This window comes from Cytophagales bacterium (genome assembly GCA_033344775.1).
GTDB lineage: Bacteria > Bacteroidota > Bacteroidia > Cytophagales > Cyclobacteriaceae > JAWPMT01.
This window is the reverse complement of record JAWPMT010000002.1, coordinates 346030-461372: the sequence shown is the minus strand read 5'-3', so window position 1 is coordinate 461372 and position 115343 is coordinate 346030. Positions and strand designations below refer to the sequence as shown.

General features: G+C 39.8%; 90 protein-coding genes (1 of these 90 running past the window's edge). 58 read left to right on the top strand and 32 right to left on the bottom strand.

The window, feature by feature from the left end; genetic code table 11:
* Positions 1–26 precede the first annotated feature (26 nt).
* The 3 genes from R8G66_06385 to R8G66_06375 all read left to right on the top strand — a co-directional run bounded on the left by R8G66_06385 (position 27) and on the right by R8G66_06375 (position 3646).
* On the top strand, positions 27–1166 hold the full coding sequence (locus R8G66_06385; GenBank protein MDW3191970.1) for a BF3164 family lipoprotein: 1140 nt from the start codon (positions 27–29) through the stop codon (positions 1164–1166).
* A complete protein-coding gene (locus tag R8G66_06380; GenBank protein ID MDW3191969.1) occupies positions 1163–1699 on the top strand; it encodes a hypothetical protein in 537 nt (178 codons plus the stop codon). Before R8G66_06385 ends, R8G66_06380 begins: the two co-directional genes overlap by 4 nt.
* A gap of 183 nt (positions 1700–1882) precedes the next feature.
* Positions 1883–3646: an O-antigen ligase family protein gene (locus R8G66_06375; protein MDW3191968.1), complete on the top strand. Its 1764-nt coding sequence runs from the start codon at positions 1883–1885 to the stop codon at positions 3644–3646.
* A gap of 72 nt (positions 3647–3718) precedes the next feature.
* On the opposite strand, the gene lepB is transcribed toward R8G66_06375, so the two are convergent.
* The 8 genes from lepB to R8G66_06335 all read right to left on the bottom strand — a co-directional run bounded on the left by lepB (position 3719) and on the right by R8G66_06335 (position 13953).
* Complete coding sequence (gene lepB, locus R8G66_06370; protein ID MDW3191967.1) at positions 3719–4897, bottom strand: signal peptidase I; 1179 nt, start codon at positions 4895–4897, stop codon at positions 3719–3721.
* Between the two features lie 108 nt (positions 4898–5005).
* Positions 5006–7009 (bottom strand): hypothetical protein, encoded by a 2004-nt coding sequence (locus R8G66_06365; protein ID MDW3191966.1) that lies wholly within the window; start codon positions 7007–7009, stop codon positions 5006–5008.
* Positions 7010–7348: 339 nt separating this feature from the next.
* Positions 7349–8860, bottom strand: a complete 1512-nt coding sequence (locus tag R8G66_06360) for an FG-GAP-like repeat-containing protein (protein MDW3191965.1) — start codon at positions 8858–8860, stop codon at positions 7349–7351.
* Between the two features lie 303 nt (positions 8861–9163).
* Positions 9164–9922, bottom strand: a complete 759-nt coding sequence (locus R8G66_06355) for a hypothetical protein (protein ID MDW3191964.1) — start codon at positions 9920–9922, stop codon at positions 9164–9166.
* Between the two features lie 414 nt (positions 9923–10336).
* The gene (locus tag R8G66_06350; protein MDW3191963.1) at positions 10337–12070 is read right to left on the bottom strand and encodes a recombinase family protein; all 1734 of its coding nucleotides are present in this window, start codon (positions 12068–12070) and stop codon (positions 10337–10339) included.
* On the bottom strand, positions 12048–12224 hold the full coding sequence (locus tag R8G66_06345) for a hypothetical protein (GenBank protein MDW3191962.1): 177 nt from the start codon (positions 12222–12224) through the stop codon (positions 12048–12050). Before R8G66_06345 ends, R8G66_06350 begins: the two co-directional genes overlap by 23 nt.
* Before the next feature lie 79 nt (positions 12225–12303).
* Positions 12304–13164 carry a hypothetical protein gene (locus R8G66_06340; GenBank protein ID MDW3191961.1) on the bottom strand — a complete coding sequence of 287 codons (861 nt, stop codon included), beginning with the start codon at positions 13162–13164 and terminating at the stop codon, positions 12304–12306.
* Positions 13165–13239: 75 nt separating this feature from the next.
* A complete protein-coding gene (locus R8G66_06335; GenBank protein MDW3191960.1) occupies positions 13240–13953 on the bottom strand; it encodes a hypothetical protein in 714 nt (237 codons plus the stop codon).
* An 880-nt stretch (positions 13954–14833) separates the two neighbouring features.
* Between R8G66_06335 and R8G66_06330 the strand changes: the two genes are divergently transcribed.
* From R8G66_06330 to R8G66_06310, 5 genes are all read left to right on the top strand, one after another.
* Positions 14834–15235 (top strand): hypothetical protein, encoded by a 402-nt coding sequence (locus R8G66_06330; GenBank protein MDW3191959.1) that lies wholly within the window; start codon positions 14834–14836, stop codon positions 15233–15235.
* A 170-nt stretch (positions 15236–15405) separates the two neighbouring features.
* Complete coding sequence (locus R8G66_06325) at positions 15406–16782, top strand: hypothetical protein (protein MDW3191958.1); 1377 nt, start codon at positions 15406–15408, stop codon at positions 16780–16782.
* Between the two features lie 13 nt (positions 16783–16795).
* The gene (locus tag R8G66_06320) at positions 16796–17281 is read left to right on the top strand and encodes a hypothetical protein (protein ID MDW3191957.1); all 486 of its coding nucleotides are present in this window, start codon (positions 16796–16798) and stop codon (positions 17279–17281) included.
* A 14-nt stretch (positions 17282–17295) separates the two neighbouring features.
* Complete coding sequence (locus tag R8G66_06315) at positions 17296–17586, top strand: hypothetical protein (GenBank protein ID MDW3191956.1); 291 nt, start codon at positions 17296–17298, stop codon at positions 17584–17586.
* A gap of 3 nt (positions 17587–17589) precedes the next feature.
* Positions 17590–18798 (top strand): glycosyltransferase, encoded by a 1209-nt coding sequence (locus R8G66_06310; GenBank protein ID MDW3191955.1) that lies wholly within the window; start codon positions 17590–17592, stop codon positions 18796–18798.
* 64 nt (positions 18799–18862) lie between these two features.
* Here R8G66_06310 and R8G66_06305 read toward each other — a convergent pair whose 3' ends face one another.
* The 5 genes from R8G66_06305 to R8G66_06285 form a co-directional block, all read right to left on the bottom strand.
* A complete protein-coding gene (locus R8G66_06305; GenBank protein MDW3191954.1) occupies positions 18863–19186 on the bottom strand; it encodes a hypothetical protein in 324 nt (107 codons plus the stop codon).
* 68 nt (positions 19187–19254) lie between these two features.
* Positions 19255–19446 (bottom strand): hypothetical protein, encoded by a 192-nt coding sequence (locus R8G66_06300; GenBank protein MDW3191953.1) that lies wholly within the window; start codon positions 19444–19446, stop codon positions 19255–19257.
* A 23-nt stretch (positions 19447–19469) separates the two neighbouring features.
* On the bottom strand, positions 19470–19667 hold the full coding sequence (locus R8G66_06295; protein MDW3191952.1) for a hypothetical protein: 198 nt from the start codon (positions 19665–19667) through the stop codon (positions 19470–19472).
* 66 nt (positions 19668–19733) lie between these two features.
* Positions 19734–21869 carry a peptidase domain-containing ABC transporter gene (locus tag R8G66_06290; protein MDW3191951.1) on the bottom strand — a complete coding sequence of 712 codons (2136 nt, stop codon included), beginning with the start codon at positions 21867–21869 and terminating at the stop codon, positions 19734–19736.
* A gap of 8 nt (positions 21870–21877) precedes the next feature.
* Entirely contained in the window at positions 21878–23026 is a 1149-nt protein-coding gene (locus tag R8G66_06285; protein MDW3191950.1) for an HlyD family efflux transporter periplasmic adaptor subunit, read from the bottom strand.
* Positions 23027–23314: 288 nt separating this feature from the next.
* Here R8G66_06285 and R8G66_06280 point away from each other — a divergent pair, with 288 nt between their 5' ends.
* The 14 genes from R8G66_06280 to R8G66_06215 all read left to right on the top strand — a co-directional run bounded on the left by R8G66_06280 (position 23315) and on the right by R8G66_06215 (position 41461).
* Positions 23315–25216, top strand: coding sequence for a thioredoxin family protein (locus tag R8G66_06280; GenBank protein ID MDW3191949.1), 1902 nt, complete (start codon positions 23315–23317; stop codon positions 25214–25216).
* A gap of 616 nt (positions 25217–25832) precedes the next feature.
* Entirely contained in the window at positions 25833–28346 is a 2514-nt protein-coding gene (locus R8G66_06275) for an N-6 DNA methylase (protein ID MDW3191948.1), read from the top strand.
* A gap of 20 nt (positions 28347–28366) precedes the next feature.
* A complete protein-coding gene (locus tag R8G66_06270; protein ID MDW3191947.1) occupies positions 28367–28768 on the top strand; it encodes a hypothetical protein in 402 nt (133 codons plus the stop codon).
* Positions 28765–33033 carry a strawberry notch C-terminal domain-containing protein gene (locus R8G66_06265; GenBank protein MDW3191946.1) on the top strand — a complete coding sequence of 1423 codons (4269 nt, stop codon included), beginning with the start codon at positions 28765–28767 and terminating at the stop codon, positions 33031–33033. The genes R8G66_06270 and R8G66_06265 overlap by 4 nt, the downstream gene beginning before the upstream one ends.
* A 44-nt stretch (positions 33034–33077) precedes the next feature.
* Positions 33078–34013, top strand: coding sequence for an AAA family ATPase (locus tag R8G66_06260; protein ID MDW3191945.1), 936 nt, complete (start codon positions 33078–33080; stop codon positions 34011–34013).
* Positions 34010–35038, top strand: a complete 1029-nt coding sequence (locus R8G66_06255) for a hypothetical protein (GenBank protein MDW3191944.1) — start codon at positions 34010–34012, stop codon at positions 35036–35038. The genes R8G66_06260 and R8G66_06255 overlap by 4 nt, the downstream gene beginning before the upstream one ends.
* Positions 35025–35357 carry a hypothetical protein gene (locus tag R8G66_06250; GenBank protein ID MDW3191943.1) on the top strand — a complete coding sequence of 111 codons (333 nt, stop codon included), beginning with the start codon at positions 35025–35027 and terminating at the stop codon, positions 35355–35357. Before R8G66_06255 ends, R8G66_06250 begins: the two co-directional genes overlap by 14 nt.
* Before the next feature lie 58 nt (positions 35358–35415).
* Positions 35416–35748: a hypothetical protein gene (locus R8G66_06245; protein MDW3191942.1), complete on the top strand. Its 333-nt coding sequence runs from the start codon at positions 35416–35418 to the stop codon at positions 35746–35748.
* Positions 35748–37304: a hypothetical protein gene (locus R8G66_06240; GenBank protein ID MDW3191941.1), complete on the top strand. Its 1557-nt coding sequence runs from the start codon at positions 35748–35750 to the stop codon at positions 37302–37304. The genes R8G66_06245 and R8G66_06240 overlap by 1 nt, the downstream gene beginning before the upstream one ends.
* Positions 37305–37343: 39 nt before the next feature.
* Positions 37344–37874, top strand: a complete 531-nt coding sequence (locus tag R8G66_06235; protein MDW3191940.1) for a hypothetical protein — start codon at positions 37344–37346, stop codon at positions 37872–37874.
* A gap of 114 nt (positions 37875–37988) precedes the next feature.
* Positions 37989–38444, top strand: coding sequence for a hypothetical protein (locus R8G66_06230; GenBank protein ID MDW3191939.1), 456 nt, complete (start codon positions 37989–37991; stop codon positions 38442–38444).
* A complete protein-coding gene (locus R8G66_06225; GenBank protein MDW3191938.1) occupies positions 38445–39362 on the top strand; it encodes a hypothetical protein in 918 nt (305 codons plus the stop codon). It begins immediately after the preceding gene.
* On the top strand, positions 39363–40298 hold the full coding sequence (locus tag R8G66_06220; GenBank protein ID MDW3191937.1) for a hypothetical protein: 936 nt from the start codon (positions 39363–39365) through the stop codon (positions 40296–40298).
* 116 nt (positions 40299–40414) lie between these two features.
* Positions 40415–41461, top strand: coding sequence for a hypothetical protein (locus tag R8G66_06215; protein ID MDW3191936.1), 1047 nt, complete (start codon positions 40415–40417; stop codon positions 41459–41461).
* Between the two features lie 89 nt (positions 41462–41550).
* Here the strand turns inward: R8G66_06215 and R8G66_06210 are convergent, their stop codons facing one another.
* From R8G66_06210 to R8G66_06200, 3 genes are all read right to left on the bottom strand, one after another.
* Positions 41551–42135 (bottom strand): hypothetical protein, encoded by a 585-nt coding sequence (locus R8G66_06210; GenBank protein MDW3191935.1) that lies wholly within the window; start codon positions 42133–42135, stop codon positions 41551–41553.
* A gap of 478 nt (positions 42136–42613) precedes the next feature.
* Positions 42614–43057: a hypothetical protein gene (locus R8G66_06205; protein ID MDW3191934.1), complete on the bottom strand. Its 444-nt coding sequence runs from the start codon at positions 43055–43057 to the stop codon at positions 42614–42616.
* A gap of 40 nt (positions 43058–43097) precedes the next feature.
* Positions 43098–43832, bottom strand: a complete 735-nt coding sequence (locus R8G66_06200; GenBank protein MDW3191933.1) for a GLPGLI family protein — start codon at positions 43830–43832, stop codon at positions 43098–43100.
* 360 nt (positions 43833–44192) lie between these two features.
* Between R8G66_06200 and R8G66_06195 the strand changes: the two genes are divergently transcribed.
* Both R8G66_06195 and R8G66_06190 read left to right on the top strand, forming a co-directional pair.
* A complete protein-coding gene (locus R8G66_06195) occupies positions 44193–44642 on the top strand; it encodes a helix-turn-helix transcriptional regulator (protein MDW3191932.1) in 450 nt (149 codons plus the stop codon).
* Between the two features lie 236 nt (positions 44643–44878).
* Positions 44879–45307 carry a helix-turn-helix transcriptional regulator gene (locus tag R8G66_06190; protein ID MDW3191931.1) on the top strand — a complete coding sequence of 143 codons (429 nt, stop codon included), beginning with the start codon at positions 44879–44881 and terminating at the stop codon, positions 45305–45307.
* Here the strand turns inward: R8G66_06190 and R8G66_06185 are convergent.
* From R8G66_06185 to R8G66_06165, 5 genes are all read right to left on the bottom strand, one after another.
* Complete coding sequence (locus R8G66_06185) at positions 45304–46662, bottom strand: tetratricopeptide repeat protein (GenBank protein ID MDW3191930.1); 1359 nt, start codon at positions 46660–46662, stop codon at positions 45304–45306. The genes R8G66_06190 and R8G66_06185 overlap by 4 nt on opposite strands.
* A gap of 124 nt (positions 46663–46786) precedes the next feature.
* Entirely contained in the window at positions 46787–46939 is a 153-nt protein-coding gene (locus R8G66_06180) for a hypothetical protein (GenBank protein ID MDW3191929.1), read from the bottom strand.
* A gap of 705 nt (positions 46940–47644) precedes the next feature.
* Positions 47645–48082, bottom strand: coding sequence for an IS200/IS605 family transposase (gene tnpA / locus R8G66_06175; GenBank protein MDW3191928.1), 438 nt, complete (start codon positions 48080–48082; stop codon positions 47645–47647).
* 1059 nt (positions 48083–49141) lie between these two features.
* Positions 49142–50134: a hypothetical protein gene (locus tag R8G66_06170; protein MDW3191927.1), complete on the bottom strand. Its 993-nt coding sequence runs from the start codon at positions 50132–50134 to the stop codon at positions 49142–49144.
* Between the two features lie 173 nt (positions 50135–50307).
* Positions 50308–50655, bottom strand: coding sequence for a hypothetical protein (locus R8G66_06165; GenBank protein MDW3191926.1), 348 nt, complete (start codon positions 50653–50655; stop codon positions 50308–50310).
* Between the two features lie 682 nt (positions 50656–51337).
* Here R8G66_06165 and R8G66_06160 point away from each other — a divergent pair.
* The 28 genes from R8G66_06160 (at position 51338) to R8G66_06025 (ending at position 67892) form a co-directional block, all read left to right on the top strand.
* Positions 51338–51508: a hypothetical protein gene (locus R8G66_06160; GenBank protein MDW3191925.1), complete on the top strand. Its 171-nt coding sequence runs from the start codon at positions 51338–51340 to the stop codon at positions 51506–51508.
* A gap of 93 nt (positions 51509–51601) precedes the next feature.
* Positions 51602–52555 carry a hypothetical protein gene (locus tag R8G66_06155; GenBank protein ID MDW3191924.1) on the top strand — a complete coding sequence of 318 codons (954 nt, stop codon included), beginning with the start codon at positions 51602–51604 and terminating at the stop codon, positions 52553–52555.
* A gap of 162 nt (positions 52556–52717) precedes the next feature.
* Positions 52718–53377, top strand: coding sequence for a hypothetical protein (locus R8G66_06150; protein MDW3191923.1), 660 nt, complete (start codon positions 52718–52720; stop codon positions 53375–53377).
* A gap of 1 nt (position 53378) precedes the next feature.
* A complete protein-coding gene (locus R8G66_06145) occupies positions 53379–54077 on the top strand; it encodes a hypothetical protein (protein MDW3191922.1) in 699 nt (232 codons plus the stop codon).
* An 8-nt stretch (positions 54078–54085) separates the two neighbouring features.
* Positions 54086–54595: a hypothetical protein gene (locus R8G66_06140; GenBank protein MDW3191921.1), complete on the top strand. Its 510-nt coding sequence runs from the start codon at positions 54086–54088 to the stop codon at positions 54593–54595.
* A gap of 287 nt (positions 54596–54882) precedes the next feature.
* A complete protein-coding gene (locus R8G66_06135) occupies positions 54883–55086 on the top strand; it encodes a hypothetical protein (GenBank protein MDW3191920.1) in 204 nt (67 codons plus the stop codon).
* Between the two features lie 389 nt (positions 55087–55475).
* Entirely contained in the window at positions 55476–56102 is a 627-nt protein-coding gene (locus tag R8G66_06130; protein MDW3191919.1) for a hypothetical protein, read from the top strand.
* Positions 56103–56161: 59 nt separating this feature from the next.
* Positions 56162–56395, top strand: coding sequence for a hypothetical protein (locus tag R8G66_06125; GenBank protein MDW3191918.1), 234 nt, complete (start codon positions 56162–56164; stop codon positions 56393–56395).
* 57 nt (positions 56396–56452) lie between these two features.
* Positions 56453–56941 (top strand): hypothetical protein, encoded by a 489-nt coding sequence (locus R8G66_06120; protein ID MDW3191917.1) that lies wholly within the window; start codon positions 56453–56455, stop codon positions 56939–56941.
* Between the two features lies 1 nt (position 56942).
* On the top strand, positions 56943–57734 hold the full coding sequence (locus R8G66_06115; protein ID MDW3191916.1) for a hypothetical protein: 792 nt from the start codon (positions 56943–56945) through the stop codon (positions 57732–57734).
* Positions 57731–59791, top strand: a complete 2061-nt coding sequence (locus R8G66_06110; protein MDW3191915.1) for a YncE family protein — start codon at positions 57731–57733, stop codon at positions 59789–59791. The genes R8G66_06115 and R8G66_06110 overlap by 4 nt, the downstream gene beginning before the upstream one ends.
* 43 nt (positions 59792–59834) lie before the next feature.
* Complete coding sequence (locus R8G66_06105; protein ID MDW3191914.1) at positions 59835–60329, top strand: lysozyme; 495 nt, start codon at positions 59835–59837, stop codon at positions 60327–60329.
* Between the two features lie 71 nt (positions 60330–60400).
* Positions 60401–60904 (top strand): hypothetical protein, encoded by a 504-nt coding sequence (locus tag R8G66_06100; GenBank protein ID MDW3191913.1) that lies wholly within the window; start codon positions 60401–60403, stop codon positions 60902–60904.
* A 173-nt stretch (positions 60905–61077) separates the two neighbouring features.
* The gene (locus tag R8G66_06095) at positions 61078–61533 is read left to right on the top strand and encodes a hypothetical protein (GenBank protein ID MDW3191912.1); all 456 of its coding nucleotides are present in this window, start codon (positions 61078–61080) and stop codon (positions 61531–61533) included.
* Positions 61530–62033, top strand: coding sequence for a hypothetical protein (locus R8G66_06090; protein MDW3191911.1), 504 nt, complete (start codon positions 61530–61532; stop codon positions 62031–62033). The genes R8G66_06095 and R8G66_06090 overlap by 4 nt, the downstream gene beginning before the upstream one ends.
* A gap of 13 nt (positions 62034–62046) precedes the next feature.
* The gene (locus tag R8G66_06085) at positions 62047–62637 is read left to right on the top strand and encodes a hypothetical protein (GenBank protein MDW3191910.1); all 591 of its coding nucleotides are present in this window, start codon (positions 62047–62049) and stop codon (positions 62635–62637) included.
* 53 nt (positions 62638–62690) lie between these two features.
* Positions 62691–63164, top strand: a complete 474-nt coding sequence (locus tag R8G66_06080) for a peptidoglycan-binding domain-containing protein (GenBank protein ID MDW3191909.1) — start codon at positions 62691–62693, stop codon at positions 63162–63164.
* Positions 63161–63850: a hypothetical protein gene (locus tag R8G66_06075; protein MDW3191908.1), complete on the top strand. Its 690-nt coding sequence runs from the start codon at positions 63161–63163 to the stop codon at positions 63848–63850. The genes R8G66_06080 and R8G66_06075 overlap by 4 nt, the downstream gene beginning before the upstream one ends.
* 15 nt (positions 63851–63865) lie before the next feature.
* The gene (locus tag R8G66_06070) at positions 63866–64057 is read left to right on the top strand and encodes a hypothetical protein (protein ID MDW3191907.1); all 192 of its coding nucleotides are present in this window, start codon (positions 63866–63868) and stop codon (positions 64055–64057) included.
* Between the two features lie 88 nt (positions 64058–64145).
* Positions 64146–64535, top strand: coding sequence for a hypothetical protein (locus R8G66_06065; GenBank protein MDW3191906.1), 390 nt, complete (start codon positions 64146–64148; stop codon positions 64533–64535).
* A complete protein-coding gene (locus R8G66_06060) occupies positions 64522–64887 on the top strand; it encodes a hypothetical protein (GenBank protein MDW3191905.1) in 366 nt (121 codons plus the stop codon). The genes R8G66_06065 and R8G66_06060 overlap by 14 nt, the downstream gene beginning before the upstream one ends.
* Positions 64888–64924: 37 nt before the next feature.
* Positions 64925–65212, top strand: coding sequence for a hypothetical protein (locus R8G66_06055; GenBank protein ID MDW3191904.1), 288 nt, complete (start codon positions 64925–64927; stop codon positions 65210–65212).
* Positions 65213–65243: 31 nt separating this feature from the next.
* On the top strand, positions 65244–65891 hold the full coding sequence (locus R8G66_06050; protein MDW3191903.1) for a hypothetical protein: 648 nt from the start codon (positions 65244–65246) through the stop codon (positions 65889–65891).
* 3 nt (positions 65892–65894) lie between these two features.
* Positions 65895–66242 (top strand): hypothetical protein, encoded by a 348-nt coding sequence (locus R8G66_06045; protein MDW3191902.1) that lies wholly within the window; start codon positions 65895–65897, stop codon positions 66240–66242.
* Positions 66223–66378: a hypothetical protein gene (locus tag R8G66_06040; protein ID MDW3191901.1), complete on the top strand. Its 156-nt coding sequence runs from the start codon at positions 66223–66225 to the stop codon at positions 66376–66378. The genes R8G66_06045 and R8G66_06040 overlap by 20 nt, the downstream gene beginning before the upstream one ends.
* 12 nt (positions 66379–66390) lie before the next feature.
* Positions 66391–66924 carry a M15 family metallopeptidase gene (locus tag R8G66_06035; protein MDW3191900.1) on the top strand — a complete coding sequence of 178 codons (534 nt, stop codon included), beginning with the start codon at positions 66391–66393 and terminating at the stop codon, positions 66922–66924.
* Positions 66925–66944: 20 nt separating this feature from the next.
* Positions 66945–67370 carry a hypothetical protein gene (locus R8G66_06030; protein MDW3191899.1) on the top strand — a complete coding sequence of 142 codons (426 nt, stop codon included), beginning with the start codon at positions 66945–66947 and terminating at the stop codon, positions 67368–67370.
* Positions 67371–67376: 6 nt separating this feature from the next.
* On the top strand, positions 67377–67892 hold the full coding sequence (locus R8G66_06025; GenBank protein MDW3191898.1) for a hypothetical protein: 516 nt from the start codon (positions 67377–67379) through the stop codon (positions 67890–67892).
* A gap of 175 nt (positions 67893–68067) precedes the next feature.
* Here R8G66_06025 and R8G66_06020 read toward each other — a convergent pair whose 3' ends face one another.
* A complete protein-coding gene (locus R8G66_06020; GenBank protein MDW3191897.1) occupies positions 68068–68511 on the bottom strand; it encodes a hypothetical protein in 444 nt (147 codons plus the stop codon).
* A gap of 301 nt (positions 68512–68812) precedes the next feature.
* Between R8G66_06020 and R8G66_06015 the strand changes: the two genes are divergently transcribed.
* Complete coding sequence (locus tag R8G66_06015; protein ID MDW3191896.1) at positions 68813–69427, top strand: hypothetical protein; 615 nt, start codon at positions 68813–68815, stop codon at positions 69425–69427.
* 261 nt (positions 69428–69688) lie between these two features.
* Here the strand turns inward: R8G66_06015 and R8G66_06010 are convergent, their stop codons facing one another.
* The 4 genes from R8G66_06010 to R8G66_05995 all read right to left on the bottom strand — a co-directional run bounded on the left by R8G66_06010 (position 69689) and on the right by R8G66_05995 (position 74809).
* The gene (locus R8G66_06010) at positions 69689–70630 is read right to left on the bottom strand and encodes a restriction endonuclease (protein ID MDW3191895.1); all 942 of its coding nucleotides are present in this window, start codon (positions 70628–70630) and stop codon (positions 69689–69691) included.
* Between the two features lie 345 nt (positions 70631–70975).
* The gene (tnpA, locus tag R8G66_06005) at positions 70976–71413 is read right to left on the bottom strand and encodes an IS200/IS605 family transposase (GenBank protein ID MDW3191894.1); all 438 of its coding nucleotides are present in this window, start codon (positions 71411–71413) and stop codon (positions 70976–70978) included.
* A 1123-nt stretch (positions 71414–72536) separates the two neighbouring features.
* Entirely contained in the window at positions 72537–73355 is an 819-nt protein-coding gene (locus R8G66_06000) for a hypothetical protein (GenBank protein MDW3191893.1), read from the bottom strand.
* 233 nt (positions 73356–73588) lie between these two features.
* A complete protein-coding gene (locus R8G66_05995) occupies positions 73589–74809 on the bottom strand; it encodes a lanthionine synthetase C family protein (protein ID MDW3191892.1) in 1221 nt (406 codons plus the stop codon).
* Positions 74810–74832: 23 nt separating this feature from the next.
* Here R8G66_05995 and R8G66_05990 point away from each other — a divergent pair, with 23 nt between their 5' ends.
* On the top strand, positions 74833–75354 hold the full coding sequence (locus R8G66_05990; protein ID MDW3191891.1) for a hypothetical protein: 522 nt from the start codon (positions 74833–74835) through the stop codon (positions 75352–75354).
* Positions 75355–75662: 308 nt separating this feature from the next.
* On the opposite strand, the gene R8G66_05985 is transcribed toward R8G66_05990, so the two are convergent.
* Positions 75663–78785 (bottom strand): lantibiotic dehydratase, encoded by a 3123-nt coding sequence (locus tag R8G66_05985; protein MDW3191890.1) that lies wholly within the window; start codon positions 78783–78785, stop codon positions 75663–75665.
* A 478-nt stretch (positions 78786–79263) separates the two neighbouring features.
* Positions 79264–79410 carry a hypothetical protein gene (locus R8G66_05980; protein MDW3191889.1) on the bottom strand — a complete coding sequence of 49 codons (147 nt, stop codon included), beginning with the start codon at positions 79408–79410 and terminating at the stop codon, positions 79264–79266.
* A gap of 48 nt (positions 79411–79458) precedes the next feature.
* On the opposite strand from R8G66_05980, the gene R8G66_05975 reads away from it, so the two are divergent.
* The 4 genes from R8G66_05975 (at position 79459) to R8G66_05960 (ending at position 94353) form a co-directional block, all read left to right on the top strand.
* Positions 79459–80733 carry an HlyD family efflux transporter periplasmic adaptor subunit gene (locus tag R8G66_05975; GenBank protein MDW3191888.1) on the top strand — a complete coding sequence of 425 codons (1275 nt, stop codon included), beginning with the start codon at positions 79459–79461 and terminating at the stop codon, positions 80731–80733.
* Positions 80734–82905, top strand: a complete 2172-nt coding sequence (locus R8G66_05970) for a peptidase domain-containing ABC transporter (GenBank protein MDW3191887.1) — start codon at positions 80734–80736, stop codon at positions 82903–82905.
* Positions 82906–82940: 35 nt separating this feature from the next.
* Positions 82941–83837: an LLM class flavin-dependent oxidoreductase gene (locus R8G66_05965; protein MDW3191886.1), complete on the top strand. Its 897-nt coding sequence runs from the start codon at positions 82941–82943 to the stop codon at positions 83835–83837.
* A gap of 217 nt (positions 83838–84054) precedes the next feature.
* Complete coding sequence (locus R8G66_05960; protein MDW3191885.1) at positions 84055–94353, top strand: amino acid adenylation domain-containing protein; 10299 nt, start codon at positions 84055–84057, stop codon at positions 94351–94353.
* A 108-nt stretch (positions 94354–94461) separates the two neighbouring features.
* On the opposite strand, the gene R8G66_05955 is transcribed toward R8G66_05960, so the two are convergent.
* The 4 genes in view from R8G66_05955 to R8G66_05940 are tightly spaced (at most 38 nt apart) and all read right to left on the bottom strand, a layout consistent with a single transcriptional unit that may run on beyond the window.
* Positions 94462–95694: a diaminobutyrate--2-oxoglutarate transaminase gene (locus R8G66_05955; GenBank protein ID MDW3191884.1), complete on the bottom strand. Its 1233-nt coding sequence runs from the start codon at positions 95692–95694 to the stop codon at positions 94462–94464.
* A 32-nt stretch (positions 95695–95726) separates the two neighbouring features.
* The gene (locus R8G66_05950; protein ID MDW3191883.1) at positions 95727–99053 is read right to left on the bottom strand and encodes an amino acid adenylation domain-containing protein; all 3327 of its coding nucleotides are present in this window, start codon (positions 99051–99053) and stop codon (positions 95727–95729) included.
* Positions 99054–99091: 38 nt separating this feature from the next.
* The gene (locus R8G66_05945; GenBank protein MDW3191882.1) at positions 99092–108052 is read right to left on the bottom strand and encodes an amino acid adenylation domain-containing protein; all 8961 of its coding nucleotides are present in this window, start codon (positions 108050–108052) and stop codon (positions 99092–99094) included.
* On the bottom strand, positions 108049–115343 hold the end of the coding sequence (locus tag R8G66_05940; GenBank protein MDW3191881.1) for an amino acid adenylation domain-containing protein. The gene runs 10393 nt beyond the window's last position; 7295 of the gene's 17688 nt are visible here — the last part of the coding sequence; its start codon lies off the right edge, out of view; the stop codon is at positions 108049–108051. The genes R8G66_05945 and R8G66_05940 overlap by 4 nt, the downstream gene beginning before the upstream one ends.

The following is a 115343-nucleotide window of genomic DNA, read 5'->3' as shown; positions in this document are numbered from 1 at the left end:
ACTATTGATTTAGCCTCGAACGAAATATGACTAAAGACTCTCTCTTCATATTATTTTTTTTGATTTCATGCATCTTTATTCTTGAAGCTTGCCAAGATGCAAATATCGAAACGGCCGAAACCGCAGAGGAATTTTTGGAAGCATTTGAACAAGAAATTAATCTTGAAAGTGAAATATTCATTGACGACACTGTTAGTCTACTTCGACCTTTTTACTTTAGGTTATTAGAGAATTATTTCGTGTTCATCGATCAAAATGATGCACATCATGGCTCAATTTATGACCCCAAGTCGAAAGAAATTATATGCCGAATTTTACAAAATGGAAAAGGTCCGAATGAGTACGTGAATCCAAAAATTCATGTTTTGGAGGATAAGCTTGTTGTAATAGATGAAGCGAACATACCAAAACTGCATTATTTCTCAAAAGAAGGTCTATTATCCTGTAAAAACGAACCAGATACTACTATTTTACTGAAAAGGCCTAAATCTGATGACCAAATTTCGAATTTTTTCACTTTGGATCGAGAGAAAATAATAGCTACTGGCAGCTTTAGTCAAGGCCGGTATCATTACTTCAACGAAAGCGGAAATTTTGAAAATTCGTTTGGTGAATACCCTTATGTTCAATCTCAAGTAGAATATGACAACCGTCACTTAGGTTTTATATTTGAGGGTCGTGAATCTCTTCAATTCAGCAGTAAACTATCTAAACTAGCTTCAATCTCACGCTCTACCCTATCGCTATTTGATTACAACTCTACGACAAAAATATTCGAACAAAGTTTAATGCTGAACTGGCACACACCTATAATTAAAGAAGCAACGTATAAGGACGGAAAACCTTATGTGATCAGAATAGGCAATGGAGCGATTGTAGGGGCAGGTAATTTGGCTGCAAATGATGACTTCTTATTTTTCCCATTTTGTAAAGACGAATTTCGCGAAATGTCGCGTCAAGGAATAAGGGACTTCTACAATTACATTTTAGTGATGAATTGGGAAGGAGAACCTGTTGCTAGACTGAAACTGGATAAACGAATTCAGTTTCCTTTAGAGATAGATGAATCCGGGAGACACTTGTATTCTACGCATGTAGATTTGGAAAAAGGTTTCACACAAATTCTTGAATTTGATATCGGTTTCTTATCTGATGAGAAATTATGAAAAGAGATCTATCAAGTTTTCCAGTACCGCTTCTTCTCATTGCAATTTCTATATTGTTAGGTTCTTGTCAATATGAGTCACGAAAGGACAAAGTGAGAACTGAAATCCGTATCAAAACAATCGATTTGATGCAACATGCAGTAGTACCATATTTACCAAACGCTGATCTTACTTTACCTAAAACTGAAAATTCCTTTAAGATAGTGACGTATGGGGATCTCTACTGCCATCCATGCTGGAAAAGTATTTGGCCCTGGAGGTCACATATCTTAAGTTTTGATACTTTGGATAATGTAAGCTTTTTTTGCTACGTAGGTGCAACAAAAGAGGATTTCAAGTTAGCTAATATAGAAGTTGGTTTTGAATTCCCAGTATTTCTAGATACACGAGACAGATTTCGCATCGTAAATGAATTAGGTAATGAACCTCAAGAACTGACCTTTTTACTTGACAATCAAAATCGTGTACTTCTCACTGGTCCACCATTCACGGCAGAGATGAAAAAGAAATACCTGGATATCATCCAGAATTGAGTTAAATGTAATCGGATTCAAAACCTTTCCTTTCAACGAGATAAAAATTCTAGTGAGTTCTACAATTTTCGAGACATGTACCATCGGATAATTTCGACAATAAGTAAAATTGACAGAAACCAATGGGTCAACTTACTGAAGTTAGGGCTTATTTGTACTCTTTTCATGAGTTCAATTGTTTTGATGCCTGAACTGAAGTACGGAGTTAGAAATGGGAAGCTGTTCTATTTCCTTTTTGCCACTATCCTCGTACTGGCCATCAATGTAATGCTTAATCTGAGATTGTCGCATAAAAAGTTGTTCAAACTTAATCGTACGGACATTCTTATAACCGCTTTTTTTTCTTTTTTGGTTCTAAGACAAGCTTTTGAATCTATTCCTGAGATTAGCTCTCCAGATTTCTTGCAATGGGTACTTATGGCTGCTGTTTATGGATTGATTAGATCATCTTTTTCGCCTGGAAGTATGATCAACACAAATACCATAATAATAGTTATATTATTTTCTGGTATTTATCAATGCATAAATGGATTGGGAGAATTATATGGATATAAAGAAAGTTATCATCCAGTATTTGCGGTTACTGGATCCTTTTTCAATCCAGGTCCCTTTGCCGGATTTTTGGCTACAATATTTCCAGTTGCTTTAATTGTTATCAAAAAACTAAACGGTAAACAATTCATTCAAGTTGGAATACGCTACTTGGGAATAATAACACTACTCCTCATTTTGATTATAATCCCTTCAACTCAAAGCAGAGCCTCCTGGCTCGCGATAGTAATAAGTACGTTCTTGAGTTATACATTGATCTACAGAGTTCCAACAATATTTAATTTTTATTTTCGCACCAAAACCAAAAGAATACTTAGTACCATAATAGTCATAATATTGACCGGTGCAATAAGTTTTGGGTTGTTTCAGTGGAAAAAGGATTCTGCAATGGGTCGTATTCTTACTTGGGAAGTTAGTTTAAAGTTAATTGCGAACAATCCATTAATTGGAGTTGGATTTGGTCAGTACAACGCGGCATTTGGTAGTGAACAGGCCAATTTATTTCGTTTCGAAGCGGATAACTGGCAAAAAGCTCAGGTGGCTGGTAAAGGCGAATATGCTTTTAACGAATGGTTAGCAATTGGAGTCGAACAAGGGGTTTTAGGCTTATTTTTATTTACCGGGATATTAGTATCAGCTTTGTTTGCATTCAGAAATTTTCGAACCTACACTCCACGAGATATTCTTTCAATTGCGGCATTATCGGGACTAGTCTCTATCGTGGTATTCTCATTGTTTTCATACCCTTTCTCCGTAACTCCTATTTTATTTTATTATTTTGTTTATATTGGAATAATATCAAGCCAAGATAACACTACAATAATCTCTTTTGAAATCACTCGGGGAATTAGATCAGTAGGGTCAATTATTTTACTAATTTTTCTTTTAGCAGCGCTATTTCAGACTCACACGTATTATCATGCTTATAGAGGTTGGAAAAGGGCTTCGGAGCTTAAGCTATACGGTAATTATGAGAGTAGTATAGTACTTTTTGATAAGCACTTTGATGTTTTGAAGGAAAATGGTGAGTTCTTGTTTGAGTATGGACAATCTTTAACCTTAGCTAATGACTATCGTGAAGGAATTCGAATATTGAAACTAGCATCTTTGCATGCTTCAGATCCATATTTGTATAATTCTTTAGGCAACTGTTATCAAGAATTGAAGGAATACGACAATGCAAGGGCTGCCTATGAGCATGCATTTTACCTTGTTCCTCACAAGTTCTATCCGAGATATCTTTTAGCTAAACTCTATGAGGAAATGGGTGAACAAAAGAAAGCGGTAGAAACTGCGAAATTACTTTTAAAAATGAGAGAAAAGATTCCTTCATTAGCCATTGATGAGATGAAAATTGAAATGGAGGAATTAATTAATAAATATAAGTCAGAATAAGAATTGAGGAACTTGTTCCTATTCATCAAAAGGTTGTCATCGAGGGCAATTCATAACCTCAAAAAATCCAATTTACTTCAATGTTTTGAGAATTCTATTCCACCGAAAGGCTGACTTACCGCCATCCTCATTAGAAAATAAAATTAATACAGCTTTGCCTTCAATATTCTCCTCAGGAAGGGGACCCCAATATCTAGAATCAAAAGACCCATTTCGGTGATCACCCATAACGAAATAATAGTCTTTCTTGAAAGTATAATATTTGACAACTTCATCGCCCAAGTAGCACTCACCACTTTTCCAGCTCAACTCTTCTTTCAACCCCTCATGATGATTTATGACTTGTTGATACAATTGGAAATTATAGATATTCAAAGAGACAGTCCAAGATTTTTTGGGGATAATCAATGGTCCAAAGAAATCTTCTGACCATACTATCTCAGGATTTTCATCACCCCATGGGTATGTTCGAGGAATAGTATCTATCGGAATAAAATTTAATCGAACAGAATCGATACCCTCTAATTCAACTAGTTTTTCAGCATCAGATTTTGTAAGTATGGCATTTATCCTACCTTCTCGCTCATTATTTCCAAAAAAAACACCTTGTGAACTTTGAAATATGTCTTTCCCTAGTTGCGATTTATCGTATAGAACTGTATAGTTCCTCTTCACAGTCGATAAGTCTTCAATAAATCTACCATTCAAAAAGACTTGGCCTTCAAAAATCCGAAGCGTATCTCCTGGGATTGCTAGACACCTTTTAATATATTCAGTATTGTCGTAGGGGTGAGTAAAAATCATTATGTCGCCACGACTATATTGACTGTACCCAGACAATCTATGATAATTCCACCAATAACGTCGATTATTGTCATTACGCTTATTGGACGAATAATAATATAAAAGATCGACCCAGGGAATTTCGAACGGTGAACGAGGCAATTTAGGTCCGTAAGTCAATTTATTTAATAATAGTTTGTCTCCAGGGAGAATAGTATCTGCCATAGAATGACTGGGAACCACGTAAAACTCCATTATAAACACCCTAATCCAAATTGCAAGTAGTACTACTGCAATGATTTTCAATATGCTCAAAATGATAAAATGTCCTTTAAGGATTGTTACAATTTTTGGATAACCTAGACGCAGAAATAGGTATGTTATAAGAATCATCAAGGACAACCACCACAAACCAGTCAATAAGACTAAAGAAGAGATAGTAAGTGTAAAGAGAAATGATTTTTTCAAGTGCTTAGTTGAAAGAGGTTTTATATTCAGTATTAGGATATCCTGATAGTTGGATAAGAATTACAAAATATTGGTTTAAGTACTTAACTCAAGTCTCACCTAAAGACATTAACCCCATATCTGAATACCGTTTCGCATAAAAAACACCATTTCATCCTTACCTTCTGTGTGGTTTTTAAGTCTTAAAAGAGCATTTGTAGGAGCTTCGAAATCAATAAAATCCTCAGCAGCATATTTTTTACCCAATGAAATCCAGTGACCTTCTTTCCAATATAGAAGTTCATATTCATGCCCAGGCTCAACGAAATTGAACGAATTTCGAAATAAGTATTTAACTTTTGCTATTCTCACAGGAAGATCAAACCTCAGTCCAACCCACGAACTTGAATCTTCATTATTATAATTTGTACGAATATCTCCATCGAATGCGAACTCATAGTCTAATTTGGTATCCATAGACGAATGGATGACTTTACCATCTAGAATTTGATCCTGATCATCGAGAAAATTGAGTTCTGCTACGTTCATAGGTCCATTGACTGATACGTAGCGCACGAATTGATATTTTTTCTCCAATTTGATTAATGGATACTCCGCTCTATCTGGTAATTTTGTAATTTGATGAATTTTCAAGGCATCCGAAAAGTCACTTTTGTTGGCAACTTGAAAATAATCTCCAACCATCTTTCTAGCGAAGCGAGATTCAGCTACACCTCTTGGAAATTTTCTATATAAACGAACTTTTTCGAAATCGTTATTCGGCTCAAGTAGAATATTTTTCCCATTTTCATCAATATAAACAGGAGCATGAACAAATCGATATTCATCATCTTCATATAATGCAGGTAAATAAACCTTTTCAGTTCCCAAGTATTTAAAGGAAGCATCATCACCTTCAATCAAGGCCCAATCTACAGCTGACCAGCCAAGGTCACTAAAGAAGTCACATAGAAATAAGTAACCGTTGTGATTTAATTCGGTATCCAGACTAATTTCCAACGCTGCCGGATTGTCATGAAGCTCACCTGTTACATCTTTAATATTTGGATCTCTAAAAGCTGGAGGAATGCTACTGATGGGAATCGAATTTAACAATCTAAGATCCTCTTTATAAGAGTGCATAAAGAATTTTGAAGTCGTAGTAGATGGGCTTTTCCAATAATCTAAATAATAATTATAATCTTCGGCAGGGGGATACCTTACAGCACCGAACTGCAAGTAACGTCCATCGCTGTTTAACAGCACATTCCACTCTGTTCCATGTGCGTGAAAAACAGTACCTATCGGTATCCCCTGCGAACGCATGACATAGGCAATATAATTACTCTGATCTCTACAAGTACCCATTCGAATTTTATCGAGATCATCCCACCCCAAATCGGGGTATTCTCTAAAAGTCCAATAATTATTTTTCACCACAGCTGCATAATTGTAAATTGCCTGAGCTGCTTGTAAAGCACTTGTATTACTTGTACTTAGAGAATCTAATACTTGGTTGAAATTTTCATATACCTGATTCCTCCAATTTTGTAGTGGCTCGGTTAAATTCCTGTAAGGTAAAATATATTGACAAAATTGATCGAAACTAAGATGCTTCGCCCATGGACGTCTCCAAACTTCAAAAGAAGAATCAATGTTCTCTATCAATAGTTTCGAAGTTATAACCTTGATGTCTGGAATGATTGGTAACGAGTATGTTGAGAAGTTTCCATGCTTGGTTTTTAAGGTATCCCAAAAACTATCAACTATTGTATGCCCCTGTTGGCTAATAGATAAAGTGTCCCAAAACTTCGCAGGATTATCTACCACTGGATCCTGAGCGACATGCACGGAGTCAATGAATTTCAACAATGCTTTATGATCTCCAATCTTACTATGATCAAATGAATACTTACTCGTTATATTTTCTATGAGAAAATATGCAGCCCTTAACTTCAGGCTATCTTTCGGTGCAGAATAATGATCCAAAACGATTTGAATCTCTTTGGAGTTATCACCAGAAATTTTCATAACACCTTGGACATTTTCTGGAATCGAATTACATGAGTTTAAAATAAAAAATAGAATAATGATCGAAAACCTAGTCGCTCCCTTTTCTTTGTCGTAAATCATAATTTTCTTACTTCATTTAGTTCTTTCGGTGGACATCGCCTGGGGGATCAAATTCGATTGACCTCGGAGGAAAAAATAATTGAAAGGAGTTGCTTTATCTTAAAATACAAGTATATTAATTTTCTAAATTTCTATAGATAGAAAACAAGACATATCATAATGAAATTGATCTTAAGAAATTAAACTCGTTAATGGTTTAGCACTTCACATTCAATCATATATTGTGACATATTTTAAATCACAAAACTTCAGTTCTTCTATGTTTTTTAAAATAAAAAGGTGAGTTATATCTCGCTAATATCGAATTTAACTGTTATCAAAGATAATCATAATAAAATACTAAAAAGAATCTTTATCAGGTGAATCAGTCTGATCAAACTCATTTACCCATGTAGGAAGTGGTAATGGGCCTGAATCTGATCCTAAAAAAAAGCTTACTCTACCATTATTGGTATATGACTCATCATATAAATGTGAACCTATTAGAAAGTCGTCGATATTATCTCCATTTACATCACCCGCTCCAGAAATGTAAAATCCCATTTCTCCACCGCCTTGATTTCCTTCATTCTGCCAATCTGATAAAATGATCCTCTGTTCTGGGAATTCAAAAGTGTACAGAGAGTTATGGTTTGTAGCAGCAATGGCGATCTCGAATTCTCCGTTATCATCATTATCACCAATTTGATGAGAGACCTGACTAAAATTATGATTATTCGTGTTAGACAGTACTAGACTTATCTCATTTTCAAGCCCATTTGGGCCGCCATTGATAACATAAGCGTACTTATCTAAGTTACCAACCAATAAATCATCAAATCCATCACGATTCCAATCTCCAATTTTACCTAGCAGTGAGGAAATTCCATTCCACGGATATTCTGAATTTGGTACATCTTGAAGGCTCCAATTCGGTGAAGAATTTAGACTACTGGAATCTCCATATAGAACATGTAAACGATTGCTAGGATCTTGATAAGATATATCGTCAAAACCGTCTCCGTTCACATCACCTGAACCCATAACTTGAGCGTTTCCACTACTATGAATATTTGAGATTTCATGAAATGTACTTGTGCCGATTAAGCCTGAGCCCCCTAAGAAGACTTTGACGCTTTTTATGCCACCAGAAATTATATCGTCAAATCCATCACTATTTATATCACCAGCGTTAGCAAGCCATAGCCCTTGCCAATCTCCGCCAATTGATCCTGCTATTTTTGTGTTAGTTCCACTGTATCCAGTCGCAGATCCAAACCAAATATCAATAGCGCCCGTTTCGTTGAAAATTATATCTTCTCTGGGAGCAGTTGTAACAAAATCTCCGTAACCGTCTCCATTTAAATTTTCTACAAAAATTGATGACACACCTAAAAACTGTACATCTTGATGCCCATTTTTTCTAAAATGAGGTTTGAAATCATCAATTCCAGAACTGGATCCTAGATAGATAAAAAGTGCGCCATAATCTTTGTTATTATCCGGTGAACCATTGTCGCTACGAGGGGCACCGACTATGATATCATCGTATCCATAATTATTTATATCTCCTGCAGCAACCGACTGTCCGTAGGACGATTCTTCTTCGCTAAAACGGATGTCATCTTCCCATATAAATCCAGTTGTGGTTCCATGATAAAAATGTACATATCCGTTATTATTTGGACCCTGTAGGCGTTCTCCAATTATAAGATCAGTAAGACCATCTCCATTAAAATCACCTGTGTAAAAGTGTCGGGCGAATTGGCTCCCACTACCTGGAACAGATACTTTATGCTTTTGATATAGGGTGTCTTGGGCATTTAAAAAAAAGAACGTGAAAGTCAGTAAAGAGGAGAGTATTTTTCTCATATCTATCTTAAAATGCGGTCACAAACAATATACATAATATCGCATATATATGAAAACAGTACTTATAAAAATAATATTCTCTTAAATCAAGCCTTCGAAAAGGCCTATTAAGCGGCTCTTTGAGTGAATTTCTTTGTCAAAAGATTCCCAGTATAAATAAAGGTTTAGTGCTTCAAAATTCCACTAAGGTCATAGAAAGTGAATTTTAAGCTTGATTAATTGTCTGAGAATATCTGATACTCGGTCAAACATTATTAAAAAAAAGAACCATACATCAGTGCTCTCGAAGTATAAAGAATTGGATTACTGATTCTCGATTTGTTTTAATCTCTGACTTTCAACAGCCTCATTACTATTCTTAGAAGCTTTATGCACTTTACATTTTGTTTTGTGTCCATGTACGGCACCCATGGTTTCGAATTTTACACCACAAATGCATGTGAGTTCTTCATCAATTTTGGACTTAAAATTTCTTAACTCCTCTACTTCGTCTTGATTTTTTTTCGCTTGCTGTTGGTTTGCTGTTAGCTCTTCATTGGCAGCTGACAACTTCGACTCCATATCAGCAACGCTCTTTAAGTTTTCAGCTAAAACTTTTTCCTTCTCAGCTAGTAAACTATCAGATTCGGCAAGCCTTCTTGAAAGGTCAGCTAGTGTTTTACGAAGTTTGCTGACTAGCCCGTTAAACTTACTTCTCTTGATTAATTGAGTTTTGTACATATAGCTGAAATGGTGAACAGTGAAGGCGAATGTGCTACCATAAATGAACATCGTTAATCCTTTCTCGATTAGTTTCAAATATTCTTGTGTTGACTTATCAATGGTATAATTCACATCCCAGGCTTTTTTATAGACCTGATAAAAAACGGTAACGCCATCCCAGGATAACTCATTGATGAAAAACACACTAATGGCAAATATTAGTGCTTTGGAGTCACCAACTCCTATCAGCGCGATTACAATAAGGTCAAAAATGATTACTACGGAGTAAGCCTGCAGTTCATCCACCTTTGAACTGATCTTCATATAAAGGTCAGCACTATGCTCCAAGTTGTTGACCATGGCACCAATTATTATGATCAATAAAAATGTTCTGTACGTCCATATGTGATTTGTGAAAATATCCGATATGATCTCCTTGAATGTTCGATTATTGCTTTCCATCACCCTCATGCATTTTGAGTTGATAAAATTGAAGGTCCAACGTCCTTCAATAAGGAATTGGAAAAATTTGAATACAGATCAAGAAACCCAGAAAAGAGGCTCAAATCATTTGTGAAAAAGTTCGAGAATTCAGGCTTTCCCGCTACTAAGACAAAGGCTAACTTGAAAAGTTGGCCTTTTTTTGTTGTTTAAGTCTGTATTCGCAACCATCCCAAAAATTCAGATTATCAAAGCTCGTCAGGTTATGAGCCCGAAGGTCGGAGCCGGGTCGCCGGTGCGATTCGAGTCCTCCTCCCGCTACTAAGACAAAGGCTAACTTGAAAAGTTGGCCTTTTTTTGTTGTTTAAGTCTGTATTCGCAACCATCCCAAAAATTCAGATTATCAAAGCTCGTCAGGTTATGAGCCCGAAGGTCGGAGCCGGGTCGCCGGTGCGATTCGAGTCCTCCTCCCGCTACTATCACAGGACAAGTTTCAAATTTGAGGCTTGTCCTTTTTGGTTTTTTACAGTAACTCATTGATATTGAATAGTTTAATTGAAAAATTTCATTGACTCTTTGGGTTCGAGAAACCTTGTTTTTAAAGTCGAACAGTATTCCTTCAGGGAAGATCACGTTTTGCAATGCCTTTTTAAGTTGAAAACCGCTTTTAAGCCACAGAATCGACATATTTTGGGATATTCTTACACCCTTACTAATGATTTCTTGTAGGTTCGAGAACTCTGAAATTGAATTTTCAGAATCCTTCAATAATTGAGCCTTTTCTTGGTCCAATTCAGCCTTAAACAAATCATAGTCCTCTTTGCTAATTAGATCAAGAACCATGTATTTTCTCTTTAAGCTGGTTAGCCTGGAATCTATTTCAAGAACTCTCTTTTTAACCAACTCCTGTGATTCCACATCTACCTTATAGATGTCTTGAATTTTATCTCTGATGGCAAGGGCAAGAAGATCGGCATCAATGGCCTTGTCTAGCTCAATTTCCATTAGAAGGTCAACAAAGCTTTCATGAAGCTTTTCTGCTCTAATATTCTCTCTGCTACCCGTTCTATTATTCTTGTAATAGTATAACCCTTTTTTCCTCACACAATAGCCTGAGTAGGAAGTTCCACAATCGAGGCTTCGAACGAAATTGTTAAGTGGAAGATTTTCTTCATCATTGGAACTGTCATACCCCTTTTTATTCCGCTCTAAATCTCGGTTAATTTTAAGAAAATCTTTTTGCGAGACTAAAGTCTGATGATTCCCTTTCACAACTTTCTCACCAAGCATGTTATGGACAATGATTCCGCAATAAAATGGTTTTCGCCACATTCTACTTAGAGCTTGTTTGGTGAAATTGACTCCCTTCTCTCTAAGAAATATGAGTATTTCGGAATCTTTCGATCCAAGCGCCTTCTTCTTCCAAGCTTCCTTTAGTATTTTCCCTTCTCCATTTATGACAATTTTCTGCTCACCACTAATTTTAGTAGTATCCTTCACTCTTGGGCCAAAGTGATCATATCCACGTGGTACTCGTCCAAGCCAATTACCATTTTCAACGAAGCTAGTCATTCCTGGTACGGTCATTTCTAACCTCTCAATATTCTCCTCACGAGCTTTTAGAAGCCGTTCATATATTTCAAGCTTTCCCCGTTCGGTCAAAGTACTCTTTCCACTAGAAACTTCAATAAGGTGGACCCCTAATACTTCAATAAGCTCTGTTGCTAATGAGATAGCATGCCCACCTGTTCTGGAAAATCTACTCATCTTATACAGGAGTATGGCAAATGGCCGCCTCCTTGACCTTTTGACGCTCTCTATTAGACTTTTGAACTCTCGCCTGGTGAAGTCTCCTCGTGCACTCTCATAAGTCTCCCCAAAAGTCTTTGATAAGATATATTCATTCTTTACGCAATATTCAATGCCATACTTTTTCTGATTTTCAAGACTCTGGTTCACATATTGATCTTTGGAAGATACTCTTGTATAAAGCCATACATTCTTATTTAAGTCAATCTCATCCGACTTCTTATGTATGAATTTATCAAACTCTTTCAGGTGCTTCATAAATGATATGTTTTACAATGATTTCAGCTAATCGATCCAATTGACCAATTATGACTTCTGCTTCTTCATCCGATATATCTCTATATCTAGTCTTTTCTCTTACTTTTTCAATGGTTAATCTTCTTGTCTTTTTACTCTTTTTTGAATTAGACATTTCCACTCTGTCAATAGCACTCTCATGTGGATTACATCAAGAATACAATGACCGTAATACGCCTGATTATTTATCATAGCTATAATTTCTTTTTTAGAGTCCTTTGGATAGAAACAACCTTTCCATTTTCCTGTCGAAGGTCAATGTTCTGAAAATCATCTGATTTTAAAATGTCCACCAACTTCTTATTTACCTCCATTCTTTCAACCCCTTCCAATAGATCAATCTCATTGCCCTTCATTCTAACTTTTATGGACTGGTAGTTTCCTGAGCGGAGTTCTTTTATTAGCTCCCACTCGCCATGTTTGAGGCTTTTTTTGTGAGCAGTGACATAGATAGGATCGACCTTAAATAATTTTGGGAAAGTGTCCTTTAGAGCCTGATTGATACTGATGATGAGGTGATTACTTGATCCATCAGCTTGACATTGCTCCAAATAGTCTTCATCTGAAACCAATTTGAACCTTCCATCCGTATAAATCATGAAGAATACAGGCAAGTGGCCAGCTATCGCCCCAAACAGGAAATACTGAATTAAGGGGTATTTATCGACTACTTCTTCCTCATTCAAAATCACCTTCTGCTTAATCTCTTTTATTTGATCTAATGGCAATCCAAAATCAACCATGTAACTCACACAAGTCAACCAGATTACCTCAACCATGCTAAGCATGGCTACTTCTTCTTCCTGTTCATTATTTATAGGGGGGATAAATTCATTAATTATACCTGGGTATAATAAAACATCATTTTTACCCTCTTGAATTAACCTCTCGATATGTGAGAACTCTTGCAACCGAAATCTTTTTGTATTGAATTGAAACCGAATTTCTTCTGTCTCCTTGCTCTTAAAAAAACCAAATACTTCTTCTGCTCCCTGATTATCAAAACAGGTCAGCTCAACAATGGACTGCTTAAGCTTTTCTTCGAAGCTGTTCATCTTTTTTTGACCCGCATGAATTTATACGGGGTATAAATAAATTATGTTTCTATATAACGCTATTGATTGCGTTATTTACTTATTCTCCAGTGATTTGATGTATCTCAGATAAAGATCGTCTTTTGCTTCCCGTTCTTTCTTTAATTGTTCCATTAAATTGGTTACATTCGTCTGAGATAGTTTAATTTCCGCCAAATACTCTTTGGTTATTTTTTTTAGCTCTTCTGTCCTGTCTAAGAGTTCTTTTTCAAGCTTCATATAGCTTAATTTAATTTCCTGTAGTTGATTGGTAAGGCTCTGTTGAAATTGAGCTGGTATGGTCTTTACAAGTTGTTCTGCCTGATAGAAGTGATAGTGAGTATCTCTATGGCTGTGTTCAGCGCTAGAGGCTCCATGATTGTAAATGTTTCCAGAGAAATCACCAGCCCCTAATTGAAGGTTCGTGTTCTCGTTTCCGGAGTTGGAGAAATCCATATTGATGGTCTGACCCTCAATTGACCGTTTGAGGTTTTCCTCATTGAACATATCTGCCTGATAGATCAGCTGAATATTTTCATTGTAGAAGAAATTGAGATCTATCCCGCAAAGTGCAGCAAATCGTTTGACCTGCTCAGCCGAAACGTCCTTGGAACCTTGTCTTATCCTGGAAATAGTATTGGGATCCTTTCCGATGAATACACTCAATGACCTGGCTGATTTAGGCTCCATACCTGCCACCTTATGTACATCAATCACGTGATCAACAGCCTGAATGAATCTTAGGTTAATGCCTTCTAGTTTGTTGTCCATTTAATTTAGCGCTTAGGGATTTCAGTGTTGTTTATTTAGTTGCTTCGATTTCGTTTGAACTCGAAACTTATCGTTTTAACGCATTATCCGCCCAAAACGATGCTTTTTTACTTTACTTTTTATTTACAATTTCTTGTCCAGCGAATTTACACTTTAATTTGGATTAAGCATAGTCTTAATTCATAATAGTGATTTTATTTTCATAATAATTAGCTTTTTAATTCGTATTTGTTTTAAGTTTGATGTGAATATGTACATCATACAATTCAACAACTACAATTAAATAGGCTTTATGTACAACAAAGAGGAAGTTCTACATCTTAAAGAACAATTGACGGCCCACTTTGATAGTTATCCTCGGTTACTCCAGGAAGTAACGGGGCTGACAAGGCCCACGATTAATAAGTTCTTCAATCATGATGATTCTGTAAGACCTTCAAATGAGGATTTGATTTATAGTACAAGTATCAGATTGATCAAAGCGAAACAGAAAGTGCGCAATGAAATGTTCGATGAACTTCAACAGTTGACGAAATCAGGCAGTAACAGGTCTGCAATAGTAAATCGCCTTCTAAATTTTCAAAATGATGCATGAGGTCGAGAATGGTATTAGGTCGTCGGAATTATTCGTTGCTGAATTTCAGAAATGTATTTCGAATGTAAATCCTGAATTAATCTACAGGGCTTCGGACAGACAAAAGTCAGAGACCTGGATAGATCAGAGCGAGGTAATGGAATTGCTTCAGATTTCCAGCAGCGTTGAATTCAGGAAGCTGCTACCTAAAGTAAAAAAGCTAGGGCTGATTACTTATAAGCAGCAGTATATCATTAGATATTTCAAACCAAGCGTCTTGTTAGTCAAGGAAAAAATGTATTTAAAATGATTCAACTAAAAGAAAATAAATCAAAGATCTGGTTTAAGATTTTACAGGCAGATGCCACACCTATCGATGGTTCGTCAGAGATATGGACCATGCCCTACAGAGAGCGTAAAGGAGAGTTAACCACCTTTCCTGGAGAATCATCGAGAAACGTAAATGCTCAAGGGGAATGGTACATCAATCCCACCCTTAAAAGTGTATCGTGGTTAGTAAGCAATCCAACAACATTGTATAAACCAAACAGTAATTTGAAGATCTATGTGGCTCAGTTAATTGATGCTCCGATTTATGAAGAACCAGGAATGATTTGGGTTCATCGGGCCTACTTGCTACGAGAAGCGACTAACCTGGACCTTAAGCCCTTTGGCTTGTTTCGGGCATTTTCACAAATACTCGGATAAGGCAGGATTAAAGGAATTTAAAGTTTGATCAGGGCTTAACTCCAGTTAAGGCCGCTGATTGCCGAAAGTGAACTGTAGTGCTATACACAGTGGCTCTTTCTTAACGTAGCCCATCCCAGGATGAACCTGGAGAGTGGATGTTCAATTTATTTAAAGGATCGACAAATAAAATGATCGTCCTTCATTACAGCATTGCATTCAAGGCACTTGATGCATACATTAATTTGTACAATAGCCAAAGAGAAGAGCTATCTGGGCAGATAAGACAAAGTGTAACGGCAACAGCTAAAGAACTGATACGGCTTTATGGGGTATCTCTTATCAAGGCCAATGGAGTTGGAGAGGTTGACCCGGATAATCTACCGTCTTTAAAGACCAATAATGTCCAACTGGCCACATTATCCCATTCCAGTAGCCGAACCATTCAGCGGCATATCAGCAAGTTGATGGAAGCGGGTGTCATTACCCAAAAAGTTTGGCATGGCAGTAACGCCAGTTACGAGGTGTGGATAAACCCTAAAATACTGTGTGTAACCAGAAAAAAGAGCCAAAATGAGCTAAAAATGGAGCGGGATGAGCAGTTACGAAAACAAGCTCTGGAAGCTCAGAAAGCGTATTTTGAAAAGGAACAATCGACAAAACGTCCTCATACAGACTCTGGTAACACTAGAAACACTAATAATATAATAATGGATGTGATTAACTCCATGAAAATACCTCCGGGTGAGGGCATCAACAGCCGAAACGTCTCAACTGGCAACACTTCAAAAAGGCGTGAGCATGCGCTCACAAGTCCTCAAGCCTTTTCAGGCTACACTGGCAACACCCTTGCGGGACACACAGGGGAAAAAGTGGCAATTAAAAGCGAAAAGGTGGCGGGCCGGGCGGCGGCTGTGGATAAGTGTGAGTTATCCGAAAAAGCCCACAAAGATGCAGGGGAAAAAGGGCGGCATCGAGTTGGAGAAGAAAACGGGGATAAATCCCCTGAAAATCCGGCTCGGGCCGCCACTTCCTTTTACGCGGACAGGCTTTGGAATCTGGCGAAAAACGTGCTTTACAAGGATGTATACCTCACTGAAAGACAGGAACTGGCTGCAAAGAGGTTACTTCGACAATGGTATGAACCAGTAAGTGACGACCGCCTGACAAGAGTCCATGAAATTTATACGGAGCGAATCATCCTGGTCCAAAAGTTCATTCAAAAAGACCCTGAGAATCGATTTGTGCAGCTTCCTGACAGATATTTCGACCCTACTAACCGTCATGGCTTTACAGGTACTAAAAAGTGGTGGGAAATACAGGAAAAACGTAAACAAGAGGTGCAGCTCAAACTGATTCTGAACGCTCAGGTTCGGCGCTATCTCAACAATGAAAAGAAAGATACAGCCAAGAGAAGGCCATCACTGGAGATGTATCGGGACTGTGAACAGCGAATTGGAAAACTCCAAGATCCAATCTTACTGAAGCAATTCCATGCCACCATTCTTTCCAATCACTCCAACCTCCAATTGCATCCAAATCAATCCACCACTATTTCAATTCAATAAAAGTCAAAAATCAATGAATAAAACAATTAGAAGCAAGCAATCAACGCCTATCAAACAAAAGTTGACGGCCATCATAGATTCGATCAACGTGGACATTTTTGGATATGAAAAGTTGGTCAATCAGAATGTTCAACGGTTCATAGTAGAAACGGCCAGTAAAGCTGGAGTAAACCCGCAGACCTTATTTGTGCGGATTGTCAAACCAGGTCAATCATTACGTGTATTTCTTCATACGGGTGCGCAACAAATCGAGGAGTTGACCATCAAAGACCTGGTACTCTTTTTTGTCGGATCAAGCTCTGTCGTAAATCCTGCCACAGTAGCTGACCGAGTGATTTCATTCATGGATGCTTATGCTCATGAAAAAACCTTAGATGTGTCCAAGCTACAGATACTTATTTCCACCCTGGATAAGCAAATACTTGTGAAGAGTTTTTGTGATCAGCAATTCGTTGAAGATATCCCTTTAAAGCAGTTGATCAATCAATTCAAATCCTAACAATCTTGAAGGAAATGGAAAGACCTACTTATGGATGGAAGCTTAATAAGCACTCCTTTAGCAAATTGATTGTCCGGTTCAAGGATGGGAACATTCGAACCTTTTACTCGATAGACTGGAAGAGCAAAAAAAGTCACTATCGTGATCGTGAGGTTGGCCTGGATCGACTAAGGAACCTGGTTAAAAAATATGGTCCGATGACCAGGAACAGTGAAATCTATGACCTGGATTCAGGTAACATAATTGCGAAGTTCCTAGAGGGAACTGAAGTGAGTATTGACCATAATCAAAGGAAAGAACACTAGAGCATGAAGCAAATCAAGGCACTAAAAGCACAACTGAAGGCTGAAAAGTTTGAAGATAAGTATCCCCTCTATGATCTCAATGACGGGAAGGTCCACGTACTATACATCTGGCCCTGCCTCAACGGAACAGGTTATTATCGGTCTATTGCACCCGCTTTGGAACTGAATAAGACTCAAACACATTGTGCGCTGATTTCTGGTATTCATTCGTGGGATTTCAACAAGCAGTTCGATGATTATGACAGTCCGGTGGACGAAAGACTCATCCAATGGGCGCATTATATCGTGTTATCAGCCATATTCACTGATGTGGAATACATCATTGGCGCATTGTTAGAAATCAATGATGACCTCCAGTTTGTGATGGACCTTGATCAAAACTTCCATCAAATACCCAAAAGCCATCCTGATCATGACAAGATCAGTACGGATATGAAAAAGCAGTTACTAAAGAACATTTCCAGAATGGATCTCATGACTGGAGTCTCAGAAGAATTGCTGGACTACTATGACTCATTGCTTGAAAAGCACTTCCCGAATTCCACAGTCTTTTTGGAGTATCTTCCTAATCTGATCTCGACGTTCACTTATGAAGAGATTGAACTCCTCAGGAAAGGAAATCAAGGACAGAAACGGACTGACAATAATGCCTCTCAGCGACCCGCCACGGATGCTGTAAGAGTTGGGCTAATTGGAGGTTTAGCGGCAGCAGAAGACATATTAAGCATTCTGAAACCTCTTAGGGCCATCCAGGAAAAGTACGGTGAAAAGGTCGAGTTCATCTTCTTTGGTTGGAATGGTCAATGGAAGGGAGAGAACAAACAAGAAGGTCTCAAATTCAAATATGTAAAGTCCGTGAGTTTTACTGACTACATCAATCGCCTTCATGATTTGTCACTAGACATAGCATTGTTACCCCTAAGAGATATCTCATTCAATACAAAAGGCAAGTCTGCAATTAAGTATTACGAGCTTTCCGTATTTAGGATACCCGTGATTGCTTCTAGTGTAGTTCCCTATTCAAAAGTTATCGAGCACAAGGAGACCGGATTATTGGTGAAGGATCCGGATCAATGGACAAAAGCCATGGATACCCTTATTCAAAATGAGCGTTTACGTAAGAGAATTGGAAAGAATTCCACGAAAATGATGTGGCGATTATACAATTTTTCTGAGCAAAATGTAGATTTATACCGAGCAGTCTTTATCTGAAATCAATAATTTTAAGTTTGTTTGAACGGCTCTTATTTGGCATAGTAAATAGCTGAATCAATACTTACAGTATCTGCTTAAATATCCAGATCGGAAAATAAAAAAGGCCAAAATATGTTCCAAGTATAAATCTGAAAGGCAATAAAATCAATGCTATTATAATATTATAACGGCCAGTTTCATCGTCATATTTAATCAATTTCCTATACATGGGCTTTGATTTATCCCATCCAAGAAAAACTGCTGAGGTGTAGTATAATACTGAAATTATTAAAACTGCAATAAAATGTGTATCTACTAAATCACCTTTTGTTGTTAAGAAATAGCGATATATGAAGAGGAAAACAATTACTGCAAATGCTAAATACGAAATTATTCTTTTTAACATGACTTATCAATTCAAATAAGGTTTAGAAAAAATCTAAACCTTATTGTCTTTAAAATTGTTTAATTATTTTAAGAGGTTACCGCATCGTGCCATAACATTAAAAGTAATCCTGGAGAAGAAACACCTATAGCTACTGTGCCTAATACAGCTCCAATAACTTTACCAACAGCTTTTCCCGCTTCTTTTCTTTCTTCCGCGCCCCCACCTTCAATTTCAAATAATTCTTCCGGGGAAATTGTCAAAAATTTTTCAGTTTTCATCGAAAATAAATTTCTAAAGTTAATCAATCAATTAAATCATCCATCCATCTGGCAAAAGCATCTACCACGAGTATATAGCCCTCTTGAATTCCTTCTACTACACCTGATGCCATAGCAGAGTCAAATAATTTGGCTCCAGAAAGTATGGTTGAGGAGTTACCGCCTTCGATCTCCAATTGTTCAGAAACCGTAAGGTTTTCAAATTTTTCAATTTTCATCATATTGTAATTTTTTTTTACAAAACGAATATAATTCAATATTTGGACTTGAGCATTATTATCAAAAAGTCACTGCCAATGATCTTTATACTCCTCAAGAGTATTTAGTAAATAATCATGTGTCCCATTTCCAAATACCTTCCCACTTTGAAGAAAAAACACATGGTCGGCTTCCTTGGCAATTTCATATTTATGCGAAATAGAAAGAACTGTTAACCCTGATTTATTTCTTTTCTTTAGGCAATTTTGAATTCGATATTCAGTTTGTTTATCTAAAGCACTTGTCGCTTCATCAAGAATTAAAATACTAGGATCACGATAAATCGCTCTTAATAAAGCAACAAGCTGTTGTTGGCCCCCTGATAAATTGACCCCATTCTCTCCAACCATCGTCATCAGACCATTCGGATATTCAAGGATAAACTTTGCTCCAAACTCATCTATTAATGAATAAATTCTTTTCACGTCAGGATCGAAGTCTCCTGGGGCAATATTCTCTAGAATAGAACCCCCAAAGAGTTCTATGTTCTGAGGAACATATCCTAGTATTTGATTAATAGATTGCGCCGTGATGGTTGAAAGGTCATAATTACCGATCGATATTTTTCCAAATTCAATTTCGTACTGTTTTTTGATCAAAGAGGCAATGGTAGATTTTCCACCACCACTTGACCCTATTATTGCAGATATTTTTCCCTGCTCAATACGAAGATTTAAGTCATCGAAAATAGTCGCTCTTGAACCATAACGGAACTTCACATTTTCAAATATTATGTCCAGGTTATCCGAATTACTTAATTCAACTAACTCGTTTTGAGCATCTAGATTTAAGTCAACAATTTCGAATAATCTATCTGCTGCGATTTTTGCATTTTGATAAACTTTATTGGATCCTATTAAGCTTCCTATGGGTCCAGTGAAATAACCAGTTAGGGCATAGAAAGACATTAACTCTCCTGGACTAAGTAAACCGTCAACCACATAGCCAGCACCTACCCAAAGGAGAATAATAGTAAATAGATTCGCGATTATCATAGACGAATTACTACTGAAAATCCCATTAATAGTAGATCTATATATTGAACCAAGTAGGTTAACAAACCGCACTTCTGTTTTCAATTGAGCAGTTTCATGAAGGCCCAAAGACTTAATCGTGGAGATGTTATTTATTGTTTCGATTAATTGGGATTCAAGTTCAGCTCCTTGTTCAATTACTTTCCTTTCTATTTTCCGGTTAAGTCGGTTCATTATTAGGAAGAGTACTGAGTACAGAGGAATGATCAACAGAATAAGTACAGCTAACTTCCAGTAGTAGTTGAACATCAAATAAAAAGAAAAAAGAACGACCAATAAATTGATTATTATATCAATACCAATTTCATTGATGAAAATTCGAATCTTCACTGCATCACTTATTCGACTAAGAATTTCTCCAGTTTTCATACCATCGAAAAATGATTGAGGAAGTTTCAATACATGCCTATGATATCCTAGAATAAGTTGTGCATCCAATTGCTGACCAATTTTTAGAACATAGATCGATTTAAAGACATTTACAATGACCTGAAAAACTAATATCAAGACCATTGACGTCCCTAACAAATTTAGAAGTCCTATGTTTTGATTTGGGATAACAAAATCCATGATTTTCTGGATATAGATGGAAGTCGATAGCCCAAGAATCGTAAATAATAAAGCTCCAATCAGGGCTTGGAACAGATAATATTTATGCGGCCTAAGTAGAAACCAGAATCGTGAGAGTGTAGAAACAGTTTCATCCCGGATTTCAAAATTCCCATTTGGTTGGAGAAAGGCGAGTACTCCAGTCCACATCTCACTAAATTTTGCTAGTGGAATTTTTTCCATTCGTCCTGTCCCTGGATCCATGATAGAGACAGATTTCTTTCCTACACCATATAATACAACATAATGATTCATCCCATTATTGATGATAACATGAGCAATGGCAGGGAAGGGAACATCAGGTAAAGATTCTATTGAACCTCGAACAGCCTTAGCATCAAAACCCAATTGTTCCGCCGCCTTTATCATCCCAAAAAGGGTTGTTCCTTTCTTATCAGTTCCAGCAATTTGTCTGATCTTCGCAACGGATAAATGAAGACTATAAAATGCAGCAATAGAACTGAGACAAGCCGCTCCGCAATCTGTAATATCCCGTTGCTTTACAAGTGTTTTCTTAGTCATTCTGATTATCAACTATTATATGGATTTAACCAATCATCTATGTTATCAAATAGCAATTGAAACAGACTTCTTTTCGTGACAAGAAAACTTACGTTTACGGTCATACCTCTTTCCAAGTTGCCGATTACACCATTTTCTAAATTCAGTGACTTCTGATCTAAAATGCACTTGACCAGATAATACCTGAAGCCCTGTTCACTTAAATAAGAATCCTTTGAAATATCCTTCACTTCTCCACTAATTACTCCCCAATCGTTGTAGTTATAGGCATCTACTTTGATGGATGCTTTCTGATTAAGTTCCAACAGGCCAATTTCACTGGCAGGCACGGAACAAAGGGCAATAAGATCAAAATCAGGTGACATTTCAGCCAACTTAACTCCTCTTTCGATGAATTGCTCTTCACTTAAGCCTAAGGCATTCTTAATCGTACCATCAACCGGTGCAATGACATACAATTCATGAATTTGCAATTCATAATTCGAACGATCTGTATTTAATCTGGTGAGTTGGTCGTTCAATTCAGAAACCTTACTCTGCCAAATAGCTTTTACTTTACTTTGATAAAGGTCTAATTCTTTGACATTTGTTTCGTGCTTAAGCTCATCTCTCTCATACTCCACTTTTGAAATTACTTGTGCTTTATAAAGCTCTAATTGACGATCCATCACTTTTTGTGATCCTGAGATCATCAATTCAAGATGAGATATCCGTGCCTGATACTCTATCAAAACCTGTCGATATTCTTCAGTATTTAGTAGGTTTTTATTTTTCTTCCCGGATAATAGGAATAGTAAATCCTCAGTTTTCAGATGGAGCAGATTAATCTGTGAATTCAAGTATTCTAGATTCTTCATGATATTCTCATTACGAAAAGTCATGATTGTATCACCTTTAACAAATTGTGCATTCTCAACAACTCTTGTCATCTCAATGCGAGCAGAAACGGGAGACATAATCAGGTGACTATCTTCCGATGAAGTAATATGTCCTTGAGCGCTTTGAGAAATTGGAACTTTTATGATCGGGAGCAGTGCAAAGAGTCCAATAATTGTTATCAAAAGGAGAAGATAAATTTCCCTAGAATACCTACCATGTTTAAATGTATAGTGTTGGATAGTTTGTTTTGTAAAGGCCTCCGGTAGTACTTCCTTCATTTTTAATAGTTCTCGAAATTAGTTGCATTAAAAAAATTTATCAAATTTATATATCCAAATTAAAAAGTTATTATCAACACTTGGATAATTAACACAATGATCAATCAATATCAAGACAGCATCGATCTTAAATAGCATTTGAAACAAATAACAAGCACTTCCACCCATAAGTGAACTGAGCTATTTGCAACGCCCTTTGACATCTGATAATTTTATGGAAATTTGAAAAGCCTTGCTTACGGATGAAAGCTGACCGAAATACACAATAAATTCAAAGAGAAAACAAAAGTGAACAGAATAGCTAGCCTCCTATTTACTATTATTTTGGTTTCTTGTCAAACATATGAGGTTGTTGAGACTGCCGAGGAATTAGAAAGTCTATGGTTTGATAAAGCCACGATGGAGTGGGTTTTAAAAATTGAAAGCAACATCGTTTTTTGGGTAAACAAGATCGAAGTAATTGAAAAAATTGAACGCTCAGAGAATGATTTTAAGATCACCACTTCCACACAAACTATTTATGCTACTCTTTCAAATGATTCGGTTTTTATTGATGGCAGATGGCTGACGAGGTATTTTAAGGATGACCTTCTAGTGCCTAGAGATAACGAACAGATAATACAACGAGGAACGGCAGTAATTCAGGGATTTATTGACGAAATAGATTCCTTGAGTCAAGGGCTACCTTTTAAAGTTTACGTCAATGACTTTGTTCTTGGAGATCAATTAGAGTACTTAACTGAAGTAGATTCCAATGGGGTATTCAGGCTAGAAATAGAAATTAACGGAACCCAAGACATCATTCTTGGATATGAATATTTTGATCATTGGAGAAAGTTGTTAGTGTCTCCTGGAGATACTTTGACCATCAATGTGCCACGAAGTGGCTCAAGTGAAAATATTCATTTCGCAGGAAATAACTCATCGGCCAATTATGATATTTTTTATATGAATGAGTTATACCAGTCATTTGTCCCGGATTACATAACGAGAAATCGAGCACTGGGCTATGAACCTGATGAATATCTTCAATTTCGAAGAGATTATAGACAATCAGACCATCGGTTTCTGGACGAATACTGCAATCAAAATAATTGTACTGAGTTATTTCAACAATGGTTTATCAGTAATTCAGAGGTTGAGTACTTTTCCAATCTTATGAAATTCAGCTGGCAAAGTTTGAATTATGGCCTCGGAAGCGAAAAAAGATTAATTGGTGACCTAAAAGAACAATACGAACAACAGTTCATGGATTCTATTAACCAGGATTCGAAATTGTATCATCTTTCTTCTTCTTACTTCGGATTAATTAATGGTATTTCTCATCGTGTTGTTAATTACAGTCAAGAAACTAACAAGAAATATAGGCAAGCTGAGATCGACTTTTTGTTAAACAATGAAGTACTTCTGTCTAATAAGGATAGAGAATTTCTTTTGGGTTTTAAGGATAATGGAATCAATCCCAAGGAACTCAATGAAGAAGAGAAAGAAGTGTGGTGGGCCATCGAAGATAGGGTTGGAAATAGTCTTATGACATTTAGGATGAAATCAGGTTTTGAATATCATATGGATGAGCTTTCAAACGCTGAAAATGATTATACAAAGGAGCTATTGTTAACGCAACACTTTTATAGATCCATCCTACTCGATAGAAATTATGAAATCATGGATTGGGCATTTGAAAAAACTTCTAGTCAAATTCGGAATGAGAGTTATGTCCAGTATTTAAAAACCCTCCATGAAGAAATCAAGTCTCAAGAAGCTAAAACCGAGTTACTTGATCTCACTGCGATAAAATTTGATGGAAGTGGCAATACGCTTCTGAAGAAGATTCAAAAAGACAATGTGGGCCAATCAATTGTTATTGATTTTTGGGGGACATGGTGTCAGCCATGTCTGAAAGATTTTGAAGTTTCAGAAGAGATTAAGTCGGACTTGTCTCATGTGAAATTTATCTACTTCTGCGTTTACTCAGCAGAACGAAACTGGAAGAACGCCCTAATCAAGTACAATCCTCAAGGAGATCACTATCTATTAAGCCCAAGGCAAACAGAAGAGTTACTAGAAATGTTTGAAGTCAAATCATTTCCGACTTATTTGCTGATAGATAAAAAAGGAAATGTTCATCGAGAAATCCCAAGAGTAACAAATCGCGAGGAATTCTTGAAATATCTAGAAGGAATAGGCTAAAAGTGTGTAACAAGTACTAGCATTTGCCTTTGACTGGAACTTAATAATGTTCTGACCTTCTGCAAATCAAGTTGATAATGATAGAGTTGGAATCATTGTGCCTCTATCGCAAGTTAGTGCTAAACTTGATAGCCTGAGAAAAATGAAATACAGCTTCTAATCAAACAGCTTAAACAAAAACCCTTCATTTGACTGGCTTGGTTAATGAGTCATGTGGATTCATCGATAGTATCGCGTTGGTCTTTAGCGGACTTTTTATTGCACCCGAAATTTCAACAACACAGCAAGCTTGGTGGTTTTAGATAAAGCGTATTTATGTTATTAGTTTCACAAAATCTGTCTTAGCCATCAGCTAGACCAATGTATTTATCCCCCCTATAAATTAATCCCTTCCAAAAGCATCTTAATTATAATTCACTTACCTCACCGCCTTACCTACTGTTGGTACCAAGGTACGAAAGTGTACCTTCTGTGAATGAAGCGAGCATCCTAGATTTACTCTTACAATTAGGCAGATTAGCCACTTCCTAATTGCAATGTAACCCTCCAAGGTTCTCTAAAATCAAATTGCGAGAACCTAAAGAGGCTCCTTAAGGAGACCCAAGATTTAAAGTCTATGATGGAGGTTGCGGTTACATTTAATAAAGAAAAAGGACGGGATGAATTGCTCTTTAGTGAGGAGCTTCCTAAAGGGACGGCAACTTTTCTTAAGGAAAAGATTGGATTAAGGCAGCATTTCAAAAGCCCTAGAAAGTGGCTTAGTATTAATCACCCCGCTTACCAAAACTATTTACAAGCGCTGGCGGAAGCTCTTGCTAAGGGTGCTTCCATAGAGTCGGTGCCTTTGCTTCCTTCCTTCGAATCTTCCTTAGCGAATATCAATCAAAACAGGTTTAGTTACGTAACGATTTCCTTCGGTACGGAGGATCATATTAAGCAGGAAGAATATGTAGTATTTGATCCCTTTAAGAAGGTTTCCACATTTGTAGCGGAATCTTTCGGCAGGCAAAAATTCGGAAGTGCCTTTAAGGAAGTGCGTGTTTTTCCAAGGACGCAAAAGGTTAAAGCGAGAGCACTCTTTAAGGAGGGAATGATTCTTGCTCCTAAAGCAGATGACTTCAACGAGGGAAGTGGGTTAAGGAATGATGAGGTTCCAACTCCTAAGCAACTTTCAATTGCTGAAAGAAAACAACTTGTTAAGCAATTCATTGCTTTTGCTGCTAAGCGAGAAGAGGACTTACCGGAAGTGCAGATCGAGGGTCATGAATTTCCGATTCTCCTTTCGGGTTGGCTAAGACACAACTATCCAGAATACCATCACCTTAAGGAAGAGATTTGGCCTGTCGTCGAAAATGCACGGGAAAAAACACAACACGAGGACGAAACCCCTTTAGCGGAACATTCCACAGTTGTCTTAGCCGACTACAAGTCATTTAGGAACGCTAAGGATTTTGGAATTGAAATCCTTAAGGAAAGTGAGTCTTATGCCGATGAGGAAGGTGTAGAGACACTAAGGGCGGAAAAGGCTGAAAACTGGAAGCTGGTTGAGTTGTCCCTTAAGGATGTTCAATTAAAAGATGTAAAAGCTTCTTTAGGGTTAGGTTTTGTTCAGGAATCTTTTGACTACTGGAAGGAAAAGATAGCCAGCGGTGAAAGGCCTCCTATTTTACTTTTCAGATCCCTTAAAGGAGGAGCGCCTTTTTATGATCTACTTGATGGGCATCACAGGCTGCTGGCTTATCAGGCACTGAAAATTGAGAAGGTCAAAGCGATTGTTCAAAGTGCCGATGCGACTAAAGACATTGTCTTTCGGCATTTCTGCGATTTATATGCTTTTGACATAAAGGCAGATGCTAAACTGTGTCAACCTTCTTGGGAACTGACTTTAAGTGCCTTTGTAGAACGAGCAGCAAAGAGAAAAGCAAGAAGCTCATCTAATCGGGATTCAGATAGTCAAGAACCTATTGGTCAAGAGCATAAGGAAGTTGTGAAGGCTGCTTTATCGCAAGGTCTTGATTTACGAAAGGAAGTACTAAAGGATTATCCCGAACTCACTAAGGAGCATCACTCAGACTACCTTGATCGAGTCATTGCCCACATGCATGATGCCTATGCAGCAAACAAGCGTGTTACTAAAGGCCAGGTCGAAAAGTTGGCGAAAGCGCTAAAGGTTTTAAACATGGGCATCATGTGGGAATCGGTGGAGTTAAGCTGGATGCTATGGTATCGTGCGCTTTATCGTGAGCCGATCCCCTTTGAGCATCGACTGGCGAAAATGATCCATTTCTGGCATCATGTTCAACCTACTTACGCCTATTCTGATAGCTCAAAGGAGATATATAAGCAATACTCCACCCCATGCCCCATTGGTGCCATTGTAGCAGAATACACAGGCATGAAAAACGCCAGGCGGATTTTTGAGCCAAGTGCCGGAAATGGATTGCTCCTGGTAGGCGCTGACCCGGCAAAGACGCATGCCAATGAGATTGACAAGACAAGAATTAAATCCCTGGAGTTTGTTCAGTTTTCAACGATTACCTCATTCAATGCCGCCGAGCCATTTCCAAAAACACTGGATCGATCCTTTGATGTAGTCATCACCAATCCACCCTTCTCACGATGGGAAGAAGAGAAGTATGACAAGGCGTATATTATCCAAACCTACTTTCATAATCACATCGGCCTGGCCCAAAATATTCGATTGGAGCATGTCATGAGCGGATTGGCCCTGCATACGATGAAGGACAATGGACGGGCGGCCATCATCATCATGGGGCATATCTATTTTGGTGAGGATGGCCTGATCGCTAAGTACCGTCCATTTTTCAATTGGCTGTTCCGCCATTACAAGGTGGATGATGTCATCAACCTGAACTCTTTCAAACTCTACAACAAACAAGGGGCCATTGAAAAGACGATGTTGATCCTCATTTCTGGTCGTAAACCCAAACCTGCAGGTGTGGCACCTCAATCGTGGCAACGGCCCGAATTCAATGAAATGGTAAACAGCTTTGAAGCACTCTGGCAACGTGTAAAGCAACACCTGATTAATCAAAGCCAGGCCAACGCCCAATCCAAGGGTGATATAGATCAAGTAATCGAGCAACTAAAAAATGAATTAGAACCATGATTTATTACAACAATCAATTAATGAGATCAGGCAACCAGTTGAGGTTATTCCTGGTCAGCAACCCCATTGCATTTGAACGATACGAGGATCATGAGGCAGCCATCTACATACAACTACATGAATTGATCGAAGATGCGATCAAGGACAAGGAAGATCCGGTGGCTTTGATTGAGGATTATCTAGGCACGACATACCACCTGGGAGACGCTGAAGATGAGATCGCCTCTTTTCTTTTTCATACCGGCGAAATGAGAGCTGCGCTCAATGTGCTCAAAGAGAATTGGGATGCGCTGGATGAAAGTATACCCTATGATTCCCTGATGTACGGTGGCGTCAGTAAAGACAAAGCCACTGAAATCTATTCCGAATTAAGCTTAAGAAGCTACCTCGAAGCATTAGTAGCCCTTTCAAACGAAGTATGAGCGAAGAACAACTAATAATAGAAACCGAAGAATTTGCACAGGATGTTGGGGAAGTTAAAGCTATAGCCTCCCAAGAGAGTGAACTGGTCGAATATATTCCCAAATCCAAAGCTCCCTACAGGCTCAATACACTCATTCCCCGAAACATGGCTTTTGAAGTTCAGAAGGCTTTGAATGGCGTGGTAAAGCAACATGGCAATATTGATAATTACGTCCGTAATCACCTCAAATACCAAACAAGCGAAGAACTGTGGAAGGGACTTGGTGCGGAACAAGTTGATTCTGTTGCCCTTTATCTCAATCAATTTCATCGGGAACAGGGAATCATCATCGCAGATCAAACGGGTATTGGTAAAGGGCGGCAGGCCGCTTCAGTGATCAGGCATGCGATTCTAAATGGCTACATGCCTGTTTTCTTTACCAGAAAACCAGATCTATTTACCGATATATACCGAGACCTGAAGAGTATCGGACATTCGAAGATCAACCCTTTCATTATCAATACTGATAAGCATGCCAGGATCAAGGATTCCGACGGCAATGTGATTTTCAGCCCTCCATCTAGTACTGAGCAGTATCACACCCTGACTGAGGAATACGAAGTTCCCACCGAAAGCCCTGAATCGAAGGAGTGGCATAAGCGAATTGGTAGAAAACTTCCGAATCCCGAAGAAGTTCCTAACATCACTCTCATTGATACCATTGATCATGTTCCTGGTGATTATGATGTGGTATTTACTACCTATTCCCAAATACAAGCAGCCCATGTCTTCAAGCGGCTTTGGTTAGCCAAGGTGGTGGCTTCAGCAGTAGAAGGAAGCAAGAAATACAAGCCGGTGGTATTCATCCTGGATGAATCACACATGGCCGGAGGCTATGACAGTATCATCGGTACCTGGATGCGGGATGTCCTTCCTCAGACCAAAGCTTGCTGTTACTTAAGTGCCACGTTCGCTAAGTATCCAGAAGTGATGCCCCTTTATGCGAAGAAGACTGCTATTCAGGAAACCAGACAGGACGAAGGAAGTTTTGTGGGAGCAATGCTCAGGGGAGGCCTGGCGCTTCAGGAAATTGTGGCCAGTAACCTGGCTGAAAGTAGCCAACTCATCCGTAGGCAACGATCCAATGAAGGCATCAAGGTGGAATACATCACTTTGGACAAAGAGCCACAAAGATCAAAGAACAGGAATCGGGTAAATCGCATTGTCCGCCTGATGAATGAAGTCGTCAAGTTTGAAGAAGACTTCATTACGCCACACCTCCAAACACTTCATGCAAGGGCAAAATCAGAAGGCGAGCATTTAAAGCAGCGCCCAAGGAGTTTGGGAGTAAAACAGTCCCCCTATTTCTCCAGAGTATTCAATATTGTTGATCAACTCCTGTTCAGCCTCAAAGTGGAAGAGGTCGCTAAACAAGCTATTGCATTACTCAATGAAGACAAGAAAGTTGTAGTTGCTTTCAAGAGTACGATGGGAGCTTTTCTGCATGACCTTAACCTTAAGAGTGGAGACATGATTATGCCTGAGCAAATGGATTTTGCCAGGACACTGATCAAAGGACTGGAAAGTGTACTGTCATTCAACTACACCGATATCGAAGGTCGTAAATCCAGAATGACCATTGACCTGGACGAGCTTCATCCGCTAGCAAGGGAACAATACGATGAAATCAAAAAGGCCATGTGGGCAGAAAGTACCGGTCTTTCGATTTCTCCAATCGATGTGTTCATCCATACTTTGGAGTCCACCTTGAAAAGCAAATCCCTGGGTGGACATGATGGCGACACGTTCAGGGTTGGAGAAGTTACCGGTAGAAATCAACGGATCAGGTTTGATGAAAATGATGCTCTGGTTGAGAGCTTCAGATCAGACACGGAAAAATCCTTTCGACTTTTCAACAGTGGCGAACTGGATGTGTTGCTGATCAATCAAAGTGGCAGTACAGGCTCTTCGGCACACGCTTCTCAGGACTTTGTTGACCAACGAGTAAGGTCGATGATCATCCATCAGTTTGAGTTGGACATCAATGTGGAAGTTCAAAAGAGAGGTCGAACGAATCGCACGGGTCAGGTCGCTTTACCAGAGTACTACTACATGGTCTCAGATATTCCTGCAGAACAACGATTGATGACCATGTTGAAGGGCAAGCTTAAATCACTTGATGCCAATACAACTGCTTCCCAAAAAACCAGTGATGACACCTTAAACTCACCCGACTTTTTTAACAAATACGGCGATAAAGTAGCCTGGACCTGGATTCGTGAAAATCCAGCGATGAAAGAAAAGCTGGGCTACCCGACTTTCCATAAGGAGAAAACCGATTATGGGTATCGATGGGTAGACAATGAGAGTAAAGAAGGAGCCATCAAACAGGTGACAGGACGTGCGGGCTTATTGGAAGTAGCCGATCAGGAGATGGTTTACAAAGAGCTTTTAGAGAAATATGAGTACCAAATCGAATACGAAATACAACGTGGTACTTATGATTTGGAAACCGAGTTTTTACCACTTGATGCCGAAATCAAAAAGCGATACCTCTTCAAGCAAGGTTTAGGAGGACGTACTCCTTTTGCCAGGGACACGATCAGGGACGAATCCATTGTCAATAACCTTAAAAAGCCTTACACCAAGGATGAGGTGGATAAAATTCTGGTGGACCAACTGCAAGGAAAAAAGCCCAAACAGGTGCAACTGGCATTGGTCAATGAGATCAAAGAGAAATACCCTAAGCTGGTGGAAGAAAGGGAAGCCGAACGTCAGAAAACCATTGACAAGCTCCAGGAAGAATTGGAAAGCATGCAAGCTATGGGCAGTGGTGAAGACGATGATGAAAATGACAAGATCGAGCGAAACAGGGAGAGTCTTCGGGAGTTGATCGACAACAAGAAGGACAACCTTAAGCACTACATTGAAGAGTTGAAATACATCGGAAATGAAATCTTCAAAGTCATTCAGTATTGGGAAATAGGTGAAGTAGTGACTGTTCCGATCTTGGGTTCTTACAAGACCAGTACAGGGATCTATTTGGGTGTAAATGTCAAGCGATCTGTCAACAATCCTTATACGCTTGGAAACATCAGTTTGCGTTTTGCGGTGGTGGATGCCCGTCGAATGGTAGAGTATCGGTTGTCTGGTGAAGAGCGATCAGCCATCAGCAGGATTTACACCGATTCCAAAGAGTTGGAGGAAGTCGATAAAAAGCAGGTGTTGACCAACTGGAATGAATTGGTCAAAGAGGCTTCAGCAAAACGGGAGAAAAGGCATATCCTGACCGAGAACATTGTAGCCGCTGCTGACCTGATCGGCTCAATGAATAAGCTCATCAGGTACAATACCACTGATGGAGTGATCAAAAACGGGATCATGCTCCACAGAGACTATGGCAAGGAAGGAGAAGATAAGAATGCCATGCTTCCCATCTCTGAATCAAAGCCCTACATTGAAGGGCTGGCAGTAGACGGCATTTTTTCAGATCACCAACTAAGGGTGATGTTCAAAAGAATTGGCACGAATCTCTATCAGGTATTGGTAGCCAAAAAAGGAAATTTCGAGATCTATACCAGTGACAAGCTCAGGTCATTACTCGAACGAGCTGAAGGAGAAGATGACCAGACACCTGACTTTGTTCAGAATGCTTCAGACATGACCGGCGTGATCCATCAAAGGAATCTGGGCTTATTCCTCGAAAGACTGGATGGACATGGATTGCAATTTCTGGGTGCAGCCAAGGAACTGGAAGATTGGGAAATTGAGAACAAGGAAGACTGGAATACAAAAACCTCTCGCAAAGGCACTTTCAAATATGAATTAGGACGACCCTACGGACAAGGCAGTAACCCGACCACTTCATTTGTTGATTATGAAGAGCCATCGGACAACTATCCCTATGGTGCAGTGGTTTATGACCGGCCATTGAGTGATAAGGAGAAATACAACTATTCCCTTATTCCGATCTATAACCATGTTGAAGAACCCTATCAGTCCTGGAAGGCTATCATCCTGAAGTCCGACCTGAAGGAAGACTTTATCAAAGCCATTGAAGCGGTCCGAAGCGGACAGTCAAAGGACATGAGGCTGAGTGATGCCTTCCTACAGCTAGGATTCTTTATTACCAATAACCCACATGAAGACGGCAATCCAGAATTTGTGTTTGGAAGGTTTAGTGAAGAAGAACTTGGCAGAGCCGCCTTTGAAGACATGTTATGGGTGATTTCACCCATTGACGAATTGATTGAAAAATTAAGAATTGAGCTGAGCCGCTCCTAGTAGGACACACCTGGCCGGTCGCACTAATAAAAAAACAACTTGATATGCGATTAGATATACCTGAGATCAATCAGATACCCAATTTCCAGAAGATCCTGGACGATTTAAGTGTTGGCAACAATGTATTCCTGGTGGGTTCCGCCGGAACAGGCAAAACCACCTTGGGAGAAAAAGTTGCTTATGCGCTTTTTGACAGAAAGGAACAAGATGGTAAAAGCCTTCCCTATACGATCATCAACTGCAATCAATGGACCTCACCCATTGATATCAAAGGCGGGCAAACCATCGAAGGCTACAAGGAAGGGGCTTTGATTGAAGCCTGGAGAGACGGCAAGGTTTTAATACTGGACGAACTGCCCAAGCTAGATGCCAATACCGCCGGAATATTAAATGATGCCCTGGCCAAAACTGCCAAGGAAGATGCCATCATTTTCAATGGGTTGAACCATCCCATCAAAAAACATCCGGACTTTGGATGTATCGCTACGGGAAACACGTTTGGCAAAGGTGCCAGTGGGAATTATGTAGGTAACAATAAGCAAGATGCATCCCTGTTGGATCGGTTTAGTGGATGCGTTTACCGGATAGGATTCAATGAGACATTGGAAAGACAATTGATCTATCCTGCGGTTGTAGAAATGTGCCTGAAGATTCGAAAGGCCATTCTGGAAGATGAAGGAAAGGAAGATGATGATACAGAAGATATCATGACCCTTCGCACGATGCTCAATATCCAAAGAGCATACGAAATGGAAATGTTGCGAGAAACCGGCTTAAAGGACCATCGAGGCAAGCTCGTTCGCAAGGTGCGGAATGGAAAGACGGTAAAGGATGCCTTTGAAAGCTATTTCCTGGTGATGAACCGGGACAAAGCCGGTAAGATCAGGGAAATGGTGGGAATGGAAGGATTCTATAATTCCTATCGGGGAAAGAATGAGAAAGACCAATTCATTACAGAATACAAACGTCGAATCGGTTGACTTTCCCTAAGAAAAATAGTTTAGTAGTCAATGAGGTCAAATACAACTACCTGGTCTTTGATGGATTGGGCCAGTTCAATGACTTTATAGATCAAGCGTCCAGGTCTTTGAGTGGGCACAATGCTGAAGTCCTTAAAAACGTGAATGCCGGGACTAAAACAAAAATTGAGAGTGGTGAAGGCTGGTACGGACATCCAGTTCCTGCCAACATTGATGAACTAGACCATCACAATAGCTTTTTGGGGATGTACTTACTCAAGGAGGTCAAACCAAAAATAGATAGCTACTTATCTGACTATCTACGCTACCTCGATAGTCATGTCATGCCTAAGCCAAAAGTGAGCTACAATGACAGGGGTTTAGGGATGTTCTCATTCGACAGGGTGGCAATGGGCTTATATAGTTCGGGAAAGATTGAATTGGGCAGCCCCATTGAAAGGACCGCTGCACAGATCAATATTGAATTAGGAAGAAATAATATCAGGACCAGGATCAAGAAAGTCTACGTTTACTTCGAACATAAGGACAAAACCTTCCCTTCCATCAGCCTATATCTTATGGCAGGGGCCAATGCCAATGTTGAAGGCAGTGACTTACTCTATGTGGGGCTGGCTTGTGCTGAATTGGTGGAGTTCCTTGAATTAAGGGGTGTGGCCGTAGAAGTCAATGTGCTTTTAGGGACAGCCTTCCGAAATCAGGTGTGCCTGGCGTCAGTGAAAATCAAGAGATTTCAAGACAAGATCGATAAGAACATCCTTCTTCTTTTAAGCTCTGACCCCAGGTACTTTCGATACCGAGGTTTTAAAGCCCTCATCGCACTTAGCAATCATTTCGGATACAAAATCCCCCATGGCCTGGGAAGATTGGAAGAAAGCATGGGCGAGAAGTTTGTGTCAGCCCTGAATGCAGAAATGAACACAAACAGCTTCGTTTTCGAGCAAAGCTATTCACTGGACAGTACGGCACAAGAAGTAAAACGAATCATAGAGCAATACAAAAAACGACTAGAAGATGCGAAAAGTTAGTCAGCGAGTGATTAATAGAATGATGGATAAGGCCATTGAAATCAATCGGCAATGGAAAGAGGAATGCAGGGACTTTACGATCATGGTTTCACCCTTAAGGTCAAACACCTTGCTTTTACGGTGGACGACCATCAACATCGAGAACATCGACAATCCGATTCAATGCTATTTCTATGAGTGCTTCAACACCAATGGCACTCCCCAAAACTGCTCGGTCAACTATACAGACCAGGAAGATGCCAATGAATTCTTCTGGAGTCTTGAAAAGCTCTACGAGCAACAGTTCGCCAGTGACCACAGGCAAAGAGGTATCAAATAAACCGATTCCAAAAAATAAAAACGAGAAGGCAGTAATCTTAAGATAAGTAGATCACAACATGTACAAAACAAGCAAAGTAAGCCCGAAGGAGCTGAAGAAAATCAAAGTAAAGAATCAGGCAAAAATCAAGGAGGTAACAGGAGAAGAACTGGACCCGAGTAAAGCCTGGACCATCATTAAAAACGAGTCCAAAAACTTCACTTCTGATAACGAAAAAGCGAAAGAAGCTGATGAGCTCCTTGCGGAGTTGATGAAAGTCAATGGCCTCACAATTACATCCAATGCCCAGGAAGATGATCAAGTGGATGATCAGGAGCGCATCCGAATCAGAGAACGTGAACGCGCGCGGGCTATTCAAATCATGAAACTACAACTACAAATCGCAGCTTAATGGCAACTATTCAAGATTTAAAAAATCTCAAACTCGATCAGATCCCTGATACCTACAAAGGGTTGGTAGAAGGGATAACGCAACTCATTGAAGATTACGAAAATGAGTCTGACAAAGCTTTTTTTGAAAAGGAAGCACAAGCCAACATCGATGCCTATTTCGAAATGGTTCAAAGTGTGGCCGGTGAGGCCGCTACTTCTGACCTCACCAAGACTAAAGGTGATCAAGGAAAACCGGAAAACCCCAAGCGGCCAAAACCTCAAATGAAAGGAAATAAGTCCGGGAGTAATGAACATAAAATTCTAAAGAGTCATTACAATCGGCTTTTGGACCTAACCTCTGACTATGAAGAGGAAGGGAATGGTGATTTGGAATCATTTTTCGAAAATATCCTCGATGCTTTGAAGGACATCCTGGATACCGATCAGGATCAAAAGATTCCATCACTGGTAGCAAAGGCAGTAGAGCCGACCTATGCGCATGCTGGAGGCTTAGAGCAGAACCAACGGATCAGACTTGGTGATGTTGATGAAATCGATTTAGTCTTTCGTGACAAGGCGATTAAAATCCTTGATCAACTTCAGCAGGAATTAAAGGCCCAATCAGGGAAAGCGCCCGATAAAAAAGCCAATAAGAAAGCCAATCCCTCCAAAGAGCCAATCACCCTGCGACCGATCACCGCTGATACGATTACCGTACTCAAAGCCATTCAATCAAAACTGGAAGGCAAGGATAAAGAAGCCATTTCCATGTTACGGTTTGAATTGGAAGAAGCTTTGGATCAATTGGATGATAAGGCTTTTACAGAAGGGGTGAAACAAGCCATCAGCAATTTTGATCAAGAAAACATTGAACTAGAGCAGGCCGGTGACGAGAAAGAAGTTGCTCGATCCATCAAAAAGATCAAGGATGAATTAGAGGCCATCGAGCAACAACAGACAGAGCGAAGAAAGAAGTCTCAGGGCGTTTTACAGAAGATGGCAGTTTATGAGCAAAACATCGAAGCTTGCCGTCAGGTCATTCGGGAATTCAACAAAAACAAGCGAGAGTCAGCACCGGACAAGCCCAAGCCGACTAGAAGGACGCTACTTAAGAAAAAAGTGTTGTCAATTATCCGGCTGACTCCCGAAGCACTATCAAGTGATCCTTTGGTAATCGCTGAAAACCGCAAGATTGTCAAGAGCACCATCAAGGCTTTTATGAAGAATTGGGGCATGACCAATGTTGAACAAATTGAAAAGGCGGTTGACAAGGAGTTTGACCTCATTGAAGACAAGATTGAGGAACAAGAGGATAAAGAATTCCTCAAGCAATGGAGTAAGGATCTACCAGATGCCGAGAAGATCATGGCCCAGGAAAGAAAGCACAATAAAGGGCTTTTAGATGAAGCTGTCCAAGGGGCTGCTGATAACATCCTCAAAGCCATCAAGGAAGCCATTTCGCTGTATAAAACCGATAAGCAAAAGGCACTTAACTATTTGAAGGCAAACCTTGATGACCGTCAACTAAAGACCTACCTACCCAAGTACATTATTGATGAACTGACAACAGACTAATGCAACTAAAAAGGATCGATAACTAAACAATCAAAAGCAATGAAAAAAACAACATTTAACGAATTTCTAGAGGCCAATCAAATCAAGATAGATGATCTGCCTAAACCCATTCAGGACAAGATTGGGATATATGAAGAATTAGCGGACCAACTCGATGATACCATCGATGAGGACAAGCAAGCCCTGGAGGGGATGCTTCAAGACCTGGAAGACGAAATCTATGAAGACCTGCTTAATGAGTTTGAGGATCAATTGAGTAACAATAAAGTGAAGGAAAAGCCCAGGGCTTCCGCCACCAGAAAAAAGCAAACTGAAAAGCAAACCATAAAACAGCCAAACGAGGATGAGCAGGATCAACAAGCGGCTGCTCAGCAAATCAATGAATTGGAAAAGATCCTGGATAAACTTTTTAAAAGTGGCAATACCGATGATCTGTCCCGGACCTTCCTTAGATCAAAAGGGCTGGACATAGATTTTTCAGCATGGGAAATACCCATTGGCAAGTATGTACTACTCCGACAATCGGTGTTTCATATCCATTTTAGGTTGGCAGAAATAGAGACAGAGTAGTGAAAAAATTTTATATTCACCAAATAGTAAGTAGTTGAATACCAATTGTTTACAATTGATTTAAATCTACTTTACAATTAGTTTCTTTTCAGTTTACAACTAATTATCAAGCGAATGACGGACCAGGACAACTATGAAAGTTTACAGCGACAAATTGATGTAGTGATCGGCAAAATTGGTTTGCATAATACCATATTTCTATTGTCTACTTTCATCGATGAGACCAGTATTCCTGTAGAGCAAACTCAACGACTCCAGATGATCAGTCAGTACCTGATTACCAGAGCCATCGATGTTTTTGAATTAAAAGAGAAGATGTTCTTCACTTCAGCTATTCAGGAATACCGCGAAGCAAGAATGGCCTGCTACCACTTGATCAAAAAGTATACAGGGGTTAGCTATTCCAAAATCGCCGAGGATTTTGGATTGACCAAACGCAATGTATTGTACAACTGCAACAAGTGCGAAGAGCGTCTCAGCGTCCCATACTACTACCAGTCTTTCGTCGATAAGTATGCGATACTGGAAAAGAGCATCATTAAAATAACTTCAAAACTTACCAAAGAATAAATGACTAATAATTCATCCAAAGAAATAACAGCAGTCATCAGTGATGATTCTGCCGTTGAATTCGAACAAATCGCAGGTGAGAATACCTCACCTCTGAATGCACCGGTGATCGAAAAAGATATTGCGGGGGCGCCACAGCCCGGGACGCTACAGTCAGATTCGAATTCCGAAGATCAGGAAAAGGAAAGCCCAGCTTCGGAGCAGGAAGATTTGCCTGATGCTCCCGAACAGCAAATCGATGATGATTATGATAATCCGGAATCTTACGATTCCGAAGAAGCAATGAGTGATGTTGGTCTGGAGAAGGAAGTCTTTGAGTTACCTACGGCTCATGCCAAACAAGCCGCTGATACCTTCCTGGGAATGGCTGATAATTTTCTGGAGATTGGAGGTGGCTTTTTTGTCAAGGTCAAAAAGCATAATGACTTCTATGACTTTGAAGAAATCGTCCAGGTCATCGATGAACATAATGCCAAAAATGTCAAAAGGCTCCGGCTTGAAAAGGAGGACAAGGCGCTATTAAAACCACTACTGGTAGAAGTGTTGAAAAAGAAGGCAGCGAAGCTTACTCCTGAACAACAGCTCATGGGAGCTTTGATTTCCATTCTTGTCAAAAAAGCGCAGATAGTCATGGAGGTGCGGGCTGAAAATGAAATTTTGGTAGATCGTATCTTGAATATCATCCGTGAAGAAAAAAGTATGGTTGCTGAAGGTTTATCTGAAGAAGATCATGAGCAGGAGGATGATGAGCTATCAGAAGATGATATCTACCTGGAGCAAGAACATGACGAGGACACTGAAGAAGGTGAACTTGAATACGAAGAGGTACATGAACCCTCACCGGTCATTGCTCCTGAAGCCGTGATGGAAGTGGCAACAACCGAAGTAGAACAACAAGATAAAGGGGATAAGAAGTAGATGGCCACAACAAAAAAGAATGCCTCCAGAGGAAGAAAACCCATTGAGTACTCCAAAGAGGATTTGGAAAGACAGCCCATGATCATGCTCATCTGTGGGATGATGGGTGTGGGTAAATCCTATCGCAATCATCAGGAATTCAAACAGTACATGACCGATAACCCCCAAACGGGTAAGGTGGGTAGGAAGATCCTGGCTTTTGATACCAATGACGATGATTTTCCTGATTGGAAAACAGTGAGCCCCGATCATATCAAGGCTTTGACCAAAGTGAGTCCTCGCAGGATAAGACCCTACAACAAGGACGGTTCTCCCATGGATGATGATCAGAAACGTGAAGTAGTTGACAAGATCATGCGCTACTTCAAAAATGGTCTGATCGTATTGGATGACATAGACAACTACATGGTGGGAGCCAAAAGCCAGTCCATGATCGGTGCCATGGTCACAGTAAGACACAAGGGAGTAGATGTGATCCTGGGACATCAGTCCGTAGCTAAGATCACCACAACTGAGTGGCAAACATGTACCTGGTTAAGACTGCATCATCAGGTGGATGATGTGAAGCGATACAAGGAACGAATTCCTAAATATCGTTTGGTCAGAATTGCACAACACATTGTTGATGAACAATATGACCTGGCTGTGACTGCTTATGAGAACCAGCAAATTGAAAAACAAGAGTACCTGGCCCGAAAGAGCTTCTTTGTTTATGTCAATATGCCGGAACAAAAGATCGTTGGCTGTAGCAGAAAGGCTTTTATCAGGGCTGCCAAAAAGTACATTGATCAGGAAGAAAATGGCCTGATTCGAATGATGCTGCTCGAAAGGGATCATAAAGAACAACCCGTCTATAAAAGTAGAAATGATGCCGTGATCAAGCTGATCTCTGATTACCTGAGATTCCACGACAGTAGTACCTCCAGTCCTTTTTAATTCAATCACATGGAGTCCATGAAACAAATTACAAAATACTGCTTCTAGTGGGTTTTATTGGTGATTATTAAGATGCGCTCCACATCAGACTTTAGATAAAAAACAAGTAAAGTAAAATGCACATTATTGCCAACAGCTTCGGTGAAAGCTCAGGAATGTTAGATTGGGTCGTTCGAAATGAATTGGGCCATCAAGATGCGATTTCTCTATTTCAAAATACAGGTTGGGAACATCCTGCTTCTATCCAGTTTGGAAAAGATCAACAGAAATATTTCAAAACAGAGATATTATTCCTGGAATATGAATTACCTGTGAGTTTTGAGAAACAGGTATTGAAACATGCCCCCGCTTACGAAAACCTTGAAAAGTATGGTTTTGAAGGCATGTTCAATAAAGATGTCCTGGACCCCATTCGATGGGATCGAGCCGAAGTTTCCTGTAAAATCAATAAGCAAAACAATGATCTCTTTTCTAACCTGGACTTACAGGAGGTAAAAGCTGATTATCGACGATGTGTCAGGGAATTTCATGCTTTGTTTGATCAGGAGGCTGGTTTGCATCAATTCAACCTGGTCACAGCTGACACTTGCAATATGGAGGGATTACCCATGCTGAAGGTCATTTTGTACTATAATGCCATTCGCTATATCAAGCGACTTGACTGGTCCGTTCCCAATGTCGTTCATCGCTATTGTACAGGACGATTGAAAGTAAGCACTATGAGTGATTTCTTGAAACGTAATTACGGACTGGAGCAATACACCAAGTATTTAGGAATCAGAAAGGATGAACCCAAGAGATACTTTGGAAACCTTGCTTCCAAAACTGCCAAGGTACAGGTCAAAATGCCACTTTATGACCTGGGTTTTGAGGAAGAGAATGTGAAGGATTTTTGGGATAAACAAGCTTTTCAATTAGAGATCAGGGACAAGAAATACCTGGGGAACTGTGTCAATTGTCACCTGAAAACGAAAGCCAAGAAAGTAATGGCCAGTCGTGAATATGAACTTCCATTTCTTCAACAGGCAATTCTTGAAAATGCCGCTGGAGATACCATGAGAAGAGTCAAAGGACATTCGGCAGAAGAAATCCTTTTTCAGACTATAAGAAGAGATGCTGGTATCCAATTGGAGGAAGATGAGCAGCTATTCTGTTTTTGTTAGGGCAGCAGAACATCAATAGGCCTATCTAAGCCATCAACAAATCCCAAATCGAAGAATTTTGATAAATATGATCGGATTTAAATTGTCAATCAACAGAATTCAGATTGTAAAAATCCTTTAAGTCTAAAATCGGCAGCGTTCAGAGGAAGTAAATCAGATAGACGATGAGCTGGTACACTAGCTAAGACTTTACGTTGATCAAGTTGAGTTTGATCATAAATCCAATAATCCGTACCCAAGGCCAAAGGTCCGAGAATCACAAAGTTTTCGTCCTTGATTGTGTACAATGCCCCTCGTATCAATGTTTTATTGTCCGTTTCCAAATCCTTAATTAAAGAGGCATTACTATGAAGTAAATCAAAGGCTTTCGCTGAAATGGTGTCTCTGCCTTTATGCTTGAACATTATAGCTGACACAAGGTATTGAGCATCTTGATAAAGCATTTCAGAACTGTGAGCCAGTGGCATAATCATACTTACTAAATCGGTAAGTATGTCATTCAAACTTCGAGGGCTATCCTCATGAAGATTATTCAATATACCTACGAATTGAGAAACAATCGTGGTATAGCTAAATAAGCGCTCATCCATTGTTGTCTCCATTTTTCGGATATAATCGATCAGGGTAATCATTTGATTACTCAAGATGCTACTTGTGAGTTTCAATTCGTCCATTGCCTTCCAGTTGATTTAAAAAGATAGGTGGCCAAAAGACCACCTATCCATAACCAATAAAGTTAACTTCTGCGCTATGCAGAATTCTTAAATGCTCCAGATACCTCGATCACAGATTGACCTGTGAGTAGGACTCGTTTTATTGGCTCTTCATTTGGTATAAATTCCTTTTTTTCTGATTATTAAAGAAAGTCGGGACAAGTCCCGACTTTGCCATAGAACCAGCATCGGTAATGCTCCGCTATGAGAGAGCATACATCTTCAATTCTTAGGATGTAATGGAGGTGAGAAATAACTGCTTTTACAGAGTCATCTCCAACCAGTTTCCCAGCAAGCCGGAAAACAATTGCCTACTTCTAAAAATCGAATCAAATATAGAAAAATTATGTTTATATATAAATATTAATTACTCAAATAATTGATATATCTGAATATGTAGTGATTTATAGTACATAAATATTCATCATTTACGGAAATATCACTCAACCTGTTGCTGAATACACAATTCATCGATTCTATGTCGGATAAATACAGAAACCGCTTCATTTTCATAAAACCCATATTCCTGATTTACTGAGTCAATCTTACTTCGAGTGATGCTTTGAGGGTAGTTCTTAAAGTTTTCATGCAGAGTAAACAGGGCTTTTTTTCTTGCAAAGACTCGTCGTTCAATGCTCCCTTTTAGGCTATCGAAGAATACTAAGCGCTGATCAGGATCTAAACCCATTTCATCCCATTTCTGCGTGAGATAAACATATAGGGTATATTCCACGTCTTTTGAGTTATCTCCTGCTTTCAATTCCAAATTAATAAAATTGTGTGGCTTTTCCTTATTCCTTTTTAAGGAACTACCGAATTCGGAGGTGCAGCATCCTCCGAAATAAATAATGATCATCAGAAAGAGAATTGATTTTTTACTCATTTGAAAGCTCTTGAGCTTGATAAACAAAAAATGCCAGAAATCAATAGGTAGGTAATCGGAGAAACTGATTCTTCCACTTTTTGAAATTGATTTTCTTAGATGAATTTATTGGTGCTTCTTGTATATTGTTAGAATGGGATTTCTCTATCCTGCTAATCATTAGAAGACGACCGTCCTCCTGTTTTATGGCGACAATTAATCCAGGTAAACCACTGTAATGTTTCGGGCCATCTGCAATAGGTATATCAACTGTATACCATGCCATTACATGCTTTGCTTTCTTGTACTTCGCTGCCTTGCATGAAAATCCACTGATCACGCTATCCATTGGCAAGAGTTCCCATTGATTTATTTCATTCAAGTCATCTTCAACCACGTAATGCTTTGGCAAAGAACCACCATAGATTCTTAAACTGTGATTGTTCAAGTCCTTGAAGTATGAGGGATAACCTTTCTTATTATTCCCATGCTCGTAATGATCCTTTACAAACTCACTACTGGAATTTTTCAGCCATGGAACTTCTTTTGACTCAAATTTGAATAAAGAGTTATCCCCATCAAATTGAAGGGAGTAAATAGTCTTTTCCGATCTTTTTTCTCTATTAATCCTTTCCACAGATGCGTAGCTGAGCGGCATACTTTCTAAGTTTTCGTAATTCCTTAGATCAAAGACTCTATCGGTTTCTTCATAGATCACCATAATATTTCCTTGCCCAACCACCAGTAGCTGAAAGTTCAGTGCTAGAATGGAAACAATTATTTTGTTGACTTTCATATGTCTGTTGGATTATTAATGCAATTACAAATGCTGTAATCAACTAATGAAGAGTTCTAGGCTTTGGAATCAATGTCCAGTTGAAGCCGGGATTACCCACAAATGATCATACGTTAAAAAAGAAAAAGGCACCCTATATGAAATAGAGCACCTTCTCTTCCTCAGTGGGAATCAATCTAAATTGGTATATCCACGTCACATGATTAAACCAATCACCATTGCTCTTGTTTGGTTGCTGTCAGCCCTCTCAGAAATCTTCTGTAGCTTTAACACTATGTGTCAAATTAAGGAAATAAATTTTACATATACAAAAATAATTTCCTTATACGACGATCTTTTTTCTATAAAGCTCATATTCTTTTGAATTATCTAAACAAGAACCTTAAAACACTTAGGAAGAAATACCAGCTTACTCAAGAACGCTTTGGAAGTCTATTTGGACTCAATCAACCTCAAGTAAGAAGTTACGAAGCTGGTTCAGATCCTGGTACTGCCAAGGTCATTGAGATCACTGAGCATTTTGGACTCAATGCGGTAAAGTTCGTGCAGTTCGACATGGAAAAAATGGATGTTTCCAAGGCCCAGGGTGACGAGGAAACCTCCGATCAGGTTTCATCACCTGATAGGCTCATGGATATTCCAGGTATTCAAACTATCCATAAATACAGCTTCGTTGATGAACTATCACCTGACAAAATACGAAAACTATGCAAGGACTTGTTAATTGAAAAGGATAATATGGTTAAGGAGCGTATTGAGATGCAAACCAGAATCATCCAGCTACAGGAGGAACTGCTGAATAAGAAATGATTTTAAGTAAATTCTGGTGTAGGGCTGGCATAAAATAGCAAGGTACCTATTCGGTGAACCTAATTTTTTTCAGTACCTTCTTTTAATGCCAAGAAATGCCCTTATCCGGTCTACTTTGATAGGATTCGTTTACTTTATTCAACATTGACTATCACTGAACTTAAGGAAATTTTGTTTTACTTGGGTCTTGAAATTAAGATAAAGCTTACTCTCACTTGAACTATCTCAATAAAAATTTGAAGACGCTACGTAAGCGATATACGCTTACTCAAGAGCGCTTTGGTAATCTTTTCGGACTCAATCAACCGCAAATAAGGAGTTATGAAGCTGGCTCAGATCCTGGTACTGCCAAAGTGATCGAAATCACTGAGCATTTCGGAATAGATCCGGTAAAGTTTGTTCAGTTTGATATGGAATTAGTTGATGTCACCAAAGCAAAACAAGACCCGACATCTGATGAGGCAGCACTTAAGAAAATCGTAGATATTCCAGGCATTCAGACCATCAGTAAATACAGCTTTGTAGATGAACTACCTGCGGAGAAAGTAAACAAGCTATGCAAAGACTTGCTCCTTGAAAAAGATGAACTCGCTAAAGAACGGCTGCTAATTCAGAATAGAATCATTAATCTTCAGGAAAAACTGTTACAGACTGATAAAACTTAATCGGTTTCAAATGTCTTAAAACCTCTACGATACTCTTTATTGAGACGTCTCGCAATCTTCGCAGTATCAATATTGTACGTCTTTGTTATATAGATGAGCATCGCATCTTTCTCTTTCAAATACTCAATGGTGTCTTGCTTACTCTGCTTTCCTCTGTACAGCCATCGAATTATGAGGTAACAAATTATCGCTGTTATCAAGAGGCCGATAATTAGATATAACAATCTCACCTCTAATTGATCATTCCTTCGTTCAAGCAATTGCTTATCTCTTTGATGCTTGATCATTCGCATTTTGTAGGCTAAATGCATTTTTTCTTGTTCCAAAGCTTGTTTTGCAAGTGGAGAAGCCACTTTTCCCAATTTACTTTCGGTAATCAGTGCTAATTCTTCATTACCCAATTTCCGATACAATTCAATTAACTGGTCAAAACAATCTAATAATACAGCCTGATCAGTCGAACTTGGTGTTAGATTAATTGACTTTTCCAAATAATCTATTGAAGCAATGTTATCTTTATCAATGATGAGGTAATACTTAACTAAGTCGCGGTATAATCTAATTAGTTGAACTGGATTGTTTTCCAACGACTTTGAGCTTTCAGCGACATTCAAATAAAATTTTGCACTATCCAACTGAGAAACATCTAAATAAAGAGAGCCTAAATTACTATAGACTAGACCCTGAAAATAGTTACCAACTGAGTTTTCAGTATTCAAGCCTCTCAATAATTGGAAGGACTTTTCTGTTTGTCCATCATGAAAATAGCTTATGGCCAAGTTCAGGTTCGCATCATTTACCATTTTTTGTTCCCCAATCGTTTTAAAAATTTCTATTGAATTCTCGAAATAAGAAATTGCTTCTGAATGCTGAGACAATTGATAGCTTGTCAAGGCAATATTGAAATGAACATCACCTAAAAATGCTGCTTCACTAAGCTCACGTCTATAACCCAACTCTTCGTGGAAATAAGTGGCCGCATATTCATAATTTGAGGAACGGTAGTAGCATAGTCCTATTTTTTTCAAGGTTTTGGCAATTCCTTTATCATAGTCAGCGAGGAGAAAATTATCTAGAGCCGAATAGAAACTAACAAGAGCACTTGAATTATCAGTTCCAGTACTATTTAAGATCTTACCCTGTAAAAAATATGCTTCTCCTAACGTTAGTTTATTAGCACTTGTTTCTAACACCACCTCTACTATTGATCGAGCTGAATCTGGTGAATCCCGATATAGTTGATTCCCTTTTTTTATCATATCGTCCAAGAGTTCGTTTGGACTTCCAATAAGAAAAACGGGGAAAATCATGCATAACAAATAACAATAGCATGTTTTGCCGATAGCTTTATCCATCTTTAATAGCATTTGCGGTTCTCTTACATGACACAAGTCATGCTACACAAACAAATCTATCGTTATTTATCAAAATAAAAAACCGGGCTAAAAGCCCAGTTTTTATCAGAACTGAAGGAGATGTCTACTCATCTCTATCCGCAGGATCAGTAGGGTTACCAGCTTTATCAGATTCCATAGTGATTTCGTCCACTACAATTTCGGTAAACTCGTCACCACAACTAATGGTAAAAACACCCAATACAAACAACAATGCAATAATTTTTAGCTTTTTCATCTTTTTAATTAATTAAATGTGATGTGCTAAAATTAGGCAGTTGCCATAAGGTCCACGAACGTTTACGGTGAGCTTTAATAGTAGAAGTAACTAATTATGTCAATCCGTAGAAAAATTTTTATAGATTAAAAAAAATCCTTTACGTAGTAATTTTTTTTATCAAAAATGTTTCATCATTGCCTATTACCTGATTTACGCTATGTATCATGAGTAAACTTGAGACTATGGATGTAGAAAGATGCTATTCTTTAAATGATCTATTTATTCTTCCAATAATGTAAAAGCAATTGCGGTTCAATTAGATGACTAGGATGGTCACCAAATATTTGTACCGTGAATTATCAAAAAGGAAAAGGAGCTTTTCAGGGCGGTTTACATGGTCAATTCCGGCTTGCCATCAGGATCTAGTAAATCAAGTCGTTTGTTTTGGAATTCAATCAATTATTTCCACTAGATCAAAATAGATTCTGGAATGATCAATGTTCTCATATTCTAATCTTACAAATCCATAAGTTTCATTAAACCAAGCCTGGAGATGGCTTTTACCAAGGTTATTTTTAGCGGAACCATAAATAAGAAAACAAGAGATTTTGTGACCATCAGTTTCGAAAAGTACTTCATACTATTCAGGATTTAGAAATCATTAAAGATCAATTAAATAACTAACAGGCTAAAGCCGGTAGATTTGGTTCCGCCTAAAGGCGGCTAAAGTTCGTGGTTAATTTGAAAGTTATCATCCTCGGATTCAAGGTCTTGGTTTTCGATATATTTCATAATCACTTCGTCGGTCACGTTTCCACTACTCACGGCAAAATAGCCCCTAGCCCAGATGTGCTTACCCCAAAACTGTCTCTGTAAATGCTTAAATTCGAATAGCATCTTATGAGATGTTTTCCCTTTCAGATACTGCATCAACTTGCTTACCGACAGTTTGGGAGGAACCGATACAAAAAGATGGATATGGTCCTTAGAAACATGACCCTTTAATATTTCCACTTCGTTCGACTTGCAGATTTCCCGTATCAATTCCCTAGTACGTTCAGCAACACCTCCAACAAGAACTTGCTTTCGATATTTCGTCACCCATACCAAATGATATTTCAAGTCAAATAAAGTATGCGACCCTTTCCGATAATTCTGCATAATCGAAATATCGCAAATACTTAAGTCTTCGCATAAAGGCGAGGGATTTTCTCCCATTCCCAGATATGGATATTAATTTTTTATGGAGAAAGGGTAAATCGGGCGTAACATCAAAGCCTGAAAGGAACCGTTTATTACCCATGGATGGAATTATAGGAATGAAAATTTTCGTGATTGGGATTTTTCTATCTGTATTATGAATCTAGCAGTATACAGTTTTGATAAATAGGGTTACATTGAATTTTCTGTGATCTTGAGTAATTTGAATTATGAGCGATCGGAAAAACATTTCAATCTGGTTTCTGTTATTGTTGTTTTTAATTCATACCATATTTGATGAAGTTGTTCATAGTCTTAGAAATTCCTTGGATATTTTTCCACTGGAATCACTGATCAGCCTAGCAATCAATTACTTACTATTATTCTTAGTCATATTTTTCATTAAAAAGCGGACACTAAGATTGTCGAAACCATCTTTAGATTTCAGTATTGGCACCTACTCACTAGTACTTGTCTGTAGTATAGCCATTAGTTTCATTATCAATTTTTTAGGCCATAATTTGATTTCTGGGAGAGTACTTCATTTGAAATTGAGGCCTTTAATCTCTAGTGATGAAATCTTTCATCTTATATTAGGAGCTGCACTTGAGGAACTGTATTATCGATATTACCTATTGGAAAATATGGTAATTAGATGGGGTAAAAACTATTCTCTGTTTCTTTCTACTTTATATTTCATGGGTACTCATCTCTATTGGGCACAAAACAGTCAGGAATTCGCTCTTGTAGCAATGAGTACCTGTATTGGTGGTTTATACTTGGGTTTGATTTATATCAAAACGAGGAACATAGGTTTATGCTTCTTTGCTCATTTAACTTACAACTTGATATCTACCGTTTTTACCACAGGTTGAGATAAGTTTCCTTGATTGATTTAGGGTCTACCTTATTGATGTGCTATGTATTCAATACGATTTATTTCTAAGTCCTACAACCGTAATCAGTCGATGACCAACAATAGGAATAGCATCATTCACTTGCTCCTAAGACACATTCGAGCTAAGGTTTATTTTTAGTATTATCCATGATCACTGTTTTTTCACCCTTCCAATTGGTTTTCTGATGAAAGCTTAGTTCTCCAGATTCGTTCCATTTCTTTATTTCGGAATAAAATTCTCCAGTTTCAAAGTAAGTCCAAGTAGCTTCAACCTGTCCATTGGGATGGTATTGTGTTGTATTTCCATCTAAATATTCCCCAACTTGATTAGTAGTTTCATGTCGTTTTATACCGGAACCGTAATAGACTGTACGGACGTACATATCTGTCAAAGTATCTACCTCATAGGTATGATCTAAAATACCATCTTCAGAATAAGAAGATTCATACAGAGCTTGCCCATCTCTAGAATAAAAATTTCTATTTGCAATATTTCCGTTTCTATGGAAATTCCAGCAGCTATCTATAGGTTGATTATTGTGATATGAATATTTACGTTTTAGTGAACCGTTCTTGAAGAACCAATTCAATTGCCCTTCTCTCTTTCCATTGACATATTGATCCTCAGCCATTAATTGACCACTGGTATAGTACGCAATACGTCTTCCGTTAAGGAGTCCGTTTTTATATTCTGCGATTACTTCAATTGATCCATCCGGATACTTTTCGTTGACTTGTCCATTCAAGGTTTGGTTAGGAAGTTCCTGAATGTTCAGAATTTGCTTGACTTTCTCTATTTCTTTAAATCCACGACGATAATGCCAATCTCTTTGCCCGTTTTCTGATCGGTATAACTGAGAGTATGTACAGTAGTGTGTTCTTAGAACTGAGTCCGAAGCCATGTATGCGAATAGTATCCATTCTTCGCCGGGATTCAATCCTAAATCACAAGAAGTCCACATGGTTCTACTTAGATGGTAATTACTACCACTTACATTTATTTCGGAAATTGAGTCACCTCGATATAATTCGATAATTGAGAAACTGGCGTGGTGAGAAATATTGTGGTCAAGTGTGTCGTCTGGCAGGAAGAAAAGTGAATCAATTTTAACCAAGCCGATAAAGACATACTCTTCAATGTCCTCAAGTGATCTAATCTCATAACTGGTAGAACAATCACAAGCGTAGGATATGATTGAAAGTAGTAGGATGAAAAAAATGAGTAAAGGCCGCATTCTGGTAGGTCTGCTAAGATTATGATGAGTTAGGTTTTTTAAACCTATTCAATCTAATCCTTTTTTGATTCAGTAGATGACGAAAATTCCGATGTGATTGTAGTCAAATATTCTTGAAATACTCCCAACGACTCTACAGGGGCTAATGCCTCTATCAATCTGTTTTCAAAGTCTATCTGGCAGATCGGATTGAGCATCGGATGAAACTCTACTTTCGATTGTCCCGCTTTAAGGAAAACCTGATATCCTCTAAACTCAACATTGATCAGAGGGTTAATTTCAAATACAGCACATCCCTGATTAACTGATTCAATTTCTTCTTTTGCTTTTGGAAGGAGTTCTTTTAATAACTCATCGGTAATCAATTGATCAAGGAATTCTTTTTTTAGGTCCCTATCCATGGTTTATGCTAGTCAAATGCAGGTTCAAGATAAATAAGGGGAAAAGGTATGAGTAAATCGTCTTTCCCTCTCTCAATAAAACAATATTATTTGGTTAAATCCTTAAGAGGATTGAGGAAATTTATCACGTCTTCCCTTAAGTATTAAACTACTACAATACTGATTATTTATTCCAAAGATCGACAAGATTAATGAATAAAAATACATAGCTAATTAACAGACGGTCTTTGGCTTGTAAAAAGGGGAAGAATTGACTGTAATTGGCTAAAAACAAAGAAGTTGCCCTTATAAAAAGCAACTTCTTTTCTCATTAAAACCAGCTTGGAATAGTTGTTTACTATATCCAAGTTGCTAATCTAGTCATACCGTTCAATTCAGAAAATGGTACAGGTAAAAAAGCCTGTTACCTCCTCTTCACTTTGAACTAAGAATTGGTAACCAGGACTCTATTGATCATCCGATAAGATATGCGTTTTCTTACCTCTTTTTTAAAATCCGGGATGTTTCCACGGTACGAAATCTCACCTTGCCTACTCGGGTTTGAAGTCTGAATTTGCCGGTCGAAAGGTTTAAAGACCCATCACAATCTGTGCAGCTCGGCCCACGTGGCCAAGATTGCACAGCCCGACCTGGATTAGGTCGCCATCGAAAATTTCAAAAAAGAATAACAAAGCAAGAAAAAATGGCAGCAGAAGGAAAAGACATTGCCTGGACACAGTGGGCTTATTGCGGAGGAGCATTATTAGCCGGATTAGCGCTAGGCACATTTGTAGTTGCCCCAATGTGGGAAAAGGCCAAGGCAAAAAAAGCCGCTAAAGGAACTACAACTCCAGGTCGAGGGGGTAAAAAGTAAAGTCCGGAGATCACGGGTCAACAACTACCTGTGGTCCTGGGCGACCCCCAGACTTATGAAAAAACAACAGTAATTGGATTTAATCAATTAAAAATGAACTACGAAGACGAACTAGAGCGATACGAGGACGAAGCCGAAGATCGATATGACGACTATGACGAGGACTATGAAGATGAGTTCTTTGATGACGAAGAAGATGATTTTGATACCGGTTTCGGAGGGTATGAAGATGAAGACGGATTCTATGATGACGATGAGGAAGACGGCTTCTATGATGAGGAAGAGGAAATAGAATATTTGCCAGTGATGGATGAGGAAGAGGACTATGACGGCTATGATGATGCATATGACAGCTATAAGAGCACCTCAATTGGAAAAATTGATCCGAATGATCGTACCCTGACTGTAGTGGTTAAAAACACCAGCGGAGCCGATGCTGAAGCTGTGTTGTTTGGCGGTAATGAAGGTGCGTCTCAACCTGCTGGAGTCAGTGTGATCGTTGAGGAATCGAGCCATAGAGAAGTAAGGGAAGAGTCGAAAGCTAACCCTTTCAAGATTGCTGGCATGAAGATGTCTGTTTCTGACCCTCTTCAGTTCGACAATGTATTGAAAGTGACTCGCAGAACGGCCACAGGTTCAAACACGGTACGTGTGTACCAGCCTCGTAATGCGACCAGTCCTCAGAACTTCACTCAACAGCTCATTGACGATTCAGCTTTCGAGATGGATGTAACCGGTCAGGACTCTTTGCGCATGCTGATCAAGGATGGAACGACAGTTGTATTCACCTTCACGATCAAGGCTCGGGCCAATATGGGTAACCTGTTGAAGGGAAACAACGTGGCTGAGCTATCCAAGGCACCTCGTACAACAGGGCTTCCACAATTGGACTTGCTTCAACGCAAAAAAAAGAGCAAAAGGCGTAAACCACGACGAACCGTAAGGCGAGTGGTACGAAGGGCTCGGCCTAGAAGAGTCGTCCGTGGCAGGTCAAGGTCTCAAAACCGCTACGCCATGAGAAGAAGAGGCCGAGGGAGGAGAAGATAGAAGCGAAGAGCGAGCCCTCCTTAAGAAGAAAAGCCTACTTCACCTGGAAAACTTGTTCGACCAGGGGTTTCCTGGTCGAAGTAGGCTGTTTCTTATAGAAATTCGGCATCTGAATACAATTTAAGAAGTGGCCACCCTGTAACTAAAAAAGACTAAGGCTTCATGAAGCAACGCACAAAGCGATCCAGACGAGCACAAAACCGGATTGCCTACATTGTTTACGGCCACCCTGATGGAGTGCGCAATCTGATCGAAAAGTATGATTTTGAAGTTCCTGATAATATCCAACATTTGCTAAGCGCAACCAAGCAATTGGTGCGGAGAAAAGGGCGACGATTTGTAAAGGAATTAATCAAGCTGCACCCTGACAGAAAAGCTATCTTGCAGGTTGAAAAAATAAGGGAAGATAGCTATTGCAGTGCCTGTAGCAACTATTCTTTTGATGCTGAATCCAACTATTGTGGTACTTGTGGGCATTCGGCTTACACCGGATCTAATGATCGTCCAGTCTTTCTAAAGCAGCTGGTCGGTTTGAGTGTAAAAGAACTCGAAGAACTCTACGAAAATGTAGTTCACAAGTCAAACAAGAACCCTCAGAATCAACCGCTTGCCGAAGAAGTGCGGTTGGTATGGAATGAATTGCGCTTGCGCAAAAAAGAGAGCATCCCTTCTACTGATCAAGTATCAAAACCAAACACAACTGAGTCTTCCAAAGAAGGGATTGTGGTCCAGCCTACCGAAGCTCTGTTGATTCTTGGCTTGACATTAGTTGCTGGAGGACTGATCGGTTCAGCCTGGAAGTTTAACAAAAGTGTAGTTTAATATGGTCCGGGTAATCAAAAACGAGCTTGCGGATAAACACACGAATCAAACCAGATCCTTGCTGGACTTATTGGCACTTTATATAGCTGATGAGTCGGATCGTGTTGCCAGATTACTTGCTGAGTTTGGTTTTTCCAGTTCCAGAAATCTTACAGGCAAGGAACTCACCAATAAGGTATTTCTCGCCATCGAAAAGCAAGGAAGGCCTTTCCACCTTGCTTTAGCCAGGTTGTTGAGTACGAAAGTCAAACCGGCTTCAACAAATGAAGCAGATCAGGAAGATGGTTTTGATTTGGGACCCCTTTTAAGTGGTGCAGCCGGTGCGGGAACGACATCTGGTGCAAGTGGAAGTGGAATTACCGTAGGAGCTGATCCGGTTTCGGCCATAGCAGGGGCAGTCGGATCTATTGCCAATTTATTCGGCAATAAGCAACGGCAAAAAATACTGAAAGATCAGGCCCGCTCACAAACGCTTCAGACCATGCTGGCCTACAAAGCTCAAAAAGAAGCAGAAATAGCTTCAAAAGAGGCGGCCAGGGTAAAGAAGGTTAAGCAGGAACAATTAATCAAGCTCGGAGGAGCAATCATCATCGTGGGTGTAGTTGGATGGATCATTGTAAAGCAAGCCTCCCAACAAAAAACCCGGAAAGCTCCAGTTCCAACTCATTCAGGAAAAGCAATAAAAACTAAAGCGCAATAATTAAGCACATGCAACAAAAAGGCACAGGCATCAATGATACATCTTTTGGTCTCACAGGACTTTCAACAGTTGATATCGATGCCTTAAATCGAGACTATGACGACTTCATAGGGAAGAAAGCGCGAAGGCGAAGAAAAGAACGTCGAGCCAGGAAAAAAGAACGCAGGTCTATTCGCTTCGAACGCAGAAGATTAAAGAATGACGATCGTCGGGCGGATACTGAAGCCAAAAGGACACAAACGGCCATCATGAAAGCCACGATGTTATCAAACCCGGCTGGTGCTACTAAAACAACTTCTGCGCAACAACCCACTCAGGGAAGCGGGCAAAATGTAGCACCAAAATCTGCAGCAGCTGAACTAAGGCAGCATCAAGCAAGCGTGCCATTAACACAAAAAGCAGGATTTGGAGGGAACACGATGGTTATTGTGATTGCCCTATTGATCGTAGGAGGCTATTTGTTCATGAACAAACAGCAGGAAGCAAGCGAAGAGGTGACCGACTTACAGCCCTCTTAGGCGCTGGAATTGGAAAAGTCGAAGGGATTTCAAGTAGCTAATATAAAAAGACAATTAAAAAGGAATGTTCGATGTTGAATATGATAATGACCAGGCTGTAGATCATGAGTACATGGCTTATGATTTATTTGATGATGAGCCAGATACTAGCTGGGAAGATGACGAAGCTGAAGACGAGGAAGAAGACGATGATTTTTTTCGAAAAAGAAGAGGTAAGAGACGCTCTCGAAGAAGCAAAAGGAGAAGAATCAGCCGTCGGCGGAGGCCAGTAAGCAAACGGCACAGCAGTGTTGTCAAAAGCAAAAGAAGAAACGTTAGAAGTTCCGCTAGATCCACCCGACCTTCTTCTTCCTCCAGACGAATCCCTTCACGTAAGAGAAGCACCTCATCCAGAAGAGCCGCTTCAAAAAGGGCCACTACCAGAAGAAGACACGGGCTACGTGGGACATCTACCAGGACTTCTATTAGAAGAAGACCAGCAAAAAGAATAATGAGGAGAGTATCGAGTAAAAGGAAGCGCCCAACAAGAAGAGTGGTGATCAGTCGAAGACGTAACCCTCAGCTCAGAACCAAAACAAGACCAAAGACAAGATCCATGAGAAGATACACAGCCGTAAGACGGAAACCTTCTTCGCCGAGGGTATATAGCCGTCGAAGAATCCCGTCGAGAAGGGTTTATTCAAGACCTTCTTCAAGGTCATCTTCTAGAACAGTAAGAAGATATAGGCCGAGAAGAAGATCAATTAGCGTTAGATCATCAAGAAAATATACGCCGATTAGACGATCCCCCATAAAGAGCTATTCCCCTCGAAGAAGGAGGTCGGTAAGAAATACCCGAGTTAAACGCTATACTCCTATCCAGACTATACCCAGTCGGGTTATGCCTGTCCGGGTTAGACGGAGAAGAAGTACTCCGGTAAGAACTACGCCATTAAGAATCGTAGCTCCACGACCAAGCCGGACTAAACGGTCGATCCCATTCAAACCGGTATTAAGAGGCCCAATACCGAGCAAAAAGGCTCCTGTGGTTCATCGGAAACCTCCGGTCATCATCAAGCCCAAGCCAGTACGCTCCAGCAGTTCATCTGGTGGCGGTAGACCAAAAAGTAGTTCAACTGTACGGCCAACATCAATTAAACTGAACAATCTTGGTGCCTCTATCAAGCGCCGTGATTTAAAAGAGCATCAGATTGTCAATAATGCGGTACAGAAAGAACTCAAAACCAAACAGGAATTAGCCAAGGCTCAGGGTCTGAAAGAAAAAGTCAAGCAGGAAGCCTTGAAAAATGAAGGCATCGCCGAAAAAGTGGATCAGGAAAAGTACAAAACTGAAAAGCTCAAGGCCCAAACCCAGATGATCAGTACCGGCAAAGGTCTTATCTGGCTAGGCGTATTGGTCGGAGGTTATTTCTTCATCACCAAGGTGCTGATGAAAGACAAGCTTTTAGCAAAGAACAAAAAGCTGTCGGCTAAAGGAGCGAAAAAACTCAGTGCAGCTAGTGCTTAAGCTTAAAAGCAAGGAAGGATTTAAGTAAAGTCAGAATTGAAAAAAAGAATAACTAAAAAATGGACTTACTAGCATCAATCACCGAACAGGATTTTACCGATACGAACAGTGAAGTACCAGCAGGCTTTTTGTTCGCATCACTAAAGAATACGGGAACACAGGACGTGACTGTCAATGGCGTGGTATTGACTCCAGGAGAGGCCAAAAGCTATCCATTTGTCGGTAAGGGCTATCAGGCGGTACCCTTTGTGGTCAGTGATCAAACTACACTGAAGGTCATGTACATCATTTAAGCTTTAGAAAAGGAATAGAAGGACTAGTAAAAAGTAAGTGGTGAGTAAAAGGAAGAAATGATCGCAGGAGAATTAGAAAATATCATGGGTCTGGAAAGTGAATATGAGGTTTATGCCTATGATGAATTTCTTGGTTCTGGCAAGGGCAAGAAGTCATCGAAAAGGCAGAGTAATCATAAACCTGGTAGAAAAGCTGGCCTTACTCCCGAGGAAATTGCGAGGCGCAAACAACGCAACAAGAACTTCTGGTCAGGCCTTAACAATACCCTCAAAGACAATGGCGGCATCGAGGGTGTGACAGGTTCGATTGGTAACCTGTTCAGTGTTTTTAAAAAGAACCCTACTGCAAGTAATTCAGCCCCCAGGGACTTCCAGTTTGGATTAGCAGGGCCAACTCCGCCCACCGACAATGGAAGATCGATGATAGGAATCTATGTTGTCGGTGGTGCGGTAGTAGTCGGCTTGGCGGTGTATGGTTTCACTTATTTCCAAAAAGGAAAAGGCAAAACTAAACAATTGATTAACGAACCCAACCTGGTGAAGTAAAATGGTAATTCCGATTCCATCCAGACACAAGCGATTTACCATTACCCTGGAGATCAGGGCGTCCTACCCAGTTTCGGTGGGTATCATCGTCTATGATCCAACAGTGAGATATGCGGATTACTTTCGGCGTAAAGTCACTTTTAGAGCCGGGTCATTCAGGAATAATAAAAGTGCCTTCCGTCAAATCCACATACCCCTTCCGGTAAGTCCTGATAATCTCATATTGGAAGTCTATAACAAGCAGACTTTGGATGAGTCCGGGTTTAGAGTGGTCAATTTCGATTTAAAAGAAATGGGTCCGGCAGAAGTATGGGCGAGTCAACAAAGGCATCGTTTCATGGATTTTGCCATTCGCTTTGCTCAAAAAGCCGGATATGTTAAACCGGGGTTTTACCATTCTCCGGATCATGAATTCCTGGTCCAGTATCTACCCACGATCACCGATGAATTAGGGAATGAACTGGTGACTCCTGCCAGGATCCACCGACAAATGCCCAGGGTGCAATTATCACAGAAACTGTTTCAGCAGTTTACAGTTCCCGTGCGTGTGGCCATACTCTCCCATGAAGGATGTCACTTTTTCATGAATACCAGAAGTGAGCGCAACGCTGACCTGTGTGGTCTTCAGTATTACCTGGACTATGGTTTTCCAACCATTGAGGCCATTTATGCGGCAACCAAGGTATTCAAAAGACACCCTGAATCCATTGGCAAGCCTCATGTTGATCGGACAGCTGATATCATGAACTTCATCGATCAGTACAAGACCAAAAATCTAAAGGACGCAGGATGAATCAGGGTTGGAAAATAGGGCTATTGACGGCAATGGGATTAGGACTCGGCACCTGTGCTAAACTCTTTTATCCCAAAAAGAAAGCAGGTTGTGGTTGTAAACAGACCAATGAAGTTAAAAAGACGATAGGCGGTGCGAGTGAAGACGGCTATGATGATAAAGCATTAAACCAGTTAAAGTCTCACATTGCCCCATCACTTTTAGCCAGGCAAGAACAGTTCCTAAAAGATCTTGCCCGATGGGGTACTAAAGAGGGAATCATTGATGTGGCTGATCTGCTATATCCGCAGCGGTTGTACAATAAACTACAAGCCATAAAAACAGGGCGAATCGCTTCATTTCAAACCCCTTCGAACCTGAAATTACTGGATAGATATATCACAGACCTGGAGAGATGGGGTACTGAGCAGGGCGTCATTGATGTATCTAATGATGAAGGGGCCAGAAAAAAGGAAAAGCAACGCTTGAAAAAGATGGCCCGACAAGGCCAATCGGTCACAAGGCGTTACCTGAAGGCTAAAAAACAGGAATTTAAAAAGCAAGGCAAACCTGTTGCTAATAGAGAGCAACTTTTAGCTGCACTCCAAAAGGATTATGAGGTTACGCAAGTAACCATACAGAACCTTTCCAATGAGGAGCGGCCCGTGGCTTTATGGGAAGCAAATAAGGCGGTGGCAGTCAGCCCTCCGAAATTGGATGATGTGGAAGATCATGAACTCAATGAGTCGATCACATTGGAAAACGCGTTGCACCCTCAAGGCATGGCTTTTAATCCAGCTAATGGATTCATTTATGTGGCCAATCAGCTTTCCAATAATGTATCTGTCCTGGACCATGAAGGTAAATTGGTAAAACTGATCCAACTTGAACCTTCAAACTTTCCTGGACTGAACAGTCCGGCAGATATAGCGGTCAATACCAGAAAAGAGAGTGAACACTACGGCAAGGTCTATGTCATCGGTTCTGTTTCCAATACCCTGAGCATCATTGATCAGAGCTTCGCAGTAGAGCAGGTAATTAACGTCGGTATTCGACCTTTAGCAGTTGCCTTTAACCCGCAAAATGAAAAAGTTTATATAAGCAATTATGTAGATAACACCCTTTCGGTCATTGATGCCACTTCCTTCAACCAGGAAGTAATTAATGTCGGACAATATCCACTTGGTGTGGGAGTTCATCCCCAATCTGGTGAGGTATGGATTGCCAATAGTGGTGATCATACCATTCAAGTTTTTGATCAGGATAATAATATGCTTACTCAAATCAATGAGGTCGGACAGCAGCCTTCGCAAATGGCCTATCACCCAGGAATACAACAAATGCTTGTGGTGGCCACAGAAAGCAATGAGGTCATTCCGATTCAGGTGGGTACTTATGAAAAGGAACCTGCTATTGCTGTTGGATATAGCCCTTCAAGGGTCTTGTTCAATCCTAATAATGACTTCATATATGTGGCCAGTAAGGGGGATAATCAAATAACAGTCATCCATGCTGATCATAGCGTGAGAGCTATCCTTGATTTAGGACCCATCAACAATGGGTTCACCCTTGACCCAACCAACAATGTGTTATTCACTTCGTCTGCATCGAGCAACTCCATCGGGGTGATTGGTTATAAGGCGCAGAGCAGTCTGGTAGTCGTTGATGAAGACCTGGACGAGAAGCGAAGGGATTTTCAGCAAAATCCGGTAGTAGTCAAACATGCCCGATTCATACTTTCAGGCAATGATCGATTCAATGTCCTTCGACTAAGAGAAGGAAACGCAACAGGAAACAGTACAGTGCGCACCCTTTCTTTCAATGATTTCTATAGTCCTCAAATGCGACAGAATGTATCGGAGGTCAATGGACTGGAAGGTGCCGTCATTGATGGGGCCAATGGTTGGGAATTCATGGTAGCCCCTCAACAGACGGTAACCATGATGGTCTACTATCGCCAATTTGATCTCTATAACCTGCTACCCGAAAAAGCCCGAGAATCGATAGGTGCTGAGATGAGCAAAGGCATTTCAAGGCAATTATCTGATCCAAATAGTAACTACAATCCAATTAAATAGTCGCTAGTGCGACCCTGAAACAATAACTACAATAAAAACTATCATGGCAAAATTGAAATACCTTGTAGCACATTGCTTACTCACCCGTGAAGGGCGAAACTATACCACTGAAGACGTTCTGGCATGGCATACCGATCCTGTTAACAGAGGGGGTTTTGGCTGGAAAAAGCCTGGCTATTCTGATATGATCTATCTGGATGGAAGCCTTCACAACCTTCTTCCTTTTGATCAGGATGATGAAGTTGACTCCTGGGAAATTTCAAATGGAGCAAGAGGCATCAACGGAGTTTCCAGACACTATGCCTATGTGGGAGGCCTGGACCGATTAGGGAACAACAAGGATACGCGTACCAAAGCCCAAAAAGTAGCGGAGGAAACCTACATCAAATACATGATTCTAAGGCATCCCGATATCAAGGTGATGGGGCATTATCAGGCACCTAATACCAATAAGACTTGTCCCAATTACGATGTTCCTTCTTGGCTTCGATCCATTGGCGTTGATGAGAAGAACATTTTTCTATTCAAGCACAAATAGACCTCTGGTCCTCTAAGGCTCCTGATCAATCGAAATCGAATAAAAAAGAATTCAAAGCAAAAAATAAAGCAATGCAAAACCCGGATTATTTAATCATCACCAGTACGCAAACCGGAGCCGGAAAACCGGTAACCAAAGCCGTAATCATTGAACAACATACACAATCCGTGGCCCTTGGTGGCCATGGGTTTAACCGTCCAGGTTATGACTATTTAGTCCAGCCTGATGGTACATTGGAAACGATTATCCAGGAAGAGAATCCCAATGAAGTAGATCTGTGGGGTTTTTCCGATGGAGTCAATGGCCTTAATGGGAAAACGAAGATCCTGGCCTTCGTCGGTGGGATGGATAAAAAGGGAACCAAACCCAAAGATACTCGAAGCGAAGAACAAAAAGAGACGTTGGCTTCAGTGGTCCAATTCTATGTGAAGCGCTTCCCCAAAATTCAGGTATTGGGATGGGATCAGGTTCCGGCCAAGAAAGACCAGCATAACCCGGCCTTTGATGTGCCTGCATGGCTTCAGGAGCTTGGTATTCCTTCAGAGAACTTATTCAAGGCAAGTGAAAACAATTAAGAAGGTTTAGGCTTATGAGAACCATTATGTCTTTAGCAGTCGGGTTCTTCTTGGGGAGGCAACTCTACCTGCAATATGATAAGGAAGAGGCTTTAAAAAAGGAGCAAGCTTTTAAGGACCGCATTAAAAAGCTTCTTGAAGAAAATAGACTGAAGTCTGGCAATTAAAGAAACATGAGACAATTAAATGTAGGCAACAGCACTTATTTCATCCCTGGAAAAGGAAGTCCCTGTGAGCTTTGGAAATCCTATTACGAGGACTTGAGAAAATCTGTCGGGAGGGATAATGCCAGAACCATTTGGTTGGTTACCTGGGCAGAGGTAGGTGCTGTTTCCTGTACCACCAATGCTGACTTTAACAAGTGGCTCAAGCGACATGATATGGATGTTTCCAATGCTTCCACCAGGGCCATTGCGGACTTGTCAGGTATTGGAGGAAACCTTTTAGGACTTGGTAAGAACATGACCAAAATTGTCTCTGTTGGCGCTCCAATATTACTTGGAGGTACGACTCTTTTAATACTGATCTTACTGATCAATACCTTCAGGAACAAGGACATCAGTGATCTGGCGATGCTAACTCCGGCGGGAAGGGCAACCAAACTAAGTACTCAACTGCTAAAGGGATGAAGAAAAGAAATCAGCAGCATGTATTGATCGCCGGAGGGGTAGTCACGGCCATGGGTTGCCTTGCGATGATTTATGTATCACATCGCACCAAGCAGCGTGACAGGCTGGCTGCAGAGATCATCAAAGAGATCAACAGGCAATTGAAACCTGCCACTTCAGGCTTGCTTTCAGAAAAGGCTTTTGACCTTCACTACAAGGATGAAGTCCTTTCCAGCACACCAAAGCAGATCTTAACACTGAAGAATGAAGTGATCAATGAATACGCGAATCAAATCCATAACGCCTGGGGAAGTTGGTGGACTGGCGGTGATGATGAAAAGCAGGTCTATGCCGCATTCAGGAAGCTCAAGGACAAGGTACAGGTCTCGCAATTGGCTTCCGCTTACTTCAATCGGTATGGTATCAATTTGATCGATCAATTGAGTGAGCGATTGGACAGCAAGGAAATCGATACTATCCTTCGTATTGTCAGACCACTTCCAGCATACAGAACAGCCTAGAAAAGCAATGAAGATGAACAAGGTCAAAGCATTAAACGGGAGCACACCACAAAAAGATAACACCCTCTGGTGGGTTATCGGAGGAGCATCCGCAGCACTTGGTACCGGAGCACTGATCTATTTCTTATTCTTTACGGAGAAGAATCATTCTTATCGGGCAAAAGGACCAACAAACCGAATTAAGACTAAAAAGGAGAATAAAAGCGGATCAACAGGGACAGGCACCGGAACAGCTATAGGTTCCACGCTTTCAGAACCCAACTGGAATAATCCATTTGACATGAACTACGAACAGGATGTTGTTCGATGGGTAAAGCCAAAAAGGATCCAGTTGCTCCATCCATCCGAGGCCAGTCAACTGGCTCAGACCTTGTATGAGGCCAAAGGTTCTTCCTGGTGGGCCAATGATGATGAGCAAGCCGTAAAAACGATATTCCAGAAGCGATTGAAGGATAAAGTGCAGGTAGCTACGCTCTCCAGAGCTTTTTGGGTGAAATACAAAAAAGACCTGTGGGAATACCTCAATGGTTTTTTGAGCAAAAGTGAATTGAACAACTATGTTCATCAGCCGGTGAAGCGCTTACCTAACTACCGGTTTGCATAAAAAGCAGTTGGAAAAAACGACTAAGGATTAAAAGAACACGCACGAAAAAAAGCATGACTTCATCAAAGACTAAAACAGCATCAAAGCAATCAAAAGCCACTCGATCAAATGGTGAACACTTCAAACTGGATAGTAAAGTCTTCTGGATTGGTGGGACGCTCATCTTGTTGGCAGGCAGTGGAGTTGCCTACTGGTATTTAGAGAAGAAAAAGAAATCGAGGAAAGAAGCTCATATCAAAACTCCATCCTCCAATCCCGCTGAGACAGCCAATAACAAAGGGTTTAAATGTATCAATCAGCAATATCCATTGACTTATGGTACCTGTCATCCTGATGTAAGTATTCTTCAACGCTACCTGAAGGCACTTAAAATGGATATTGGGAAAAGTGGGCGAAATCGGGATGGTATTGATGGTCAATTCGGAGCATTGACTCAGGCGGCGGCTAAAAAGAAATTGGGAAAAGAAAGGTTCAGCACTACGGACTTAATAGGAATTAAAAACGCACTAAAATTCATAGGATCATGACAAATAAAGATTTAATCAAAGCCGGTTGCCTTCTTGGTGGAATTCTGGGGTTAGGATTTATTACCTACCTGGTCTTTAAAGAAGAGGATGACGAAAACAAACAGGATGAGGAAAATACAAAGGACACGGTTAATGAGTCAGGTCCAGTTATTAAAGAGAAAGTAATTAAGGGGCCAACAATTAGTAAACTAAATACTAACTCCAGGGCCAACTCAGGAGCCAATTTGAGCGGGAAAAAGAAGTCAACTCCAGCAAGCTCAAAAGAAAGTCTCAAGGTAAGTGATGAACTGGTTTATGCTGATCAGCTAATAGAAGATGAAGCTTTAAGCGAGAGCAGTTTCATTGAAGAACCGGACAAAGTTGGAGCAGTTGATTTAGGTGAAGTTGAAGGAGATTTGATCTATGAGGAGCTGGAGGTTAGCGAGCAGTATGATGATCTTGAACTCTCTGTTCCTGAAGCGGATGAGTTTCCATTAAGAGCTGGTAGTACCGGTCCACGGGTTGAACGTCTTCAAGTCTGGTTGATGCGCAACTACGGTTATTTCGGAAAGATATCAGGCGCTTTTGATGATAAGACACTCGCTAAGGTTCAAAAACACCTTGGATCAGATACAGTGGATGAAAATACCTTCAACCGCTACAGAATGAGTAACCATGTTACAGAACAGGTAATTGTTCGGACCTAATTAGCAAGTCAAAGTATGAGGTCAACAAAGAAAACAAGTTTTAAAAACATCCTGGATTCATTAGTTGATGATGACGGGTTAAAAACAGAGGTCACTGTTACCCTGACAGACAAAACATTGATCAGAACCTCGATGTACTTGTTAGGGACCATCATTGCTGGATCAGTGGCCTTTTTTGTCATCAGAGGAGTGATGGGGCAACAATGATCGATGACAAATCCTTTCTCATCGGAGTAATCTAGAAGTGTATATGTCTACATGTAAATAAATCTATAAATAACTAAACGAGTAAAAAATGGAATTACAACAATCAATGATCAGTCAACTAGTGGAGTTTGTAATGCAGTACATGATCAGCCTTGACTGGTCATACATCATTACCTTCATCTTATTGACCTATGGGGCAAACCAGCCCAAATCGAAAGCCTTCTTTTTCAAGATCTTCAAGGTCAAATTAAAGACCCGTTACCGGACGCTGATCATCGGAGTTCTTTACGGAGTGGCACTCTTTTTCATTCGAGGAAAAGATCCGGAGTTGATAGAACAGCTATTCAAGGCTTTGCTCTTTGCCATGATCTTTCATAAGCTGCTTATCGATCAGACGGTCCAGTTTCTGGACAAAAGACTAAAAAAGGTTCAAACATCTGGAAGTGACTCAACTGACCAAAGCGATGAAGAGAAGTAAGTACCTCCTGATCCTTGGAATCCTTTTCAACCTTTGGGTAGGCTGGGAATTCCTTATTGATGTAGATGGTTCGAACCAGGTTGCTTTGCCTAATTACGAAGAAGAGTTATTGCTCATGAAGCAAACAAATGATTCGCTTCAGCAATTAAGTCAAGCCCTGGATTCGATGAATCTTCATTTGGTCATTCAGGCTGATTGCCTCGTCCATCTTCTGGTCACAGAGAAGCAAATTATTCATGAATTAAAACAACAGAGAAATGAGAAAATTGAAGTTATTGATCATTACGATGGTGATGAGCTTTTGCAGTTTTTCGCAAACCTTGAAACCCATCGTCGAAATACTGGAGAGTGACACGCTTTTTTGCTTTAATCTCCCGCAATCCCGAGAGTTGGCAAAAATCATTACCGAAGGAATTTATAGCGATTCTATAGCAATAAGTCTATCAACTGAGAATCAACGGCTGTATTCCTTAATGGAAGTCAAGGATAAACAGATCAGCAATTTGAATGCGACCATTGATTTAAAAGATCAGGTTACTAAAAACCTTGATCAAAGTGTGCTTTCTCTTACTGAGCATATTGAGGAGCGAGATCGTCAATTAAAAAAGTCAAAGCGGCAGAAGAAATGGTTACTCATAGGACTTTCCGGCCTGCTAATCGTCGCCGCAATCAACTAAAAAGGAAGGTAACGCAAGAAAAATTAAGTGAATGAGCGGATATCAAAGCGACATAGATTTAAAGGATGTTAACCTGGTGGGTGACATTCCAGTAGAGAATACAGCTGGAGGATTTGGGCAGACAGTTGGGTTAGGCAATGATTACATATTGAACCTTGATCCTCCATTAACTGCATACAAAGCAGGTCTATCCTTACAGGTGAAGTTTCATCAAACCAATACCGATACGGCTTCCCTGAACGTGAATGGATTAGGCAATATAGCGATCAAAAAGATTGTCAATAATACACTGCGAGACCTGGTTGCAGGTGACTTGAGTTTGGACCCAATCTATGACCTTAAATACGATGGTGTTCAATTTCAGATGGTTACACTTATTAGCTCTGGTGCTTCCCTTGAAATTGCAGGAGGAGTTACGCTAAAAGGGACCATCGATGCCTCAACTTCCCCTCCGTTTCCCGCAGCAAAAAAAGGAGATCTCTACACCGTAAGCGGTGCTGGCTTTATTGGAGACAGTGACGGTGGTGATGGATTGGCCGTAAGTATCGGTGATATCATACTTGCTACCGAAGACAATGAGGGTGGTGATTATGTGACGATCAGCGAACAATGGAATGGAATCACGGGCAAAGAACCACCGGAAGATGAGGGTGGTGGATTCTTATTACCAGACACCTAAGCAATGGACTACATCAAGATTACCGGAATCATCCTTGGAGCAAAAGGGCTTTGGATGTTGATCGATTCTATCATCAAATGGAGAAGTGACAAGAAGCTGAAGCATGCTGAGGCCAGTAACTTTTTTGCCCAGGCCAACAAGGAAGTGGTCTCCAGCTTCTTGCAGCTTTCTCAAGAACTGAAAGAGCAAATGCAGCGGCAGAAAGAGCGGATTGATGAGTTGGAAAAGTCGGTTGAAGATGAAAAGAAAAGGAACGATGAACTCGAAGAACTCATCTCGAAGCTGGAGCAGCGAAATCAGGAACTGGAAAGTGAACTTAACAAACTAAAAAATGGCCAATCAACAGAGTAACAGCACACCGATGAACTTCCTCATCGGTGCTTCTCTTATCCTTAACATCACCTACATGAGCATCAAATTCTATAAGATGTACCAGGAAGGCAAGAAGGGCAAGTGTAAATGTCAGAGTAAGAGAGAACACCAATAAGAGTATTCTCCAATGTTGGTCAAGAAGAATCATATTTATGGTGGTGTGTCATTCCTGGTCGTAGGGGTCGCTGTTACGCTCTATCTGTCCAGGAAAGCCTTATACAGGTCTTTTGATTATAAGACCAACCTTTTACTCTTGACCCTGGAGGCTGACTTCAGAGCCAAAGTACGGAAACTCCTAATCAAGGCAAGAAATGAGGGAATAGAGCTTCGAGTGATTTCAGCGCATCGAGATTGTGAGGAGCAAAACGAACTGTATGCTAAGGGTCGAACCCTGCCTGGTAAAATCGTAACCAATGCCAAATGTGGTCAAAGTGCGCATAACTACCGAAGAGCGGTTGATGTTGTTGAGTTTCGAAATGGAGTGCCAATCTGGGAGAATCCCAATTGGGAAATTATCGGTCGATTAGGAGAAAGCCTTGGACTCCAATGGGGTGGCAGATGGAAGTCAATAAAGGATAAGCCTCATTTCCAGGATTTGCAAGGTTATTCGATTGCTCAACGCTATGACCAATTCTTAGCGACTGGAAATTTCACAACTTAAATTATTATTCAATACAGACAATGGCACAACAAAAAGCAAACCCTTATCCCAATGGTAATTTTGCTCTAATGCTTGACTTCATGGAAGAGTTGATTACCATCGTTGGAAAGGAAAAAGGGACGGTGGCCATCTCCGAGGAAAATGGAGGATACGAGGATATCTCCTTCGATGAGATCAGTACAAAATCTCTAAACCCACCATCCGAGGCAGTTTCAGCGACTTTGATGGTAGAAAATACTTCTCTTACCCTGACAACTTCCATTCTTCTTCGTTTTAAAGAAAATGGAACTCCACCTTCAGAAAACTCTGGCTTTGGACTAGGTCATCAGGATATCTACGAACTGGTAGGCAAATCCAATTTGCAGGCTTTTCAGGCAATTAACCTGGTTACCGGTGTGGCCCTAAGAGTACAGTATTATCAGACTGCTCAGCAACTACCAGAATAAACTTTCATGCGAAATCTCAAATCCACCAGATTCATTCGTGGCCATTCTCCTCAAGAAGATAATTCGGACTCATCTGCAGCCGTAGTAAGGAAATTCACCGAAATCATCACCCTGTCTGAGTCGTTTGAGATCCTCTCTGTGATTGACCGACAGCTTGTTATTGGGGGGAATATCACCGGTATGGTTAACAGACATGACACAATTCTCATCAATGGCTCTACTGACGCAATTAACGATCAAAACAATACAGTTTGGGAAGCAACCTTAGAAGCATCAAACACCAGGCTTACCCTCAGCAATAGCAATCTTCAAGATAACCTGGTAGATAACGGGTATCTATATTTAGCCAAAGAAGTAATTATTCAACATGATCTTGATGCACAAGGTGTAGTCATTTCACTCCATAGTATCGATACCGGGGTTTCAATCCCGATCTCATATCAGATAATTGATATTAACAACCTAAAATTGGTCCCTGACTTACCTTTGATCAAGGAGTTTTTGGCAGTCGTTGTTGGGTGAGATAGCTTTCAGTTAAGTTTTTTAATGGAGATATTGATCTTTTTGATCCATTTTTTACGCTGTGAGATTTTCGAAGGTAGTGAAATGAAAAGTCTTACGATGCCAATTCACTATTCTGCAGTTTGAAGTAAAAAAGCGTCCATAGGTAACTATCGGACTGTCCGGCAATGAAGCACTAAGACTTATTACCTGCTAAAACGTTTAGGTCAAACTCTCCATTGCCTACTCTAAGAGTGTAGAGCTTACCTAAATCGTCATTTTCCCCAATTTTCACAAATTCCTTTCGTTTGATTGCGAGAAAATATTCTCCACTATCTTGATTCTCTCTTTTCTCGCCTAAATCTTTACTGATAGCCTTCAATGCACTGATCCAGTACCAGTTTTCATCCTTTTCATCGTAGTAAGCATACCAAACGGGAATTCTGAAAAGACGCTCGAAGTTGAGTGCAGGCAAAACCTCTGTCTCTAATTTCAAGGTATAGCACTTGTCCTTTGAGAGCTTATAATTCTTTACATCTACGGCAATCATGCCAATGCTATCGATTAGTACCAGGAAGTCGGGCCTTTTAGCAACATTGTTCTGAAATAGTGTTGGGAATTCATCTTTATCTTGTTTCACCCATAAGTAGCCGAGGCCTTGGCCATCCAGCCATACCTTAAAGGCTTGTTCTCCTTCTTTACCTTTATCACTTATTGATTTTTTGATGATTCTTTATGAGTTAGTTATCATTTAATTTCCGTGATGTTAACTAAAATATTTGACATCTGGAATGAGATTGGCTCGTGATAGTGATGCGATGGAAGTCAATGAAGAATAAGCTTCATCTTCAGGATTTACAATATAGAAGGCAATAAGTAGTTTCTAATTAAATCGAGAAGATCATTTCTCCAAAAATCAATAACTACAAACAATTAATGCTATGAATAACTTAGAGCTACTTTCCAAAATAACTGATTCTTTTGAAGCCCCTATATTCTCTTTGATATTAAGTTCATTCCGAGGAGTAGACTTCCAATTAATTGGCCAAAACGATGAACCGATATTTCTTCCAGAAGGATCAAATGTAGCATTCCGCATAAGTGGGATCAGTAATTCAACATTTCCGCCAAGAGAAATAATTAATGATACATTTGAAGCTAGTATAATACGCCCTGGAAGCGTGACTCATAGTGTAATTCGGAATGGAGTGTTTAATACGCTGAATCTGCCAAACTCAGACGGGTCAATAGATGTGTACCTTATGGATTTGGGTGAACATTTTTACCGGATAAAAGGCAAAAATTGTGTACGTGACGCTAATAATGAATTTCTAGCTTATGCTACTTATACCTGTGCGATAGAGTTTCCCTTACATTTTGACCCAAGACAACATCTCAAAAAGATTGAAATAAGAAATGGGTTGTGCACAGAACAATTATTGATGAACCCTCTAGTTGTCATTTCAAAGTATGAAAGTGGCTTCCAAGATGAAAAAATATTTCACCATAAATTTCCAGTAACAACAGAAGTGCTGAGTATAGATGTGAATTTGTAATAATCGAATACGTTTAAGGCTAGGCTCTGATTTTTGAGTAATGATGCTTTATACTTTTCAGAGCTATGCTTCAATCACATAATTTATTTGATAAAATGGAATAATAGGTGATTAAGAAGTGACAGTTCAATTTGAAAAATTGGTCATGAGCATTTTTCGCAATGTCTTCCTTCAATAGTGATTTGGGATTTGATATGTTCAATGCTGGTTTAAGCTAAACATCCTATCAAAGGCTGTATTTTATTATTGTGTTGTTGTGATTCAAGAACTATAATTCTTACTTATTTCTCTAAACCATTTTTGTAAAGTAATGCCATTCATTAATTCTAATCTATATGGAACGAATGGAGCAATGAAAGGGTCATTCAGTAAATTACTTGGGAAATCAGTTGTGGTTGTAATTATTCCTTTTGAGGCTTTTTGGTCTCCATTCAAAACCCCAAGTAAAGCGCGAACATCATCATACCTTACAAGATGACCAGGCTGATAAGCTTTTACAGAACTAACAATCCTTATTGAACCTATACCTCTTTTCGAGGCTATGACATCTCGCCCATGATCACCAGACCTAGGAGTTAAAATGACTTCATCATAACCGGATTGATCAAAAGCTCCGGCAATGAGTTCTTCCCATTTTTCGGGTGGAATTTTAAAGGCGTATTCCCAATGACTTGAAAGGATATCTACAATCATTTTCCAAGGAATACTCATCGCTTTAATGATTTTCCCTTCCATTGTTTTTGAATCTGGGGTAATAATGCCTTGTACTAGTAATGAAGAAAAACACTGATTAAAAACATCATCCCAATTAGTAGTTATCTCTGGGACAAAGATTTTCTTACCTTCTTTTAATATTGATATTTTCTCATCAATGGATAGTAAATCTTCAAAATCTGTCAATAACCTGTCAAATGCATGATAACTGTGTATTCCATTAATGTAGCTCTTTAGTCGCTCACAGTTTATGGGATTCACCTCCAGTTTGAAAATCAAGTCCTCTACGATATTAAAAGCGACGTTCATGGCGTTGATTGGAATTTCATCAAAGTCAATATTGGGATTTCGTTTTTCTTCATTTTCGATGATGAAGTCAAAGACTAAATCCTTCAATCCATCTAAGTCATGATTTTGCTCATTATTTAACCATTTACTTAACCTTGGTGTGAGCAAATTCCCGTTAGGAATCTCATCAAATTGAAACATACATTCTATTCAAAAAATCAACCAACAATTAAATCATTCATTACTTTTCACATAACATAAACCATTTATTTCCTCGGTAAAATACAGGTCAAATATGCCGTTTTCTGGTTCTATACAAATTTCAGTATCCTTATCGTACGTGGAACATTCGATCCCATCTTTATCATACACATTGCTTTCAACATCGAGGTATTGTGACATACAATCAAATAACACCGTGATCATTCACAATTTCATAGCTTGCCTTCCATTGATTTGAATTGCTGTTTTATCAAATATATGAAATTAAATAAACCACTATGGACTTGAAGTCCATAGTTTCCGCGAGACTGAAAGTCTCTAATTCTACTCTATTATGAAATTTGACTGATCATCTTCATCTGACCTGCGATGATGCTCCAAATACTCATCAAGCATTTCATCGGTAATATTTCCAGTGCTCCAACATCCATACCCTATCGCCCAGAAATGTCGACCCCAATATCGCTTCTTTAGATCTGGAAATTCTTGTTGTAGCATTAGTGAACTCCTTCCCTTCAATCGTTTAACAAGATTGCTAATTGATTTTGATGGTGGGTACTCAATATGCATATGGACGTGATCCTGTGACACTACTCCTTTCAATATCCGAACATCCTCAGAATCACATATTTGAGTCAACAACTTTCGACATCTTACTTGAATATCACCCTTCAATATAGAATAACGATACTTCGTCGACCAAACTAGATGAGCGCTCAATCTGGATACGCTATGAGAATTGCTTCGTTGATACTCGGCCACTCTCAAAGGTAAGATTTTTAGAAGCTAAAGCGAGATGCACTGAAAGTGCATAGTTTTAACTCCTTCTGGGACCAATAAAAACAACGGTCCGCTGAGAATTAACAGTTAGACGGTCTACTGTCGAATCACAAATTCTCACCTTGAGTAGATATTGATGACTATAATTATTACTTTGTATGCTATTTATAAAAGGGAATGGAGAGAAAAGTATTTATCGAAAATTTGATCTGGGACACCTGTATTGCTATTTTGGTTATAGGTTCGACCTTCGCCGTAAAATTCAGCTTACAATGGATTACAGCCAAATCTGGAATAGTTCTTTCTGACTCTGATCAAGCGTTCCTGTTTCTAATTGACTTCATTTTAAAAGGTGCTACGATTTTAAGCATTTTGATATTGTACATTAAAGATATTATCAAGTATGTTAAATCGTAAATCGTTAAATGTTTGGAAGTTCTTTTCAAGTATTTCAGAATTTAACTGGGCGACTTTGACTTGCTTCTATGGCACACTTCTAATCTTATTTGGTCTTTCAATTCTAAAACTTTTTATGTATTTGAGTTTCTTAACTCTCGTTATAGGAATAGTATATATTCTGAGCTGTTTTTTGATTCTATACTGGTCCGAGAAGATTAAGAATGAAGTCAACCAAATTCTTTACGAAGACAAGGTTAAATCATATACGCGTTCTGTTTTCAAGTTGAGGTGGCTAATGTCAAACCTGAATTGGATTACGATCATATTTCTATCAGCATTAATCTATCTATATTCGATTTATTTTGGAATTCTTTTATTGATTATTGTGATAATCGAAATTCCAAACACTAAATATTGGAATGACCAAATAAATAGTTATTTCAATACCAAGTTCAATGTAAATATGGACGTTTTTAGGGATATTGATCGCTTCAGGGATAGTGTTGGGTAGAATTCAATTCAACCAAGAAAGCATCGTTCAAAAACAAAGAACATTGTTCCTTGTTTTCTGATATCACCCCACTACATGACAAAATGAAAAAGAGAAATACTATTCTAACAAAAGCTAACTCGTACAGCAATTTCTATTTCATTTAACCTGCTTGACTTTTTCGTATTCAACAATAGTTTGCTTCTGAGGACCCTATTAGGTACTATCTTTCGCGATCTTGTGGTCCTTGCACTTTCGTTGATGTCCGAATTTCTGACTCAGAGTATCAAATCTTTGCCCGCAAATACAGGTTAGTTCCTGTTCAATTGCCAATCTGTAGTTATTTAGTTCTTCGTTTTTAGCTGAGAGATTCTTGACTTGCTGACGCAAATTCTCTAGCTGCTGTAGCTTTTCTTTTTCGTTCTGTTGGTACTCATCATTCTTCTTAGCAAGTTCAGCTAATGCCTCCAAACTTTCAGCTTGTCTTCTACTCAGGTCATCACTTGTAGCTGATGCTTCAGCTAATCGATTTCGAAGGTCAGCTAGCAGTCTGTTAAGTTTTGTATGCTTGGATATTTGCTGCTTAAACAACAAACTGAAGTGATGCACTGTGAAAGCAAAGGTGCTTCCGTAAATTAACATTGTAACTCCTCTCTCGATTAATGTGAGGTAAACTTTTGTAGGTTCATCGATACTATATTCAATATCACTTGCTTTTCTGACGATCTGATAGAATATATTCACACCATCCCATGCAAGTTCATTGATTAGGAAAATACTGATTGCGAACAAAAAAGCTTTAGAATCTCCAACAGCTATCAATGCGATCACAATCAAATCGAAGATAATCACAACAGCGTATGCCTGAAGTTCAGTGACCTTGGTACTAATCTTCATATAAAGATCAGCACTATGCTCCAAGTTATTGACCATCGCACCAATTATTATGATCAATAAAAAGGATCTGTATGTCCAAATATGATTTATTAAAAAATTGAATATAAAATTCCAGAGTGTTTCTTTATCACTATCCATCGCCCTTACCCTCTAATAATTGTTTGAATATCTGAGCCAGAAGTTGAATTACTTCCAAGCAATGACTTTGAAAAGCTAGAATTAAGGTCGAGAAACCCCGAGAAGAGTCTTAAATCATTCGCGAAAAAGTTCGAGATTTCATACTTTCCCGCTACTAAGACAAAAGCCTCAGAGAAATCTGGGGCTTTTTTGTTAGATTTTGGTGAAGGCGAGAAGTTGAATCGAGCGGAAGTTTAGGAAGATATATGATCAATTAACAATGCTTTATCCCAATTTAGAGCAGGCTCCAAGTGGCTTAAAAAAACTAAACCCACACCCGCTATACCATTGAGAAGCCCATACATTTTTCGCCATCTATTATAATATACTCCGTTGTTTTCGGCGGCATTATGAAACTTATAGCCAGCTGGACCTTTTTCGTGTTTGGCCGCTTGAAGGCTTTGTGTCATCCAAAAATCGGCTTTTTCTTTAAACTCTGTATTTCTGGTTCTTTCATGGTATTTGGAGAAGATATGTGCAACACCTGCTGTTCCGTGGCAAACGCCTGCATCATAAAAATCTTGTTCAATTAAATCAGTTCGTTTTAAGTTTCTTCTCATTAAGTCTTCTCCATCTTGTATCCAGTCACCTTCATTTAAGATGTTACCCGAATCCCAATACATCAGGGCAATACCCATGTCTCCATAACACCACCTCATTAATGAAGGTCCATCAATTGTGCCTACCGAGTCATATACGCAATTCGGATATTCGGAAATTGAATTAACGTTTTCTATTTTATTTGCTTTGATCCAGTTTAGACCTCCGGTTATTAAATCTTTAGTCAGTTCATTGTTGATCCCAAGTTTATGAATTCGCAGTAAGACCATGATGATACTTGGCACTCCATGAGATAATCCCAATGTATAAGCCCTAGCATGCAGATGGTCTTTTCCCTTTGGGAAGGTGTAATCCTCCCATGCATAACCATATTTATTCTCTTCTTTTATTTCATCAATATATTTTAGATAGGTCTCTAGAAAAACCACGGCTTCGTCATTCTCCCTTTCCATCGCATAGACTGCAGCTCCCGTACCACCATGGAGAAAGTCGTAGTATTTGCCCCTTAGCTTATTTATTGACGCGTCATAGATATATGCATCTAAATCTTGTAAAAGATCAGTTGATTCCAGGTAATTGTTGTTCATCAAATATTGGAGAGACCATCCAATGCCCGTAAATCCAGTCACAAAAGATGGGTTGAGCTCCATTCGAGCCACTTTGTCAATCGAGCTGTCTACAAGTTCATGACATGTATTTAAGTATTTTTGCTCCTTTGTAACTCGATATAGAGCAGCATAAAATATGGCTATGCCCATATCTCCGTTGAGAAGTGAGATATCATTTTTCTTTTGATTTCTTGCTTTTATCGCTCTTTCGATTTCAAAAATTTTATTCGATAACACGTCATTCATTCCCTATATAACATTCTTAAGCTGTGGATAATATTCAAGAGATTTTTGAGTTAAGATCTAATAAAAACTATTCGCCATTAATAGGTGGAATAGTTGCTCAACTTACACTAAGTAAGCTATTAATTATTAAACAAATATTGAATCTTAAAATTGATCAATTAGACTTTACCGTTGAGAATCATTCGAACACTATTGGAACTTTAATTAAGCATATGATTGCAGTTGAAAAGATGCATCAAAACATTATTTTTTTTAATAGACGCTTAGATGAGCGTGAAATGAGTCTTTGGGGGGATGCTTTGCCTGGAACAATAGATGCTACCTCTATAAGAGGCAATGATTCCAGGTACTACTTTGAGTTATGGGAAGGGGTGAGAAATATTACACTAAATGAACTGCAAAATAAGGATGATCAGTGGTTGTATGAACACCCAAAAAAGCCCTTCAACACGATGGGAAACAATTATTTTCTATTGTATCATACGTTCGAAGATCATATTGCACATCACGGCCAAATAAAATCAATTTTGAAATTAATTCATTGATTGTTTTTAATTTATTTGGGATACATGGATATTTAGGAAAATTATTTTCAAACATTATTATTATGAAAAAGAAGCAGTTAAAGAGTTTATCTCTAAGTAAAAAGACGATCTCATCATTGGAATCCAATGCTATATCGGGTGGTGATCAAGCTATAGCGGGTCCAGATGGCGGAACAGTTACTTTGTTTTGGACACCTAATCTCTGTAAGAGAGTTCAAACAGGCACTACGTGCTATTCTAACAATGCAACTTCTTGCCCTACGGGTTGTGCCACTTGCTAAAAATTGAAGCTGATAAAGAGCATGTAATTAATTACGGCTCTTTTTTTGTTTTTCTCTCCCTATAATAGATTTATAATATTTATACATAAAGGTATAAATAACCCATTCTTGTTTCCTTTGATCTGACTTTAGAAATCTATTGATGATCATATGAACATGGCTTCCTACAACCATTTGGAATTTAAATGGATTGGCGAGATATTGATTTTTTATCTCGTTTATAATGGGAATAATACGATTTGATCGTTCGGCCAGTACATTTGATATCTCTACCATCGTAGCGTTTAAGTGATCATCATCCTGATTAAGGAAGCCGAAAATTGTCTGACTTTCTTCTCGGTATTTTTTGTTCAGATTCTTCATGATTGACTTATTGGATATGAACTCATCAGACATGCTCTTTTCGAGGTTAGAAAAAAACTGAAGCTTGTTGTTATTATCATAACCACAATCATTAAGAAATGAGTTTACATTCCTCATGCAAAGCAGCCACCTGTAATATTCTGGGTTATCAATAGAATCTAATATCTTAAGGATTTTAACAGTTGCGATACTGTCAAAACTAAATATCCTCTCACTGAGGTCTATTGATTTTCCATATCTATCGATTTCTCTTACATAGGTATCTACTTGAACCTTCTTTGTAATCATGGAATTTATCTTGATCTGTTCTTGGATATCTTTCACCAGGTAAATCCCCGATCCGTCTGATTTAGCCCATCTTAATCTGAGGTGGTGATCTGGATCCTGGTATCGAATAAAAAACCATGATTCAATTTTTTTATCCTTAATTAAGGATTCGAAATATGGTTCGATTACATGGATCAGAAGTTCGTCTGCAGTATTATGCCCAGTATATATCTTTATAAATGTCCATTCATCACCTGGGTAGAACACTTTTTTCACATCAGATGATTCGGCACTTATATTACTGCTTACATTGTTTTCATTGTGAAGAATATTAAACGGAATTACTAATTCATTTGCGTATTGAGAATTTCCTTTTTGTATTGGTGAGGTCTTACTGGTAATCAGGTTCTCGTATAGTATTAAACTCTTTTTTCTTTTTAATTCGGCATTTAGAACCTTTAATAAGTTCTCGTTTTCCAGATCCACGAGTATTTCGTTATCTCCTTCAGCAATGGTGACGAGCCTTGGTATTTCCCATTCCTTTCTAATCTCTTTTACATAAGATTCGATGTTAAATGCAGATTCCTGACCTTTTTTAGTTTTTGGCAGATCTATGATCCATCGTGCCCTTTCTAATATTATATTTTTATATACTACCCTTGGTAAGTATTTGTAAGATGCCAAGGACCCCCAATCCCAATAGAAACCAGTAGAATAACCATGGCGTTGAAAATCTGCTAAAAATTTATAGACAGGTATTTTACTTCCTCTTGTATTATGGGCATTACTTAGTCTTGGTATTACTTTTTTGTTTAAGCGTTTACTTCTTAATTCAAGACCTCCATTTCGAATTTGTATGAATAAATCTGAGAGAAGTATTTGGTCCTCAGTAGAAACAGAACCAGGAGTAATAATCGGTATTTCGTATTTTCTTAATTTCGGTCTCGCTACTACGTTTCCCATCTTTGGAGTAGGAAGGTGAACTATTTCAGAAAAAGCATGCTCTTCTGATGTTATATTCTCTTCACAATACTTTTTTACAGTCTCCGTAAGGCTTTGATCCCCACAGCAAAACCGCCCTAGGAATATAGAAGCGGATGGACCGATAAAATTTCTTAAAACAAAGACGTATTCATAGCGATTATCAATATCTAAGTCGACATTTTTCAATAAGGTACCAACGAGAAACATACTGGCATAATCACCAGGTTTAGTCTGATCATTTGCCATTTTTTTTATCTCATCTTCATCAAGATTTATTGTTTTCTGGCTTTTATAAGTTGAATCAATGAATTTCTTTAGCTGGAATCGTTGAAAATGATTTAGTGTCGTTTCTTCTGATGCAGGTTTTGAAATGACATTTAGTTCATTCAAAAGATTTGGCTGCTCTCTTGAGGCTGAATCATCCGACTCATATCCAACTCCAATTTCCGGATCCAGGGCTTCTACCAGGGAGACTTCACTTCCTTCATATTGATCTTGCAATTTTCTTGCAAAATCTTCCATTAATGGATTACTGTTGAAGGCAGAAATGTTATTTAACATGGAAACATTGTTTACAATATTCTGTACAAGCTCCTTCTCTAATTTTAAATGATTCTTTGATAGATAAAGATCCGAATGAATCAGGTCGGTTAATTTTTGTTCTGGGTCAAAAAAATGAACAAGATTCAATAACTCATTCATTTTTACCTCGTCTAGCTGAGTTTTGGTATTAAGGATTGCCTGTGCATTTTCAAGATGATCTATTATTTGTTTCTCAACATTAGTCCTTTTCAAAATATCGATAAGAACTGGAAGAAAATCTGTCTCAGTAACCCGTGGTTCTAATTCACTGATCAAAATTCCACTATTGATGAGTTCATCAATAAACTCAATTAACTCGTGTTTTGAATATTCCTCGGAGGTAAAATGGTCTAGAATTTCGGAGAGTTTTACTGGAACAGTTTTATCCAGTTTGAGAATCTCGTCTAAAACGTTCCCGCTAATTTCTGATAGTTGAAAAGAGAAATTATCTTGATCGAGTATTGGTTCAAAATACCTGTATTTTTCTCCTACTTTATAGATGGTGTTATTAAGGTAATACTTTACCGAGAATTTTATTTGGTCATCTCTCATAAGAGACCGTATAATTCGATATAAACACTTGTAATCGAGCCTGTGAAAAAAAGTATTTTCGTTTTGTTCACCTAGTTCGATTTTGTTCTCGTTTCCCACCTCCCCTTGAACTAAACCGGCGAAGGCCCCAAACGGAGTACACCTTGTTGACATTCGGATGTAGTATTTCATCAACGAGATATGAAGTTTTTCAACCTCTACTGGGCCCAATTGACCCTTTTCTAATTTATCAATTTCATGATGTAAACTAGGGGATGCATGTAAAATTGAATTTATGAAATATTGATCCTTAACCAATTCGGATATAAAAATGTCTAATGATCCATTATTTGGTATTTTATTTATACTATCCAAGGGATAGACGCAAGACCTAAGGATTAAATCTTCTATTTGCGTTTGCATGAAATTACCGTTTATAGAGTAAAACTATTTTCTTGAGGTTGAAAAAGGAGTTTGAAAAATGAAAGAAAGTCCAGCAGATTCATTAATGATTACTTTAGCATTGAAAGCCTTTTCTAAACAAGAAAGACTGTTGGTCATCTTGGTTTAAGTCATTTAGGAATAAATCGGTTCAAGGTAATTAATGTCCTCGAGAAAATGATTCATCTCACGTTTGAGCGGCACTAATTTATTTATAACTGATACAACTGTTCTATAGATATACGCTTATTGATGATACCAACTATTCCAAATTCTTTCAAGCATACTATGCTAATGGATTATTCTAGAAAACGTAATTATTGTAAAATCAAATAACGAATTCAACATGAATTTTACCTTATAAAACAAATAAGGACTGACGTTTAGTTAGCATAGCACATAATTGATGGAAGGCTTTGGCCTGTAATTTGTATTTCGGATCTCTTATTGGGTATTACAGTCAATTAATAACGTTAATAGAAATAATTAAAAACTCCGAGAATTCTTCCAGGAATCCTTTTTCAAAACCTGGTTTTGATTCTTCTGGTGCAGCAATTGTGACTCCCATTAACATTATAAGAAGAGATGTTGCTGTTTTCTTGTTCATTATTATGAATAAAGTTAATATAGCCAACTTTCAAGATGACACCTACAGATGAGTTTGTTAGATAGAATCAGTGAAACAACACTCGGGAAACCCAAAAACTGGCTGCTGAGATCCGGCTCATTTTCATTATTGGCTTTCGTTGCAATAACTCTTATTCTAAGTTTTTTTATTAAATATCCTGATTCAATAGAGGCTCAGGTAAACATAATTTCGATAACAGAACCTGTACTGGTTGTTGCAAAATCTGAGGGCTTGTTGAAATTGGATAAAGAAATTGAAGGACTTAAGGTCTTAAATGATACCAAATTAGGCTTCATTCAAAATGATATTGATTATGATCGATTTATAGAAATTAAAGACCTTCTTAAGACCCTCAACGTCGATGATGTCAATTTAAATACTGATAGCCTAAAGTTTAGAGATTTCAGTAAATATGGTTCGTTTGAGCATTTATTAAAGAAAATGTTCCTGGTAATCGAAAATTACAGTTTTCAGCAAGCCAATAGTTTTAGTCTTGTCAAAATTGTATCGCTTCAAGAAGATATAAAGATGCTGTACAAACTAATTGACAGCAAAAAGTACCTTCTTTCAAATGATAATTCACGTCTGGAGTTAATCCGAGAAGACTATACGATAGATTCTATTTTTTACATCAAGAATACTGTTTCCAAGGTCGAGTTCAATCAATCAAAACAGGAATTAATTTCGGCATTAAAATCCAAAGCATTGGCGGAAGAGCAGATCCTTAGACTTGAATATGATCTCCAAAACAAAAAAAACGAAATCAACGAGTTGAATGCTCAATATATCCTTGAACTTAAAGAGGCTAAAAATAGAATAGTTGATATCTATTCGGAGATTGAAAATAAATTGAATGAATGGGAATACAATCAAGTTATTAGATCTCCTACTAAGGGAATTATTTCATTCCATAAATCTTATGAGAGCGATAAGTATACTCAACGAGGTGATGAGCTACTCTACATTTTGCCCGAACAAGATCAGATTTATGCCACTACCTATGTCAACTCAGTTGGTTTTGGTTCTGTTGTTGAAAATCAGGAGGTTATCATTAAACTAAATGATTTTCCTTATGAAGAATATGGTTATTTAACAGGGAAAACCAGCAAGATAGCTCCGCTACTAACGGAGAAAGGGTACTTTGTGAGAATTGAGCTAACAGATGGATTAGTTTCTTCTTCAAATTACAATTTTGATTTCAAGCATAATATGTCAGGGAATTGCGAAATAATTACAAAAGACAAAAGACTGATATCCAGGCTTATACAGCCGTTGAACTACTATTTTTCAAACAACAAATAAGTGATTCGAAAATTCCCATTTATACAGCAATCCGATCAAAAAAACTGCGGCCCCACATGTATTATGATGGTTGCCAAGTATTACAACTTGGAGTTAAATAGGAGTTACATCGAGGAAATTTCTGATTTAAAGCAATGGGGTACAACATTAGGTGATTTAACTACAGCCCTGGAAAAATTAGGATTTAAGACGTTAACAGTAAAAATCACTTATGACGATCTTTTGAATGAAGCTCCCCTACCCGCTATCATTCCATGGAAGGGAAATCACTTCGTAGTAGTATATAAAGTCACAAAACAAAAAGTATATATAAGTGATCCGAGTGTTGGAAGAGTCGTCTATAAAAGAAAAGATTTTTTGGATAATTGGGGGGATGAATCAGAAGGGGCAGTTCTTTTGATTGAATCGACCTCTGAATTATTCAAAGTCAAGGAACCAAAAGATGTTAATCAAGTATCGTTGAAATACTTTTTTCAATTCTTGACACCTCAGAAAAAACTCATCTATCAACTCTTTTTGGGGCTATTGACATCAAGTATTTTAAGCCTGATTTCACCATTCCTAACACAATCAATAGTTGACGTTGGCATTCAAAAGAAAGACATTGGATTAATAAACCTCATACTTATTGGTCAGGTAATGTTTTTTGCGGGTAATTTATTGATCAACGTTATTAGAAGCTGGATCCTATTACACATTACAACGAGTTTGAGTATTGCAGTCATTTCTGACTTTTTTAGAAAGTTAATGTTGCTACCCATATCATACTTTGAGAAAAAGAACCTGGGCGACATCCTTCAAAAAATTGAAGATCATAGCAGGATCAATCAGTTTTTGACCTCTTCATCGCTTCAAACGCTATTTTCATTCATTAATATTATCGTTTTCGGACTCGTTCTGGCCTATTATGATTTCGGTATACTTACGATCTATTTCTTGGGATCTGCCCTGTACATCACGTGGGTGCTTTTGTTCTGGAAAAAAAGAAAAATAGTTGATAATGAGCGATTTAAACAGGCCTCCAAGATTCAAAATAACGAAGTAGAGATGGTGCTTGGAGTTTCCGAAGTGAAACTGAATCAGGCAGAAAAGAAAATCATTTCCGATTGGGAGTCAAAACAGTTAGGTTTATTTAAAGTAAGAACCAAAACTTTAACTTTAGAACAATTACAATTAGTTGGAGGATCGATTTTTAATGAGTCGAAAAATATATTTATTACTTATACAGCTGCAAAAAAAGTAATTGAAGGAGAAATGACGCTTGGAATGATGATGGCTACTATTCAAATATTAGGCCTATTAAATGGTCCTCTGCAGCAACTAATTGGTTTTATACAACAGGCCCAAGACGCTAAAATTAGTTTAGAAAGGTTGAGAGACATACATAGTGATGAAAAAGAGGAAACATCAGAAGATTCTTTTAATCAGGAAATTTTTGCTGCTGATATTGTCCTGAAAGGTGTTGATTTTCAATATGATCGCTCTAGTAGTTTTGCTTTGAAAAATTTAAACCTAACAATTCCTCATGGAAAAACAACAGCTATTGTTGGGTTAAGTGGCAGTGGGAAAACAACACTTTTGAAACTTTTATTAAAATTTTATGAGCCAAATACGGGAACCATCTCTTTTGGCCTCCATGATTATAGAGAAATTCCTACTGCTGAAATCCGAAAGAATTTTGGTGTCGTACTTCAAGAGGGTTATATCTTTTCAGACTCTATTCTCAACAATATCTGTATTTCAGGAGAGCAGCCGAATTTAGAAAAATTTCGAAAAGTTACTCAGTTGGCCAATATCGATGAATTCATTAATTCATTACCTGAAAAGGCCAATACCAAGATTGGTTTAGAAGGTGTGAACTTAAGTGCTGGTCAAAAACAAAGAATTATGATTGCCAGGGCGCTATATAAATCACCCAAATTTTTATTGATGGACGAAGCGACTAGTTCTTTAGACTCTAAGAACGAAAGAGAAATTTCCGAAAACATTCAAAAATTCATAAAAGGTAATACCAATGTCATCATTGCACATAGATTAAGTACGGTTAGGAATGCCGATAACATTGTTGTCATTGATCAGGGAAGCATTATTGAACAAGGTAATCATCAGGAATTGATAAATATGAAAGGACAGTACTATACGTTAGTTTCTAATCAATTGGAGCTAACATGAGATAAATTCCAAGTATAGGCTAAGACATTATAATTATGATAGACTATGGAGTTCTTGAACTTGGTTTTTACAAAGTATTTAAAACTGATCCAATTGAAGTAATTCAAGAAACAATAAATAGAGCAGAGTACTTTGAACAATTAGGATTTAAGCGGGTTTGGGTGTCTGAACACTATGGAGCTGGTTGTGCCTGGCAAGCTCCGGAAATTATATTAACACTCCTGGCAGGAACAACCAAGAAGATAAGAATTGGTGTGGCCGGCGTAATGCTCACAATTAGTATACCTCTACAAGTATCACATAATTACAAACTTTTAAATAGCCTCTTTTATGATAGAATTGATTTAGGATTTTCCAAAGGAAGGCCACCTGAAAAAAACATTTATGAATCATTGCTGGATGGTAGAAGTGAAGTAACTGACTTCCATAAGACGATTACGGACTTAGGAAGGATTATTCGTAACAGCGGTGCGAAATCAACAATACCTATTCCACCTCTAGATGGCCCACCGCCAAAATTATGGATGCTGGCCATGAACCCTGGCAACCTGGAATACGCCTACAAAAATCACTTAAATTGCTGCTTTTCATTATGTCATAGATTGTTGTCGAAAGATGAAGAAACTACTCTTTCTGAGGCTATTAGGACATGGAAAAGTAGGTTTGAAGAGAAAAATCTCAAAATTTCAATTCTTATCGCAGTGATTTGTTCTGAGGATCAATCGAATACTACTGACATAGAAGAGAATCGGATTTTTGATTTTCTGAAATTGAATTTTACAGGTAACATACTAGAATACAGAGGTTTTGAGAGGGAATTGCTTACTAAGTATCGTGTGGATGAAATTGTATTGGCTAATATTTTTGAGGAATCATCAGAGTTTTTAGATACGGTTTCATGTTGTATGAAAAGTGCACAAAGTGTGCTGTAACGCCTAAGATTAAGACGATTCACCGAAATCTAGCGCATATACGAAACTTAAAATCATGCCGTGATGAGTGTGTTTTAATCATATAATTTGCTTGTATTTGCTAAAATGCCAGATATTTAGATCTAAACAAGTACATTAATTTTATTGACGAAACTAAACGACTACTTTTTTACCCCATTTCATTTTTGAACTCAGATTATTACTTCTTTTAAAGCTCATGGAAGATTTATTACTGGATCTTAAAAAGCACAATATTTCCATCAAATTAGTCGGCGACGATTTAAAGCTCACTGTTCCAAATGATTTTCATAATAAGGAAATTTTCGAGAAGATAAGACGCAATAAGAAAGACATTATAGCTAATCTCAAATCCAACTCAAACGAACCTACGAGTGACTGCATCACCCCTTGCGGAAGCAAGCCTTATTATGTCTTATCTTCAGCTCAGAAGAGAATGTATTTCTTACAGTCTCTCAACAAGCATTCAGTGTCCTACAACATTCCCGTAATCCTTCAGGTCAAAGGCAGATTAAGTTTGGAAAAATTCAAGACCACAAGCTTGAAACTCATAGATAGACACGAAAGCTTAAGAACAAGCTTTCAAGTGATCGATGGTGAAGTGCATCAAGAAATAGCTCAAAAAATACCCTTTACCGTTGACTATCTTGAAGCTGAGCCATCAGCAGTTGACTCAATCATCGATCAGTTTATTCGTCCCTTTGATTTAAGTAAATCGGGACTCATCAGGATTACTTTGGTTCGGCTATCGCAGGAAGATCATTTGTTGCTGTTAGACATGCATCACATTATTACTGATGGACTTTCCAAGGACATCCTAATTAAAGATTTTATGGCGCTCTATCTTGGGGAAGAGCTTGAGCCTCTGTCCATACAATACAAAGATTACGCAGAGTGGCTATCCCAAAATGGACAGCATAACAAAATGTCCCAGCGTAAGTCTTTCTGGTTAAATGAGTTTGCTGATAATTTAAATATCCTTCAACTGCCCATTGATCATCCCAGAACACAAACAAGGAGTTATACTGGAAGTTTCAGGGAGTTTTCTTTTGATGAGAAAACAACGTCCCATTTATGGTCTCTTTGCAAGAGAGAGAGGACAACCATGTCCATGCTTATGTTAACGTTTCTCAACGTGTTATTGAGTAAGCTAAGCAATCAGGAGGATGTAATTGTCGGAATACCTGTATCTGGCAGAGAACAACCCGAGCTAGGAGGAATTTTAGGGATGTTTGTCAATACACTCGCAATGCGGAATTATCCTAAAGGAACGAATAGTTTTGTCGATTTTTTAAATGACGTAAAACGCAGATCGTTAAATTGTTATAAAAATCAATCTTATCCATATGAGGAGTTAATTGAACAACTAGATTTAGTTCGTGACATCAACCGTAATCCTTTATTTGATGTCATGCTTTCCTATCAAAATTTTGAAGAGGCCGAGCTTGTACTCCCTGGATTAACGCTAAGCAGGTATTCCTATGGCGCTGAGCCTGCTAAGTTCGATTTGTCTTTGATTGTGACGGAATCCAAAGAATCATTGTCCTTGAATTTTCAATATTCGACGGAGTTGTTCAAAGAGGCGACTATAGAAAGGTTCATTAACTATTTCAAGCGTATTGTGAACGCAGTAATTGAAGATCCTGATCAGAAACTGTATAGCATAGACGTCCTCTCTAAAGCGGAGAAACACCATTTGCTGCATACCTTCAACGATACAACTGTAGCCTACCCGAAGGATAAAACAATTGTTGACTTTTTTGAAGCTCAGGTAGAAAAAACACCGGATCGGGTTGCACTTGTATTTAAAAACAAAGCATTTACCTACAGAGAACTTAACCAGCGCGCTAATCAGTTGGCTAATTATTTGCTGGAAATGTGCGCAATAGTACCCAATGATTTAATTGGCGTGCAATTGGATAGAAGTGATCGAATGATCATTTCGATTTTAGGTGCGTTGAAATCCGGAGGAGCTTATTTACCTATAGATCCTACCTACCCGAAGGAGCGCATTGATTTCATTAAAAGGGACAGCAAGGCCAAAGTTATAGTTGACCAGGAGGTGCTAGCATTATTCGAGGCGCAATGTTCAAACTACCAAACACACAACCTAAAAACGTCGACCAGCTCCTCTGACCTCTTGTACGTAATTTATACTTCAGGCAGTACGGGTAATCCAAAAGGGTGTATGCTCACACACCAAAGTATAATCAATCGAATCGATTGGATGTGGCATAAGTATGGATTTGAATCTTCAGATGTCATCCTTCAAAAAACAACCAATACATTTGATGTTTCAGTCTGGGAAATTTTTATGCCTCTCTGTTGGGGTACAAAAATGGTTCTCTGTGAAAAGGAAGACACGCATACGCCGACACTGATCACAAATTTGATTAGAAAGCATGGGGTATCATGTTTACATTTTGTGCCAAGCATGCTTTCTGCTTATATCAGAGAGGAGTTCGGAAAAGAAGATTTACAAGAGCAACTCAAAAGCTTACGACGGGTAATAACGAGTGGGGAAGCATTGCCCATAGAGACCGTTCAGACCTGGTACAAAACACTGAATATACCTATCCAAAACCTTTATGGTCCAACTGAAGCTTCTATAGATGTAACCTCCTTTGAAGTCTCAAAATCCAATGAAATAATACCTATTGGTAAACCTATCAATAACACCACGACGTACATTCTTGATCAGTATCATAGGCTGCAACCCATTGGTGTTCCGGGAGAGATTTGCCTTGGTGGGGATGGGTTGGCAAAAGGGTATTTGAATCGTCCCGACTTAACTGCGGAGAAATTTATTGCTCACCCTTTTCAATCTGGGAAACGGATTTATAAAACAGGGGACCTTGGCAGGTGGCTACCGGATGGTAACATAGAATTTCTGGGCCGTATCGATGATCAGGTAAAGATCAGAGGTTTCAGAATTGAGTTGGGGGAAATCGAAAATCAGTTATTGACTCATGATCAGATCGCGGAGTCTGTAGTTGTGGTGAAACAACAGGATGAAGATAAGTATTTGGTTGCTTACTATGTATCACCTGAGGAAATTGATAGTTCCAGTCTGAGAGGTCATCAATCTGAACAATTGCCAGATTACATGCTCCCCTCATTTTATGTTCACTTATCGGAATTTCCACTTACCCCAAATGGAAAAATAGACAAAAAGGCATTACCCGATCCTGAGGTTAGCGCATCGGAAGATTACTTAGCTCCTTCTACACATACGGAAAGCCAACTAGTGGATATTTGGTCAGACGTTTTAAAGATAGAGCCGAATGCCCTCAGTGTAACCCGTAGTTTCTTCGAACTAGGTGGACATTCTTTAAAAGCAATAAACCTGATCAATCAAATCTCCCAATCGCTCAATAGTCAACTCAAGCTTAGAGATTTATTTGATCATCAATCTATTCAGAAACTGGGGTCATTTATTGATCAATTGGATTCATCACAACACATTTCCATAGCCCCGGCAATAAAAAAATCTCATTACCCCTTATCTCCTGCGCAACGGAGAATGTACTTTTTGTATGAGCTCGATAAACACACTCAGGCCTATAACATGCCTCAGATCGTTCGGTTAGTTGGTGCTTTAGATAAAGAAAGACTAGAAGGAGCTTTTAATCAATTGATCTCCAGACATGAGAGCCTTCGAACCAGTTTTGAAGTGATCGATGGTGAAGTATATCAAAAGATAACGGAAGCATCGGAGTTAAAGGTTGAATATTTAGAAGCGAAGGAATCGGAAATTGAGGCGATCGCTGAACAATTTATTCAACCCTTTGACTTGAGTAAGCCAGGTCAGATAAGGGTTACTTTAGCTCGTATCTCTTCAGAAGAACACGTGCTGATGGTAGACACACATCACATTATCACTGATGGTGTGTCGAATGAGATCCTGCTCAAGGATTTCATGAACTTTTATAAAAAAGAAGCATGCTTATCGCTGCCTTTGCAATACAAAGATTATGCGAAGTGGCTCCAAGGTAAGGAGCAACAAGAGATCATGTCAATTCATCAGACTTTTTGGAATGATCAATACAAAAACGAGCTAAACGCACTTGAGCTACCCACTGACTACCCAAGGCCTCAGATAAAAAATCATACCGGCGATTTCATAGGCTTTACATTCAGTAATGCAACCACTAACGCGTTGAAATCGCTCTGCCAAAAAGAAGAGAAAACCATGTTTATGGTCTTGCTCTCTGTGTTCAATGTACTATTAAGTAAGTTGAGCAATCAGGAAGATATCGTAGTGGGCACACCAACAGCGGGCAGATCTCATGTAGCGACTGAATGTATCATCGGAATGTTTGTCAACACACTCCCACTACGAAACTATCCTAAAGGAGAAATGAGCTTTGTGCAGTTTCTCGACGATGTTAAACAGAGGGTTCTGGCCTGCTTCGAGCACGAGTCATACCCATATGAACAATTGGTCGAAGACCTGGCTATCCCTCGCGAAACCAGTAGAAACCCACTGTTTGACGTCATGTTCTCATTCCAGAACTTTGAAGAGGTCAATTTAGCGCTCCCAGGCCTTAAGCTGAGTCAATTTAGCCTCCCGAGCTATATGTCCAAATTTGACCTTTCATGGACAGCAAGAGAAGTCGATGACGAATTGGAAATAGGTGTGACATATTCCACTGAGTTGTTCAAAAAGGCGACTATTGAAAGGTTTATCGACTATTTCAAGTGTATTGTAGATGCAGTAATTGAAGATCCTGATCAGCAACTATTTGAAATAGACATCCTCTCAAAGTCAGAGAAACACCATTTGTTGCATACCTTTAATAATACAACTGTAGACTACCCAAAGGATAGGACAATTGTTGACTTGTTTGAAGCTCAGTCAGAAAAAACTCCAGATCAGGTAGCGGTGGTTTACCAGCAGCAACGACTTACCTACAGGGAGCTCAATCATAATGCAAACCAACTAGTCAGCGTATTACTTCAGCATACCTTTCAGCAAAAAGATCGTGTAGCAATTTTAGCTGATAAATCTATTGAAGTCATCACAGCTATGCTTGCAGTATTAAAAGCAGGCATGGCTTATGTACCTATTGATCCTCAATACCCAGAAAAGAGGATAAAACATGTATTGAATGACGCCAGGGTCAATATTATACTAACGAATATTCCTGTTTCACTGAGCATCTCAGAAAATCGCAAGATTATAAACCTGAAAGATGTCGCTAAAAGTGAATCACCAAAACTTGAAAAGTTTGATTTGCCCTCTAGCAACATAGCCTATATTATGTACACATCTGGCACTTCAGGAAACCCCAAAGGTGTCATGATTACCCACAAGAATGTAGTCAGACTTGTCCAAAACCAGAGTTATACTATTTTAAATTCAACCAGGAGGATTATACTCGCCGGAGCTTTATCATTCGACTCTTCTACTTTCGAAATTTGGGGGAGTTTGCTCAATGGAGGCACACTTTACATAGCAGATAAATTCACTTTACTTGATCCTGAGTTGTTTAAGAAAGCAATGGTTAATTGGGAAATTAACTCACTATTTTTAACGGCTTCACTTTTTAACCAATATGTAAACAGGCAATCGGACATTTTTGAAAAAGTAAATCATGTATTAATCGGAGGAGATGTAATCTCGATGAATCATGTGGAAAGATTAAGGCATAAGTTCCCTGAGATTCAAATATCAAATGTGTATGGGCCCACTGAGAATACAACTTTTTCAACACATTATAATGTGACTGATCATGATAAGTTGAATTTACCTATTGGTAAACCTATTAATAACACCACGACGTACATTCTTGATCAGTATCATAGGTTGCAACCCATTGGTGTTCCGGGAGAGATTTGCCTTGGTGGGGATGGGTTGGCAAAAGGGTATTTGAATCGTCCCGACTTAACTGCGGAGAAATTTATTGCTCACCCTTTTCAATCTGGAAAACGGATTTATAAAACAGGGGACCTTGGCAGGTGGCTACCAGATGGTAACATAGAATTTCTGGGCCGTATCGATGATCAGGTAAAGATCAGAGGTTTCAGAATTGAGTTAGGGGAAATCGAAAATCAGTTATTGACTCATGATCAGATCGCCGAGTCGGTAGTTGTGGTTAAACATCAGGAGGAAGATAAGCATTTGATTGCTTACTATCTATCACCTGAGGAAATTGATAGTTCCAGCCTGAGAAATCATCAGTCCGAACAATTGCCAGATTACATGCTCCCCTCATTTTATGTTCACTTATCAGAATTTCCACTCACCCCCAATGGGAAAATAGACAAAAAGGCATTACCTGATCCGGAGGTTAGCGCATCGGAAGAATACTTAGCTCCTTCTACTCATACGGAAAGCCAACTAGTGGGTATTTGGTCAGACGTTTTAAAGATAGAACCGAATGCCATCAGTGTAAGCCGTAGTTTCTTCGAATTAGGTGGGCATTCTTTAAAAGCAATAAACCTGATCAATCAAATCTCCCAATCGCTCAATAGTCAACTCAAGCTTAAAGATTTATTTGATCATCAATCTATTCAGAAACTGGGGTCATTTATTGATCAATTGGATTCATCACAACACAATTCAATAGCCCCGGCAACAAAAAAACCTCATTACCCCTTGTCTCCTGCGCAACGGAGAATGTACTTTTTGTATGAGTTCGATAAACAATCTCTGGCCTATAACATGCCTCAGATGGTTCGGTTAGTTGGTGTTTTGGATAAAGAAAGACTAGAAGGAGCTTTTAATCAATTGATCTCCAGACATGAAAGCCTTCGAACCAGTTTTGAAGTGATCGATGGTGAAGTATATCAAAAGATAACGGAAGCATTGGAGTTAAAGCTTGAATATCTAGAAGCGAAGGAATCGGAAATTGAGGCGATCGCTGAACAATTTATTCAACCCTTTGACTTGAGTAATCCAGGTCAGATAAGGGTTACTTTAGCTCGTATCTCTTCGGAAGAACACGCGCTGATGGTAGACACACATCACATTATCACTGATGGTGTGTCGAATGAGATCCTGCTCAAGGACTTCATGAACTTTTATAAAAAAGAAGCATGCTTATCACTGCCTTTGCAATACAAAGATTATGCTGAGTGGCTCCAAGGTATGGAGCAACAAGAGATCATGTCAATTCATCAGACTTTTTGGAATGATCAATACATAAACGAACTAAACGCACTTGAGCTACCCACTGACTACCCAAGGCCTCAGATTAAAAATCATACCGGCGATTTCATAGGCTTTACATTCAGTAATGCAACCACTAACGCGTTGAAATCGCTCTGCCAAAAAGAAGAGAAAACCATGTTTATGGTCTTGCTCTCTGTGTTCAATGTACTATTAAGTAAGTTGAGCAATCAGGAAGATATCGTAGTGGGCACACCAACGGCGGGCAGATCTCATGTAGCGACTGAAGGTATCATCGGAATGTTTGTCAACACGCTTCCACTACGAAACTATCCTAAAGGAGAAATGAGCTTTGTGCAGTTTCTAGACGATGTTAAACAGAGGGTTCTGGCCTGCTTCGAGCACGAGTCATACCCATATGAACAATTGGTAGAAGACCTGGCTATCCCTCGCGAAACCAGTAGAAATCCACTGTTTGACGTCATGTTCTCATTCCAGAACTTTGAAGAGGTCAAATTCGCGCTTCCAGGATTAAAGTTGAACCAATTTAGCCACCAGAGCTACACGTCGAAATTTGACCTATCATGGACGGCAAGAGAAGTCGATGACGAATTGGAAATAGGAGTGGCATATGCCACGGACTTGTTCAAAGAGGCGACTATCGAAAGATTTATCGACTATTTCAAGCGTATTGTGGACGCAGTAATTGAAGATCCTGATCAGCAGCTATTTGAAATAGACATTCTCTCAAAGGCAGAGAAACACCATTTGTTGCATACCTTCAATAATACAACTGTAGACTACCCAAAAGATAAGACAATTGTTGACTTGTTTGAAGCTCAGGTAGAAAAAACGCCGGATCACATAGCGGTGGTTTACCAGCAGCAACGACTTACCTACAGGGAGCTCAATCAAAAAGCAAATCAGTTCGCTTCGTACTTAATTAAACAAGGCGTTTCGGCAACAAATATTGTAGCCGTGAAAATTGATAGATCTGCGGAACTCATTGTCGGAATATTAGCCATCATGAAAGCCAGTGGCACTTATTTGCCGATAGACGCTTCCAATCCTGAAAAGAGAACGCGACAGATATTACAGGATAGTGGAGCAAAGTTACTCGTCACAACAACCAATCATGAATTCACTTACGACAAGGATTTTAGCGCAATTGGTATCGAACAAGAAGAGGTCCAGTTCGAAAGCAATGATAATGTTCACCTTAACATTGATCCTTCGAATTCAGCTTACATCATATATACGTCTGGGTCGACTGGAAAACCGAAGGGTGTAATCATTTCACACCGATCTGTAGTAAACTTGATTTACTCTCAGCAGCATGAGTTCAATCTTGAAGCAGATGAACGAATCTTACAATTTTCCAATATCGCCTTTGATGCTTCAGTAGAACAAATCTGGCTGGCGCTGTTGAATGGATCATCATTGATCATGATAGATCAACAGACCATCAATGATGAGCAAGCCATTAATACTTTTATCGCGCAACATCACATCACACACCTCCACACAACGCCTTCTTACCTGGAGAGCATTCGATTGGAGCGACATGAAAGCCTCAAAAGAATCATAGCGGGAGGTGATATTTGCAATCTACGATTAGCAGCTAAATTCAAGAACCATTGTGCGTTTTACAACGAATATGGGCCAACCGAAGCTACTGTTACTACTACTGAATACAAGTACGAAAAAACCTGGTCCAAACGCACACTATCCATTGGAAAACCTATCCATAACACGACAATATACCTACTTGATCCGTATCATAGGCTGCAACCCATAGGTGTTCCGGGAGAGATCTGCATTGGTGGAGACGGGTTGGCAAAAGGGTATTTGAATCGTCCTGAATTAACTGCGGAGAAGTTTATTTCCCACCCATATCAATCAGGAAAACGGATTTATAAGACCGGAGACCTTGGCAGGTGGCTACCTGATGGTAACATAGAATTTCTGGGTCGTATTGACGATCAGGTAAAGATCAGAGGTTTTAGAATCGAGTTAGGGGAAATCGAAAATCAGTTATTGACCCATGATCAGATATCCGAATCTGTAGTTGTGATTAAAAATCAGGATGAAGATAAGTATTTGATAGCCTACTATGTATCACCTGAGGAAATTGATAGTTCCAGCCTGAGACGTTATCAGTCTGAACAGTTGCCAGATTACATGCTCCCCTCATTTTATGTACACTTGTCAGAATTACCACTAACCCCAAATGGAAAAATAGACAAAAAGGCATTCCCTGATCCTGAGGTAAACGCATCGGAAGATTACGTAGCTCCCTCTACTCACACGGAAAACCGACTAGTGGATATTTGGTCAGACGTTTTGAAAGTAGAACCCACTGCCATCAGTGTAACCCGTAGCTTCTTTGAATTAGGTGGACATTCCCTCAAAGTCATTAATCTGATCTATCGCATTAGGGAATCATTTAAAACAGACATTTCACTAGTCGATTTTTTTACAACACCAACAATTCTTGGTCTTCAAAAAATAATTGATGGGAATGATCATAAATCACCTGATCTCACCGATGAGGATATCATTCTCTTAAAAGAAGAAAGTCAGAAATCAGATCATTTATTTTTTATCCATGATGGAAGCGGTGATGTTCAGTCCTACATTGAACTAGTAAAGAACATAACATCCTTAAACTGCTGGGGTTTAAGAAGCCCATTGCTAAGGCAATCTCACCCGGAAGGCATTAAAATAGAAGACATTGCTGCGTCCTACATAGGTAGAATAAAAGCGATTCAACCTGAAGGCCCCTACCGACTGGCAGGTTGGAGTATAGGAGGAGAGATAGCCTATGAAATGGCTGTACAACTTGAAAAATCAGGAGAGATTATTGAATTACTGTCCGTGATTGATTCTGTTTTCAATAACCAGCAAAATGTGGTCTATCAAGATTTTTCTCTAAGCCACGAAAAAAAGATGTTCAAGCAATTATTACCAGCCACATCGGATGAATTAGCTGATTCAAAGAGTGTGGAACAGCTTTGGGAAAATTGCATCGATGCGGCAGAAAAAAAGCAAAATTATTTGCAGGAATTTAAGGATATGATTCCTGATAATATCTTGTCTACGATCCCAAATTTTGAAAAACTTACCGCCAGGCAAATGATCTCATCTTTGAATACGATACGTTCTTTCCTTGCGGCTTCGGTCAATCATCAAGCATCAGACTCATTATTGGGGCAAGTGGCTTATTTTAATGCAAAGTCAACCGCCATTGATGAAAAAATAATTTTCAATTTATCGGCTGACAAATTGCATTACTTTGAATTGCAGGGTGATCATTTTACGATTTTACAAGACCAATCAGCAAAACAAATTTCACAGGTAATGAATAATCTCATCAAAAAATAGCAATCAAAACAGGAAGGCATTGCCATTGACTTGACAATGCCTTGGTTTCGTAGGAATGATTATGAGCTCAAGGATTTAATCAAGTATAGTATAAAATAGCTGACAAGATCACACTACTGTCTTTATCACCTCTAACCCATTAAGTAGTTCTTTTTTGCTAATATTTATTGGGGGCATGAGCTTTAGTATGTCACTATTTTTACCACATATATCCACTAAAACATTGTTTTCAAACAGTTTCACTTGAAGATCTTCTGCTCTTTCCGCATTACCAACAAAGAGTCCCCTCATCAGTCCTCGACCCTTCAGTTGATATGATGACTGATGGTTCAGATAATCAAAAAAACCGTCAATGAGTCGTGCTTTTTCTTGAACCGAATTCTGAAATTCATCTGTCTTCCAGTATTCGCTTGCCTTGGCACCAGTGATAAAAGCAAGATTGTTGCCACGAAATGTACCATTATGCTCACCAGCATTCCAACAATCAAGGTGGTCTTTGAGCAAGTTCATTGCAAATGGTAAACCCAGACCTGACAATGATTTAGACAGGCAAATGATATCTGGTGATAGCCCGGATGGTTCAAAACTAAAAAACGTACCTGTTCTGCCACAACCCGCCTGGATATCGTCCACGATGATCAGGATTCCGTGCTGTTTTGCTATCTCTTGAAGTTGTTGAAGCCAAAGCGTGGGTGCCACATTCATACCACCTTCAGCCTGGACAATTTCCAGGAGAATAGCAGCCGGCATCTCGTTGGGATCACTATTGCTGATGAGATTATCAAGCGCCACAAGATTCGGATCATCTTGAGCAAATGGAATTTCAACGGTCTGTTTAAAATAGTCAGGGTGGGTTGCACGGCTCCTCATCCCAGAAACGGACATGGATCCATACGTCATGCCATGAAAAGAATTTTGGAAATACACAATCTTCTCACGTTTCGTGTACTTACGCGCTAGTTTAATGGCAGCCTCAATACTGTTGGTGCCCGTAGGACCACAAAACTGCATTTTGTACATCATACCTCTGGGCTCCAATACATTGTCCTGGAACGCACGCATAAAAGCCTGTTTTGCTTCAGTCGCTTGATCCAGACTATTGATGATTCCGTCTTTCATCAGATAGTCAATCATAGCTCCTTTCATTTCAGGCTCATTATGACCGTAATTCAATGAACCAGAGCCACTGAAAAAATCAAAGTACTGCTCGCCATCGGTATCGACAAGAAAACAGCCTTTTCCAGTAGAAAATACCGTGGGGAACAGACGGGAATAAAACCTCACATTAGACTCAAAGTCTTCAATACTGGTCTCAAAGTCTACTACGGGTAATGTGTTCATTTCAATGTGATTTAAGGGGCTAGTTGTACTCATTAGAATAGATCAATTATTTCGTTTAAGTCAGGCGCTTCTTCCGCCTCTGAATCCTGATATTGTCCTGTTTTTCTTGCTTCAATATGCATCGCCAGGTCTCGAATGCTCGGACATTCAAATAGATCAACGACACTGATATTGGACATAAGTTCACTGTTAATTGTTTTAAGCATTTTTACCATGCTTATTGAGTTCAATCCTAAATCAAAAAAGTTATCATGGATACCTATACTCTCCTCCTCTTTTTCAATTTCTGCAGCAAGGATCTGAACTAGTTTTACCTCTATCTCCAATTTTGGAGCCATGTATTTATCCTTTACTGGGGTTCCAATGGATTGATTTAATGCATCCATATCAATCTTCTCATTAGATGTGAGGGGAAATGACGTCAATTGGATGAATAAACTTGGAATCATATAAGCAGGTAAGCTTCTGGAAAGGTGTTTTTTGATACTTACTAGGCGCTCTTCAACTTCAGAAGAAAAATAAGCAACAATGATTTTGTTGCTGCCCTCACCTTCCACCACGGCCACAGCATTTTTGATCGTACTTTTTAATTGTAGGGCAAGTCCAATTTCATCCAGTTCAATCCTATACCCTCTCACTTTTACCTGATTGTCTTCACGACCCAAAAATTCAATGTTACCGGCTGCATTCCACTTACAATTATCCCCTGTTTTATACAGCCTCTTTTCAGCGATGGAAGGAAAAGTTACAAATCGACTTTTCGTTAGTTCTTCACTCTCAAAGTAACCTTCTGCAAGTCCAACCCCTCCAATGAATAACTCACCTGGCACGCCAATAGGACATGGCTGACCGAAGGGATCCAGGATGTATACTCTGGTATTCGCTACGGGTCTTCCAATAGGAATATTGGTTTGACCTTCCTGTATTTCATAGGTCAAACACGTGACCGTAGTTTCCGTAGGTCCATAATGATTGTAGACAGGAAAAGGTTGCTTCTTGAAAAAGGATAATCGTTCTCCCCCAGTGATCATCATCCTTAAAGAATCATTACTTAGTTTAAAGAATGCTTCACAAAGGACCGGCGGAAGAGGCAATACGGTAATGCCTTTATTTTCTGTAAAAGCTTTAAGTTCAGCAGCATCTACAATGGTTTCTTTGGAGATATACTGAAGTGTAGCTCCTGAAAGAATTGTGGGATAAATTTCTTCTACACACGCATCATAGGCCAGACTGAGGTGTTTGCCTACTACATCCTTTTCCGTAATGTTATATTGTCGAATACTCCAACATACATAGTTGACCAAAGATCTGGTCTTTATTTTTACACCTTTCGGTTTACCTGTGGTACCCGAAGTATATATGATATAAACCAAATCATCAGGGGATGATATCACTGCAGGCGGATCAACTGCATATTGTTTCTCATTATCCTGAAATCTCTGCAATTCCAGGTTATCAACGATCACCTTGCATTGACTATCACTTTTTATATAAGTCAACCTTTCGTCAGGAGCCTCAGCATCCATTGGAACATAAGCAGCGCCAGTCTTCAGGATCGCCAAAATGGAAATGATCTGCCATTCATTCTTTTCTATCAATAAGCCAACACGTCCTCCTCTTTCAACACCATGATTTGCGATAAGATAAGATGCCAATTTGTTTGAGGTTTCCTCCAACTGACGGTAAGTAATCTCTCTTGATACGCACTTGATCGCTACTTTTTCAGGAAATGACACTGCTTTGTCCCGAAAAAGGTCAACTATAGTTTTTTCTTCCGGGAAATCAGTGTCCGTATCATTGAACTCAACAAGTAAACGGTGTTTTTCATCATCGGTGAGATAGGTATGATCGGTGATCCGTTCACCAGGATTAGTGATCAGTTGAGCCAATAATTGCTTATAGTGACGCAACAGGCCTACGATGATCGCCTTATCATATACATCTTCATTGAATAATAGATTTAGTCGAATACCTTGTTCATCATCACTAATTGAAAGGTCTATATCAAATTTGGGATTGGCGGGTCCAAGGTCATGTACTTGATCATCATGTGCCTGGGAGGAGCTGTCAAATAATTGTGATTGGTGTTCTTGTTGATTCTGTAACACCATCATAAAATCAAAGATCGGATTCCTTGAAGTATCCCTTGGAAGGTTAAGCTGCTCTACCAAATGATCGAAAGGATAAGCCCAATGGTCGTATGCAGATAATACGCTGGTTTTTACCCGGTCATACAACGTAAGAAAATCATCTTCCGGTTTTACCTCATTTCTAACAGCTATTGTATTGAGGTACAACCCTATCTGGTCTTCCAATTGCTTATGGTCCCTGCCGGCAATAGGACTGCCGATAATGATATCCTGCTCTTGTGTGTAACGATACAAAAGTGCGGTCCAGCTCGCCATCAACCCCACAAACATGGTCCCACCATTTAGCTTATTGAATTCCCTTAGGCGATCAGCTTCTTGTGAAGATATGCTCGTAGACAAATGTCGTCCACGGAAAGTTTTCACTTTTGGGCGGATTTTAGAGGAAGGAAGGTCCAGTACCGGCAAATTTCCCGAAAGCCTGTTTAACCAATATTTTTCATGCTTCTCAAAAAGAGGATGTTGCAACTGATTGACTTGCCACGCTGCATAATCTTTATATTGAATTGAAAGTGGCTGTAACTCTAAAAATGACCTTTGACTATGGTATTGATAGAACGCGAATACATCCTTTTTAAGTACTTCAATGGACCATCCATCGCTTATGATGTGATGCAGATTGATGTAAAAGATATGTTCTTGCCCTGCCAGGTGAAATAAGGTGATCCTAAACAATGGAGCTTTATCCAGATCGAAAGCAACTTTTGAATCTTGTTCAATAAAGTCGATTACCTCTTGTCTGGCGTTAGGCCTGTCGGTATAATCTTCATGAGCTATTGACAAGTCGAACTCCGAAGAAGGGATGACCCACTGTTTGATATTGCCACTTGAATCCTCTTTAAAAACAGTCCTTAACACTTCATGCCTGTCAATTACAGAAGCAATGGCTTTTTCAAACAATTCAAAATCGTAGTTGCCAGCAAGCTCAAAGTATCCAGGCTCATTATAAATGGTGCGTGCTTGCTCAAAGTGTGATTGAACCCAAATACGATATTGCGCTGAAGATAGCACATACCCTTCTTCTGAGTCTGGGACTAAAGGAATTGAATTGGGGTCCCGTGTCAAATAGTTAATCAATTCCTCTTTATTGACCTTTATTTTGGCCACTAAGTCATTGGGGAGTGTTTTTGAATTGAATTTTAACTTAAGGTTTCCATCCTGAACCGAAATATCAATTTCGTTCTTTTCCAACTCCATTAGTAATTCCCTCATATCCTTTTCCATTGATTTGATCAAATTGTTTCTCACAGTTATATGGTCATTTCGTTGGCATACTCCTTTTCAGACACCTCTTCTGTTTTTTCGATGATGATGGATGCCAGACCTGAAATGGTAGGATGCAAAAAGAGTTCTTGAAGGCTGATCTCAATCGCTAAGATCTCCCGGATTTTATTGATGAGCAGTATGGCCCTGATCGAGTTACCTCCCAGCTCAATAAAATTTTGGTCTACACCAATTCCTTCCACACCAAGCATCTCTCGCCATATTTCTAGTAGCTGCTCTTCCGTTTCATTGGAAGGGGCAGCCAAAGTACGATCGATTTCAAAATTTAATTTTTGGGCAGCCAGCGTTTTTCTGTCGAGCTTTCCGTTCGCAGTTTTAGGGTAATCCGTTACCTCTATAAACTGTTCCGGAACCATGTAATTGGGCAGGTTTAGCTTTAAATGATTGACTAGTTTTTCCTTTGAAAATGTGTGATTTACTTGAATGTAGGCCGTCAGATGCTTAAAATCATTGCGTTCTATCGGCACTACAACACATTGATCAATACCATCATATTCCTCGGCTTTTCTTTCAATTTCACTTAATTCTATCCTGTGACCATTGAGTTTAATTTGAAAATCATTCCGACCTATGTACTCAAGATCTCCCTCTTCGGACCATCGGACCAAATCGCCTGTTTTATACATAAGTGCCCCTTTTAAAAATGGGTTATCTACAAAACGTTCTTTGGTCAATTGTTCACGTTCAAGGTATCCCATTGACACCCCCTCTCCTGCTATGTATAATTCTCCCGGGACACCTATTGGAACCATTTGCTTAGACTTATCCAAAACATACAGTTGCGTATTGGCCAGGGGCTTACCTATGCTAACAGGATGCTGATCCCTTATCTCTTTGACAGACGACCAAATAGTCGTTTCCGTGGGGCCATACATGTTGAAATGAGATTTACCCCGAAGTGCAATAAGGCTGTCTGATAAAGATTGTGCCAGCGCTTCTCCTCCAATCAACAATCGCTCGATCTGTTTCAGTGAATTTTCACCATCTTTTTCTAGTATTAATTCCTGAATTAGCGATGGTGTTGCCTGCAAACTGGTAACCGCATGTCGCTTGATCATGACGGAAGTAGGATCGTGTTGCTTCAGGCTATCAGATAGAAAACGATATTGTTTGCCATGCCGTTTGATGGACTCTTTCAGTTCATTTAGGTCGTCAAGGTGATCAACCACAATATCCGTGGCTATTCCAAAGTCGATCAGGCAGGCAATTTCACGTACTCCGATTTCCTTGAATTCCTTTATTTTATTGAGGCACTCATTCGGAGTACCAAATAATCCATTGGCTTGATAATACCGCTGGAATCCCATCTCTACAACTGCTTCTATGTCATGTTGGTTGCTCGTATCGAGCCCCTCCTTCCTGGCCATAGGTTCCAGCAACCCAATGGAGTTCCGTAAATAGTTTTTAAAAGGTTCCTCAACAATTTCTTTTGCCTTGTTCGAGTTGTCACACACAAAAGTGTGCAGCATCAGCGCCACTACATGGTCTTTGGGATCATAACCATTGAGCCTCAATGATTCATGATAAGCTGTGATTTTTTCACCTAGCTCCTCTTTGCTTTGTCCCAATAAGTGCGTCAAGACATTGGCACCAATTGTACCTGCATATCTAAATGTTTCAATACTTCCTGATGCAGTAATCCAGACTTTAAGTGACTTTTGAATAGGCTTGGGATGTACTGTAAATTGATAATCGTCTCCTACACCATTTTTTAAAGTAATGTGACCGCCCCCCCAAAGGTTTTTAAGTTCTTTGATCTGTTCCTTCATCACCTGATGACGATTAGAATAAGCTTCCGGAGCCAATACAAAATCGTTAGGGTGCCAACCTGAAGCGATGGATAGCTCTACACGTCCTTCACTCAGGTTATCGACCATTGCCCATTCTTCTGCCACACGAATCGTATTATGCAATGGCAATACCACACTACCTGATCGAATCTTGACATTTGAGGTCACAGCCGCTACTGCAGCAGCAGCCACTGCAGGATTAGGAAATTGATCACCAAATTCATGAAAGTGCCTTTCAGGTACCCATATGCTCTCAAATCCATGTGTATCCGCAAACTGAGCCCCTTCAAGCAATAATTTGTACTTATTTTCCGCGGTTACTTCTTGCTGTGCGGCAAAGTAGAACAAGCTTAATTTCATATCGCCATAGTCTGTCGGCGGAATAGCCCGGTCTTGCTGCAAGACCACATGATGCCCGTTACTAAGCGTCCATAGAAGTTCTAGAATCGAGATATCGAAATTTATCGTTGTGGTTGCTAGCCAGGTCTCCACCTCTTCCTGTTGGTCAAATCGACTGTTCAACCCTTGAAAGAAGTTATACAGGTTTTGATGAGACACCATCACGCCTTTTGGATTGCCTGTGGTCCCAGATGTGTAGATGATGTACGCCCTTGAATGGAATTCTACTTTAGGTAATGTTACCTTATTATCCAACGGTCGCCAAACGGCCTGATCATCTAAACAAATCAACTGACTCCCCTGTGGGAGAAACTCACTAATTGCCGTATTTGATAGAATGAAATCGCATTGACTATCCTTCAAAATAAAATCGATTCTTTCTAACGGATAGGAAGCATCTATTGGCAGATAGGTGGCTCCAGATTTCATGATACCAAGAATGCCAACAATCATTTCCGAAGTGCGCGGATAACAAAGTGCAACGATTGAATGCTCTCCCACTCCCTGTGCCAAAAGATATTGAGCAAGATGGTCTGATTGTGCCTGGAGTTGAGCACAAGATACCTGCTGATTATTTGCAGTTATGGCTATTTTTTCAGAAGACCTGGCTGCCTTTTCGGTAATCGTATCAAGAATAGTGGTGTTCTCCTGAAATGAAACCTGAGATTGGTTAAAGGTTTCCAGCAAGGTCTTCCTCTCGGTCATTGGCAGGTACTCAATTTTTGACAACTCCTTTTCAGGTGCTTGCGACACGTCCATTATCAATTGATGGAAGTGATTGAGACTTCTGGTTATGGCCTTATCCGAATAGATTGATTGATCATACTTGAAGACAATATGCAATTCATCTGCGGTGGGACAGACCCAAATACTAAAGTCAAAGTTATTCTCTTCGTAAACTTCGATTTGCTCAATTTCAAATGAAGGATCATTGCCTTTGGCCAGCGATTCCTCCACGGGATAATTCTCGAAGACCAGGACATGATCCATAAGGTTCATCCCTAGCTCACTTTGCGATTGTACCTCCGACAGGTTCATGTAATGATGTGACGTAGAACCGATAGACGCTTCTTGTACTCGTTTGATCAAGTCCAGGGCCGTATCTGACGACTGATACCTCACCCTGAAGGGTATCGTATTGATAAACAATCCTATCATATGCTCCACACCCGTCAATTGAGGAGGACGACCGGAAACCACTGATCCAAAGACCACATCTTGCGTATTGTTGTACTTGGAAAGTAAAAACCCCCACAGCGCATGTATCAGGTTACTTTGGGTAACTCCTGCCTTTTTACACAATTCAAGAAGCAAACGGTACTGTTGGCCTGAAATAACCAATTGCTCTTCCTGCAAATTTCGCTCTTCAACAAGCACCTGCTTTTTGAATGGTGCCTCCGCCAGATCAGTATATCCTGACAGATAATCTTTCCAGTAGGTAGCGGATTGTTGCTGATCCAACGCTTCGAGCCATCCAATGTAATGCGCATAAGGACGCGGTGGACTTGATAGCTGTTCACCTCTCATGAGCAAGTAAAAGTCATTGACCAGTTGACTAATGCACCATGCATCCATGAGAATATGGTGGTGGCTCCAAATAAACTCATAGAGGTTTTCTTCTATTTCAAGTACCAGCAGCCTCATCTGCCCTACTGTACCAAGATCAAAGCCTTTGGCACGATCGGCCAACTTCCTCTCAGCAATATAAGCTTGCCTTTCTGCAACGGACATACCCGCCGGCAATACCCCGTAGCTAAAACTCTTTTCCACTCCAGGCGATTTATGTACTACTTGCAGTGGAAGCCCTTCCAAATCATTCCTGAAACTGGTACGCAACACACCATGTCGCTCAATCAGCTGCTCATAAGCTTGCCTCAAAATACCCTCTTCTATTATGGATGAACGGAGTGTGTAGGAAACTTGCTCAAAGTACAAAGAGGTGGACGAATCAGCCAGCCAGTGGAAGTAGATGCCAGATTGTAAAGGAGACAGTGGATATACATCCTCTATGCCACCATCTGAATTCAGGGAATTGAGCTCCTTGATGGACAGTCCTTTAAAGGTCAAATCAGATGGTGTCAACAATTTTTCCTTGTGCGATGACAAACGCAAGATCATTGACCGCAACTGGCTTTCATAAGCTTTCAGTAGTTGATCAATAGTCGATTGGTCATATTGCCTGGAAGAATAGCTAATCCACAAGCTTAGAGAACCTGACACAGTCATACCACCGATGCTTAGTTTAGCCTCCGATCCATTTTCTTCACCTATCTCGTTCCCGATGGTTTCATCTTCGGCAGCATAACTAAAGATGCCATCGCTGCTGCCCGCCGCATTGTCACCAAAATCTCCCAAATAGTTGAACTCTATCGATGGCTCAAATGCTTCAGGGAATCTTTGCCCCAAATGGGCAAGTACCCCATACCCTATCCCCTTGTTGGGTACCTGGCGCAATGATTCTTTTACATGCACCAGAGCCATATCTTCTTCCAGAGCACCTACCTCCAATACATAGGGATACATGGACGTAAACCACCCAACAGTTCTCGATATATCTAGCGAATCCAATATTTCCTCTCTTCCGTGTCCTTCTAGCAATACCGATACTGAGTTGGCACCAAACACTTCCCTCAAGGCAAGTCCTAGCGAGGTAAGCAACAGGTCATTAATGTCCGTATTGTATACGCCGTGTACCTGCTCGCTCAATAATTGGGTGATGTCGGTTGGTAACGAAAAGCCTTTTTTGGTATCGTAAACCAATACTTGTCCTGCTTCTCCATCAACAGGCAGTTGGTCTGTGTGGCGAACCAACTGATCTTGCCAGTAACCATGTTCAGCTTGCATCACAGCAGTAGTGGCATGGTCTTTCAACTCCCTAGCCCACCGCTGGTACGAGTCTGTCTTGGGTGGCAATGCAAATGGACTCCCGCTCATTGCCTGACCATAGAGGGTAGATAAGTCTTCTAAAAGTATACGCCATGATACACCATCAATGACCAAATGGTGGATGATCAGTCCCAACCTGTCGTCATCGGAAAGGCGGAAACATAACGCCTTCAATAATGGGCCCTGGGCAAGGTCAATGGACGCCTGCTCAGTTTGGCCGTAGCTGTCCATCCTGGCTTGCTCATCTGCCTCACTGCGCAGGTCGATTTCTACTAGCGAAAACCGCTCGCCTTCACTGCTTGGGCGGTTCCGCTGTTGCCATCCTTCATTGCCTTGTTGGAATACCATTCTAAGGGCATCGTGGTGTACTGTCAAATAATCAAGGCAGCGAGACATTTGATCCATGTCTATCCGCTCAGAGCTTTGCAGCAGCACCGATTGGTTATTGTGATGATGTTGGCTAATATAGGAGGCATTAAAAAAGTCCGCTTGCACAGGGGTGATCACTACATCTCCTGTAACCTCTGACTGGTCCATTTCTGACTTTTCCAGAGAAGACATAAATGTTGATAGTACACCAACTTCAGGATTGCGCAATATATCCTGCACCTTTAGGCCAAAACCTTTCTGTTTAAGCCTTGATGTGATCTGAATGGATTTTATGGAATCTCCACCTAGCTCGAAAAAGTTGTCCCCAATACCAATTCCATCACGCTTTAGTACCTCCTCCATGGCTTGAACCAGCACTTCTTCGGCTTGGTTTCTCGGAGGAACGTAAGCCATCGCTTCGGTTTTCGCCTGTTCTGGATCTGGGAGTGCTTTTTTATCCAACTTGCCATTAGGCGTCAGTGGCAGTGTCTCCAACTCCACCAAATGGGATGGCACCATATAGGAAGGCAAAACATGCTGTAAATGGGTTCTAACTTCGGATACATCCCCTTTTTCCATCACCATATAACCTATCAGTTCTGCTCCCCTACCAGACAAGTTCCTGGCGATTACTGCTCCCTGACTTACACCCTCAAAGGCTAGCAGGTAATGTTCAATTTCACCTAGTTCGATACGGTATCCACGAACTTTCACCTGGTCATCCTTTCGGCCCAGGTACTCCATTGTACCATCTGGTAGCCACCTCCCCATATCTCCCGTTCGATACATTCGCTCACCTTCGACAAAAGGATTAGGGATAAATCGCTCTGCAGTCAACTCAGGTCTATTCAAATAACCCTGTCCCAGGCAAATTCCGGAAATACATATTTCGCCGACAACTTCCATGGGACAAAGTGCCAAATACTCATCCACAACATACAACTGCGTATTCATGATCGGCTTGCCGATCGACACTTGACTACCTGCTGGAACGCTATCCATCGTATGCAGCGTCACATCATCCGATGCTTCGGCAGGGCCATAGGCATTGACTACCTTAATATCCGGATATAGCTGGAACCATCGATCAACTATGCTCCAATCAACTTTTTCACCTGTTACCAGCAAATATGAGAGCCTCTTTAGCTTCTTTTCAGAATCATCTATCTCCAGCAGCGAATTGAGATAGGATGGTACTAACTGAAGAATATTGACTTCATCCTCGAATAGATGGCTTAAAAATGAACCTGGATCAAGTAAAAGCTGACCATCGTACACAATTGTACTACCACCAGTTATCAGGGCATTAAGTAACTGCCATATAGAAATGTCAAATGTCTGAGGCGCTGTTTGTGCAATCTTGGTTGAGGCATCCAAATGAAGGTTTTGCTCCATTGCCAACAAGTGATTGAGTAACCCTACGTGGCTAATAATGGCACCTTTTGGTTTACCAGTTGAACCAGAAGTATAGATCACATAAGCTACGTCCTGTCCATCAGGTTTTAACGTAAGGTCATCTTTTGGATATGAACTGATATGATCACTGAATTCCCGGATAATGCTTTCATCCAAGAGGTATTTGCATTGGCTGTCTTCTAATAAATAGGCAATACGTTCTTCTGGATAGGTAGGATCGATAGGCACATAAACTCCTCTCAATTTAAAAATGGCAAGTATGCTGACCACCAACCAATCACTCCGATCAATGGTGACCGCAATCAAATCGCCCTTCGCTGGAGAAAACTCCTTACTTAAATAATGAGCCAGCTGGTTTGACCTTTGCTCCAACTCCTGATAACTGAGGGTTTTGTCACCAAATTTTACTGCTATTGCATCCGGTGATTTAGATACTTGTTCACCAAAGTGATCAATAAAGGATTTACTTTCATCAATTTCGACGTACGTATCATTAAAATCATTAAGCAGCAGGTTGCGCTCTTTTGGCGACAAATAATCAATTTGACTGATTTTCTCAGTCGGCTCATCAAGTAGTGCTGAAATGATCTCACTGAAATGAGACATGAATCGCTCTACCGATGCCTGCTCATATATATCGGTATTGAAATCCAGTTCAAAATAGATACTGTCTCCATATTGTTCGAAGGTAATATCCATATCGAATCTGGACATAGATTCACCTAAATCGGTTATCGTTCCACTCTTAACATGATTCTGATCGCTGGTCACATTGCTATTCAAGAATGTTACCATTATATCGAAAATTGGACTCCTGCTCTGATCTCTTTTGAAAACAAGCTCCTCCACCAACAGGTCAAAAGGATACGACTGATGCTTGATCGCCTCAATAACCAGCCTTTTCGTTTTTTTGCATACCTGCAGAAACGTGTCTCCGTCTTCTATCTGGCACTTGAGCGCTAATGTTCTAATGTAGAAACCCAATTGATTTTCCAATTCAGGATGTTCACGCCCAGCCAGAGAGGTCCCCAATACGATATTATTGATTGAGCAGTACCGATGGAAAAACGCATACCACGCCGACATAATCACGACGAATAGGCTTGTGCCTTCTTGTTTTGCAAAAACCTCAATTTTTTGGGTCAGGTTCTGGGAGAAGCTGGTAGCCAGCCTGCGGCCATTGTAGGTCTTGACTTTTGGTCGGAGCTTGCTAATAGGTAAATCCAGCAATGGCGTGTCACCCGAAAATTGTTCCAACCAGAATTTTCTATGACCATCCATCACTTCACCGGCAAGCTGTTCTTGCTGCCAAAAAGCATAATCCTTATAATGAATATTGAGATCCGGTAATTCTGCTGTCTTACCGGATTTTAATGCTTCGTATATTGCGAGCGTATCCCGGTTGAGCAACTGCATGGACCATGCATCACTAATAATATGATGAAGGTTGTAGTAGAAAAGAATTTTTTGAGCATTCAGCACAAAGAAGGCCACCCGAATCAATGGTCCCTTTTCAAGATCAAATGGTGCATATGAATCATCCGAAATGTAGGCTTCGGCTTCCTTGAGTGCCTCTTCTGATTCACTAAGATCGATCGTCTTAATACTCAAATCAACATGAGCGACTGGTAGTATCTTTTGCCCAACTTCTCCTTGATCATCTTCTACGAATACAGTCCTGAGGATCTCATGGCGAGCCATTACTTCATTGATGGCCTGAGAAAGGAGCTCGATATCGTATGAGTGGTCGAGCGCTACAACGGATGGGTTATTGTACGCCAAGGCTCCTCCTTCAAATTGATTGAGTATCCATAGGCTCTTCTGCGAGCTTGACAATGGATACACCTCCCTTTCGGGTGCCTCTGTAATGACTTCTCCACTGGAAGACCGATGGGATTTGATTTCTTCTATCAGTTCGGTCTTGAATTCCCTTACCAGGGCGATCAACTCAGGAGGCACATTAAGGTCCTTGCGACAAACAAGGCTTAGTTTATCATGCTCATCCAGCTCCAACTTGATTTCACTGGCCTGTAATCGTTCTATGATTTGATTGATACTGGGTTTCAAATTTCTATCGTTTTGGTCTCGTTAGGATTATTGCTAGATGTAGGAGTTAACCATTTGATCTTATCTACCTCGCGGGCGATGTGTTCAATGGTCGGATGTTCAAATAAAAGAGCAATATCAAGCTTGACGCTTAGCCCTTTTTCTATTTCATTCAATGCTTTCATTGCGTTAAGGCTATGGCCACCTATCTTGAAGAAGTCGTCGTGGATGCCAATGTCCTGTACACCAAGTATGTCCTGCCAAATAGCTACTAAATGCTTCTCCGTATCATTGGTGGGTGCGACGTAGTTTATTTCAGAGCGAAGATGATCCACAGGGTCAGGCAACTTTTGCTTATCCACTTTGCCATTCGGAGTGAGTGGGATAACATCAACAGGGGTTAAATAACCCGGCACCATATGGTCTGGCAGCCTGTCTTTCAAATAAGCTCTTAATTCTTCTACCTCGCCCTCTGCCACATAGTACCCGATAAGTTCTTTTAGCCCCTGTTCCAATTCTCGTACCAGGACATAGGCATCTGTTACTGAAGGGTGAGCCTTCATATTAAAAGCGACTTCCCCTGGCTCGATACGGAATCCACGAATCTTGACCTGATCATCACGCCTACCCATAAACTGAATAGCGCCATCTGACATCCAGAAACCTTGATCTCCTGTATCATAAAGCCTTTCACTACTGTCGAATGGATTGGTAATAAACTTCTCATCGTTGAGTTCCGTAAGGTTAAGGTAACCCCTGGCAAGCCCTTTTCCTGAAACATAGATAGCTCCGGGTATTCCAATGGGTTGTGGTCTCAACTGATGATCAAGAATGTATATACGTCCATTTGCAATTGGTTTGCCTATAGGAATGGCCTGGGTGAAAGTCCTTCCTTTGGGTAAATGGTAACAGGTACTATACGTGGTATCCTCCGATGGCCCGTAGAGATTTCTTGTTTCAATATTTTTAGTGACCAGATAGTTGGCCAGATCAATTGGGAAAGGTTCACCAGCAAGGTTGACCATGGCAACTTGCTCTGGTAATTCTCCTTCTAGTTCCAGTGTCGCCTGCAAAGCTGATGGCACCGTATTGATCAAAACCCTGTTATCTAATGGCAGACACATTCTAATCTCAAGCGCATTATCCAGGATTCTTATGGTTTTACCGACAGACAGTGGATAGAACATCTCAAATACTGAAAGGTCGAAACAATGAGAAGTGGAAGCATAGACGACATCAAATTGGGCCTTATCAAATTCCTGGTCTGCCCACTGAATCAGCTCAGAAGCATTTTGATGTGTTATCATCACTCCTTTTGGCTTACCTGTAGACCCTGAAGTGTAAATGATATAGGCCAATGACGAAGCATCTACAGATACATCCGGATCATTCAAAGACAGATTTTGCTTATGCTCCAAAAAGCGATGTAAAAACGTTTCGTCGAGCACTACTTTGCAGTTACTATCTTTTTCGATCAGCTCGATTCTTTCTTGTGGATATTGCTTATCAATCGGCACATAGACCCCTCCACCCTTCAGTACTGCGAGGATAGCTGTCACCATCTGCACATTCCGTTCCAGTTTTATCCCTACAAAATCCCCTACTTCAAAATCAGTTTCTGTCAATAGATAATGGGCTAGCTCGTTTGCCTCCCTATTTAACTCTTCATAAGTCTTATTGCCATCCTTATCCATGACCGCAATACCCTCTGGGGTCTTAACTACCTGGCTTTCAAACAAACCATGTAACGTTGACTCAAACGATGTACGTTGACCAATTTCATTGAAATCATGCACCAATTTCAATTCTTCCCCGGGATCCAGGAACTGAACTTCGGCAATAGACAGATCAGGCCTGGAAACCACTGAATTGATCAGATTGCTCAGGTGAGCAGACATCTGCTTAACCATATCAGGGTGCAAGACATCTTCTGCATATCTGAATACGATTTTCCACGAATTGGCCGTTGGTACGATCCAGATATTCAAGTCGTAGTTAACCTCTTCGTAAATATCTACTTCCTCAATTTGAAATGAAGGCTCATTTCCATTGGCTAGCGCTTCCTCAACAGGAAAATTCTCGAATACCAGGACATGATCCATAAGTCCCATACCCAATTCACTGTATGATTGCACCTCAGACAAGTTCATGTAATGATGGGAAGTAGACTCGATGGCCATTTCTTGCATCCTTTTGATCAAGTCAAGAACCGTATCCGAAGACTGATACTGCACCCTGAAGGGTATGGTATTGATGAACAAGCCGATCATGCGCTCAACCCCGGTCAATTGTGGTGGGCGACCAGAAACCACTGATCCAAAAACCACATCTTGTGTGTTGTTGTATTTGGATAATAAAAGTCCCCATACTGCGTGTATTAGATTGCTCTGGGTCACGTTTGTCTCCTTACACAAATCAAGTAGCATCCGGTGTTTTTCACCTGAAATCACCACTTGTTCTTCCTTCAATTTCCTCTCACTTGTTTTTGAAAACTGCTTGAAGGGAATTCCAGCCAACTCGCTGTATCCGGACAGATAGTTCTTCCAATAGTGAACAGATTTGTTTTGATCAAGTCCTGCCAGCCAATCGATATAATTCGCATATGGTCGAGGAGCAATTGGTATATCTGCTGTTGATTCATCAATAGAGGATCGCATTAATTGATAGAAATCACCCACAAGCTGGCTAATGCTCCAACCATCCATTAGAATGTGGTGGTGGCTCCAGATAAACTCATAGAGACCTTCATCAATCTCAAGTACCGATAACCGAATCTGGCCTGCCCTGCCCAAGTCAAAACCTTTGGCCCGGTCTGCCACTTTCCGCTCTGTGATATATGCTTGTGTATCTGCAACGGACATGGACGCAGGCAATACCTCATAGCGGAAGTAATCGCCTTCACTGAGTGATTTATGCACCACCTGCAAGGGAATACCTGCAAGGTCATTACGAAAACTGGTACGCAGTACGCCGTGGCGGGCAATCAACTGATCAAAGGCCTGGCTTAACACCCCTCTTTCTATAATAGAAGAGCGTAGTGTATAGGATACTTGTTCGAAATAAAGCGTAGCAGAAGAATTAGCCAACCAGTGGTAATAGATACCAGACTGTAAAGGAGAAAGCGGGTAAACATCCTCCACGCTACCATTCGCATTGAGGTCATTCAACTCCTTGAGGGAAAGCCCTTTGTAAGTCAAGTCCGATGGCGTTAACAACCTTTCGTTACGCGATGACAAACGTTCGATCATAGATCGTAAGTTGGTCTCGTAGGCATGCAGTAAACGATCAATGGTTGACGGATTATATTGATTGGAGGAATAGCTGATCCAAAGATTCAGTGAACCAGAGATGATCATGCCCCCAACACTCAGTTGCGCTACCGATCCGTTCTCTTCACCTATCTCATTTCCAATGGTCTCACCTTCGGCGGCATAGCCAAACAGGCCATCACCATTTGCAGCAGCCCGGTCACCAAAATCCCCTAAATAATTGAATTCTACCGATGGCTCAAACTTCTCGGAGAACCCTTGCCCCAACCAGGTAAGTATTCCATAGCTTATCCCCTTGTTGGGTACCTGACGCAACGACTCTTTCACATGTACTAATGCCATGTCGTCTTCTAGCTCACCTACCTCCAACACGTAAGGATACATGGAAGTAAACCACCCAACTGTTCTTGAAACATCGAGGGAATCCAGTACTTCTTCCCTTCCATGTCCTTCTAGTAACAAGGATATTGCACCAGCTCCAAAAACATCTCTCAAGGCCAGCCCCAAAGTGGTGAGTAACAGGTCATTGATTTCCGTATTGTATACACCATTTACCTGCTCGTTCAAACGCTGAGTAACATCGGCAGGCAGTGAGAAGCTTTTTTTGGCATCATAGGCCAGAACTTCATCTGCTGTTCTATCAACTGGCAGGGCTTTCGTTTCACGAGTTAATTGATCTTGCCAATAAACATGTTCCGATTGCATCGTCGCAGAAGTAGCCAGATCATTCAGCTCGCTGGCCCATCGCTGGTACGAGTCGGTCTTTGGTGGCAGAACAAATGCATCTCCAATCGAAGATTGTGCATAAAGACTGGAAAGATCTTCCAAAAGTATACGCCAGGAAATACCGTCTATGACCAAATGATGTATGATCAACCCTAACCTGTCTCCATCCGAGAGACGGAAGTACGCGGCCTTCAAAAGTGGACCTTGGCTCAGGTCAATAGATGCCTGAAGTGCTTGACCCATATGATGCATCTTTGCCTGCTCATCTTTCTCTCCTCGTAGGTCGTATTCCACTAGCGAAAACCGCTCACCTTCTCTTAAGGCACGGTTGTGCTGTTGCCAACCATCCGCACCTTGTTGGTATACCATTCTAAGGGCATCGTGATGGGCGGTCAAATAATCAAGGCAGCGAACCAATCTGTTAAGGTCTAGCTCCTCGGAATTTCGCAACAGCACCGATTGGTTATAGTGATGACGCTGACTTATATAAGAAGAATCAAAGAACCTACGCTGTACGGGCGTTAATAACACACTTCCGGTGACTTCTGATTGTTCAGCAACATCACCATGGTTAGAGGTAATAAATGACGATAATATGCCAACCTCGGGATTACGCAATATTTCCTGGACCTTAAGCGAATAACCTTGTTGCTTAAGCCGTGATGTTATCTGAATAGATTTGATGGAGTCGCCTCCAAGTTCAAAGAAATTATCCTGGATACCAATTACTTCGCGTTTTAGCACCTCCTTCATGATGTCGACCAGCACTTGTTCAGTCTGGTTTCGAGGAGGTTGGTAAGTCTCTGTATCAGGCTTGGTGTGAACTGGATCAGGCAGTGCTTTTTTATCTAACTTCCCATTTGGTGTAAGAGGCAATGATTCCAACACGATCAAATGCGCGGGAATCATATAGGAAGGCAAAACATGTTGTAGCTGTCTACGGACTTGATCTACAGTTCCTTTTTCCAGCACCAAATAGCCGATTAGTTCAGCTCCCGAATCCGTAATGTTTCTAGCAATTACAGTTCCCTGGATCACATTGTCGCAGGCAAGCAGTTGATGTACTATTTCGCCAAGTTCAATCCGATAGCCTCTCACTTTAACCTGATCGTCTTTGCGACTTATGTACTCCACTGTTCCATCTGGAAGCCATCTGCCGATATCTCCTGTACAGTACAAGCGGGCACCTTCCTCAAAAGGATTGGAAATGAATCGCTCTTCATTTAGCTCTGGCCTATTGAGATAGCCATTGGACAGCTGAATGCCGCCAAGCATCATTTCTCCTGGTACACCTATTGGCTGCAGCTTTAGTTGATCACTAAGAATGTACAACTTTGTATTGGGAACCGGGCTACCTATGGAGACTCCATTTACAGCCGTATCTACCTTGGTTAAATCAATTGAGGTTACATCTATAGATGCTTCTGTCGGCCCATAATAATTGTGTATGCAAGCCGATTTGAGCTTCTGCTTGAACAACTCGACAGCACTGGACGGGAGAACCTCTCCACTACATACCACATGTCTCAGGGTTTTGCAGGAACCAATTGACACATCTTCCAGAAAAGCGGATAACATAGAAGGCACGAAATGTATGATCGTAACTCCCGATTCTTCAATGATCGTTTGAAGATATTCGGCATCACCCTGACCTCCCGGAGTGGCGACCACCAGCTTGCTACCAGTTATGAGTGGCATGATGAGCTCCCAAACTGAGACATCAAACGAATACGATGTTTTTTGTAGAAGTACATCCTTTTCGTCCAGACGAAGCTCATCTTTCATCCACAAAAGACGGTTGAGCAGTCCTTCATGTACAATGGTTACTCCCTTGGGACGACCGGTAGAACCTGAGGTATAAATTACGTAAGCAACCTTTTTTCGACCCGCCTTATTGATCGCAACCGCTTTTTCATCCTGAGTCGTAGCTAATTCAAATGATGCTATCAGCTTTTCATCCAAGACCAGCTTGGCCTGGCTATCCTCAATGATATAGGCTATTCTTTCTGTCGGATAGTCCGGGTCAATTGGTACGTACGCAGCTCCCGATTTGAGAATAGCCAAAATAGCCATAACAAGCCAATGGCTTCTTTCTAGTTTGATGCCTATTAAATCCCCTTCACTCAATGCATGATTAGCCATCAAATAATTGGCTAATAAATCAGACTGCCGATCTAGTTCACTAAAGGTGAGGGTTTTGTCTTCAAAGGCTACGGCAATGGCATTAGGTCTTATGCCTACTTGCTTCAAAAACAAGTCAACTACGGTTTCTTCAAAATCGTATTGCGCTATTTTGTTATTGAAGGTATTGAACAAAAGCTCTTTCTCCTCCAATCCTACATAGTCAAGTGCTCCGATTGGAATTTGTGGGTTATTCAATAGCGAGGATAATACCTGCCAGTAATGCCCAATCATCCGTTCAGATACATCCTGCGGAATTAAATCAACATTGCATTCGAGCGTCAGGAATATTGCCTCTTCAAATTCTTCGAAAGTGACATCCAGATCAAATTTATGCAGGCATTCACCTTGATCCAGAATTCCTGAAAGTTCGGCGTGATTATCCATTAACTCTTGTCTGCCTTTTTGCACGGTCAGTAGGATATCAAATACCGGACTTCTACTTGTATCACGTTGTAGGGCCAGGTCATCCACCAATCGATCAAAAGGATAGGCTTTATTTTCAAAACAAGCAGTTGTAGTTTCCTTTACTTCATCAAAGAACTGATCGAAGTTTTGTTGCTGATTGATCGTATTTCTAAATACCAGGGTATTGAGATAAAAACCTATCTGGTCTTCGAGTACGGAATCATCCCTACGTGTAACAGGGCTACCAATGATGATATCAGGGTTAGCCGTGTATTTATAAATTAGTACCTGCCAGGTAGCAAGAAGCCCCATAAACAGACTCCCCTCATTATCCTGACAGAATTGCTGAAGTCGTCTATGTAGTGTTGATGGCATCTTCGCAATCAGTCGACGGCCGTTGTATGTTTTAACTTTCGTTCGGACCTTCGATCCTGGAATATCAAGAACTGGTAGCTCACCCTTTAACAGATTTAACCAATGTTCTTTTTCCTTTTGATATCGATCAGTAGCCAGAAAGCCTTGCTCCCAAACCGCATAGTCTTTGTACTGTATTGATAGGGCTGGAAGCCTGGAAGGCTTGTTCTCAACAAAAGCATGATACAGTTCAAAAAATTCTTTTTGTAATACCTCAGCGGACCATGCATCGCTTATGATATGGTGAATATTGAAATAGAGCGTGAATATGTCACTCTCCTGCTTGAATAGTGTAATTCTTAATAATGGTCCAG

Excerpts from the sequence above, each read along its gene's own strand:
- R8G66_06385 (MDW3191970.1), top strand. The coding sequence starts at position 27 with ATGACTAAAGACTCTCTCTTCATATTATTTTTTTTGATTTCATGCATC.
- R8G66_06380 (MDW3191969.1), top strand. The coding sequence starts at position 1,163 with ATGAAAAGAGATCTATCAAGTTTTCCAGTACCGCTTCTTCTCATTGCA.
- R8G66_06375 (MDW3191968.1), top strand. The coding sequence starts at position 1,883 with ATGCCTGAACTGAAGTACGGAGTTAGAAATGGGAAGCTGTTCTATTTC.
- R8G66_06365 (MDW3191966.1), bottom strand. The coding sequence starts at position 7,009 with ATGATTTACGACAAAGAAAAGGGAGCGACTAGGTTTTCGATCATTATT.
- R8G66_06360 (MDW3191965.1), bottom strand. The coding sequence starts at position 8,860 with ATGAGAAAAATACTCTCCTCTTTACTGACTTTCACGTTCTTTTTTTTA.
- R8G66_06355 (MDW3191964.1), bottom strand. The coding sequence starts at position 9,922 with ATGGTCAACAACTTGGAGCATAGTGCTGACCTTTATATGAAGATCAGT.
- R8G66_06350 (MDW3191963.1), bottom strand. The coding sequence starts at position 12,070 with ATGAAGCACCTGAAAGAGTTTGATAAATTCATACATAAGAAGTCGGAT.
- R8G66_06345 (MDW3191962.1), bottom strand. The coding sequence starts at position 12,224 with ATGTCTAATTCAAAAAAGAGTAAAAAGACAAGAAGATTAACCATTGAA.
- R8G66_06340 (MDW3191961.1), bottom strand. The coding sequence starts at position 13,164 with ATGAACAGCTTCGAAGAAAAGCTTAAGCAGTCCATTGTTGAGCTGACC.
- R8G66_06335 (MDW3191960.1), bottom strand. The coding sequence starts at position 13,953 with ATGGACAACAAACTAGAAGGCATTAACCTAAGATTCATTCAGGCTGTT.
- R8G66_06330 (MDW3191959.1), top strand. The coding sequence starts at position 14,834 with ATGATTCAACTAAAAGAAAATAAATCAAAGATCTGGTTTAAGATTTTA.
- R8G66_06325 (MDW3191958.1), top strand. The coding sequence starts at position 15,406 with ATGATCGTCCTTCATTACAGCATTGCATTCAAGGCACTTGATGCATAC.
- R8G66_06320 (MDW3191957.1), top strand. The coding sequence starts at position 16,796 with ATGAATAAAACAATTAGAAGCAAGCAATCAACGCCTATCAAACAAAAG.
- R8G66_06315 (MDW3191956.1), top strand. The coding sequence starts at position 17,296 with ATGGAAAGACCTACTTATGGATGGAAGCTTAATAAGCACTCCTTTAGC.
- R8G66_06310 (MDW3191955.1), top strand. The coding sequence starts at position 17,590 with ATGAAGCAAATCAAGGCACTAAAAGCACAACTGAAGGCTGAAAAGTTT.
- R8G66_06305 (MDW3191954.1), bottom strand. The coding sequence starts at position 19,186 with ATGTTAAAAAGAATAATTTCGTATTTAGCATTTGCAGTAATTGTTTTC.
- R8G66_06300 (MDW3191953.1), bottom strand. The coding sequence starts at position 19,446 with ATGAAAACTGAAAAATTTTTGACAATTTCCCCGGAAGAATTATTTGAA.
- R8G66_06295 (MDW3191952.1), bottom strand. The coding sequence starts at position 19,667 with ATGATGAAAATTGAAAAATTTGAAAACCTTACGGTTTCTGAACAATTG.
- R8G66_06290 (MDW3191951.1), bottom strand. The coding sequence starts at position 21,869 with ATGACTAAGAAAACACTTGTAAAGCAACGGGATATTACAGATTGCGGA.
- R8G66_06285 (MDW3191950.1), bottom strand. The coding sequence starts at position 23,026 with ATGAAGGAAGTACTACCGGAGGCCTTTACAAAACAAACTATCCAACAC.
- R8G66_06275 (MDW3191948.1), top strand. The coding sequence starts at position 25,833 with ATGATGGAGGTTGCGGTTACATTTAATAAAGAAAAAGGACGGGATGAA.
- R8G66_06270 (MDW3191947.1), top strand. The coding sequence starts at position 28,367 with ATGAGATCAGGCAACCAGTTGAGGTTATTCCTGGTCAGCAACCCCATT.
- R8G66_06265 (MDW3191946.1), top strand. The coding sequence starts at position 28,765 with ATGAGCGAAGAACAACTAATAATAGAAACCGAAGAATTTGCACAGGAT.
- R8G66_06260 (MDW3191945.1), top strand. The coding sequence starts at position 33,078 with ATGCGATTAGATATACCTGAGATCAATCAGATACCCAATTTCCAGAAG.
- R8G66_06250 (MDW3191943.1), top strand. The coding sequence starts at position 35,025 with ATGCGAAAAGTTAGTCAGCGAGTGATTAATAGAATGATGGATAAGGCC.
- R8G66_06245 (MDW3191942.1), top strand. The coding sequence starts at position 35,416 with ATGTACAAAACAAGCAAAGTAAGCCCGAAGGAGCTGAAGAAAATCAAA.
- R8G66_06240 (MDW3191941.1), top strand. The coding sequence starts at position 35,748 with ATGGCAACTATTCAAGATTTAAAAAATCTCAAACTCGATCAGATCCCT.
- R8G66_06235 (MDW3191940.1), top strand. The coding sequence starts at position 37,344 with ATGAAAAAAACAACATTTAACGAATTTCTAGAGGCCAATCAAATCAAG.
- R8G66_06230 (MDW3191939.1), top strand. The coding sequence starts at position 37,989 with ATGACGGACCAGGACAACTATGAAAGTTTACAGCGACAAATTGATGTA.
- R8G66_06225 (MDW3191938.1), top strand. The coding sequence starts at position 38,445 with ATGACTAATAATTCATCCAAAGAAATAACAGCAGTCATCAGTGATGAT.
- R8G66_06220 (MDW3191937.1), top strand. The coding sequence starts at position 39,363 with ATGGCCACAACAAAAAAGAATGCCTCCAGAGGAAGAAAACCCATTGAG.
- R8G66_06215 (MDW3191936.1), top strand. The coding sequence starts at position 40,415 with ATGCACATTATTGCCAACAGCTTCGGTGAAAGCTCAGGAATGTTAGAT.
- R8G66_06210 (MDW3191935.1), bottom strand. The coding sequence starts at position 42,135 with ATGGACGAATTGAAACTCACAAGTAGCATCTTGAGTAATCAAATGATT.
- R8G66_06205 (MDW3191934.1), bottom strand. The coding sequence starts at position 43,057 with ATGAGTAAAAAATCAATTCTCTTTCTGATGATCATTATTTATTTCGGA.
- R8G66_06200 (MDW3191933.1), bottom strand. The coding sequence starts at position 43,832 with ATGAAAGTCAACAAAATAATTGTTTCCATTCTAGCACTGAACTTTCAG.
- R8G66_06185 (MDW3191930.1), bottom strand. The coding sequence starts at position 46,662 with ATGGATAAAGCTATCGGCAAAACATGCTATTGTTATTTGTTATGCATG.
- R8G66_06180 (MDW3191929.1), bottom strand. The coding sequence starts at position 46,939 with ATGAAAAAGCTAAAAATTATTGCATTGTTGTTTGTATTGGGTGTTTTT.
- tnpA (MDW3191928.1), bottom strand. The coding sequence starts at position 48,082 with ATGCAGAATTATCGGAAAGGGTCGCATACTTTATTTGACTTGAAATAT.
- R8G66_06165 (MDW3191926.1), bottom strand. The coding sequence starts at position 50,655 with ATGGATAGGGACCTAAAAAAAGAATTCCTTGATCAATTGATTACCGAT.
- R8G66_06160 (MDW3191925.1), top strand. The coding sequence starts at position 51,338 with ATGGCAGCAGAAGGAAAAGACATTGCCTGGACACAGTGGGCTTATTGC.
- R8G66_06155 (MDW3191924.1), top strand. The coding sequence starts at position 51,602 with ATGAACTACGAAGACGAACTAGAGCGATACGAGGACGAAGCCGAAGAT.
- R8G66_06150 (MDW3191923.1), top strand. The coding sequence starts at position 52,718 with ATGAAGCAACGCACAAAGCGATCCAGACGAGCACAAAACCGGATTGCC.
- R8G66_06145 (MDW3191922.1), top strand. The coding sequence starts at position 53,379 with ATGGTCCGGGTAATCAAAAACGAGCTTGCGGATAAACACACGAATCAA.
- R8G66_06140 (MDW3191921.1), top strand. The coding sequence starts at position 54,086 with ATGCAACAAAAAGGCACAGGCATCAATGATACATCTTTTGGTCTCACA.
- R8G66_06130 (MDW3191919.1), top strand. The coding sequence starts at position 55,476 with ATGCCTGTCCGGGTTAGACGGAGAAGAAGTACTCCGGTAAGAACTACG.
- R8G66_06125 (MDW3191918.1), top strand. The coding sequence starts at position 56,162 with ATGGACTTACTAGCATCAATCACCGAACAGGATTTTACCGATACGAAC.
- R8G66_06120 (MDW3191917.1), top strand. The coding sequence starts at position 56,453 with ATGATCGCAGGAGAATTAGAAAATATCATGGGTCTGGAAAGTGAATAT.
- R8G66_06115 (MDW3191916.1), top strand. The coding sequence starts at position 56,943 with ATGGTAATTCCGATTCCATCCAGACACAAGCGATTTACCATTACCCTG.
- R8G66_06110 (MDW3191915.1), top strand. The coding sequence starts at position 57,731 with ATGAATCAGGGTTGGAAAATAGGGCTATTGACGGCAATGGGATTAGGA.
- R8G66_06105 (MDW3191914.1), top strand. The coding sequence starts at position 59,835 with ATGGCAAAATTGAAATACCTTGTAGCACATTGCTTACTCACCCGTGAA.
- R8G66_06100 (MDW3191913.1), top strand. The coding sequence starts at position 60,401 with ATGCAAAACCCGGATTATTTAATCATCACCAGTACGCAAACCGGAGCC.
- R8G66_06095 (MDW3191912.1), top strand. The coding sequence starts at position 61,078 with ATGAGACAATTAAATGTAGGCAACAGCACTTATTTCATCCCTGGAAAA.
- R8G66_06090 (MDW3191911.1), top strand. The coding sequence starts at position 61,530 with ATGAAGAAAAGAAATCAGCAGCATGTATTGATCGCCGGAGGGGTAGTC.
- R8G66_06085 (MDW3191910.1), top strand. The coding sequence starts at position 62,047 with ATGAACAAGGTCAAAGCATTAAACGGGAGCACACCACAAAAAGATAAC.
- R8G66_06080 (MDW3191909.1), top strand. The coding sequence starts at position 62,691 with ATGACTTCATCAAAGACTAAAACAGCATCAAAGCAATCAAAAGCCACT.
- R8G66_06075 (MDW3191908.1), top strand. The coding sequence starts at position 63,161 with ATGACAAATAAAGATTTAATCAAAGCCGGTTGCCTTCTTGGTGGAATT.
- R8G66_06070 (MDW3191907.1), top strand. The coding sequence starts at position 63,866 with ATGAGGTCAACAAAGAAAACAAGTTTTAAAAACATCCTGGATTCATTA.
- R8G66_06065 (MDW3191906.1), top strand. The coding sequence starts at position 64,146 with ATGGAATTACAACAATCAATGATCAGTCAACTAGTGGAGTTTGTAATG.
- R8G66_06060 (MDW3191905.1), top strand. The coding sequence starts at position 64,522 with ATGAAGAGAAGTAAGTACCTCCTGATCCTTGGAATCCTTTTCAACCTT.
- R8G66_06050 (MDW3191903.1), top strand. The coding sequence starts at position 65,244 with ATGAGCGGATATCAAAGCGACATAGATTTAAAGGATGTTAACCTGGTG.
- R8G66_06045 (MDW3191902.1), top strand. The coding sequence starts at position 65,895 with ATGGACTACATCAAGATTACCGGAATCATCCTTGGAGCAAAAGGGCTT.
- R8G66_06040 (MDW3191901.1), top strand. The coding sequence starts at position 66,223 with ATGGCCAATCAACAGAGTAACAGCACACCGATGAACTTCCTCATCGGT.
- R8G66_06035 (MDW3191900.1), top strand. The coding sequence starts at position 66,391 with ATGTTGGTCAAGAAGAATCATATTTATGGTGGTGTGTCATTCCTGGTC.
- R8G66_06030 (MDW3191899.1), top strand. The coding sequence starts at position 66,945 with ATGGCACAACAAAAAGCAAACCCTTATCCCAATGGTAATTTTGCTCTA.
- R8G66_06025 (MDW3191898.1), top strand. The coding sequence starts at position 67,377 with ATGCGAAATCTCAAATCCACCAGATTCATTCGTGGCCATTCTCCTCAA.
- R8G66_06015 (MDW3191896.1), top strand. The coding sequence starts at position 68,813 with ATGAATAACTTAGAGCTACTTTCCAAAATAACTGATTCTTTTGAAGCC.
- R8G66_06010 (MDW3191895.1), bottom strand. The coding sequence starts at position 70,630 with ATGTTTCAATTTGATGAGATTCCTAACGGGAATTTGCTCACACCAAGG.
- R8G66_06000 (MDW3191893.1), bottom strand. The coding sequence starts at position 73,355 with ATGGATAGTGATAAAGAAACACTCTGGAATTTTATATTCAATTTTTTA.
- R8G66_05995 (MDW3191892.1), bottom strand. The coding sequence starts at position 74,809 with ATGAATGACGTGTTATCGAATAAAATTTTTGAAATCGAAAGAGCGATA.
- R8G66_05985 (MDW3191890.1), bottom strand. The coding sequence starts at position 78,785 with ATGCAAACGCAAATAGAAGATTTAATCCTTAGGTCTTGCGTCTATCCC.
- R8G66_05980 (MDW3191889.1), bottom strand. The coding sequence starts at position 79,410 with ATGAACAAGAAAACAGCAACATCTCTTCTTATAATGTTAATGGGAGTC.
- R8G66_05975 (MDW3191888.1), top strand. The coding sequence starts at position 79,459 with ATGAGTTTGTTAGATAGAATCAGTGAAACAACACTCGGGAAACCCAAA.
- R8G66_05965 (MDW3191886.1), top strand. The coding sequence starts at position 82,941 with ATGATAGACTATGGAGTTCTTGAACTTGGTTTTTACAAAGTATTTAAA.
- R8G66_05960 (MDW3191885.1), top strand. The coding sequence starts at position 84,055 with ATGGAAGATTTATTACTGGATCTTAAAAAGCACAATATTTCCATCAAA.
- R8G66_05955 (MDW3191884.1), bottom strand. The coding sequence starts at position 95,694 with ATGAACACATTACCCGTAGTAGACTTTGAGACCAGTATTGAAGACTTT.
- R8G66_05950 (MDW3191883.1), bottom strand. The coding sequence starts at position 99,053 with ATGAGGGAATTACTAATGGAGTTGGAAAAGAACGAAATTGATATTTCG.